This is a genomic window from Pantoea sp. Aalb, from assembly GCF_009829985.1.
Taxonomy (GTDB): domain Bacteria; phylum Pseudomonadota; class Gammaproteobacteria; order Enterobacterales; family Enterobacteriaceae; genus SZZU01.
In genome coordinates this window covers 115,344-230,686 of record NZ_SZZU01000002.1, presented here as the reverse complement: position 1 = coordinate 230,686, position 115,343 = coordinate 115,344, and the positions used below count along the sequence as shown (strand labels likewise).

General features: G+C 27.5%; 85 protein-coding genes, 3 tRNA genes and 2 pseudogenes (2 of these 90 cut by a window edge). 27 read left to right on the top strand and 63 right to left on the bottom strand.

Annotated features, from left to right (window positions below; all coding sequences use genetic code 11):
• A pseudogene (pheA, locus tag FD728_RS03415) lies at nt 1-952 on the top strand (prephenate dehydratase) (its annotated part extends 18 nt beyond the left edge of the window); the annotation flags it as partial.
• A gap of 47 nt (nt 953-999) precedes the next feature.
• On the opposite strand, the gene tyrA reads toward pheA, so the two are convergent.
• From tyrA to pncC, 14 genes and pseudogenes are all read right to left on the bottom strand, one after another.
• The gene (tyrA, locus tag FD728_RS03410; protein WP_159934824.1) at nt 1,000-2,121 is read right to left on the bottom strand and encodes a bifunctional chorismate mutase/prephenate dehydrogenase; all 1,122 of its coding nucleotides are present in this window, start codon (nt 2,119-2,121) and stop codon (nt 1,000-1,002) included.
• A gap of 6 nt (nt 2,122-2,127) precedes the next feature.
• Nucleotides 2,128-3,207, bottom strand: a complete 1,080-nt coding sequence (locus FD728_RS03405) for a 3-deoxy-7-phosphoheptulonate synthase (protein WP_159934822.1) — start codon at nt 3,205-3,207, stop codon at nt 2,128-2,130.
• Nucleotides 3,208-3,795: 588 nt separating this feature from the next.
• Nucleotides 3,796-4,149: a 50S ribosomal protein L19 gene (gene rplS, locus FD728_RS03400; RefSeq protein WP_159934820.1), complete on the bottom strand. Its 354-nt coding sequence runs from the start codon at nt 4,147-4,149 to the stop codon at nt 3,796-3,798.
• 45 nt (nt 4,150-4,194) lie between these two features.
• Complete coding sequence (trmD, locus tag FD728_RS03395; RefSeq protein ID WP_159934818.1) at nt 4,195-4,953, bottom strand: tRNA (guanosine(37)-N1)-methyltransferase TrmD; 759 nt, start codon at nt 4,951-4,953, stop codon at nt 4,195-4,197.
• Between the two features lie 28 nt (nt 4,954-4,981).
• On the bottom strand, nt 4,982-5,542 hold the full coding sequence (gene rimM / locus FD728_RS03390; RefSeq protein WP_159934816.1) for a ribosome maturation factor RimM: 561 nt from the start codon (nt 5,540-5,542) through the stop codon (nt 4,982-4,984).
• Between the two features lie 10 nt (nt 5,543-5,552).
• Complete coding sequence (rpsP, locus tag FD728_RS03385; RefSeq protein ID WP_159934814.1) at nt 5,553-5,795, bottom strand: 30S ribosomal protein S16; 243 nt, start codon at nt 5,793-5,795, stop codon at nt 5,553-5,555.
• Between the two features lie 67 nt (nt 5,796-5,862).
• Complete coding sequence (gene ffh / locus FD728_RS03380; RefSeq protein ID WP_159934812.1) at nt 5,863-7,221, bottom strand: signal recognition particle protein; 1,359 nt, start codon at nt 7,219-7,221, stop codon at nt 5,863-5,865.
• Nucleotides 7,222-7,881: 660 nt separating this feature from the next.
• The gene (gene gshA / locus FD728_RS03375; RefSeq protein WP_159934810.1) at nt 7,882-9,465 is read right to left on the bottom strand and encodes a glutamate--cysteine ligase; all 1,584 of its coding nucleotides are present in this window, start codon (nt 9,463-9,465) and stop codon (nt 7,882-7,884) included.
• 558 nt (nt 9,466-10,023) lie between these two features.
• Nucleotides 10,024-10,097: transfer RNA gene (locus FD728_RS03370), tRNA-Arg, on the bottom strand.
• A 17-nt stretch (nt 10,098-10,114) separates the two neighbouring features.
• A tRNA-Ser gene (locus FD728_RS03365) sits at nt 10,115-10,203 on the bottom strand.
• Nucleotides 10,204-10,400: 197 nt separating this feature from the next.
• A complete protein-coding gene (gene csrA / locus FD728_RS03360; RefSeq protein WP_159934808.1) occupies nt 10,401-10,586 on the bottom strand; it encodes a carbon storage regulator CsrA in 186 nt (61 codons plus the stop codon).
• 231 nt (nt 10,587-10,817) lie between these two features.
• Nucleotides 10,818-13,433, bottom strand: coding sequence for an alanine--tRNA ligase (alaS, locus tag FD728_RS03355; RefSeq protein WP_159934806.1), 2,616 nt, complete (start codon nt 13,431-13,433; stop codon nt 10,818-10,820).
• Between the two features lie 591 nt (nt 13,434-14,024).
• Nucleotides 14,025-15,011, bottom strand: a pseudogene (recA, locus tag FD728_RS03350) (recombinase RecA); the annotation flags it as partial.
• Between the two features lie 87 nt (nt 15,012-15,098).
• Nucleotides 15,099-15,620: a nicotinamide-nucleotide amidase gene (gene pncC, locus FD728_RS03345; RefSeq protein WP_159934804.1), complete on the bottom strand. Its 522-nt coding sequence runs from the start codon at nt 15,618-15,620 to the stop codon at nt 15,099-15,101.
• A gap of 522 nt (nt 15,621-16,142) precedes the next feature.
• Between pncC and mutS the strand changes: the two genes are divergently transcribed.
• The gene (gene mutS, locus FD728_RS03340) at nt 16,143-18,716 is read left to right on the top strand and encodes a DNA mismatch repair protein MutS (protein WP_204162625.1); all 2,574 of its coding nucleotides are present in this window, start codon (nt 16,143-16,145) and stop codon (nt 18,714-18,716) included.
• Nucleotides 18,717-18,786: 70 nt separating this feature from the next.
• Here the strand turns inward: mutS and rpoS are convergent, their stop codons facing one another.
• The 12 genes from rpoS to cysJ form a co-directional block, all read right to left on the bottom strand.
• A complete protein-coding gene (rpoS, locus tag FD728_RS03335; RefSeq protein WP_159934802.1) occupies nt 18,787-19,755 on the bottom strand; it encodes an RNA polymerase sigma factor RpoS in 969 nt (322 codons plus the stop codon).
• A gap of 57 nt (nt 19,756-19,812) precedes the next feature.
• Nucleotides 19,813-20,913 (bottom strand): murein hydrolase activator NlpD, encoded by a 1,101-nt coding sequence (gene nlpD, locus FD728_RS03330; protein WP_159934800.1) that lies wholly within the window; start codon nt 20,911-20,913, stop codon nt 19,813-19,815.
• Nucleotides 20,914-21,887: 974 nt separating this feature from the next.
• Nucleotides 21,888-22,370, bottom strand: a complete 483-nt coding sequence (gene ispF, locus FD728_RS03325; protein ID WP_159934798.1) for a 2-C-methyl-D-erythritol 2,4-cyclodiphosphate synthase — start codon at nt 22,368-22,370, stop codon at nt 21,888-21,890.
• A gap of 11 nt (nt 22,371-22,381) precedes the next feature.
• Nucleotides 22,382-23,095 carry a 2-C-methyl-D-erythritol 4-phosphate cytidylyltransferase gene (ispD, locus tag FD728_RS03320; protein WP_159934796.1) on the bottom strand — a complete coding sequence of 238 codons (714 nt, stop codon included), beginning with the start codon at nt 23,093-23,095 and terminating at the stop codon, nt 22,382-22,384.
• Between the two features lie 40 nt (nt 23,096-23,135).
• Entirely contained in the window at nt 23,136-23,408 is a 273-nt protein-coding gene (gene ftsB, locus FD728_RS03315; RefSeq protein WP_159934854.1) for a cell division protein FtsB, read from the bottom strand.
• Nucleotides 23,409-23,729: 321 nt separating this feature from the next.
• Complete coding sequence (gene cysC / locus FD728_RS03310; protein ID WP_204162624.1) at nt 23,730-24,347, bottom strand: adenylyl-sulfate kinase; 618 nt, start codon at nt 24,345-24,347, stop codon at nt 23,730-23,732.
• A complete protein-coding gene (gene cysN, locus FD728_RS03305) occupies nt 24,344-25,777 on the bottom strand; it encodes a sulfate adenylyltransferase subunit CysN (RefSeq protein ID WP_159934794.1) in 1,434 nt (477 codons plus the stop codon). Before cysN ends, cysC begins: the two co-directional genes overlap by 4 nt.
• Before the next feature lie 14 nt (nt 25,778-25,791).
• A complete protein-coding gene (gene cysD / locus FD728_RS03300; RefSeq protein ID WP_159934792.1) occupies nt 25,792-26,700 on the bottom strand; it encodes a sulfate adenylyltransferase subunit CysD in 909 nt (302 codons plus the stop codon).
• 54 nt (nt 26,701-26,754) lie between these two features.
• Nucleotides 26,755-28,122: a siroheme synthase CysG gene (gene cysG, locus FD728_RS03295; RefSeq protein WP_159934790.1), complete on the bottom strand. Its 1,368-nt coding sequence runs from the start codon at nt 28,120-28,122 to the stop codon at nt 26,755-26,757.
• A 400-nt stretch (nt 28,123-28,522) separates the two neighbouring features.
• The gene (locus FD728_RS03290; RefSeq protein ID WP_370516249.1) at nt 28,523-29,215 is read right to left on the bottom strand and encodes a phosphoadenylyl-sulfate reductase; all 693 of its coding nucleotides are present in this window, start codon (nt 29,213-29,215) and stop codon (nt 28,523-28,525) included.
• A gap of 47 nt (nt 29,216-29,262) precedes the next feature.
• Nucleotides 29,263-30,993, bottom strand: coding sequence for an assimilatory sulfite reductase (NADPH) hemoprotein subunit (cysI, locus tag FD728_RS03285; RefSeq protein WP_159934786.1), 1,731 nt, complete (start codon nt 30,991-30,993; stop codon nt 29,263-29,265).
• Complete coding sequence (gene cysJ / locus FD728_RS03280) at nt 30,994-32,811, bottom strand: NADPH-dependent assimilatory sulfite reductase flavoprotein subunit (RefSeq protein WP_159934784.1); 1,818 nt, start codon at nt 32,809-32,811, stop codon at nt 30,994-30,996.
• Nucleotides 32,812-33,045: 234 nt separating this feature from the next.
• Between cysJ and queD the strand changes: the two genes are divergently transcribed.
• Nucleotides 33,046-33,405, top strand: coding sequence for a 6-carboxytetrahydropterin synthase QueD (gene queD, locus FD728_RS03275; RefSeq protein ID WP_159934782.1), 360 nt, complete (start codon nt 33,046-33,048; stop codon nt 33,403-33,405).
• Between the two features lie 53 nt (nt 33,406-33,458).
• Here queD and queE read toward each other — a convergent pair whose 3' ends face one another.
• The 6 genes from queE to FD728_RS03250 all read right to left on the bottom strand — a co-directional run bounded on the left by queE (nt 33,459) and on the right by FD728_RS03250 (nt 39,079).
• The gene (gene queE, locus FD728_RS03270) at nt 33,459-34,130 is read right to left on the bottom strand and encodes a 7-carboxy-7-deazaguanine synthase QueE (protein WP_159934780.1); all 672 of its coding nucleotides are present in this window, start codon (nt 34,128-34,130) and stop codon (nt 33,459-33,461) included.
• Nucleotides 34,131-34,228: 98 nt separating this feature from the next.
• Nucleotides 34,229-35,524, bottom strand: coding sequence for a phosphopyruvate hydratase (eno, locus tag FD728_RS03265; protein ID WP_159934778.1), 1,296 nt, complete (start codon nt 35,522-35,524; stop codon nt 34,229-34,231).
• A gap of 84 nt (nt 35,525-35,608) precedes the next feature.
• Nucleotides 35,609-37,252 carry a glutamine hydrolyzing CTP synthase gene (gene pyrG, locus FD728_RS03260; RefSeq protein ID WP_159934776.1) on the bottom strand — a complete coding sequence of 548 codons (1,644 nt, stop codon included), beginning with the start codon at nt 37,250-37,252 and terminating at the stop codon, nt 35,609-35,611.
• A gap of 552 nt (nt 37,253-37,804) precedes the next feature.
• On the bottom strand, nt 37,805-38,434 hold the full coding sequence (locus FD728_RS04755) for a hypothetical protein (RefSeq protein WP_236261823.1): 630 nt from the start codon (nt 38,432-38,434) through the stop codon (nt 37,805-37,807).
• Between the two features lie 89 nt (nt 38,435-38,523).
• Nucleotides 38,524-38,679, bottom strand: a complete 156-nt coding sequence (locus tag FD728_RS04750; protein WP_236261822.1) for a hypothetical protein — start codon at nt 38,677-38,679, stop codon at nt 38,524-38,526.
• Between the two features lie 253 nt (nt 38,680-38,932).
• On the bottom strand, nt 38,933-39,079 hold the full coding sequence (locus FD728_RS03250; protein WP_159934774.1) for a hypothetical protein: 147 nt from the start codon (nt 39,077-39,079) through the stop codon (nt 38,933-38,935).
• A gap of 1,012 nt (nt 39,080-40,091) precedes the next feature.
• Here FD728_RS03250 and queF point away from each other — a divergent pair.
• Entirely contained in the window at nt 40,092-40,946 is an 855-nt protein-coding gene (queF, locus tag FD728_RS03245) for an NADPH-dependent 7-cyano-7-deazaguanine reductase QueF (protein ID WP_159934772.1), read from the top strand.
• Nucleotides 40,947-41,061: 115 nt separating this feature from the next.
• On the opposite strand, the gene FD728_RS03240 is transcribed toward queF, so the two are convergent.
• Complete coding sequence (locus tag FD728_RS03240) at nt 41,062-41,457, bottom strand: DUF423 domain-containing protein (RefSeq protein ID WP_159934770.1); 396 nt, start codon at nt 41,455-41,457, stop codon at nt 41,062-41,064.
• A gap of 1,381 nt (nt 41,458-42,838) precedes the next feature.
• Between FD728_RS03240 and argA the strand changes: the two genes are divergently transcribed.
• Nucleotides 42,839-44,164, top strand: a complete 1,326-nt coding sequence (gene argA / locus FD728_RS03235; RefSeq protein ID WP_159934768.1) for an amino-acid N-acetyltransferase — start codon at nt 42,839-42,841, stop codon at nt 44,162-44,164.
• Between the two features lie 83 nt (nt 44,165-44,247).
• On the opposite strand, the gene recD is transcribed toward argA, so the two are convergent.
• The 6 genes from recD to rppH all read right to left on the bottom strand — a co-directional run bounded on the left by recD (nt 44,248) and on the right by rppH (nt 56,218).
• The gene (recD, locus tag FD728_RS03230) at nt 44,248-46,107 is read right to left on the bottom strand and encodes an exodeoxyribonuclease V subunit alpha (RefSeq protein ID WP_159934766.1); all 1,860 of its coding nucleotides are present in this window, start codon (nt 46,105-46,107) and stop codon (nt 44,248-44,250) included.
• Between the two features lie 2 nt (nt 46,108-46,109).
• On the bottom strand, nt 46,110-49,727 hold the full coding sequence (gene recB / locus FD728_RS03225) for an exodeoxyribonuclease V subunit beta (RefSeq protein WP_159934850.1): 3,618 nt from the start codon (nt 49,725-49,727) through the stop codon (nt 46,110-46,112).
• Nucleotides 49,728-50,140: 413 nt separating this feature from the next.
• Nucleotides 50,141-53,476 (bottom strand): exodeoxyribonuclease V subunit gamma, encoded by a 3,336-nt coding sequence (recC, locus tag FD728_RS03220; protein ID WP_159934764.1) that lies wholly within the window; start codon nt 53,474-53,476, stop codon nt 50,141-50,143.
• Between the two features lie 212 nt (nt 53,477-53,688).
• Nucleotides 53,689-54,483, bottom strand: a complete 795-nt coding sequence (gene thyA / locus FD728_RS03215) for a thymidylate synthase (protein ID WP_159934762.1) — start codon at nt 54,481-54,483, stop codon at nt 53,689-53,691.
• A 1-nt stretch (nt 54,484) separates the two neighbouring features.
• Nucleotides 54,485-55,375: a prolipoprotein diacylglyceryl transferase gene (gene lgt / locus FD728_RS03210; RefSeq protein ID WP_159934760.1), complete on the bottom strand. Its 891-nt coding sequence runs from the start codon at nt 55,373-55,375 to the stop codon at nt 54,485-54,487.
• Between the two features lie 348 nt (nt 55,376-55,723).
• A complete protein-coding gene (gene rppH / locus FD728_RS03205; protein ID WP_159934758.1) occupies nt 55,724-56,218 on the bottom strand; it encodes an RNA pyrophosphohydrolase in 495 nt (164 codons plus the stop codon).
• A gap of 308 nt (nt 56,219-56,526) precedes the next feature.
• Here rppH and mutH point away from each other — a divergent pair, with 308 nt between their 5' ends.
• Nucleotides 56,527-57,204: a DNA mismatch repair endonuclease MutH gene (gene mutH / locus FD728_RS03200; RefSeq protein ID WP_159934756.1), complete on the top strand. Its 678-nt coding sequence runs from the start codon at nt 56,527-56,529 to the stop codon at nt 57,202-57,204.
• On the opposite strand, the gene lysA is transcribed toward mutH, so the two are convergent.
• The 5 genes from lysA to FD728_RS03175 form a co-directional block, all read right to left on the bottom strand.
• A complete protein-coding gene (gene lysA, locus FD728_RS03195) occupies nt 57,201-58,460 on the bottom strand; it encodes a diaminopimelate decarboxylase (protein ID WP_159934754.1) in 1,260 nt (419 codons plus the stop codon). The two genes, mutH and lysA, sit on opposite strands and share 4 nt — an antisense overlap.
• Before the next feature lie 289 nt (nt 58,461-58,749).
• Nucleotides 58,750-60,258: a lysine--tRNA ligase gene (gene lysS, locus FD728_RS03190; RefSeq protein WP_159934752.1), complete on the bottom strand. Its 1,509-nt coding sequence runs from the start codon at nt 60,256-60,258 to the stop codon at nt 58,750-58,752.
• A gap of 7 nt (nt 60,259-60,265) precedes the next feature.
• The gene (prfB, locus tag FD728_RS03185) at nt 60,266-61,366 is read right to left on the bottom strand and encodes a peptide chain release factor 2 (RefSeq protein ID WP_159934750.1); all 1,101 of its coding nucleotides are present in this window, start codon (nt 61,364-61,366) and stop codon (nt 60,266-60,268) included.
• 214 nt (nt 61,367-61,580) lie between these two features.
• A complete protein-coding gene (gene recJ / locus FD728_RS03180) occupies nt 61,581-63,317 on the bottom strand; it encodes a single-stranded-DNA-specific exonuclease RecJ (RefSeq protein WP_159934848.1) in 1,737 nt (578 codons plus the stop codon).
• A gap of 308 nt (nt 63,318-63,625) precedes the next feature.
• Nucleotides 63,626-63,883 (bottom strand): succinate dehydrogenase assembly factor 2, encoded by a 258-nt coding sequence (locus FD728_RS03175; RefSeq protein WP_204162623.1) that lies wholly within the window; start codon nt 63,881-63,883, stop codon nt 63,626-63,628.
• Nucleotides 63,884-64,046: 163 nt separating this feature from the next.
• On the opposite strand from FD728_RS03175, the gene ygfZ reads away from it, so the two are divergent.
• The gene (gene ygfZ / locus FD728_RS03170; protein WP_159934748.1) at nt 64,047-65,030 is read left to right on the top strand and encodes a tRNA-modifying protein YgfZ; all 984 of its coding nucleotides are present in this window, start codon (nt 64,047-64,049) and stop codon (nt 65,028-65,030) included.
• A 140-nt stretch (nt 65,031-65,170) separates the two neighbouring features.
• On the opposite strand, the gene pepP is transcribed toward ygfZ, so the two are convergent.
• Nucleotides 65,171-66,481, bottom strand: coding sequence for a Xaa-Pro aminopeptidase (gene pepP, locus FD728_RS03165; protein WP_159934746.1), 1,311 nt, complete (start codon nt 66,479-66,481; stop codon nt 65,171-65,173).
• Between the two features lie 358 nt (nt 66,482-66,839).
• Here pepP and FD728_RS03160 point away from each other — a divergent pair, with 358 nt between their 5' ends.
• Nucleotides 66,840-67,430, top strand: coding sequence for a 5-formyltetrahydrofolate cyclo-ligase (locus FD728_RS03160; RefSeq protein WP_159934744.1), 591 nt, complete (start codon nt 66,840-66,842; stop codon nt 67,428-67,430).
• 57 nt (nt 67,431-67,487) lie between these two features.
• On the opposite strand, the gene serA is transcribed toward FD728_RS03160, so the two are convergent.
• The 8 genes from serA to speA form a co-directional block, all read right to left on the bottom strand.
• Nucleotides 67,488-68,726 carry a phosphoglycerate dehydrogenase gene (serA, locus tag FD728_RS03155; protein ID WP_159934742.1) on the bottom strand — a complete coding sequence of 413 codons (1,239 nt, stop codon included), beginning with the start codon at nt 68,724-68,726 and terminating at the stop codon, nt 67,488-67,490.
• 228 nt (nt 68,727-68,954) lie between these two features.
• A complete protein-coding gene (rpiA, locus tag FD728_RS03150) occupies nt 68,955-69,623 on the bottom strand; it encodes a ribose-5-phosphate isomerase RpiA (protein ID WP_159934740.1) in 669 nt (222 codons plus the stop codon).
• 1,312 nt (nt 69,624-70,935) lie between these two features.
• Nucleotides 70,936-72,015 carry a class II fructose-bisphosphate aldolase gene (fbaA, locus tag FD728_RS03145; protein WP_159934738.1) on the bottom strand — a complete coding sequence of 360 codons (1,080 nt, stop codon included), beginning with the start codon at nt 72,013-72,015 and terminating at the stop codon, nt 70,936-70,938.
• Between the two features lie 89 nt (nt 72,016-72,104).
• Nucleotides 72,105-73,274: a phosphoglycerate kinase gene (locus tag FD728_RS03140; protein WP_159934736.1), complete on the bottom strand. Its 1,170-nt coding sequence runs from the start codon at nt 73,272-73,274 to the stop codon at nt 72,105-72,107.
• A 45-nt stretch (nt 73,275-73,319) separates the two neighbouring features.
• Nucleotides 73,320-74,339 (bottom strand): erythrose-4-phosphate dehydrogenase, encoded by a 1,020-nt coding sequence (gene epd, locus FD728_RS03135; protein WP_159934844.1) that lies wholly within the window; start codon nt 74,337-74,339, stop codon nt 73,320-73,322.
• Between the two features lie 294 nt (nt 74,340-74,633).
• Nucleotides 74,634-76,625, bottom strand: coding sequence for a transketolase (gene tkt / locus FD728_RS03130; protein WP_159934734.1), 1,992 nt, complete (start codon nt 76,623-76,625; stop codon nt 74,634-74,636).
• A 512-nt stretch (nt 76,626-77,137) separates the two neighbouring features.
• Nucleotides 77,138-78,070, bottom strand: coding sequence for an agmatinase (gene speB / locus FD728_RS03125; protein ID WP_159934732.1), 933 nt, complete (start codon nt 78,068-78,070; stop codon nt 77,138-77,140).
• 306 nt (nt 78,071-78,376) lie between these two features.
• Nucleotides 78,377-80,359: a biosynthetic arginine decarboxylase gene (gene speA, locus FD728_RS03120; RefSeq protein WP_159934730.1), complete on the bottom strand. Its 1,983-nt coding sequence runs from the start codon at nt 80,357-80,359 to the stop codon at nt 78,377-78,379.
• A 729-nt stretch (nt 80,360-81,088) separates the two neighbouring features.
• Between speA and metK the strand changes: the two genes are divergently transcribed.
• From metK to hemW, 9 genes are all read left to right on the top strand, one after another.
• Nucleotides 81,089-82,261, top strand: a complete 1,173-nt coding sequence (gene metK / locus FD728_RS03115; protein ID WP_159934728.1) for a methionine adenosyltransferase — start codon at nt 81,089-81,091, stop codon at nt 82,259-82,261.
• Nucleotides 82,262-82,717: 456 nt separating this feature from the next.
• On the top strand, nt 82,718-84,115 hold the full coding sequence (locus FD728_RS03110; RefSeq protein ID WP_159934726.1) for a sugar porter family MFS transporter: 1,398 nt from the start codon (nt 82,718-82,720) through the stop codon (nt 84,113-84,115).
• 712 nt (nt 84,116-84,827) lie between these two features.
• The gene (gene rsmE, locus FD728_RS03105) at nt 84,828-85,559 is read left to right on the top strand and encodes a 16S rRNA (uracil(1498)-N(3))-methyltransferase (RefSeq protein WP_159934724.1); all 732 of its coding nucleotides are present in this window, start codon (nt 84,828-84,830) and stop codon (nt 85,557-85,559) included.
• Between the two features lie 97 nt (nt 85,560-85,656).
• Complete coding sequence (gene gshB / locus FD728_RS03100; protein ID WP_159934722.1) at nt 85,657-86,601, top strand: glutathione synthase; 945 nt, start codon at nt 85,657-85,659, stop codon at nt 86,599-86,601.
• A gap of 97 nt (nt 86,602-86,698) precedes the next feature.
• A complete protein-coding gene (locus FD728_RS03095; protein WP_159934720.1) occupies nt 86,699-87,262 on the top strand; it encodes a YqgE/AlgH family protein in 564 nt (187 codons plus the stop codon).
• Nucleotides 87,262-87,681: a Holliday junction resolvase RuvX gene (ruvX, locus tag FD728_RS03090; protein ID WP_159934718.1), complete on the top strand. Its 420-nt coding sequence runs from the start codon at nt 87,262-87,264 to the stop codon at nt 87,679-87,681. Before FD728_RS03095 ends, ruvX begins: the two co-directional genes overlap by 1 nt.
• Before the next feature lie 297 nt (nt 87,682-87,978).
• The gene (locus tag FD728_RS03085; RefSeq protein ID WP_159934716.1) at nt 87,979-88,665 is read left to right on the top strand and encodes a YggS family pyridoxal phosphate-dependent enzyme; all 687 of its coding nucleotides are present in this window, start codon (nt 87,979-87,981) and stop codon (nt 88,663-88,665) included.
• Between the two features lie 161 nt (nt 88,666-88,826).
• Nucleotides 88,827-89,420, top strand: a complete 594-nt coding sequence (rdgB, locus tag FD728_RS03080; RefSeq protein ID WP_159934842.1) for an RdgB/HAM1 family non-canonical purine NTP pyrophosphatase — start codon at nt 88,827-88,829, stop codon at nt 89,418-89,420.
• Nucleotides 89,413-90,546 (top strand): radical SAM family heme chaperone HemW, encoded by a 1,134-nt coding sequence (gene hemW / locus FD728_RS03075; RefSeq protein ID WP_159934714.1) that lies wholly within the window; start codon nt 89,413-89,415, stop codon nt 90,544-90,546. Before rdgB ends, hemW begins: the two co-directional genes overlap by 8 nt.
• A 138-nt stretch (nt 90,547-90,684) precedes the next feature.
• On the opposite strand, the gene trmB is transcribed toward hemW, so the two are convergent.
• Entirely contained in the window at nt 90,685-91,404 is a 720-nt protein-coding gene (trmB, locus tag FD728_RS03070; RefSeq protein WP_159934840.1) for a tRNA (guanosine(46)-N7)-methyltransferase TrmB, read from the bottom strand.
• Between the two features lie 374 nt (nt 91,405-91,778).
• Between trmB and FD728_RS03065 the strand changes: the two genes are divergently transcribed.
• The 3 genes from FD728_RS03065 (at nt 91,779) to FD728_RS03055 (ending at nt 94,105) form a co-directional block, all read left to right on the top strand.
• Complete coding sequence (locus tag FD728_RS03065) at nt 91,779-92,027, top strand: oxidative damage protection protein (RefSeq protein WP_159934712.1); 249 nt, start codon at nt 91,779-91,781, stop codon at nt 92,025-92,027.
• Between the two features lie 1,355 nt (nt 92,028-93,382).
• Complete coding sequence (locus tag FD728_RS03060) at nt 93,383-93,568, top strand: general stress protein (RefSeq protein WP_159934710.1); 186 nt, start codon at nt 93,383-93,385, stop codon at nt 93,566-93,568.
• A gap of 51 nt (nt 93,569-93,619) precedes the next feature.
• Nucleotides 93,620-94,105 carry a ferritin-like domain-containing protein gene (locus FD728_RS03055; protein WP_159934708.1) on the top strand — a complete coding sequence of 162 codons (486 nt, stop codon included), beginning with the start codon at nt 93,620-93,622 and terminating at the stop codon, nt 94,103-94,105.
• Nucleotides 94,106-94,222: 117 nt separating this feature from the next.
• Here the strand turns inward: FD728_RS03055 and FD728_RS03050 are convergent.
• Both FD728_RS03050 and prfC read right to left on the bottom strand, forming a co-directional pair.
• Nucleotides 94,223-94,295: transfer RNA gene (locus FD728_RS03050), tRNA-Phe, on the bottom strand.
• A gap of 441 nt (nt 94,296-94,736) precedes the next feature.
• Nucleotides 94,737-96,332 (bottom strand): peptide chain release factor 3, encoded by a 1,596-nt coding sequence (gene prfC, locus FD728_RS03045; RefSeq protein ID WP_159934706.1) that lies wholly within the window; start codon nt 96,330-96,332, stop codon nt 94,737-94,739.
• Between the two features lie 654 nt (nt 96,333-96,986).
• Between prfC and ftnA the strand changes: the two genes are divergently transcribed.
• From ftnA to FD728_RS03030, 3 genes are all read left to right on the top strand, one after another.
• Nucleotides 96,987-97,508, top strand: a complete 522-nt coding sequence (ftnA, locus tag FD728_RS03040) for a non-heme ferritin (RefSeq protein WP_159934704.1) — start codon at nt 96,987-96,989, stop codon at nt 97,506-97,508.
• A gap of 589 nt (nt 97,509-98,097) precedes the next feature.
• Complete coding sequence (gene metC / locus FD728_RS03035; protein ID WP_159934702.1) at nt 98,098-99,288, top strand: cystathionine beta-lyase; 1,191 nt, start codon at nt 98,098-98,100, stop codon at nt 99,286-99,288.
• Between the two features lie 86 nt (nt 99,289-99,374).
• Nucleotides 99,375-100,025 carry a DedA family protein gene (locus FD728_RS03030; RefSeq protein WP_159934700.1) on the top strand — a complete coding sequence of 217 codons (651 nt, stop codon included), beginning with the start codon at nt 99,375-99,377 and terminating at the stop codon, nt 100,023-100,025.
• 800 nt (nt 100,026-100,825) lie between these two features.
• Here the strand turns inward: FD728_RS03030 and FD728_RS03025 are convergent.
• The 4 genes from FD728_RS03025 to hldE all read right to left on the bottom strand — a co-directional run bounded on the left by FD728_RS03025 (nt 100,826) and on the right by hldE (nt 105,871).
• The gene (locus FD728_RS03025) at nt 100,826-101,563 is read right to left on the bottom strand and encodes a 1-acylglycerol-3-phosphate O-acyltransferase (RefSeq protein WP_159934698.1); all 738 of its coding nucleotides are present in this window, start codon (nt 101,561-101,563) and stop codon (nt 100,826-100,828) included.
• Between the two features lie 639 nt (nt 101,564-102,202).
• On the bottom strand, nt 102,203-102,841 hold the full coding sequence (gene nudF / locus FD728_RS03020; RefSeq protein ID WP_159934696.1) for an ADP-ribose diphosphatase: 639 nt from the start codon (nt 102,839-102,841) through the stop codon (nt 102,203-102,205).
• Nucleotides 102,842-103,116: 275 nt separating this feature from the next.
• Nucleotides 103,117-103,776 (bottom strand): 3,4-dihydroxy-2-butanone-4-phosphate synthase, encoded by a 660-nt coding sequence (gene ribB, locus FD728_RS03015; protein ID WP_159934694.1) that lies wholly within the window; start codon nt 103,774-103,776, stop codon nt 103,117-103,119.
• Nucleotides 103,777-104,461: 685 nt separating this feature from the next.
• Nucleotides 104,462-105,871, bottom strand: coding sequence for a bifunctional D-glycero-beta-D-manno-heptose-7-phosphate kinase/D-glycero-beta-D-manno-heptose 1-phosphate adenylyltransferase HldE (hldE, locus tag FD728_RS03010; RefSeq protein WP_159934692.1), 1,410 nt, complete (start codon nt 105,869-105,871; stop codon nt 104,462-104,464).
• 1,827 nt (nt 105,872-107,698) lie between these two features.
• Here hldE and FD728_RS03005 point away from each other — a divergent pair.
• Nucleotides 107,699-108,940 (top strand): multifunctional CCA addition/repair protein, encoded by a 1,242-nt coding sequence (locus tag FD728_RS03005; RefSeq protein WP_159934690.1) that lies wholly within the window; start codon nt 107,699-107,701, stop codon nt 108,938-108,940.
• Here the strand turns inward: FD728_RS03005 and bacA are convergent.
• The 3 genes from bacA to tsaD form a co-directional block, all read right to left on the bottom strand.
• On the bottom strand, nt 108,926-109,759 hold the full coding sequence (bacA, locus tag FD728_RS03000) for an undecaprenyl-diphosphate phosphatase (RefSeq protein ID WP_159934688.1): 834 nt from the start codon (nt 109,757-109,759) through the stop codon (nt 108,926-108,928). The genes FD728_RS03005 and bacA overlap by 15 nt on opposite strands.
• 142 nt (nt 109,760-109,901) lie before the next feature.
• Nucleotides 109,902-110,255, bottom strand: coding sequence for a dihydroneopterin aldolase (gene folB, locus FD728_RS02995; protein WP_159934686.1), 354 nt, complete (start codon nt 110,253-110,255; stop codon nt 109,902-109,904).
• A 256-nt stretch (nt 110,256-110,511) separates the two neighbouring features.
• Complete coding sequence (tsaD, locus tag FD728_RS02990; RefSeq protein ID WP_159934684.1) at nt 110,512-111,537, bottom strand: tRNA (adenosine(37)-N6)-threonylcarbamoyltransferase complex transferase subunit TsaD; 1,026 nt, start codon at nt 111,535-111,537, stop codon at nt 110,512-110,514.
• 233 nt (nt 111,538-111,770) lie between these two features.
• On the opposite strand from tsaD, the gene rpsU reads away from it, so the two are divergent.
• The 3 genes from rpsU to rpoD form a co-directional block, all read left to right on the top strand.
• The gene (gene rpsU / locus FD728_RS02985; protein WP_159934682.1) at nt 111,771-111,986 is read left to right on the top strand and encodes a 30S ribosomal protein S21; all 216 of its coding nucleotides are present in this window, start codon (nt 111,771-111,773) and stop codon (nt 111,984-111,986) included.
• Nucleotides 111,987-112,084: 98 nt separating this feature from the next.
• Nucleotides 112,085-113,836, top strand: coding sequence for a DNA primase (gene dnaG / locus FD728_RS02980; RefSeq protein WP_159934680.1), 1,752 nt, complete (start codon nt 112,085-112,087; stop codon nt 113,834-113,836).
• A 336-nt stretch (nt 113,837-114,172) separates the two neighbouring features.
• Nucleotides 114,173-115,343 carry the 5' portion of an RNA polymerase sigma factor RpoD gene (gene rpoD / locus FD728_RS02975; RefSeq protein ID WP_159934678.1) on the top strand. 665 nt of this gene lie beyond the right edge of the window, so the window shows 1,171 of its 1,836 coding nt (coding positions 1-1,171); its start codon is at nt 114,173-114,175; its stop codon lies beyond the right edge, outside the window.

The following is a 115,343-nucleotide window of genomic DNA, read 5'->3' as shown; positions in this document are numbered from 1 at the left end:
TTAGTCAAAAAATATAAATTTAATACAAATTATATTATTATTTTATTTTATAATTTCATTAAATATTTTAATATTATCTAATAAACATTACTATAAAAAATTGAATTATTCTAATAATATACCAAGAATATCTTTTCTAGGTCCAAAAGGTTCATACTCACATCTTGCAGCACTTAAGTATACTGAAAAATATTTCGATAAAATAATAGAAATTAATTGTTTTAATTTTTATGATATATTGAATAAAGTTGAGACTAAACAAGCAGATTATGCAGTAATACCTATTGAGAATACGAATTCTGGCTCTATTAATGATGCTTATGATTTGTTACAACAAACAAACCTTTTTATTATAGGTGAGATAATTATTCCTATAAATCACTGTATATTAGTAAATGAAGAAAGCAATTTAAAACATATTGAGATTGTCTATAGCCATCCACAACCATTCCAGCAATGTAGTCATTTTATTAATCAATATCCATATTGGAAAATTAGATATACTGATAGTACAGCATCTGCAATGCAAAAAGTATCAGTAGTAAAATCTTTTAAAATAGCAGCGATTGGCAGTGAAGCAGGAGGTAAATTATATGGTTTACAAGTATTAAAACGTAATTTATCTAATCAACCACAAAATCACACTCGTTTTATTATATTAGCACGTAAACCTATAACAGTTTCTACTACAGTGTTAACAAAAACTACTTTAATAATGTCGACTGGTCAACAAGCTGGTGCATTAGTTGAAGCATTATTAATATTACGTAAGCATAACCTCATTATGCGAAAACTTGAAAATCGTCCTATTCATGGAAATCCTTGGGAAGAAATGTTCTATATTGATATACAAGCTAATATACAATCAAAAAGTATGAAGTTAGCTTTAAAAGAACTACAACAAATGACATGCTCTCTAAAAGTACTTGGTTGTTATCCAATAGATAGATAGAAAGCATGTCATAAATTAAATATAATTTAATATTATATTATTTAAAATCATTCACGATTATCATTAGCTAACCGTAACATACTGCGGCTTTCTAATAAAAAACGTTTGGCATAATCACCAAACCATTTTTCTATGTGTTGAAAACTATTAATGAAGTTTTGTTTATCTCCCTGTTCTAGCAAAGAAATTGCTTCTCCAAAGCGATTATAATAACGTTTAATCAAAGATAAATTATTTTCAGAAGCCATAATAATATCTGCGTATAATTGTGGATCTTGTGCAAATAACCGACCTATCATAATTAATTCAAGGCGGTAAATTGGTGAAGATAATGCTAACAATTGATCAATGTTAACATCTTCTGCTGTTAAATGCAGACCGTATACAAAAGTAGTAAAATGACGTAAAGCTTGAATAAAAGCCATATTTGTATCATGTTCAACAGCGTTGATGCGATGTAATCGTGCACCCCATACCTGAATTTGATTAAGAAACCATTGATAACATTCTAATTTACGACCATTACACCATACTACTAATTGTTTTGCAAAACTACCACTATCAGGAGCAAACATAGGATGTAATCCTAAAACTGGTCCAGTATGCACAGCAAGCATTGCCTGTAAAGGCCGATACTTTACAGATGCTAGATCTACTAAAATACAATCTTTAGGTAACTTAGGAAGATTATAAATAATTTTCTCAGTCAAATGTATTGGTACACTAATTATTACCATACCAGCATTAATCAATAATTTTTCTGATTGATCCCAATCATTTTTATCTAAAATACGGACTTTATAACCTGATAGTGTAAGCATTTTTTTAAATAAACGTCCCATATGACCACGTCCACCAACGATCACTACTGAACGTAAGGTTGGACATAACATTTTAAATCCTTTATTATTTTCAAGTGTGTAAGATTCACGCATCAAACGACGTAATACATCTTCAATTAAATCTGGAGATATACCAATTATTTGAGCTTCTTTCCTACGTAAAGCTAACATACTAGCTTCTCTTTCTCGATCATAAATTGGTAATCCATAATGTCTTTTTACTTCACCAATTTTAGTTACTAAGTCAAGCCTCTGTGCTAATAGTTTAAGAAGTATTTTATCAATTTGATCTATTTGATTACGTAGTAAAGTCAGTTTAACTACCATGACTCATTATACCTTGTGAAACAAACGTACAGATAGTATTCCTTTCAGAGTATCATGAATTTTCTGTAGTAATTCTTCAGTAGTCTTCCAATTAATACAAGCATCAGTTACTGATACACCATATTTCATTGTATTACGAGGTTGTTCAGAAGATTGATTACCTTCATTAATATTGCTTTCTAACATTAACCCAATAACAGAACAATTTCCATTTTTAATTTGCGTAATAACTGATGCTACTACAAGGGATTGACGACGGTAATCTTTATTAGAATTACCATGACTACAATCTATCATTATAGCCGGATTTAATCCTGCTTTAATCATTTCTTGTTCGCATTTTGTAACATCTTCTGAATTACAATTAGGTTTTTTGCCTCCACGAAGAATTATATGGCCATCTGGATTTCCTTGAGTTTGTAATAAACAGACTTGACCGGCTTGATTTATACCAACAAAACGGTGTGGCATCGCAGCAGCTCGCATCGCATTAATAGCAGTATCTAAACTACCATCTGTCCCATTTTTAAACCCAACTGGCATAGATAGACCAGATGCCATTTCACGATGAGTTTGAGATTCTGTAGTACGTGCACCAATTGCAGACCAGCTAAATAAATCACCAAGGTATTGAGGACTATTAGGATCTAATGCTTCTGTTGCTAGTGGTAAACCAATTTCTATTAAATTTACTAATAATTGACGTGCAATATGTAATCCTGCTTCCATATCAAATGAGTTATCCATATATGGATCATTTATTAAACCTTTCCAACCAATAGTGGTACGAGGTTTCTCAAAATAAACTCTCATAACGATATAAATTTGATCTTTCAATTGTTGAGAAAGAATGTATAGATGACGAGCATATTCAAGTGCAGATTCAGTATCGTGAATTGAACAAGGACCACAAACTATAAGTAGTCGATAATCACGACCAGAAATAATATCCGCAATAATCTGACGAGAAGAAGCAATTTGTTTTTGTTGATCAACACTAAGCGGAAACTTAATTTTTAATTCTTGAGGAGTAATTAAAATTTGTTCATCAGAGATGTGCACATTGTTTAGTGCGTCTTTTTGCATAATAGAGCTATCCTTAATATATATTTTTTAGTTTAGAGAAAAAGTAAGAGCTCTATCATACCCTGTACATCGTGTAATTAATTCATATATCTCTTTAAAACAACTAGAGATTATTATGATATAATAATCTATATAATAATTATAATGACTATACTTTAAAAAAGTAACTAGTGATGCTGAATTTACGATTAAAAGAATAAAATTAGAGAATGAATAATAAAATAATAGATCTAATATAAAATGGAAAGCATTAAGAAATAAATTCTAAATGATTATTAAATTTAAATATTATTAAGTAACATGCTACTTATTGATCTAAATTAGAATAATATTGTAAATATATATAATTACACCGATTAATTAGATGTAATAAATTTTATAATGCCCTTATATTTTATTCTTATATGATGTCTGCATCAGATTAAATTTGATATATATTCTATAGTTGATTATCTTAATCTATAATAGAAAAAATTATAAATATATCTCAAATAAAATATTTAAAGAGTTAATTAATAATAATTTATTAGTTAAATATTTTTTTAAAAAAATATTTAATAATTGATTGATTAAATTTCTTTAAAGGAATTAATCGAGACGTTCCTTAATACGAGCAGATTTACCCTTTAGATTACGAAGATAATATAGTTTGGCTTTACGTACATTACCTAAGCGTTTAATATTAATACTATCAATTACTGGGGAATGAATTTGAAATACACGTTCAACCCCTTCACCATTGGAAGTTTTTCGAACAGTAAAAGCAGAGTGTAAATTAGAATTATTACGACGGATAGATATAACTGTTCCTTCAAAAGATTGTAAACGTTTCTTAGAACCTTCAACTACCCATACCTTTACTTCTATAGAGTCACCTGGACGAAAAGAAGGTAAGTTCTTTTTTATTTGCTCCTTTTCAAGTTGCTTTATAATTTTACTCATATTTAATGTTATCCTAGACCTAAAGTAGGTGATTAAATTAATAATTTAATCATTAAATTTCTTTAAATTATTATATTCTTGTTGAAATTCATTTAATAATATTTCTTGCTCTTTAGTAAGAATTAAGGCTTCTAGAAATTCAGGCCTTCTAAGCCAAGTACGACCTAAAGAATTTTTAAGACGCCATCGAGAAATCTTCGCATGATTACCTGATAGTAAACTTTTAGGTACCTGTTGTCCTTTTAATATTTGAGGTCTGGTATAGTAAGCACAATCTAATAATCCTTCTATAAAAGAATCTTCATATACCGATGATTGTTTACCTAATACACCTGGAATAAAACGAGCCATGCTATCAATTAATGTCATTGCTGGTAGCTCGCCACCACTAAGTACATAATCTCCAACTGATAATTCTTCATCAATTTCAGCGCAAATTACGCGTTCATCTATACCTTTATAACGGCCACAAACTAATATTATCTTTTTAAGAGAAACTAATTCCAATACTTTTTTTTGATTAAGTTTTTTACCTTGAGGTGAAAGGTAAATAGTTTTAACATTTTTTCCAGCTACCTTCTTTGCTGCATGAATAGCATCACATAAAGGTTGCACCATCATTACCATACCTGGACCACCTCCATAAGGACGATCGTCTACTTTACGATAGTCATCATATGTAAAGTCACGGGGATTCCATCTTTCAATATTAAGCAATCCATTTTTTATCCCCTTTCCTATTACTCCATATTTAATAATGGCTTGAAACATTTCTGGAAATAAACTAATGATACCAATCCACATTTATTTTATGATGTTAAATTTAATAAAATTAAAAATCAGGTTCCCAATCTAATTTAATAATACCAGTAATTAAATCAATTTTTTTGACAACCTGTCCGTCAATAAAAGGAATTAATCTTTCTTGTATACCAAAAAAATCTTCATCATTAGACTTAATAATAAAAATATCATGGGATCCAATATCTATCAAAGAGATAACTGTTCCCATATTATAACCTTTTAAATTAAGTACTTTACAACCAATAAGATCTTTCCAATAATAACAACCATTTTCTAAAATAGGTAATTGATTAGAATCAATTATAATTTCACAATTTGTAAAATGTGTTACAGCATTACGATCATTAATACCTTTGATCTTAATCAAAAAATTATTATGGTGATGCACCCAATTTTCTATTTCAATTTTAGACCATTTATTATTTTTATAAATAAACCATGGTTGGTATTTGAAAATGTTTTGTAAATTTTCTGTAGAAGAGAAAACTTTAACTTTCCCTTGAATACCATAAGCAGATCCTATCTTGCCTAAAATAATAGGATTAATAGGAAATTGTGTAGAACATTGACTATTTAAATTAATTACCATAATAAATACGTTATTTTTTCATTTTTTTAATTAAACTATTAACTCTAGCAGAAAATGCTACTCCTTGATTGGTCCAATAATCAATCCTATCTAAATTTAAACGTAACCTTTCTTCTTGACCACAAGCAAGTGGATTAAAGAATCCAACTCGCTCAATAAAACGTCCATTACGTGAATTACGACTATCAGTAACTACTACTTGATAAAAAGGACGTTTTTTGGCACCGTGACGAGCTAAACGAATTATAATCATAACATTCTCTATATTACTTTTGTAAATAAAATTTCCACATATAAGATTTTAATCTTAATTGAAATCTTTAATTTTTAGTTAATTTACTAATACCTTTTATATTAGAAAATATTTTATTTATATCACCACTATTTATCATTTTTTTCAATATTCGTTGCATAACATCAAACTGTTTAAGTAATCGATTTACATCTTGAACTTGCATTCCAGAACCCATAGCAATACGACGTTTACGTGAACCTTTAATAATTTCTGGTTTTTTTCTTTCTTTATGTGTCATAGAATTAATAATAGCTTCCATTCCTACTAATACTTTATCATCCATTTTCAATTTAATATTATTAGATAACCTATCAATACTTGGAAGCTTAGTTATCAAATTTGTTATTCCACCCATGTTATTCATTTGTTTTAATTGTTCTAAAAAATCATTGAGATCGAAATTACTACCATTTTTTATTTTTTTTGCTAAATTTTCTACTTGCCTTCGATTAACTTTATTCTCAATATTTTCAATAAGGGATAACATATCTCCCATACCTAAAATACGTGATGCAATTCGCTTTGGATGAAATGCTTCTAAAGCATCGTTTTTTTCACCTACTCCTATAAATTTAATAGGCTTACCAGTAACATGTCTAATTGATAAAGCAGCACCGCCACGTACATCACCATCCACTTTAGTTAAAATAATACCTGTAAAATTCAATTGCTCACTAAAAACTTTTGCGCTGTTTACTGCATCCTGACCAGTCATTGCATCAACTACAAATAATGTTTCTATTGGATTCAGCTCTGTTTGTATCTTTTGTATTTCTAGGATCATTTTTGAATCAATATGTAAACAACCAGCGGTATCTACTAAAAGTACATCATAGAAATTTAATTCAGCTTCATTTAAAGCATTTTTGATAATTTTTATTGGTGATTCATTTATATTAGATTGATAAAAATTAATATTTGCTTGTTGAGCTATAATTTCTAGTTGTTTAATAGCTGCCGCCCGATATACATCGGCTGAAACCACTAAAACTTTTTTTGTATGTTTTTCATGGAGCCATTTACCTAATTTACCAACACTAGTTGTTTTACCTGCACCTTGTAATCCTACCATTAGTATCACAGCTGGAGGTTGTACGTTGAGTCTCAATTCATTATTTTCTTCTCCCATAGCTGTAATCAATGCATTACGAACGATTTTTATAAATTCTTGGCCAGGAGTTAAACTTTTATTTACATCTTGACCAATAGCATTAATTTTAACTTGGCTAATAAATTCATGGACTACTGGAAGGGCAACATCAGCTTCTAATAAAGCTATTCGGACTTCACGTAATGTATCTTTAATATTATATTCAGTCAATCTTCCACGGCCAATAATATTACGAGTGGCTTGTGACAGACGGTCAGTTAAATTATTAAACATCAGAACATTTTCTCTACAGTTTCTATACAGTTTCTATGTTTTAATATAATAACATTATAATAATTATTTATTTTTTAAAATATTGACCGATAATTTTAATTGTTTATTTATAGTTTATTTTAATATCACTAATTAAAATACTACGTGCAATATTATGTGCTTCTTTTAATGAATGCAATTTATAATTGCTACATTAGCATTTATTTACTGATGGAATTTGACAATAATCTTTTATTGTTAGAATATTTTTCATTGCATGTTGTCAAGTATTTACTACACGCTATTCAGTAAGTTTTCCAATTAGAGACATCTAAAATTCAGTACAACAACCCATTGGTGAAATATCAATAATTTCTAGTGTTACTGTTTAGTTCATTAGGCATAAATCCATCAACCATATACCCTAAAGTATGAATTCCACTATGATTTAAAATCATATAATTTAGTCGAAAAACGTAAGTTAAATACAGTAATAATTCACCATGAGGAGTATGGTATGCATTTAACTAAACTTACAACTGATGCGTGATTATAAAGTGTTCGATAGTAAAACTTTCTAAAATATTTATTTTTAATTTAATTAAAATAATGCGATTTTAAATAAATAATAACATATTTAAATACTAAAGTTTTATTTTTTATTTTCTATTTTTATATCAATCATTTAATTGAATTAAATCGATCTTTTATTTCAAGTATTTTTTGTGCTATTATTGATTCATGAGCTTGACGTGTAAAATCATCATTAGTAAATATCTCTAGTGGTTCTTTAAAAAGTAAAGAATAATACTTATTAGATAATGACATACCGGTTTCTATCAAACCATTTTTTTTTATTAATTGAAGAATACGGGCTGAATAAGTTAATTCAGGATCTTTAAATGATTTGAAAAGTTGTTTACATAAATGTTGGTAGTGAGTTATAGCATGGCTTCTATCAAGAATTTTTGCGATTCTATATAAATCAGCAAATAGTGCTTCTACTATTTCTAATAATTTATATTCATTTTCTTGACAACCAAAAATAATAATCTGATCAGGTTTGCGTCCTTCTAGTACAATTCTATTCCAGGTTTTACGTATACAAGTAAGTTCATTGGTGCTCATTTCTGGAGAATCTGCTAAAATACACCATATTAAAAAAAGATCGAGGAAATTTATCTCATCTATATTAATTCCAATAACTGAAAATGGGTTAATATCTAATGAACGAACTTCGATATATTCAATACCATTATATAATAATGAATCTGACAGAGATTCTCCTACTCTACTAACACGTTTTGGTCTGATAGGTGTATATAATTCGTTTTCAATTTGCAATACATTAGTATTTAGTTGTAACCGATTACCATGTATATCTTTTATACCCATAGCTTGATATTTTTTTGATGGTGTTTTAGTTGCAATTTTAAGAGCAGATACATATTCTTCAAGAGAATTAAAGGTAATAGGTAAATTACTCTGTAATGTATTTGTATAACCAAAGTTACTAAGGCGAAGTGAGGTAGCATAAGGCAACCACATTGTACCATGTCCATTAGTTTTAAATTGTAAATGACTTTTACGTTCTTGTAAAAAAGATGAGCAAATAGCAGGAGATGATCCAAATAAGTAAGGAATTATCCACCCAAAACGATAATAATTACGTATTAGATGTAAATATCCAGAAGAAATAACTTTTTTACCGCTTTCTACATCACTAATATCTGCCCATTTTTGCCAGAATAAAAGTGGTAAAGAGAAATTATAATGAACACCAGAAATTAATTGCATTGGAACACCATAACGATTTTTTAATCCTTCCCTATATAACATTTTCATTTTACCAATATTTGAACTACCATATTGAGCTAATTGAATATTATTAATATCATCAATAATGCAAGGCATACTAAATGGCCACAGACGTTCATGGTCAATAGTACGTGTTACATAACGATGGATATCTCTAAGTAAAACAAATATACGATTAATATTTTGATCTACTGGAGTAATAAATTCTAATAAAGCTTCAGCAAAATCAGTAGTAATACAAGTATGTTTTAATGCTGAACCAAATGATTTAGGATGATTTGTAGTAGCTAAATGTCCATCTAAATTAACGCGTAATGTTTCACGTTCAATGCCACGATTGATGTTTTTTAATGTATTCGCATGTGTTTCAAGCCAAGAAAGACCTTTTGACATATCCGGAATTATATTATTCTTTCGATTTACAAATAATTTATTTTGATACAGCATAATAAATAAATATTACCTTAAATATATATGAATCAATATTAGCTTTTAGAATGTATTTATTCATAAATAAACTAATATTTTTACTAAAATTACATAGTAATATATAAAATTTAATAATATATAATTACTTATCAATAAGTATAAATAATATTTAGTTTATAAATAACATATTAATGTTATTGTGAATATTTCCTAATTTTTTATTTTATTTATATTGAATATTATTCAAAAGATTAGTTAATTAATAAATATATAAAATTGATAATTTATAAAATATATTATAGAATAAATATAAATATTACTTAATTTGTTTCAGATTAATACATAAAAATGATTTTTAATCATATTTGATATCTAAATAAATTATTTAATTTAGATATCAATATTTTAGAAAGTTTTAATTATATTATTTTTGAATATATTTCAGTAAATATAATGAAAATAATAAAAAGTGGGATTAAGCATTACATTCCATAAAAAATAAAAAAATATATAATATTTAAGAAAATACTTTTGTTATTTGAAATAAAAAATAATTTATATTTATAATGTTATGAATGCATCCAGGAGGATTCGAACCTCCGACCGCTCGGTTCGTAGCCGAGTACTCTATCCAACTGAGCTATGGATGCATATTAATAATAAATGACGGTGAAGCGGGGATTCGAACCCCGGATGCAGTTTTAACTACATACTCCCTTAGCAGGGGAGCGCCTTTAGCCTCTCGGCCACTTCACCTATTTAATAATATTAAATTAATTTATTATTTATGGATTTTGATATATATTGTACTTTTAAAAACTCGTAAGTCAATTAATTTCTAAACGTATATTAATTTTTATAAAGTAAAAAATTAATATATTTATATTATGTTCTATAAATTAAAAGAATATAAATTATAATGCCTCACCTAAAGCGAGGCTTAACTAAATCTATTAATAATTGGACACTTGAGTTTTTTCTGCTTGAATACGCTGATAAATTTCTTCTCTATGCACTGAAACTTCTTTAGGAGCATTGACTCCAACGCGAACTTGATTACCTTTAACTCCTAGCACTGTTACAGTTACCTCATCGCCAATCATAAGAGTTTCACCAACTCGACGAGTTAAAATAAGCATTCTATACTCCTTGAAACGATTAAAAAGCTGGGTTTTTAATCACATATTCCCAACTACATCCATTCTATAATTCTAAACAATGCCTATAAAAATAAATATTCTTTTACGTTAATATGTTTTACGCTAATTAATTCAAATACCTTATATAATAATACCATACTTTATTATTATATTAATTTATCTCGTATGAAATTTGTAATAGTTTTTTCATAAGTAAATTGAATTTTTCTTTTATAACCTGGTATTTACCCACTCCTTTACGCTAGCTAATGCACTTGCTAACGCTTGTGTATTTGTACCGCTAGCTTGAGCCATATCTGAGCGTCCACCACCTTTACCATCTACCTGTACAGCTAGTGAAGTAATAAGTTCACAAGCATTTATACGATCAATTAAATCTTGAGTGACACTTGCAATCAATAAAACTTTATTTTTAGTAATAGTTGCTAATACTATAATTACAGAACCAAATTTATTTTTTAAATCATCTATTAATAAACGTAGTGTTTTTAGATCTACATTGATAAATTCGCTGACTAATAATTTAGTATTTTGTACTGTAATGGTTTTTTTAATAAGTAATTTAATTTCTTGCTTAATTCTTTGTTCACGTAATAATTGTAATTCTTTTTCTAATAAACGTATATAATTAACTAGTTCATATGTTTTTTTATTTATATTATTTCTATTGGCTTTTATTAAATGTGCAATTTCTTGTAATTGTTGACTTTGAGCATGAATTTCTTCTAATGCGTATTCACCGGTAACGGCTTCAATACGACGAACATCTACTGATGTACTAGTTTCTGATCGAATGCGAAAAATCCCAATATCTCCTGTACGCCTTACATGAGTACCACCACATAATTCAATTGAAAAATCGCCTATTTTTAATACACGTACATGTTGATCATATTTTTCACTAAACAGTGCCATAGCCCCTTTCTTTTTTGCGGTACTAAGATCCATTATCTCTGAGGTGACTGTAAGGTTACGACGAATTTGTAAATTAACAATATCTTCAACTTTACGAATTTCTTGAGGGTTCATTGCATGAAAATGCAAGAAATCAAAACGTAAATATTTATCATTAATTGACGATCCTTTTTGAACTACATGACTACCTAAAACTTGCCGAAGTGCTGAATGTAATAAGTGTGTAGCTGAATGATTAAGAGAAATTCTTTTACGACGAATCTTATTTACATGCACATAAAGATGATCACCAAGGCATAATTGACCTATTTTTACAATACCAATATGTCCAATAGCTTTACCATATTTTTTAGTGTCAATTACGTTAAATTCAATGTTTTTATTAGTAAAAATACCAGTATCACCTAATTGTCCACCAGATGCTCCATAAAATGGTGTTTCGACTAAGAATACGGTTGCTTCTTGACCTACAGTAATTTTTTCAACTTGTTGACCATTAATCAATAATAATTGGACAGTAGTATGTAAAGATAAACAATTATAACCTTTAAAGACTGATGATATATTAATGACAAGTGGATTATTAAAACAGCTTGCTTCACGTGCACGTTTACGCTGTCGATTCATCACTTCTCTAAAACCAGTTTCGTCAATTTTAAAGTTTCGTTCACGGCATACATCTGCAGTTAAATCTACGGGAAACCCAAAAGTGTCATAAAGACGAAATATAGTTTCACCACTAAGTGTATTACCTTTTAAATTTGCCAATTCTTCATCCAACAAAGCAAGGCCTCGTTCTAAAGTTTTATCAAATTGCTCTTCTTCTTTTTTTAAAATATTTTCAATATATACTTGCTGAGGTTTTAAATATTCTCCTACACTATCCATAACATAAATTAATGGAGCTACTAATTTATAAAAAAAGACTTCTTTTGTACCTAATAATCGTCCATGACGTACTGCACGGCGAATAACTCTACGTAGTACATAACCACGATTCTCATTTGAAGGAATAACACCATCAGCAATTAAAAATGAACAACAACGAATATGATCAGCAATAACACTTAGAGATTTATTAGTACTATTATCTACATCAATTACTTTAATAATCGATTTAATGAGATTAACAAATAAATCGATTTCATAAGTTGAGTTTACATGTTGTAATACAGCAGTAATCCGCTCAAGACCCATACCAGTATCAACCGATTTTATTGGTAATGGTTTTATAGTACCATTAGCTTGAAGATTAAACTGCATGAATACAATATTCCAGATTTCAATGTAACGGTCACTATCTTTCTGAAAAATATTTGGTGAACTGTCATCAATATCAAATTCACGATCATAAAAAATTTCTGTACAAGGACCACAAGGACCAGTATCACCCATTCTCCAGAAATTATCTGATGAATAAATATTACCGTTGTTATTACCTATGCGTATAATACGCTCATATGGTATACCAATATAGTCTGCCCATATTTTAAAACTTTCATCATCTGTTTCATATACAGTACACCACAACCGTTCTTTAGGTAAATTAAACCATCGTTCACTTGTTAATAATTCCCAAGCATAGGAAATTGCTTCTTTTTTAAAATAATCTCCAAAACTAAAATTACCAAGCATCTCAAAAAAAGTATGATGTCTTGTAGTATAACCTACCTTTTCAAGGTCATTATGTTTACCACCAGTACGGATACACCGTTGAGCAGTAGTAGCACGTTTATAATTACGTCTTTCTTGGCCAAGAAAAACTTCTTTAAACTGTACCATGCCAGCATTTGTGAATAATAACGATTGATCATTATTTGGTATTAAGGAACTGCTGGCTACAACTAAATGTCCTTTAGTATAAAAAAAATTGAGAAATTTTTGACGAATTTCACTAGTGGTCTGGATCATAAAGTATTTTATATATAAAAGTATAATTATACGATTGGTTTACTAATAAACCTTGTGACTAGCTTATCATAAACACATTCGTAATAGAGTAAATACAATAAAATACTTTTTTTAAAGTAGGAAGTAAAATATTATTATCTAAAAACATCAATATTTCTTGATATTAAAAATTAATAATAAATTTTAAACCTTTAAAAGTGTAAGATTAATATCTTGATAATCAATTTTTAAATAAAATAAAAAAACTAATTCATTAAATATTTAGTAAAAACTTTAAAATGATATCGATATATTTATATATATTATGGTATAGTACGTTATATACTTTTTCTCAATCAAAAAAATCATTAAAAATACTATTAATAATAATGCTGATAATTAAATATTTTTTGAATTTTATTCAGTTTTCCAAAAAAAATATAAACATTTATGATTTTTAATATGAATGAAAGTAACATCAAAGGGAAAATAATAATAAAATATTTTAAAAAATCAAATATCTTCTTTTTTTATTTCTTTTATTTCTTTTATATCATTAATCTGATAATTATGAATTTCAGATATACTCATTTCTGATGTAGGATCAATCATTAATAACAGGTTACGTAGTTTTTTATCAAGTTCGTTTGCAATAATAGAATTTTTTTTAAAAAAATTAATAGCATTTATCTTACCTTGACCAATTTTTTCACCGTTATAACTATACCAAGATCCAGATTTATCAACTAAATTGTGTTTGACACCAAGATCTAATAACTCTCCAAAAATATTAATACCTTCGCCATATATAATTTGGAATTCAGCTTGTTTAAATGGAGCAGCTACTTTGTTTTTTACTACTTTTACTCTAGTATCACTACCTATTACTTCATCACCTTCTTTTATAGGACCAATACGGCGAATATCAAGGCGGACAGAAGCATAAAATTTTAATGCATTACCACCAGTAGTAGTTTCTGGATTACCGAACATCACCCCAATTTTCATACGAATTTGATTAATAAAAATTAATAAAGTATTAGATTGTTTCAAGTTACCTGCTAGCTTACGCATTGCTTGGCTCATCATGCGTGCTGCTAAGCCCATATGTGAATCTCCAATTTCACCTTCTATTTCTGCTTTTGGTGTAAGTGCTGCAACTGAGTCAACAATTATAACATCAACAGCACCAGAACGTGCTAATGCATCACAAATTTCTAAAGCTTGTTCACCAGTATCAGGTTGTGAACATAATAAATTATCAATATCTACACCTAATTTTTTAGCATAGACTGGATCAAGTGCATGTTCAGCATCAATAAAAGCACATGTTTTATATGCACGTTGTGCCGCAGCAATAACTTGTAGAGTAAGAGTGGTTTTACCTGATGATTCAGGACCATAAATTTCTACTATTCGACCCATAGGTAAACCACCAGCACCAAGTGCAATATCTAATGACAATGAACCAGTTGATATAGTTTCAACATCCATTGAGCGATCTTCACCCAAACGCATAATAGATCCTTTACCAAATTGTTTTTCAATTTGGCTTAATGCTGCGGCTAGAGCTTTTTTTTTATTCTCGTCAATTGCCATTTTTTATAATTATCATCCTATGTAATTCCGTATAATCTAAAAATATTTATTATATTCATAATACTTTATCGTTATACGGTATCAAGTTTAATTTATTAAAAATTTGTTATATAAAATTTGTAAAGATAAAATTACCGAAGAACGACGTATTCTATTACGATTACCCAAAAAAACATTATGGTATGTTAATATATGATTATTTGGACCAGCAATAGCAAACCATACAGTACCAACAGGTTTTTCTAAAGTACCTCCAGTTGGACCAGCTATTCCACTTACGGCTATTCCATACTCTGCTGCTGTTGCCTTACAAGCACCAATTACCATTTCTTTGACTACTTGTTCACTAACTGATCCATAATGCCTTAGAGAGGTCTCTTGCACACCTAGAAACTTTTGTTTAGATATGTTGTTATAAGTGATAAAACCACATTCAAACCAAGTAGAACTATGATTTATATCAGTCAAAATTTTAGCAATCCACCCTCCAGTACATGATTCTGCAGTTGTAATTTTTGCATAGCGATATTTTAATTTTTCTCCGATACGTTGGCTTAAGAGTTTTAATTCTTTATCTTTTAAGTTTTTTTTTGATATATAATTTAGCATAATATATATAATAATTTATTAAATCTCATTTAATTAACATGATTTTATTCTATAATAAATAGATTTTTAATATAATATTTTGCATAATATATTAAAATAAAATAAAAATATTTTTTAGGAAAAATATCTAAAAATGATTATTTTATTATTGTAAAATAATTCGCAAGCTTAATATTGATATTCACCAAACACCTTAAAAGTAGAATAATTTCTCATCCATTAATATATCAATTAATCAATATATCAATTTTATTTAATAAAAATAATAATAATAAAAAGAAAATAAATTTTATGAAAATCAATAAAATTGAATTGAATATGATTATTATTAATCAATTATTTAAGATTAATTATTTATTAATAAATCAATATTTAATTTTTAGATAAAAATAGTTTAGCATAAATAAATATATAAATAGTTATGAATATCATCTCTAGTTTAAGGTATTTAATAAATTCTAGTTTAAGATATTTAATAAATAATTGAATTTATAAAAGCTTTCAAAAAGAGTAAAATAAATAATGAAAGAAGCCGTTCAAATAAATCTAAGTAAACACACTCCAATGATTCAGCAATACTTGCGCTTAAAAGCTCAGCATCCTGATATTCTATTATTTTATCGAATGGGCGATTTTTATGAACTATTCTATGATGATGCTGAACGTGCTTCACAAATCTTAGATATATCTTTAACTAAAAGAGGTTTTTCGGCTGGAAAACCGATTCCTATGGCTGGTATACCTTACCATGTAGTTGATAATTATTTAGCAAAACTTATTAAACTAGGAGAATCAGTAGCAATCTGTGAACAAGTTGGCGATGCTTCTCTTAACAAAAATCCAATTGAACGTAAAATTGTTCGAATTGTTACCCCTGGAACTATTAGTGATGAATCCCTACTACAAGAACGACAAGATAATTTAATAGCATCTATTTTTCAAAATAAAGGAGGTCGTTTCGGTTTCGCAACTTTAGATATTAGTTCAGGACGTTTCCTTTTAAGTGAACCAAACAATTATGAAATAATGGAAGCAGAGCTACATCGTATTAATCCAACTGAACTACTTTATCCTGAAGATTTTCCTACTATGGAACTGATTAATCAGTACCATGGATTACGTCGTCGTCCATTATGGGAATATGAAATTGAAACTGCTTATCAACAATTTAAATTACAATTTGGTATGTTAAATCTAAGCTGTTTTGATATTGAAAATACATCTTTAGCATTACGTGCTGCTGGTTGTTTACTACAATATGTTAAAGATACTCAACGTACTTCCTTACCTCACATTCGCTCATTAAAGTTAGAAAATCCTCAAAATAGTATAATTATGAATGCTACTACACGCCGTAATCTTGAAATTATTCATAACTTATCTGGCGGTGTAGAAAAGACTTTAGCTGCGGTTTTAGATAAAACAGTGACCCCTATGGGAAGTCGTATGCTAAAAAGATGGCTACATATGCCATTACGAGATATAGAAACTATTACACAACGTCAAGAATGTATTGTAGAACTTCAAAATATTATTGAAGAATTACAGTTAATATTACGCCATATTGGCGATCTAGAACGCATATTAGCTCGCCTTGCATTACGTACTGCTACTCCACGTGATCTAGCACGTATGCGTTATGCTTTTCAGCAATTACCTACATTAAATAAAAAACTGATGAGTATTAATACACCACGACTTATAACGCTACGTACTCAAATTGGTGATTTTTATGAATTACGTAAAATACTTGAAAAGGCAATTATTGAATCGCCTCCAATACTCATACGAGATGGTGGTTTTATTGCATCTGGATATAATATAGAACTTGATGAATTACGAACATTAGCCAATGGAGTAAGTAATTATCTTAACATACTAGAGTTAAGAGAACAAAAAAAATTAGGATTAGAAACATTAAAAATTGGATATAATTCTATATATGGCTACTATATTCAGGTAAATCGTACTCAAAGTCATATGGTGCCTGTACACTATGTACGTCGTCAAACACTAAAAAATGTAGAACGTTATATCATACCAGAGCTAAAGGAATACGAAGATAAAATAATTACTTCTAAAGGGAAAGCATTAATACTAGAGAAAAAAATATACAATGAACTTTTTGATTTATTATTACCTCATCTTGAAGCATTACAACTAAGTTCTACAGCATTAGCTGAATTGGATGTACTAATAAATTTAGCAGAACGAGCTAACACATTAAATTATTGTCGGCCTATATTAAAAAAAAAAGCAGGTATTAGTATTACTTCTGGACGCCATCCTATTGTGGAGCAAGTATTAAGAGAACCTTTTATTCCTAATCAATTATTTCTATCTGCTAAACACCGTATGTTACTCATAACAGGTCCTAATATGGGCGGTAAAAGTACTTATATGCGTCAGACTGCCTTAATTGTCATCATGGCTTGGATTGGAAGCTTTGTACCTGCAGAAAAAGCAATAATTGGTTCTTTTGATCGTATTTTTACACGAATCGGTGCAGCAGATGATCTAGCATCTGGTAGATCAACTTTTATGGTAGAAATGACAGAAATAGCTAATATACTTCATTATGCTACTGAAAATAGCTTAGTTTTAATAGATGAAATCGGTCGAGGGACATCTACTTATGATGGTTTATCTTTAGCTTGGGCTTGTGCTAAAAGTTTGGCCAATATCATTAAAGCAATTACATTATTTGCAACTCATTATTTCGAGTTAACTATACTTCCTAAAACAATAAAAAGAATACGAAATATACATTTCAATGCAGTAGAACATAAAAATACAATTGCTTTTATGCATACTGTTCAAGATGGAGCTATAAATAAAAGCTATGGTCTTGCAGTAGCAGCGTTAGCTGGAGTACCAAGAGAAGTAATTCAAATTGCAAAAAGTAAATTAAAAGAATTAGAAATGATTCAAGTTCATACTAGGATTATTAATCCTGAGAAAAAAATCGAAAAATCAATTATTAGAACACAACAGAAAAATCAAATAATTAATACCCTTTTAAAAGGTTTAGATCCAGATACTTTAACACCTAAAGAAGCATTAGATATAATCTATTATATTAAAAAAATAATATAACCTTAATTATTCAATTGATAACTGCAGCATTAGTAAAAATAGCTGCAGAATCTAGCTATTAATAATATATTTACTCTTGAAATAATGCTTCAATGTTTAGACCTTGAGCTTGTAAAATTTCACGTAAACGACGTAATCCTTCAACTTGAATTTGACGTACCCGTTCACGTGTTAAACCAATCTCTCGTCCTACATCTTCTAATGTTGCTGCTTCATAGCCTAATAATCCGAAACGACGAGCTAATACTTCTCTTTGTTTGGCATTTAATTCAAAAAGCCATTTTACAATACTCTGTTTGATATCGTCATCTTGAGTAGTATTTTCTGGATCATTATCTTTATCATCTGTTAAAATTTCTAAAAGAGCTTTTTCACAATCTCCGCTACCTAATGGTATATCAACCGATGTAATACGTTCATTTAATCGAAGCATACGACTTACATCATCGACTGGCTTATCTAATTGCTCTGCAATTTCTTCAGCACTAGGTTCATGATCTAGCTTATGTGAGAGCTCACGAGCTGTACGTAAATAAACATTTAATTCTTTAACAATATGAATCGGTAAACGAATAGTACGTGTTTGATTCATAATAGCCCTTTCAATAGTTTGACGAATCCACCAAGTAGCGTAAGTTGAAAAGCGAAAACCACGTTCTGGATCAAATTTCTCTACTGTACGAATTAATCCAAGATTACCTTCTTCAATTAAATCTAATAATGATAGACCACGATTACTATAACGACGAGCAATCTTTACTACTAATCTTAAATTACTTTCAATCATACGACGACGAGAAGAAACATCTCCACGTAATGCTCTGCGCGCAAAAAACACTTCCTCTTCTGCAGTTAACAATGGAGAATAACCAATTTCTCCAAGGTAAAGTTGAGTTGCATCTAAAACACGTTGTGTTGCATTCTGTGATAATAAATCTTCTTCAATTAAATCATTATCATTAAAAACCTCAACTCCATTTTCTTCGAATTCTAAATCGTGATGTAATAACTCGTTAACTTTCAGCGTATTCTGGTTCATAATCGGCTCCTACCCGTGATCCAATAGCAGAACAACTACATAATTAGTTCTACCGAATTAGCGCTGTGGTAAATAACGTAATGGATTTACAGATTTTCCCTTGTAACGAATTTCAAAGTGCAACTTCAAAGAATTAGTTCCAGTACTTCCTATAGTAGCAATTTTTTGTCCTGCTTTAACTTCTTGTTGTTCCTGAACTAGAACTGTATCATTATAAGCATAAGCACTAAGACAATCTTCATTATGTTTAACAATAATTAAATTACCGTATCCACGGAGTACATTACCTGTATATACCACTTTTCCAGCTGCAGCAGAAACAACAGGTTGTCCACGTAAACCAACAATATCGATACCTTTATTTCCACTTTCCTGTGTAGAAAAATTATTAACTATTTTACCATTAACAACTGGCCAAACCCAGCTTTTCACTAATGTATTATTATTAGTTCTATTGCTAACTGTAAGAGAAGTAGTAATCGGAGCTGTAGTTTTTGCTAAATGATTGTTAACTTTTGACGATAGGAATTTACTATGTAATAAATTATGTAAATGATCAGAATATATAATAACAGGTTGCTTTGTTCTCAAATGAGATTTAATATTTTTTAAACTATTTGACATAAAAATACTAGACTGTATTTTATTAGATGTAGTGATTATTGAATTTATTTTGGTAAAATTATTACCTATAATATGCAATTTTTGTCCTATTTTCAATCGATAAGGTATTGATATATTATTATGCTGTGCTAAATTGTGAAGATCGCATCCAGTAATCCATGCAATATAAAATAATGTATCTCCATATTTGACAGTATAAGTTTGATTTCGATAATATCCTTTTTTTTTCAAGATATTTTTATAATTTCTATTATAGATAATTAAATTATGCTTAATATTATCATATTTATTATCATTATTAATCGTAATTAATTGAGAAGATGGGATAGATGGTTTAAGATAATTTAATTTGTAATCATGAAATAAAGATAAGTGCGATATTTTTTTAATCGCTAATGAAGATGGTATATGAGTAATTTTGCTAATAGGAGCATATAAAAAATCATTTTGACTACAACTAATTAATAAAATAGTAATTAAAAAAAATAATATTATATGATAACTTAATTGAAAAAATTTACTTCCAATGCTCATTGAGTCCTCACATAATAGTAATTTTAAAATAACTTAACCAAATATTTTTATTACATTGTTTATTTATTAAAAAATATATTCAAATAAATATAATGATATTAATCAATGATATATGCCTTATAAGTATCAATAAAAATTACACTTTAAATATCATTAAATTCATTGGATAAAATAGACAATTTAATAGATTTATTCAGTAATATCAATACTATAATACTATAATACTATAATACTATAATACTATAATACTATAATACTATAATAGTATAATACTATAATACTATAAACGTTTAAGTATTTAATAATATTTGCCAGATTGGAATACCATGTTCTCTCCGTAATTTAATTTTACTATTAATTTAAACGGGTTTTTAAAAAGAATGGCGATTATAACAATAATAGCATTAAATAGGTCATGTTTTACCTATCGATGCCATTCATCGCTATGATAAGTAAAATACTATACAAATTTAGTTGCTTTAAACGATATGTAACTTACCCCTGTAATCTTTTACTACGTTCTATAGCATAAATATGCTCTAAATATATGAAAATTTAATAATCAAGACCAGTTCTAATTTTTAATACATATTATGATGAATCATAGTACAGTTTTAGTAGGGTAGTTAGAGGTAAATCAATATTAGCTTTAAATAACCATTTATTTCTAACTTCTTGCAGATATGCTTTTTCTAGAAAGGCTTTAATACACTTAAAGAAAGGTATCTATAGTAATGATCAGTAGAAATTAAGCTAGCATCATCAAATAGGTTATTAATTTTTAGAAAAGACCAAATCAAAAAAATCATTGAAAGTATTATGATTTATCATAGTCAAAGTTCTAATAATGGAAATTTAATATAATAATATGGCCTAATAAGCTATATATGACAGATAAACTACTTAATTTATTATTGTCAATATAATTTTTTATAGGGTCTTCTTATTTAAGTACTTTGAAATTTGAAAAAAAATTAATTACTTTTTTTAATCAAAAAGACAACGGTCTCACAAGCAATACCTTCACAACGTCCAATACATCCGAGCCTTTCGGTAGTAGTTGCCTTAATATTTACATCATCAATATTACATCCAAGATCCTCAGTAAGATTAATACGCATTTGTAATAAATATGGAAGCATTGTTGGTATTTGAGCAATAATAGTAACATCAATATTACCAATTTGATAAGATCTTTTTTGTTGAATTAACTTCCATGCATTGCATAGTAATATACGGCTATTAATGCCTTTAAAAGTTGGATTAGTATCCGGAAATAGCTGTCCGATATCTCCCATAGCAGCAGCACTCAGCAAAGCATCGGTGATTGCATGTAGGACGACATCTCCATCGGAATGAGCGACAAGACTATATCTAAATGGAATATGAACGCCACCAATTATTAGTGGACCTTTACCACCAAATGGATGCACATCAAATCCGTGTCCAATACGCATTCATTATACACTCATATAGTTTGGTTAATGTTTAGATAGAAAGATACTAAAGCTAAGTCTTCTAATTTTGTTACTTTAATATTATCTCTACGACCAACTATTAATTCAGGATAATAGCCACAATATTCAAGAGCTGAAGCCTCATCAGTAATAGTTACTCCTCTTTTTAAGGCTTGTTTCAAACAATTAGTGAGTAATAATCTTGGAAAGAACTGTGGTGTTAACGCATGCCATAAACACTCACGTTTAATAGTCTTAATAATAGTTTTTTGTTCTGAGTTACCGAACTTTATTGTATCAATAACTGGCACTGCTAAAATTCCTCCTATTTTACTATATTTTTGTAATAGTAGTAAACGTTTTAAATCATTTAAATGTAAGCATGGACGTACTGCATCATGTATTAAAACCCAATCACTATAGACTGCTTGTAACCCTGCTAGTACTGACTCAGCACGTATAGATCCACCTGTCTTTATTTGAATAATACGATTATCTTTTGCTAAAGGTAATGAATCAAACCATTGATCATCTGGATTAAGCACTAGCACTATTTTTTTTATTGCTCGATGTGCTAAAATACAAGCTACGCTATACTCTAAAATAGTAAATTGACCAATAGTTAAATATTGTTTAGGACATGGAGTTTGCATTCTACTACCGATGCCAGCAGCAGGAATAACTGCAATTACGTCAGAAAGTAATTGTTGAGTACTATTATTCATAATTTATTATACTTTGATTTTATATTTATAATATTTGATTTTATTCTTGTATGAATCGATAAAATGTTTCGCCTGGCTTAATCATGCCTAATTCACTACGTGCACGTTCTTCAATTGCATCAAGATTACAATTAAGATCTTCGATTTCAATAATTAATTGACTATTAACTTTTTTAATTTTGGAATTATATTCCTGTTGTAAAATAATATTTTCATTAATACGTTTATAATCATAAATACCGTTTTCACCTAACCAAAAAGAATACTGAAACCATCCCAGTAATATGAGTAATAATAATACTAACTTTTCCATCATGAAGCTCACTAAAAATTGTTTAAATTTTTGATTATTTTATATGGTGAGTATTACTAAACAATCGATTTTAAGAAGAAATATATATTTATTATTAATATATATGAAATTGGTTTCATGGAAATTATGATAATTGATCTTCTATAAATAAATAGAATAAAATTAAATATATTAATATTTATTAATCATAATTAACAATTAATATTGTATAGGCTATATTTACATTGTAATGCCATGTTTTATATAATTTATAAAATATTGCAAGAATTAAAAATTTTAAAAATAAATTTAAGAAATTAATACAAAAATCATATTTTACTCTTATACTTTGATAATATTATGATGAAATAGAAAATCTAATAATTGATCAATTAATTTAGTTACTAATTGTTGACCATTAAGATAAATATCAGGAGCATCTGGTACTTCATAAACAGCATTTAATCCTGTAAAATTTTTTAACTTACCAGCTCGTGCTTTTTTATATAAACCTTTAGGATCTCGTGCTTCACATATTTCCAAAGGTGTATCCATAAAAATTTCTAAAAACCGTTCATGTCCAAGTAAATTACGTACCATTTTACGATCAGATCGATATGGCGAGATAAAAGCTGCTAAAACTATTAATCCAGCATCTACCATTAATTTTGCTACTTCAGCAACACGACGAATATTTTCTTTGCGATCATTAACATTAAAATCAAGATCCCGACATAGTCCATGTCTTAAATTATCACCATCTAGCAAATAGGTACTAATACCTAAATGATAAAGTATATATTCCATTTCACTAGCTATAGTAGATTTACCAGAACCAGAAAGTCCTGTAAACCATAATAATATACTTTTATGTCCATGATGTTGTTCACGATCAGTACAAGTTACTAGATGATTATGCCATATTATATTTTTAATATAGTTCTTATTTTGTAACATCATTGTTTATTACCTGATAAATTACGAGCCCCCCAATGAGGAAAGTGATTACATACTAACGAATTTAATTCTAATTCAAAATTACTATATGGGCTAACTTCTATAAGCTTTTTATCTATCACTTGATTAATCATACCTGCTCCTACAGTAGCATTACTTAGTTGATCAATAAATATCATGCCTCCAGTGACTGAGTTTTGCTTATAAGAATCTAATATCATAGGTTCATCAAATGTCATTTCTATTAAACCAATACTATTTAAAGGTAAACTCTCGGTAATATGTTTTTCTAAGGTATTTATTTCAATCTGATAAATAATTTTATCTATATAACCACGTGCTTTTTTATTGGCGATTTTAACTTCATAAGTTTGATTGGGATATAATGCTTGTTCTGCCATCCATACGACATCAACGATAGCTGATTGGGCTGCTGTTAAGTTATCTATTCTATCTACTAATACATTACCACGGCTGATATCAATTTCATTGTTTAAAACTAAAGTAATTGCTTCGCCAACACTCGCCTTCTGCAAATCACCATTAGAAGTTACAATTCGAGAAATACTTGATTCAATACCTGATGGTAAAATCTTTACATATTGTCCTACCTGCACTATCCCAGCAGCTAAGGTTCCAGAATAACCTCGGAAATCAAGATAAAGACGATTAACATATTGAACTGGAAAACGCATAGATTCATTACTTATATCATAATTTATCTCTATGGTTTCTAATATTTCTAGTAATGTAGGACCAAAATACCATGCCATATTTTTACTCGGCTTTACAATGTTCTCTCCTTTTAAAGCAGATATTGGAATAAATAATATATTTATGTTTTTAGATAATTGTGCACTAAAATCAAGATAATTTAATTTGATTTTCTCAAATATTTCCTGATTATAATCTACTAAATCCATTTTGTTAATTGCAACAACTAAATGTTTTATACCTAATAGTGTAGAAATAAAACTGTGCCTGCGAGTTTGATTTAAAATACCCTTACGTACATCAATTAATAAAATAGCTAACTCACAAGTTGAAGCACCAGTTACCATATTACGAGTATATTGTTCATGTCCAGGAGTATCAGCTATAATAAATTTTCGTTTTTCAGTAGAAAAATAGCGATAAGCGACATCAATCGTAATTCCCTGTTCACGTTCTGCTTGTAAACCATCTACAAGTAATGAAAAATCAATTTTTTGTTCTTGAGTACCATGACGTTTACTATCTTTTTTAAGCAATAAAAGATGGTCTTCATAAATTTGGAAAGTATCGTGTAATAATCGACCTATAAGGGTACTTTTTCCATCATCGACACTTCCACAAGTTAAAAAACGTAATAAACTTTTTTGTTTCTGTAATTTTAACCAAGATTTTATTCCGCCACACTCAGCGAGCTTTTGTTGTGCGATAACCATATTCATTATTTAATGTTTCCTTAGAAATAACCATGACGTTTTTTAAATTCCATTGAGCTATCTTGATCACGATCAATCATCCGTCCATGGCGCTCACTTGTAATAGAGAGCAACATTTCTTCAATAATTTCTGGAACAGTTTTTGCTTGAGATTCAATAGCTCCAGTTAATGGCCAACATCCAAGAGTTCGAAAACGGACCATACGCTGTTTTATTATTTCTTCAGATTGTAGATTAATACGATCATCATCAATTACCAGTAGTACACCATCACGTTCTAATACAGGACGTGGTGCAGCGAAATATAACGGCACTATTTTAATGTTTTCAAAAAAAATATACTGCCAAATATCCAATTCAGTCCAATTAGACAAGGGGAATACTCGAATATTTTCGCCTTTGTTAATTTGTCCATTATAATTATACCATAGCTCTGGACGCTGATTTTTTGGATCCCAACGATGAAATTGATCACGAAAAGAATAAATACGTTCTTTAGCACGTGATTTATCTTCATCACGACGGGCTCCTCCAAAAGCTGCATCAAATCCATATATATTAAGAGCTTGTTTTAAAGCTTCCGTTTTCATCATATCAGTATACTTAGAACTACCATGTATAAATGGATTAATATTTACTGATAAGCCTTTTGGGTTACGATATATTAATAATTCAGCATTCATCTCTTTTGTAATTTGATCGCGAAATGTATACATATCACGAAATTTCCATCCTGTATCAATGTGCAATAAAGGAAAAGGCAATCTACCAGGATAAAAAGCTTTATGTGCTATCATAAGCATTACTGAAGAATCCTTACCGATAGAATACATCATAACAGGTTTATTAAATTCGGCTACAACCTCACGTATGATATAGATACTTTCTGCTTCTAACTTCTGTAGATAATTTAAACGATTACGATTCATCATTTCTCCTTAAGGCACATGTTATTATTAATAAAATTTTTAATATATTAAATATTAAAACCATGCTAACTTTTTATGTAGTTCTACTACTTCTCCAATTACTAGTAATGCTGGTTTAGGTATAGTAGCAGTTAGCTTTTCTAATTCATTTAAAGTACCAATCAATACTTTCTGATCTTTACATGTACCTTTACCAATTACTGCAACTGTTGTGATAGGATTACGTCCATATTCAATTAATCTTGTAGCTATTTCTGCTGCTTTTATTGTTCCCATATAAATTACTAGTGTCTGATGTGAACGAGTAAGTAACTCCCAATGAGTTCTTTTATTATTTATACAATAATGACCGGTTATATAAATTACACTTTGTGCGTAATCACGATGAGTTAATGGAATACCAGCATATGCTGTTGCACCTATAGCAGCAGTAATTCCTGGCACGACTTGAAAAGGAATGCTAGCTTTTTGTGCCGCTTGTAACTCTTCAGCACCACGTCCAAAAATAAATGGATCGCCACCTTTTAAACGAACTACACGTTTTCCTTGTTGAGCTAATTTAATGATTAAATTATTTGTTTCTTTTTGAGAGATAGAATGCAAACCTGCACGTTTGCCTACACATATAAGTTTTGCTTCACGTCGTACTAAATCTAATATTTCACTACTTACTAAGTAATCATATAAAACCACATCAGCTACTTGAATAACCTGTAATCCTCGTAAAGTTAATAAGCCGCTATCGCCAGGACCAGCTCCTACTAAAATAATTTCACCTTGATTATTCTTATATTTTTCTAATAACAAACTCTCTAAAGTTCTACATGTTTCATCAATGTCATCAATAACCATCGGACGAGTAAATAATCCATTAAATACATTTTCCCAAAAACGACGACGATCCGATATCTTATGATAGAAGTGCTTTACTTTATCACGCAATTTATTTGCTACTTTTGCTATTTGTCCAATATTAGAAGGTAAGAAAGATTCAATCTTTTCACGTAATATCCGAGATAAAACTGGTGCAGTACCGCTCGAAGAAATAGCTATTATTAATGGAGAACGATCAATAATAGATGGGAAAATAAAATTACACTTTAGTTTATCATCAACCACATTTACTAACTTATGACATAAGTGTGCAGCTTTGAAAACCTGAGTATTAAGTTGATTGTCGTTAGTTGCAGAAATTACTAAAAAAACATTATCTAACATCTCTGGATTAAAATTAGATGCTATTAGTTCAATAGCATTAATATCTAGTAATGCTTGTAATTCATCATTAAGATCATGCGCAACTACTTGTACTTTAGCCCCAGCACGAAGTAATAATTTAATTTTATGAGCCGCAATAACACCACCGCCAACAACCAAAACCACACGATTTTTAATATCTACAAAAATAGGCAAATAATTCACGTTAACCTTGCTAATTTAAAAAATAAATTAGCATAACTATACTTCTCTAATGTTTACTAGATAAAATTCCGAATTGGAATGAATAGTTATTTAATGGAATAATCATAAAATTACTGATTATATGATGTGAATCATCATGAATATAATTATTGTTATATATATTTTATAATGTATTCAAGGAAAATGAATATTAAAAATAGTTAATCTATAAGCTTTATATATACACTAAGTATGCCGTATGCTTAGTAAATACAAAATTAATTTTTTTATTATATTAATATATATACGAAGATAAGAATCTTTTATATTATTTTAGAGTGATAATATATAGTTATTCATTTTAAAAATATTAAAAATATACTACGTATAAAGATCATTTTTTAATTGGAAATAATTTAATTTAAATATTTTTATATTCATGTAAACCACATTCTCGCTTTAATCCAAAAAAACGTGTTTCTTCTTCATTCATGCCAGGTTTCCATTGTTTCGTAGTATGTGTATCGCCTACCGATAAATAACCTTTTTCCCATAGCGGATGATATTTAAGCTTATAATATTTAATATACTGATGTACTTGGTGATTATTCCAATCAACAATTGGTAATACTTTAAAAACATCTTTTTGAATATCTAATATTTTTAATTTAGAACGGCTATTAGATTGATAACGACGTAATCCTGCAAACCAAGTTTGAGCTTTTAATTTTTTTAATGCTTTCTTCATTGGCTCTACTTTATTAATTTTATTATATTGTTCAATTCCTTTTATACCTTGTTCCCATAATTTACCATAACGTATTTCTTGCCAAGTAGGAGAAAGTTTCGCACGAAATACATGTAAATTTAAATTAAACTGATTTGTTAGTTCATCAATAAAACGGTAAGTTTCTGGAAAAAGATAACCGGTATCTATTAGTATTACGGGAATATTTGGATCTTGTTTCGTCACCATATGAAGTAAAACTGATGACTGAATACCAAAACTAGAAGATAGGACAAAAACACCTGATAATTTTTTCAATGCCCAACTTATGCGTTCTTCTGCTGAATACTTTTCTAATTCAATATTAAATTGAGATATCTTTTCCATACAATCAATGCCTGATAAATTATTAAGTGATGAAAAATTAATTAATTTCATATTACCTCTTCATTCCAAAAATCATAAACGGGATTAACTACAGCTTTAACAATACCTGTCCGAATAACAAAGTCACCAAAATCTTCTGCAGAATTACGTTTTTGAGCCCAATCAGCAATTAGCTGATCAATATTACTAAGAATTTCATTCTCTTGAATATTTTCACGATACATCCGTGGAATACGAGTGCCTATACGATTACCGCCAATATATAAGTTATAATATCCTAACGCTTTGCCTACTAATCCTAATTCTGCTAACATAGCACGACCACATCCGTTAGGACAGCCAGTAATACGGAATACTATATATTCTTTATCTAATCCATGTTTATGCATTATTTTTTCAATTTTTGTTACAAAAAATGATAATAAACGTTCAGCTTCAGCCATTGCTAATGGACAAGTAGGAAAAGATACGCATGCCATAGAGTTTTCACGTTGAGATGTTATTGTTTTTATAAGACCATACTTGTAAGCAATATTTTCAATTTTGATTTTGTGATACTCAGGAACATTAGCAATAATTAAATTTTGATTAGCAGTTATACGAAACTCACCTTCATGTACTGAAGCAATTTCAGCAATGCCACTTTTAAGAAGACAGCCATTTAAATCATCTAATAAGCGACCATTTTCTATAAACAAAGTTAAATTCCATTTGTTATTATCAATATTTTTTATCCAACCAATACGATCACTACGAGTAGTAAACTCATAAGGATAAATTGCTTTAAATTTTATTCCAGAACGTTTTTCTACTTCAAGTTTAAATACTTCTATTCCTACACGCTCTAATGTATATTTAGTTTTAGCATTTTTACGATTAGTACGATTACCCCAATCACGTTGTATAGTTAATACAGCAGAGGCTACATCTAAAAGTTTATTTAATGGAAAAAAACCAAACTCACTAGCAGTGCGTGCATAAGTCATTTTATTACCATGTTCAATTGATAATCCACCACCTACAAGTAAATTAAAACCGATTAAATTATTGTTTTCTATAATGGCAATAAAATTAAGATCGTTCGCATGTAAATCAACATCATTATACGGAGGTATTGCTATTGATATTTTAAATTTACGTGGTAAATAAGTGTTACCGAGTATAGGTTCTTTATCAATACATTTAGTTTTTTTTTCATCCCACCAAATTTCAGCATACGCACGGGTTTGCGGTAAAAAATATTCAGAAATTTTTTTTGTTAACTTATAGATCTCTTCATATAGTTGTGCTGAAATAGGATTTGAAGTACAAATTATATTTCGATTAACATCATTAGCTGTAGCTAATGAATCAAGACCTATTGAATGCAACATTTGGTGTGATAATTTCACATTTTTTTTTAAAATACCGTGAAATTGAAAAGTTTGACGATTAGTTAACCTAATACTACCATAAATAGTTTTATCAGTAGCAAATTTATTAATAGCTAACCACTGCTTTGGCGTGATTAATCCAGCTGGCAAACGACAACGTAACATCATAGAATATCGTGGTTCAAGTTTTTGATCAGCACGTTCTAATCGAATATCTCGATCGTCTTGTTGATACATACCGTGAAAACGGATTAATGAAAAATTATCCCCAGTAAATCCGCCGGTTAAATCATTATTTAAATCGTCAATAATAGTACCACGTAAATAATTACTTTGTTTTTTTAGACGTTCTTCATCAGATAGTTCGCCTTTAACAATTAGTAGTTCCGAAGATATTTTATTCATTCAATAAACATCTCTTTGATAACGGCGCTCAACGCGCAAATCATTTAAAAAGTCATTAGATGTATGATTATTCATATTACCATATTTAATCAATATATCTAATAATGCTTGTTCAACCTCTTTTGCCATGTTATTAATAGCACCACAAACATAAAGATAAGCTCCATCTTGAATCCATTTCCATATTTCTTTTCCTTTTAAACGTATTTTATCTTGTATATAAATCTTTTTATTTTGGTCACGTGACCAAGCAAGGTCTATATTAGTTAATAAACCTTTTTTAAAATATCTTTGCCATTCTATTTGATAAAGAAAATCCTCTAAAAAATGAGGATTTCCAAAAAAAAGCCAGTTTTTACCATTTGCACCATCGTTATCCCTTTGTTGCATAAATGCACGAAATGGTGCTATACCTGTACCTGATGCAATCATAATTATTGAAGAATTAGGATTAAGAGGTAAACGAAAATTATTATTTTGCTGTATAAAAAGACGAATTGAATCGTCTTCTTTAATACGATCAATTAACCATGTAGATGCACCTCCACCACGTATATATCCATCTATTTTGTAACGTACAGCACTTACTGTTATATGCACTTCACTATCAGTCTCAAGCTGAGATGATGATATAGAATAAAAACGTGGAGTTAATGGTCGTAATAAACTGATTAATTGACTAGCTTTCATTGTAGTCGGAAATTTACGTATCATATCTACAATTGGAAAATTTTGTGCGTAAGTTTTTAACTTTATATGATCACTAGTTAAGGTAGTTAAAAATTTGTTACACGAAATAACAGCATAATTTTTTATTATAAGTGGCGTATTAACAGTTAATTCAAAATATTTTTGTAAAGAATCTTTTAAAGTTAAATTTTGACCGTATACTTCAACTATTTCGTCTCCATTTAAACATACAAGTTCCATGAGTTCTTTTATTAGTTCTATATCATTTTCATACCAAATACCAACCGCATCACCTGGTTTATAATGTAAACCAGAAGTACCTAAATCTATCTCTATATGGTGTATGTCTTTATTAGAATAACGTCCAGTAATTTTTTGATTTACAATAACTTTAGCTATTAACGGATTTTCTTTAGTATATAAAGAACAGTTTATTTTATCGACGTTTAAGCTATCACTAGTTGTTATCATATTAGGAATAATAGAAGATTCTCTTAATAATCGATTTTTTAAAATTTTTGTTATTTGTTTTCTCCAAGTACTAGCTTGTTTATCATAATCCAAATCAGCATCAACACGATCTAATAAACGTTCAGCTCCGAGTGTTGCAAAACAAAGATCAAAGTCTTGCCCAGCTTTACTAAAAAATTTATATGAAGCATCTCCGAGACCGAAAATAGCAAAAAGCGTATTTTTAAATTTTGGGGCTCTTTTCGACATTAAAAATTTATATAAAGATAATGCTTCTTCTGGCGGTTCACCTTCACCTTGGGTAGATGTCACCAATAATATTATCTTTTCTTGATTAATTTTTTTATAATTATAATTGCCAGCATTTATTAAATTAACTTTTAATTTAGCCATTAGAAGATCATTATATAATTGCTCTGCAATACGACGTGCATTACCAGTTTGTGAAGCAGAAATTAACGTAATGATTGGTATTGTTTGATCTGGTAATTTAACTAAATTAGTTGGAATATGATTATTCCCTATACCCCAAAAATAACCAGAAAGCCAAGCCAATTGATTAGTATCAAAATCTATTATTACCTCTTTTAAACGTGCTAGTTGTTCAGAAGTAAGAGGAAACAATAAATTTACATTTAATGGTGGTTGAGTGCTCATTCCTTTAAAAATTCCAGATTAGCAGTCTAAATAATTCATTGATAGCAAATAAATAAGAAGAATAGATTACTGCCTTATATCTTAGTGATGAAAATAAAGCTTATGTATAATAAATAACTAAAATGACTAACTAATTTTTATATAAATTTAACTATTAAATTTTGTAAAGAAGTAATATCATTATTTTGATAACACACAGTGATAAATAATTTTATTTTGTATAAAAAAATAAAAATGCCTATAACATTATTTAAAGAATTTCAATTTGAAGCAGCTCATCGCTTAATTAATTTACCGAAAGAACATAAATGTAGCCGTTTACATGGCCATTCTTTTAAAGTTCGGCTTGAAGTTACTGGTTCTATTAATCCTCATAATGGATGGATAATGGATTTTGCTGAAATACAGACAGCATTTAAACCAATTTATGATAGTTTAGATCATCATTATCTCAATGAGATTAATGGTTTAGAAAATCCAACTAGTGAACTTTTAGCGAAGTGGATTTGGAAAAAAATAAAACCTATATTACCGGGATTAACATCAGTTATTATTAAAGAAACTTGTACCTCTGGATGTATTTATCAAGGTTAAATTTTACTTATTAATAAAGAATATAATTTAAGATATAATAATAAAATTATGAGCTAATTAATATTTAAATATTTATGTGATTGTATTGAAAAGCGCCAATTACGCTCAAGACAAGTTTTAATACATAATTTAGTTGCAAAATGACTTTTATTAATCGGTTGTAATACTATTACACGTTTTTTTTGATCTTTCAATTCTGATAATAACATTTCCAATACTTCAATATCACGAAAACGTGCTACTGGATGTTTAATTTCATCCGCTCGCTTCAATACTTGTTGTAAAACACTATACTTATTACAAATATTAACTTTCGGTGAAACAGTTACCCATGTTTTTTCTGAGCAATTAATTTCATGAGTTCCGCTAGTTTCAACCTGACAAACAAAACCTAATTTTTCCAGTTTATAAGTTAAAGGACGTAGGTCATATATAGCTGGTTCACCACCCGTAATAACAATATGATATGTATTCCAATTTTGGCTATGAATAGTCTTTATTAACATTGATACATCGATATTAGACCAAGTATTACTTACTACTTTTTTCTTTATGATATTATCTAATGAAGTCTCCATTTGATCTAATTTTTCCCAAGTATATTTAGTATCACACCAGCTACAACGTATCGGGCATCCTTGTAAACGAATGAATATAGCTGGAATACCTGTATAAATACCTTCACCTTGTAGTGTCTGAAATATTTCATTAATTGGATAGAACATTTACTTAGCTAATCTTCATATTTTTAAGACGGAAATAATATTTTTTTAAAAAAAACAATTAATTGCTCAAAAAATAATATTTATAATTTTAAAATCAATTAAAACCTATTTTTTACTTCTTTTAAACCATGGAAAAGTGCTTTTTTACCTAAAGCTTCTTCGATACGAATTAATTGGTTATATTTAGCAACACGTTCAGAGCGACTCATAGAACCAGTTTTAATTTGACCAGCTTGTGTACCTACTGCTAAATCAGCTATAGTAGCATCTTCAGTTTCTCCTGAACGATGTGAAATCACTACTGTATAATTTGCATTTTTAGCTAATTTAATTGCTTCTAATGTTTCAGTTAAAGAACCAATTTGGTTATATTTAATTAATACAGAGTTAGCAATACCTTTTTCAATACCTTTTTTTATAATCTTAGAATTTGTTACAAATAAATCGTCTCCTACTAACTGAATTTTATTACCTAAAATTTTTGTTTGATAAATAAAACCATCCCAATCATTTTCATCTAAACCATCTTCAATTGAAATAATTGGATATTGTATGGTAAGATTTTCTAAATAATGAGTCAATTCTTTAGAAGTAAATACTTTACCTTCTCCTGATAAGATGTATTGATTATCATGATAAAATTCAGAAGCTGCACAGTCTAAAGCAAAAGTAATGTCTTTACCTAGTTCATAACCAGCTTTTTTTATTGCTTCAGAAATTATGAATAGTGCTTCAGAGTTAGATTTCAAATTTGGTGCGTATCCACCTTCATCACCTACTGCAGTACTAAGACCCTTTTTTTTCAAAACTATTGCTAAATAATGAAAAATTTCAGAACCTATACGAATTGCTTCTTTTAAAGTTTTTGCACCAACTGGTTGAATCATAAACTCTTGAATATCAATATTATTATCAGCATGCCTCCCGCCATTAATAATATTCATCATAGGCAATGGCATAGAGTATTTCCCAGGAGTACCATTTAGTTCAGCGATGTGTGCATATAATGGCAAATATTTAGAAGCAGCTGCTGCTTTAGCTACTGCTAAAGAAATAGCTAAAATAGCATTTGTACCAAAATTAGATTTATTATCTGTACCATCTAATTCAATCATAAGTTTATCAATATTATATTGATCTATAGCTTCTTTTCCTCTTAATAACTGTGCAATAGGACCATTGACAGCAGAAACTGCTTTTATTACTCCTCTGCCTAAAAAACGGGAATTATTACCATCACGTAATTCTAGTGATTCGCGAGATCCAGTAGATGTACCTGATGGTGCAGCAGCTAAACCGACAAAGCCACCCTCTAAATGAACTTCTGCTTCTACAGTAGGATTACCTCGAGAATCAATAATTTCTCGACCAATAACTTTTATGATTTTAGACATATAATTACCTAATTAAATTACAAAAAAAAAAATTAAAAAAAATTACAAGAAATAGAGTATAATTTTTTTATAGATTTAATTATATTAAAGTTTTGTTAAACATCTTTGATGATATTCTTGTGCTGCTTTAATAAAATCAGTAAATAATGGATGACCATCACGAGGAGTTGACGTAAATTCTGGATGAAATTGACATGCTACAAACCAAGGGTGGTTTGGAATCTCAATTATTTCAACTAATAAATTATCTTCAGAACGACCAGAAATAAGTAAACCAGCCGCTTCAATCTGTTTTAATAATAAATTATTAACTTCATAACGGTGACGATGACGTTCAATGATAAGATCAGACCCATATAAATAATGAGCTTTACTATTTATAATTAATTGACATTGCTGAGCACCCAAACGCATTGTACCACCTAAATTGCTATATTCATTACGCTGTTCTATATTACCGTTTTCATCTCGCCATTCAGTAATCATAGCAATTATTGGATATTTACAATTCGGCATAAATTCTGTAGAATTAGCATCTTCCAATCCAACAACATTACGAGCAAATTCTATTAAAGCTACCTGCATACCAAGACAAATCCCAAAATAAGGTATGTTATTTTCACGAGCATATTGTACAGTTATAATTTTGCCTTTTATTCCTCGTTGTCCAAATCCACCAGGAATTAAAATAGCTTCTAAATCTTTTAATACTTCAATACCATTTAATTCAATATCTTGTGCATCAATTAATTTAATGCTTACGGTTAGTCGATTCTTTAAACCACCATGTTTAAGCGCTTCAATTACAGATTTATACGCATCTGGTAATTCTATATATTTACCGATTATACCAATAATAACTTTACCTACGGGATTAGCCTCTTCATAAATTACTTCTTCCCATTCCGATAAATTTGCTTCTGGAAGAATAAGATTAAAATGATTACAAATATAATCATCTAATCTTTGCGATTTAAGTAAAAATGGAATTTCATAAATAGAATTTACGTTTTTTAAAGAAATAACTGCTTTCTCTAAAACATTACAAAATAATGCAATTTTTGTACGTTCGTTTGTTGGTACTGTACGATCAGAACGACAAATTAAAACATCTGGTTGAATTCCAATCGATAATAATTCTTTTACCGAACGTTGAGTTGGCTTAGTTTTTAATTCACCAGTTGAAGACATATAAGGAACCAATGTTAAATGTATGTATATAGTATGGTTACGGTTAATATCAACAGCTATTTGACGAATTGCTTCAAGAAATGGTAATGATTCTATATCTCCTACTGTACCGCCGATTTCTACTAAAACTACATCATGACCTTCACCGCCTCTAAAAATACGTTCTTTAATAGCATTAGTAATGTGTGGGATTACTTGAATAGTAGCTCCAAGATAATCACCTCTACGTTCTTTCTGCAGTACTTCTGAATAGATTTTACCGGTAGTAAAATTATTATTACGTGACATTTTAGTTCTAATAAAACGCTCATAATGACCTAAATCTAAATCAGTTTCAGCTCCATCATCTGTAACGAATACTTCACCATGTTGTGTTGGATTAATAGTACCAGGATCAACATTAATATATGGGTCAAGCTTTATTATAGTTACATTTAAACCACGTGCTTCGAGGATAGTTGCGAGGGAAGCTGCAGTAATTCCTTTCCCTAAAGAAGAAACAACACCTCCAGTTACAAAAATATAATTTGTTGTCATGCTTAACCTGAAGTTGTAGATTTAAAACGATGTAAAATAAAAGCGAGGATTAACTAACATAACAAAAGTTATAATGAACTATAAATAAAATAATAAATAGATATTATTAAATTAAGCAAAAATTCAAGTACTTCATGTTGTATCCAAGAATTTATTTCTGATTAAATAACTTTTTAAATGCAAGTTTATTATATTTATCAATTAAATATTAATGAAATAAATGAAATTCATATTTTAAGAATTATTCATTTAAAGAATAAATAATGACAATTATTATCACTTATATAAGTCTTTAAGTATAAAAGATATTTATTGATTATCAATAATTATTTTAAAGAATTGATAAAATATCATAAATGACCAATGATAAACCCTTTCTTGAATTTATTAATTATATACTTTTAATAAATTTAATTAAATATATAATTAACAGTATATAAAAATTTTGAATTTTATTCAAATAATTATAAAGAGTATAATACTCCATGCTTATTTTGTTCAGTTTTTATGTAATATGATAAGGAATTGAATATAGTATTTTAAAATAAATAACTATATACTTCTTAATAACTTACTTTTATTGAATATTTCTTTTTCCCAATTAATTAATTTATGTAACCATGTAATAGATTTTTCATATTCAATAATTTCAATACTGCGAAAGTGATTACAATATATTGGCATTTTTTTATATTTCCAATGTGCAGCTAACCCTAATTCAGCAGTCTTATGCATTTGATATGTGCGAATTTGAATCTCTACAGCTTTTCCTTGTGGCCCTAATACCACAGTATGGATTGACTGGTAACCGTTTGGTTTTGGATTCTCAATATAATCATCAAATTCATTTGGAAGATGGCAATAAAGTGCATGTACAGTACTTAATACTCCATAACAATCTTGGATGTGTTCAGCAACAATACGCACTGCAAGTAAATCAAATAATTCATTAAAGGTAATCAATTTTCTCTGCATTTTAAGCCATATACTATAAATATGTTTTGGACGACCATATACTGATGCACGTACTCCATGTTTTTTGATTTTCTTACTTAAAGAAGTAACAAAATTTGTAATGTATTGTTCTCTTTCAATACGACGTTCATCTAAAAGATGTGCTATATATTTATATTCATAAGGATATAAATAACGAAAACAATAATCTTCAATCTCCCATTTCACTTTACTGATACCAAAACGATGAGTAAGTAGAGCATAAATATTAATACTTTCTTTAGCTGCAAGTACATTTGTACGTTCATTTGCATCTTTTAATTAACGTAAATACTAATACGTCGATCAAACTTCATTATACCATGAACATTTTTAATCATTGCTAATAGCAGCATACGGCGAAAGTTACATAAAACTTGTTTTGAACTAATATGACTATTATTCATTAATTTTAATGGATATATATTATCCATGCTTTTTATTTCATTAAATAGAGATACAATACATTTACTAAAATATTTTTCTAAATTATTTTTATTTATCACTTTTGCATGTACTAATGGTATTGCAGGTTATAGGCTATGGATATTTGTAGTAAGCATGGTTAGGATCTCTACCATTTCAATACCGCGCCATCTTAATAAGAGATATTATTGATGATATCATTGATAATAATCATTATTTTCATTATAGAAAAATATAAAAATTTACTAATATTTGATTAGATTATTGACTATTCATATCTAAACGATCAATCCATTCTTCAGGTACAAAATTTATTATTATATTGAAATATATTGTTTTGACTACAACCATGTCTTCTCCTACTACCATAGAAATTTGAACATAAAATATTTTCTTGAATAAAACCATGGACTTGAAATGGCTGGTTTATAGGAAAATATTGAGCGTTACTACTTTTTAAGTATTAAGATAACTGCTAAACAATAGCATGGACTGCTTATTTTAATACATATAAGTATTTTTAGTTATGAATATAAAAACCTTTTACTTAAAACAACATATCATTACCTTTTATAGTTTACATATAAAGATTTTTCTTTTACTTTTTAGTTAAAAATAATCCGTATAACTATCATTATTTTTTAAATAATTTACATATTTCCTTTATAAAATTCGTATAAAGTTAATTTAAGGATAATTTATTGCTTTTTAAAAATTAAATATTAGTTGAAAAAAATATAATATTAAATTATTAATTATTTATTAACATAGTTTTCATTTAATTTATTTATTATAAAAAATGTATAATTTTTCAATTTTTTTATATTTTAAAAATTAACTTACTTTTGAATAACTTTTATCATAAAATTAGTATAACAAAAAATACATAAATAATTTAAATTAGTTATTAAACAAATAGTAAACCATTTTAATTAATTTTAATAATTAGTATAAAAATACTAAAATTAATTTTTTTTAATGGATTTTAAATAGAAATAGATTTCTAAAATCTATATATAAGAAATTTTTTATTGATTATAAAAATATGGATAGTTAACTAACTAATAAAATCTATAAAAAATATTTTATATAACAGTATATTATACTTTGATATATTTATTGTTAGAATTTTACTATTTTTTTTAATATATTTGTGAAATATTTCTATTTAAATGAAGTAAATAGAAATATATTCTGATAAATTAATCAATTTTAAATAAATAAATTTTTATTACATAATAAAATAACCTAAAATTTTTAAAAAAAATTTAAATAATGAACTAATTAAATAATAAAATTAAATATTTAATTATAAATAATTTATTATTTTTTTAAAACATATGACTGATTACTTTAAAAGTAAATCTGAATTAATAAATTTAATTCCTAGAAATAGCTAAAAACAATTTATTGGTATTTTATGGATGATAAAAACTGGACTCACAAATTAAGTAACTTAAGTATTCTACATGAATCTAAAACTATTTATAAAACTTACTATAATAAAATGTTACTACAATCAATACCTCGTTGTTTAAATCGTGACATAATTGGTATATCTTTAGATTGCTTACCATTCCATGGTGCTGATATTTGGACATTGTATGAAGTATCTTGGTTAAATATTAAAGGTATACCTCAAGTGGCTATAGGACAAATAATATTCGCTACAGATACTAAAAATATAATAGAATCTAAAAGTTTGAAATTATATCTTAATAGTTTTAATCAAACTGTATTTGTTAATTGGAATGCAATAAAACAAAAATTAGAAAATGATCTAACTAACTTCGTTTGTGGAAATGTAAAAGTTCAGTTATTTCATTTAGATGAACCTCAGTTAAAATCAATAGGATATTTATCAGGATATTTAATTGATAATCAAGATATTAGTATTAATACTTATAATCTTAATTCAAATTATTTATTTCAATCTACCAATAATAATAAACATGTTGAAGAAACTCTTATTAGTCATTTATTAAAATCCAATTGTTTAATTACTAATCAGCCTGATTGGGGTTCTATAATGATACGTTATAAAGGTCCGCATATTAATCATGAATCATTATTGCGTTATTTAATTTCATTTAGAAAACATAATGACTTTCATGAACATTGTGTCGAACGTATTTTTACTGATATTCAATGTTTTTGTCATCCTAAAGAATTAACTGTTTATGCCAGATATACACGTCGTGGCGGCATTGATATCAATCCATGGCGTAGTAATGTATCTTTTTCTCCAAATTATTCTCGTTTGATACGACAATAAATATTTTAATAGTTGTTAATTGATTAAATTTTAATTATTTAAAATAATTAAATATAACTATTAATACTTTTAAATAAGTTTTTTGATTAATGAAATTATTAATAGAAAAACTTATTTAAAAAATATACTTCTCTCTTTTATTTATATAAAAAGAACCTATTAACATTAAAGACCAAGAAATAAGCAAAAACACTCCTCCTATTGGAGTAATGAAAGAAAAAAAATTTAAATGTAATAAGACCAAACCATAAATACTACCGCTAAAAAGTATAATACCAAAAATCATTACTGCACCACTCCAATAAAACCACATGTTGGTCTGTTTCAATATCGTAGATCCTATCCCAATAATAGCTAACGTATGATAAGCTTGATATTCAATACCAGTATGAAGATAAGACATATCAGTAAGATTTAGCGATTTAACAAAAACATGTTCTTTAAATGCACTAAGTATCACTAATAAAAACCCGCTAAAAGAAACAAAAATAAACATAGCACGACTAGACATTGAATCCTCACATTCTTTCATATGTTATATTATTAACTATGTAGTATTTAACTTAATTAAAATAAAAATATTATTTTTATTGATATAAATTCGATTTAATATATCTTAATTAATTGCTTTTTTAAAATAAGCATGAATATTGGTTGCCTATTATTTTTACTTTGTTTATTTCTCATTTATTATAGGTATATAAAAAATATAAGATTAACTTTTTATAAATTAATTCTTTGATTCTTATCATATAAGGTTTTTAATAATAGTTATACATAAATAATATATTATTTAACTATTAATTAATATATGATACTAATTAAGTTAAGCTAATATCTAACTCTATCGTAATAGCAAAAAAAATAATGACCAAAAGCTATCTTGAGGCTTTATTTATTATTAAGTAATAGAACTTCATTTATATAATAGATTAGTTTCTAAAACTATTCACTTATTTTAAATAATATTCAAATTTACCAAAGTAGTACTTTTTTATTAATAGAATATCTTTAGTTTATATTTAAGTTAAAAGCATTAATTATTTTAAAATACTTTTCTATAGTACTATTAATTTTATCTACTATTCTGTTCTAAATTTAAAAAATAATTGACTATCTTTTAAAATAAGATGTCCTTATGAATTAAAATTCATATAATAAAATTATATATAAATAAATCATTATATGCAATAATATAATGTTCAACTATTATATTATTAATTATAAATTCAAAAAAGCTTAACTATTTTTCTTTCTATATTAATAGAAGTATTTAATAAATTAAATATTAAAACTTATTTAACCATATATAATTTACTTCAAACTATTAAAGTATAATATTTTTAAAATGAAATTTTTTACAGATAATTATTAATATTTTTTATTTGATATATCATTTTAGACTAAACTAAAAAAAATAAATTTGATTTATATTAAAAAAAATATTAAAATCAAAATATTTAATATAAGTAAATTACTAATTTAAGCTTATTAAGCTAAAAATTATCTAAATCTAAAAATATTTCTTTATTTATTAATATAATCACATATCAAATTTAATATATTTAATTAAGATAAATACCTTACTTTTAATTTAATAAATAAAGCAAAAGTATATATTATAGTGTATACCTATTGTATATATTACAATAATATACTTATTTAAATAAGACACTTAAGCATAGAATTTTCTAATTCTCTTAATATTAAAGGTATAATTCTTTTTTACATAAAAATTATAATAATATAATTTTTATTATTTTATTTTAATACATAAGAAACATAAAAATAATAACGATTAAAATATATAGTTCTTTATTATTCATCTAAGCATACAACTTACAAATTCATACATTGTTATAAAACATAAGATTCATAAATGGAGGGTATTTATGAAGGAACGTCGTACTGAATTAGTTCAAAGTATTCGTCATACTGTTCCTTATATTAATGCTCATCGTAATAAAATATTTGTAATTATGCTTGGAGGAGAAGCTATAGAACATAAAAATTTCTCTAGTATTATCAATGATATTAGCTTATTACATAGTCTTGGAATCCGTCTTGTTGTAGTATATGGAGCACGTCCACAAATTAATAATATTCTAGTACAAAAAAATATCAAAACTATATATCATAAATATATACGAGTTACTGATGCCCAATTACTAGAATTAATCAAACAAGAAGCTGGACGTTTACAATTAGATATTACTGCTCGATTGTCAATGAGTCTTAATAACACACCTTTACAAGGGATAAATATCAATGTAGTAAGCGGTAATTTTATTATTGCTCAGCCTTTAGGAATTGATAATGGTATTGATTACTGTCATAGTGGTCGAATTCGTCGTATTGATCAAAAAGCAATACATAAACAATTAGATAATGGCGCTATTGTATTATTAGGTCCTATAGCAGGATCGGTAACAGGTGAAAGTTTCAATCTAACTTCAGAAGAAATAGCAACTCAATTAGCAATTGCACTTAAAGCTGAAAAAATGATTGGTTTTTGTTCAGAACAAGGAGTTATTAACTATGACAGTCAAATTATTTCTGAGCTATTTTCAGATGAAGTGCAACTATATATTAACAAAATAGAACATAAAGACGACTTTTCAGCTACTGTTTGCTTCTTAAAAGGTGCAGTAAAAGCTTGTAAAAACGGCGTACGGCGCATCCATCTTATTAGCTATCAAAAAGATGGTGCATTATTACAGGAATTATTTTCTCGTGATGGTATTGGTACACAAATTGTCATGGAATCATCTGAACAAATTCGACGTGCTAATATTAATGATATTGGTAGTATTTTAAATCTTATTCGTCCATTAGAACTTCAAGGAATTTTAGTACGGCGTTCTCGAGAGCAACTAGAAATGGAAATCCATAATTTCACGATTATAAAACAAGATAATTTAACTATTGCTTGTGCAGCACTTTATCCTTTTTTAGATGAAAAAATTGGTGAAATGGCATGCTTAGCAGTACATCCTGATTATCGAAATTCATCACGTGGTGAATTATTATTAGAAAATATATCATTACAAGCTCGCCAAATAGGTTTAAGAAAGTTATTTGTTTTAACAACAAGTAGCATTCATTGGTTTCAAGAACATGGCTTTACTCCTGTAAATGTTGAATTATTACCTGAAAGTAAAAAGAAAATGTATAATTATCAACGACGTTCAAAAGTATTAATGATAGATTTATATTAGAAATTTTAAAATATAAATAATTTTCTTTATAAATAACCTTCCTTTAAGTCTAGTTAAGTAAATCTTGAACTTATTTATTATCTTTAACTTTTAGTTAATCTTTTTAATAATCCACTACGCCGTCGAGCACTACGATGAATTGCAAAGTTAAGTATGTCATTAGCACTATAAAAAGTTAACTTTTTACAAGCACAAGTAATTGCATTATAAATTAATTCTCGTGTTAATGAAGGTAAAAATGTCATCGGCATAACAAATGTAAGAAATTCGAATTCTAATCCTTGAGTTTTATATACAGTCATTGCCCAAGCGGTATCATGAGCAGGTAAATGACTTGGTAATACTGTTTTAATAGTACCATCTGATTGAAGAAAAAACACTCGTAATACATTTTGATAATCATAAAGAGTAATACCAATATCTCCGTTAAACAAACCAATTGCACTATGATTTTGTGTTACTAATATTGGTTTGCCGTGATACCAATAATTCTTATTATTGCAAGAAAATGGGATAAATCGTAATTGTATCAGTTTTTGCTCAATACAATAATTTAAATGATATACACCACACGATCCTTCATAAACAGCACACAATAATTGATATTTTCTAAAAGCATTAATGATTTTTATAGGTTCTGCATTATCAGCAACTAGGATTAGAAAATAATGATAATTTTTTACTATTTCTTCTATCATAACATTATAGTCATTACTGTTATTTAATGGTTTATATGTAACATCTGCAAATCCAGCGTACAAAATCGATTTAACTGATTTTAATATACCAGAATTAACTGCTAATGCTAGTTGACTAATACCAGAAGAAGTAGTATCAAAACTATACTCATTATGCCGTAAACAAATAATATCACGAATGATTAATGCCATTGGATTATCATCTTTGACGCTATGAACATCACAGCCTGTAAGCATATTCAATTGCATTGCACGTGAAGAACTGTAATCTACTTCATCGTAATAGAAAAGATCACTAAGTATTGCAGCACCAGTTTCAAATGAAATTAATTTATTTCGATCTCCAATAAAAATTACTTGTGCTTGCGGTGGTAAAGCATTTATTAAATTTACCATCATATTTAAATTAATGATTGAAGCATCATTTATTACTAAAACATCTAAATGTAATGGGTTATTAACATGATAGCGTAATCGCTGATTTTTTTGGTTTATTCCTAATAAATTAGGTAGTGTAATAGCTTCTATAGGAGCATAATTATGCTGACTATTATGTAAAAATAGATTACATGATGCTTGACTAAGTAATTTAGTTAAATTCAATGTCGATTTTATAGTAGGTGCTACTAATTGAATGCGCAACGTACCATTACTTAATAAAATTAATGCTTCTAATAGTTTTGTTATAATTTTAATTTTTTCATTACTAGCACTTACAGATATTACTGAAATTTTCTTAGTTAGCGCTACAGCAATAGCTACTTTAAACCAATTATCTAGTTTATTATTTCCAAATAATTTATCTAGTACTGAACGAATATGAATTGATTTGAAACATTGGGACATCATAGCTCTTGATTGAAAAAAAGTGACTATTTTACTTTCATATTGCCAAAAACGATGTAAATAGAGACGATCTTCTACTAGAATAATTGGCGCTACCTTCTCTTTTGTACTCAATGCTGACCACTCTTGCAATAAAAAAGTCCAATTTTGTGGATTACCTGCTGTATTCCATATAACTTTAGCTAAGTTAGGATAACTTCCATTAAAAAGAAAATCAGGATTTAATTCTGATAATGCTAAATAAATGTGTCCTTTTCCAACTTCAGAACTAAGACAAGCTGTTACTAAAAGTTGTACTGGATGATTATTATCTGCTAATAATTGAGCTAATTGTATATCTAAGAAGCGTAATAAACCTAATTTTACTGCTTGAGTAAGTAATTTTACCATACTACTCATCTCTACTCCATACTATGGCTATTCAATAAATTATCTAATTTTGATATACAATTAAATGTCGGTCTTATATAAAAAATACCATTACTAAATGAATTAACATTTATCCCACGCAAAAATAAATAAAAAACACCACCAAAATGTTCTTCGTAATTATAATTAGGCATACGGTACTTTAAATAACGATGCAAGGCTAATGTATACAATTGGTATTGTAAATCATAGCGATGAGTAATCATTGATTTTCTCATGGCTGATAGGTTATATGAATTAAGTTCACTTCCCAACCAATTAGACTTATAATCTAAAATATAATATTTATTATGCCAACGAAATACTAAATCAATACAACCCTTTAACATACCATAAATTTTTGGAATATTTAATATAGGTCCTTCAGCTGATAATGAATCATTATATCGCATTATCTCATCTAATTTTTGAACTTCTAACAAATGATTTATAGGAAAATAAAAGGTCATCTCTATTAATCTATTATTAGGAGATAATTCAAAAAGTTTTATTCCTTCTTTATTTAATTGAACATTCAAAACATTAGTAACCCATTGGTTTAACATTGGTTGCCAACTTAAAGAATAACCATTTCTAGATAGATGCTCTGATAATTCATGTTTTGAAGGGGAATGCATAAAATCTAGAGATTGAAATATTTCATGTAAAAAAATGCCTGATTTTACACCACGTGGAAAATCATGAGGAGTTAATGATTCTATTTTATATTCATTCTGTTCAATATTAGATTTTTTTCTAACAAATTCTAAACCAAAATTTGGTATTGTATCAGATATATTATAAGTATTTTGATGATATAAGCTAGTATAGCTACTAATACACCATGAATCTGTAAGCTTACGTGTAACTTTACGAGCATTTAATAAAGGATTATCATAATGAGATGAATGATTATCATAAATAGTCTTTACTTTCCAATGTTGCACATTTAATTTCTGAGAAGATACTACATCTATACCTGTATTCTTAATATTTTCCAATATTTTAATTAATTGTTGTTCTGTCGCTGCTTTGCCACGTTGTAGTAGATATCCTAGTGCACTTTTATGAAAATCAGTTTTATTATTCTTTTTAATTGTATTTTGAAAATATGGTATAATACCTACACTACAATGGTAAATTGAACGTGTTAAAGCTACATATAGTAAACGTAAATCTTCTGATAATTTTTCTTGTTGAGCTAAATTAAGAATATCATTACTAGCATTTAAATCTATAATAGAATTAAAATATTTACGATCATGATATAGAACGATATCTGTATTTATTTCTCGAAATCCAGTAGCGAAAGGAAACCAAACTAGTGGATATTGAAGGCCTTTGGCTTTATAAATAGTAACTATCTTAATTAAATTAATATTATTTTCTGAACGTAACTGTTGTTGATTCACTGATTTGTTATTTTCATTGTTATTTTCATTTATACATAATGATATCTGTCTAGATAAATAACGTACTAATGCATGTAAACTATTCATTTTTATTGAAGCTTCTTGTAATAATTCTCCTAAATGAAGTAAATTGATTAATCGACGTTCAATATTTCTAAATGCTGAAGTTTCTTCTGCTAATTGATGATCTTGAATAATAGTATGAATCATTGGTAGTATACCATGCTTTTCCCAAACTAAACGCCAACGAGTAAACATGTCTACTATTTTATGCCAAGTACACTGATTTTTATACGAAATTAAATTATCAATTTGCAGAGCGTTAAAAGCCAAAAGCGAAGTTGCTAATGCAGTACGTAAAATAGTTCCTTGCTCTGGTTCCAATACTGCTTGTAATAACCAAAGTAATTCACGAGCTTCTGTTACCATATAAATAGTATCACTATTAGAAAGATACACAGATGGAATATTAACTTGATTCAATGCATCACGTATTAAGTTAGCTTCACTACGATTTCGTACTAGTACAGTAATATCTGATGCTTGAATAGGTCGCAATGTTGGAATTTTACCTAACAATGCTTGTTTTTGGTTACCGGAATGTATCCAATAACTAATATCTAAAGCACATTTTTGTGCTATGAAATTTTGGTGTTCATTAAAAGTTAATTTATGATCTGAATGTAACCAGAAACGTAATGCTGGCTGTAGACAATTTTTAAATTTTAAAGTTAATAAATGATTTGCTTTTGTAAATTTTACTGAACAAAAAGGAATATCTTTAAAGAGAAACGGCATCTCTACTTGAGAAAATAAAGTATTAATGCTATCGATCATCATTGCTGAAGATCGCCAATTAGTACCCAACGTATAATGTTTTTTTATTTCATTACGCGCTTTAATATAAGTAAAAACATCTGCACCACGAAAAGCATAGATGGCTTGTTTTGGATCTCCGATTAATAAGAGAATATGATCTCGTTGATTCATATATAACTTATGGAAAATACGATATTGAATTGGATCTGTATCTTGAAATTCATCAATAAGTGCTACTGGAAAGCGCATACGAATTGATTGTGCTAATTGATCTTTATTATCTTCTAGTTGAAGAGCCGCATCGAGCTTAATTAGTAAATCATCAAAACCTAATAACGCTCGAGATTCTTTTTCTTTTTGAACAGAATAACGCACATATTTTAATGCAAGAATAATCACTAAATCACGCAATGAAACTGCTTTTTTTAAAAATTGATCAATTTCTAAAAAAAATAAATGATATGGTGACACACCATTTTTTTTAGTTTTCTCTTGTAGTGCTTTTTGTCCAAATCGAAATAAGTTATTAGGTATGTCATAACTATTTGTTTCACTTTTAGCCCACTTTGAAATTTGATTGAACCATAGTAATAAATATTTATTACTATAACTACGTTTATCTATATCAGAATCACTTATTAAGGTAATTATTTGTTTACCTAATTTTAACCAATGTTGTTTAATATTTATAATATTAGACAAGTTATGATCGTGACGTAACTCCAATGTCTCGCCATCTTTAGGAATAATACTTAAAGTTGATAACTTTCCTTGAAGTAAAGGTTTTAGTGTAACAAATAACTGTTCAGGTCCTTTCCACTCATTAACAATTACTCGAATAATATCTTGTTTTAATGGGTAGCAATAATAGCGCCAAAAATCCGCAGTAGCTTGTTTTAATAATAATTCTTCATTTTCAATTAACTTATGTTTAAAAAATACTTTTGATTCAAAAGCATTAAAGTTAATCATGCGTTGACAAAAACCATGAATAGTAAAAATAGCAGCTTTATCTATTTGACTCTCAGCGATTAGTAGTAATGAAATTGCATCAGCAGTATTTGATATATATTTTAATAATTCCATTAACATTACATTATTAGAATATCCTCGAATACAAGCTAAACGTAATTCATGAATATTTTCACGAATACGCTCACGCAACTCTGAAGTCGCAGCTTCAGTAAAAGTTACTACTAAAATTTCTTCTATAGATAAGGGGCGAACATATGCATTTTCATTTCCTAATCTAAGAAGTAAACGTAAATATAATAAAACAATAGTAAAGGTTTTACCAGTACCAGCAGAAGCCTCAATCAAAAGTGAGCTACGTAATGGTAGTATAAACGGATTAAGAGATTCATATTGATGAATAATCATTGAGTTCATTATATATTTTCTCATTTAACTAAAGAATTAACTTAAAACACAAGTAAAATTATATATATGGTATATATAATGAAATGATTTATATAAACATTTATTAATTTTGCTACATTAGATTTTTTTAATATCAAGAATAATTATATTAATTAATTTTTTAATTTTCTATATTATTTAATTATTTACTCTATTATCTTGTTGTGTAAAAGAATATTTATAGAAATGTTTGATTAATAGCATTTATATTTCATTACTAGGTATGTGTTTAGAGCAGAAATTAATTAATTTAATTGAATTTATAATTATATGAACAAATCCGATTATTCTGTTCATATATGTAAAATTTATGATTAAAATTATATTTTTTGATTATAAATTTACAATTATATACATACTAATATTTTAATAAATTAATTATTAATATTAGCTAAGTATATTGGTAAATACCATTTACGAGCAGTATTGATGATATCATTTATAACACTCTGGGTAAGATTAGGTACTAAACGTTGTAAGTAAGGATTTATCATGCATTCACCTTTTATATTAGTGTTACCATGCCAAGCTTGTATAAGTTTGTTTATGGCTTTTTTCTGGGTTACTTCATCTTCTAATAACTGATACGATTTAAAATCAAAGCTAACATTTATCCAAGCACTACTAGATTTTTCTAATAACATCAATGGATTATTTAAACCATTTTGATAACCATTTATATATTCTTTAAATAAAGATAAAGCTTGCTCTCCTGATAATGCCTTAAAACGCCAACAGCTTTTTTTATATCCATAAATACGACTTTCACCTATACCACCTAGAATACAATATAATAAATGTTCCAACCATAGCATTAAACCATCATTTATATTAGTTAAGTTAGGCCGCCAACGCAACAAACCATCTGATTGAACATTAATTAACCAACCATTTAACCGTACATTATCTAATTGGAGATCAATTTCCCAATTTTCCGTCTCTTGATATTGATTAATAAAATGCATAGATATTTCTTTCATTTTTTCAATTTGAGTTTGCCAAAATAATTTACCAAATTCCCCGTAAGGCAAGTTACCGGCAGCGCGGTAATTTGCATAAAGTTGGTCAATATTTTTGTTAAGTAGCAATGCATTAAGTATTTGAACATTCATTTCATATCTTTCTAAGTTAGAAGGTATAAATGGTTCATTATTTAATAGTTCATTATTATCTATATTAAAATTAACGCCTAAGCGCTGATGAAACCAAGCTTTTAATGGATTCTGCCAAAATAGTAATAGTTGATCAAAAAATATTTTTTTTCTTTTTTGAGGAGCTAGAGGTTGAATAAAATCTGATTGAGGTAATCTTGTGCCATTTATTATCGGTATCCACTCAAAGGCAAAGCTCTGCCTAACTTGATTCGGATAGAAATTTTCTGCTTCAAAAGGCATGCGGCTATGTAATATTTGTATATGATTTCTTATATTCTGTTCACTAGTATCCATATCATATTTTTCATCGCCGGTTAAACAAAAACTTTGAGCAATATAATTGATGAGTTCTTTTATTAAAATAGATGGATAATTCTTACTATTATTCTGAATTGATTGACCAATATAACTAATATAAAATTGATGCTGAGCTGAAATTAAAGCTTCAAGAAATAAATAACAATCGTCATCACGACGGTTACGATCTCCTTTACGTACTTGCTGCTGCATTAAATTAAAACTAAATGTTGTCAATGCACGAGGATAAATATCATCATTCATACCTAATAGACAAACTACTTTAAAAGGAATTGAACGCATTGGTATAATAGTGCAAAAAGTAATTTGTCCTATAAGAAAATTCTGACTTAACTTATATTGATCAAGACGTTTGCTAAGTTCATCACTTAATAATGTTATAGCAATAGGATATTCATAGTTAGCTTGTATTCCTTCTTCAATAATCTGATTCCACTGTTTTTCTATTAATTGTAATGCTGGCGCACTTTCTAAATCATTACTAAAAAAAGTATCCATTAACTCACGGCATAATGGTTGCCAATCATTAAGATTTCGCTCATCTTTTAGTTTCATACGCCAAGTATCAAGACACGAAAGAAATTCCGCAAGATTACCAGCTAGTTCAGCTATAATCCCGTTTGCTTCGTCATAAGGGAAAATATCATTCCAAGCGCCATTACTACTTTCTAAAGCATAGCCTAGTAACATGCGTTGTAAGCCAAAACGCCACGTATGCTGTCCAGTAATTGGAAGTGATAAAGATTCTACACTAGTATCATCAAGACCCCAACGAATACCTGATTCCATTACCCAGCGCCTAAGTAAACGCAATCCTTTTTCATCTATTGAAAAGTGTTTCGATAATGTAGGTATTTCTAGTAATTCTAGAACCTCTTCAGAAGTAAAACGGCTATCAGGTAATTTTAAAAGGTTAAGTAATACTCGAATTATAGGATAAGTATAGCTTGCAGTACAATCTGAAATAGAAAATGGTAAATAACGCTCAGAAGGAGCACTAGAAAAAGTTGCTTGAATAAAGGGAGCATAGTTATCAATATCAGCTACCATAACAATAATATCACGAGGTTTTAAGTCAGGATCTTTTTCCATTAAAGATAAAATATGATCTTGCAAGACTTCTAATTCTCTTTGGATGCTATGACAAATATGTAAAGAAATCGATTTATCATCCCTATTAAGATTACGTTTTTTAAAATTATTAAATTCAATACCATTAACTTCTACAATAGCTTTATTATTTAAATTAAGTAAATCACTTTGTAAGTTATGTAATAAATTATCTTGTGGTATTTCGACAAAACCTTCAATATCATTAATTGACGATTCTAGACGGTTCAGTAAAAATATATTATCACTTCCTAACTTACCCCACGAAGATAACAAAGGATTAATAAATTGCTGTTCATGGAAATTTTTACACGTATTTGATAAAATAGATGGTGTTCGAACAACCTGACGTTTTTGTGCTTTTATCATTAAAGGATAATCTTGAATATCACCCCAATAATAACGGCATGGATTCATAAATAAATAATGAATATCAATATGTCGACCAAGTGCTTCTAATATTTGTAGGTAGATAGGAGGTAATGATGGAATACCACAAATAAATATACGTTTTGGTAAAGTTGGGGGTAAAAGATTTGTTTTTTCTAAAATTTGAATAAAATAAACATAAAAATTTGTAATATATTTTTTGTTAATTTCTTTAGAATCAATTAAATATTTCCATAGTTTAGCTTGCCATAACTGAGATTTATCTAATTTATCAATTAAGTTACCGCGTTCCCAATTTTTTAACCAATCAGAACGAAATAATACATATTTTTCAAATACTTCAGCAATACTAGAACTTAATTGATATAATTTACGTTTATCTTGATCTTTATGAAGGTATTGTTTTAAAGGTATAAAAGATGTATCATCTAATAATATCGGTAAACAATGCATTATTTTCCAAGTTATATGAGATTTATTAAATATTTTTTTTTCTGAAATTTTAGGGAATACTTTAATCAAAGTATTCCAAATAAACTCCGTTGGAGATAAAAATTCAATATTAGCTGCAATATTAAAACTTTTTGCTAACTCTATTTGTAGCCATTGGGCCATACCACTACTTTGTACTAATATTTGCTCAGCTACCATTGGATCAATAATTGGCTGCATAACCATTAATTTTACTATTAAATTTTTTAATAAATCTAAATGATTAGAATGATAAGCTTGAAACATAAGTTCTCTTAAAATTCAAATATTATTAAAGATCGGATTATTTTTTTACTTCAGGTATGTTTATACCATATTCACTTATTTGATAATGACTGTTTTAAATTATTAAATTTTAATTTTAAAACAAACTATTAATTAATTTAATATTAAAATGATTTTTAATGTTAATTATTTTTTAAATTTACAAATAATGTAATAATCAATTTATAACTACTTTAAACTGCAACTTGAGCCTTAATATTTTGATAGGGATTGTAGTTTTTTAGCTTAAAATCTTTAAATTTATAATCAAATATTGAACTAGGTTTACGATTAATAAATAACTTTGGAAGAGAACGAGGTATTCGAGAACACTGTAAATTTGCTTGTTTTACATGGTTATTATATAAATGAACATCACCTCCAGTCCAAATAAAATCGGCTACTTTTAAATTGCATTGTTGTGCTACCATATGTAATAATAATGCATAACTTGCAATATTAAAAGGTAATCCAATAAATATATCACACGATCGTTGATAAAGTTGACAAGAAATTTGATCATTAACCACATAAAATTGAAATAAAGTATGACAGGGTGCTAATGCCATTTTATCTAATTCGCCAACATTCCAAGCTGAAACTATAATTCGTCTTGAGTTCGGATCAGATTTTATTTGTTCTATTACTTTAGATATTTGATCAATATTTTGACCAGATGCACTATTCCAACTACGCCACTGTTTACCGTATATAGGTCCAAGATCACCATTTTTATCTATCCAATTATTCCAAATATTAACATTGTTATCTTTTAAGTAACCAACATTAGTATCACCTTTAAGAAACCATAATAATTCGTAGATAATCGAATGTAAATGTACTTTTTTAGTCGTAATGAGAGGAAAACCTTCTTGTAAATTAAAACGCATTTGATAGCCAAAAATAGAAATAGTTCCTGTACCAGTTCGATCTAATTTCTTACATCCTTCATTTAATATATGTTGCATTAAATCTAAATACTGTTTCATTTCATCTCTTTAGTTGGTTATTATAGTATAGATTATGCTGTTGTTGTAGATAAGAAAAAATCATTATAATAGCTCCACTTATAATCATTGGAATCGAAAGAATTTGTCCCATACTAATACATTCCATAAATAGACCAATTTGTATATCTGGTTCACGAAAAAATTCTACAAAAATACGAAATAATCCATAACTAATCAAAAAAAGACCAGAAACACTACCCATAGGACGAGGTTTAAGAATAAATAGATTAAGAATTATAAACAATATAATGCCTTCTAAGCATAATTCATATAGTTGTGAAGGATGACGTGGTAAAACACCATAAGTATTCAACATATACTCATACTGTGGATTCTTAGCAACAAAGATAATATCTTCATTACGAGAACCTGGAAATAACATAGCGAATTTAAAATTTGGAGCTATACGTCCCCAAAGTTCACCGTTAATAAAGTTACCAATACGACCAGCTCCTAAGCCAAATGGAATTAATGGAGCGATAAAGTCAGATATTTGAAAGAATTTAATTTTTTTACAATTAGCAAACCATAACATAACTATAATTACACCAATTAATCCACCATGGAATGACATTCCACCATCCCACACCTTAAATAAATAAAAGGGATTTTTTAAAAATAATGAAAAATTATAAAATAATACATATCCAATGCGACCACCTAAAAATACACCAAAAAAACAGGAGTATAATAAATTGTCTACTTCTTCTTTTTTCCAACTACTATATTGTTTATTAGCTCGACGTCTTGCAAGCCATATAGCAAAGATAAAACCTACTAAATACATCAAGCCGTACCAATGAAATGAGATTGGTCCTAAAGAGAATATAATTGGATTGAATTGAGGAAAAGGAATATAGCCGTTCGTCATATTTTGCCATTTTTTCTTATGAAGTTTAAAAAAACATTAAATTTTATAATGACTAACTATTTTAATCACATATTTAAACATTTTCATATTTATAGAATATCTATTTTTAAATGAATATTAATCATATTAATATATCATATTAAAAATAACTAAATAAAATTATTTTTTATTTAAAATATACAATAATTTCTTTTTATTTTTAAAAAATTTAAACGTTAAAAAACAGATAAGATAAAATTTCAAATTTTAAACATGTAAATCTACATATTGTGGATCAGCCATAATTAATTATAGATGTTTAGTAAATAATTCATTTATACTATTCTATGATTATTACAGGTGTATATATTATGTATGTTGTCCTATTTGCATCACTACTTTAGAAAATTCTTTCATCACGAGGCGATAAACATCACGTTTAAAAGAAACAACTTGACGTACTGGATACCAAAAGCTAACCCAACGCCACCTATCAAATTCTGGCGTATTACGATTATTATCTTTTAGATTAATATCTACATCACTACATATTAATTGTAAAAGAAACCATTTCTGTTTTTGACCAATACACACTGGTTGTGTTTCCCACCGAACTAATCTATGTGGTAATTTGTAACATAACCATTTATGAGTTGAAGCAAGTATTTGAACATCTTTTCGATGTAACCCAATTTCTTCGAATAATTCTCGATACATTGCCTGTTCAACAGTTTCATTCAAATTAATACCTCCTTGAGGAAACTGCCAAGAATTCTGTGCAAATCTTCTAGCCCATAATACTTGTCTATCTTGATTACAAATTACGATACCTACGTTTAGACGGTAGCCATTATTATCAATCACTGGACTATCTCAAATAAAACTAAATTTTAATATATTAATTATTGTTTCATACTCATGAAAGATGCTTGAATATTAGATATTCAATGCTCTAATTTAGTATATAAATAAAAATATATAGATATTAATTGATTTATTAGATTTATTAATAGTAGGATAAATATTAATTATTTTTGGTTTTTATAGTTCATTTTATTTTAAATATTGCATATAGTAATTAATATTAGTAATCTTGTAAAATTATTAAAATAATCCTTTTTATCTATTTTATAAATAAAATAATGTTATAAAAATATATATTTTAACCAATTATGATTGATTTATTTCCTTCATACCCTAAAAATGAAACAGAGCTATTAAAACGAGCACAGCAATTAGCTGGTCAAAATTTTATAACTCTAGCAGAACAATTTAACCTATTTATTCCTATAAATTTAAAACGTCATAAAGGTTGGGTAGGAAATTTAATTGAATTACATCTTGGTGCTAAAAATAAAAACAAAGCAAAACAAGATTTTCCTCATTTTGGTATTGAACTTAAAACAATTCCAGTAGATTTACAAGGAAATCCATTAGAAACAACCTTTGTTTGTATAGCCCCATTAATTAGAAATAATGGAGTGACTTGGGAAACCAGTTATGTAAAGCGTAAACTTACAAGAGTACTATGGATACCAGTTGAAGGAAGTCATTTTGTACCTTTACCTCAAAGACGTGTCGGATCACCAATATTATGGACGCCAACTAGTAAAGATTTATTAATTCTTCGTCAAGATTGGGAAGAATTGATGGATATGATTGTACTAGGACAAGTCAATAATATAACTGCACATCATGGAGAATATTTACAAATTCGTCCTAAGGCAGCTAATAGTAAGATATTAACTACAGGTATAAATAAATATGGACAATCTATAATGGTTTTACCTCGTGCTTTTTACCTTAAGAAGAATTTTACTAGAAAATTATTAAAGCGATTTTTTTCTTAATTAATAATATTGAGCTCTAATGCTAGTAATTCATGAATAGTTTGTGCACGACGAATTTCACGAGCTTTCCCATTTTCAAAAAGGACTTCTGGAATTAGCGGACGGCTATTATAATTTGATGACATTGACGCACCATAAGCACCAGTATCGTGGAATATTAAATAATCTCCTATTTGAGGTGATGGTAATAAACGAGATTCTATTTTCCCTCCTTCAAGTTGGGTAAAAACATCTCCAGATTCACATAGAGGACCAGCTACGATACTATTTATGTTATGATTTAACTTTCTACCATCACCTGGAAGAAGAGAAATATGATGATAACTTCCGTACATAGATGGTCTAATTAAATCACTAAAACCTGCATTTACTAATATAAAATGTTTTTTACCCATTTTCTTTACTGCATGTACTTGTGATACCAATATACCTGATTCTGCTACAAGGAAGCGTCCTGGTTCTATTTCTAATTTTACTGGATGTCCAAGATAATTGGCAATACGAGTTCGAGCATCGTTCCATATATTATAATAATGCTTAGTATCAATCGCTTCTTCTTCAAAATGATATGGTATAGATAATCCTCCTCCGGCTGAAATAATTTTAATATCTTGCCCTAAATTAATTACACTATTTACCATAGCATCACATACTTTCTGTAAATGATTATAATCAACCCCTGAACCAATATGCATATGTAACCCTACTAAAGAAAGCTTATATTGCTGAATAACAGCTAATGCTTGTAATAAATCTTTATACCAAATCCCGTGCTTACTATTTTCTCCACCAGTATTAGTTTTCTTACTATGCCCGTGACCAAATCCAGGATTTATACGTAGCCATACTAAATGACCAGGCGATAATAAACCTAACTGATATAAAATATCAACTGATCCGACATTAACAGGAATTTTTAAGGCAACAATACGTTCTAATGTTATTTGATCTACGGCATCAGCAGTAAAAACAATATCTTCACTATTAGGTTGATATCCAGCAGTTAATGCACGTTCTAATTCACCGAATGATACTGAATCAACCTTAACACCAAAATTACGCATGAGACGTAAAATATGAATATTTGAACACGCTTTTTGAGCAAATCTAATAACATCGAAATCACTTAGCTTATCGATACGATCTTTAATGATAGCAGCATCATATATCCAAAATGGACTAGTATAGCGTTTTACTAATGATAAAATGTTAATATCATTTAACGCTGTCTCAGTATTGTTTAGTAGGCGTGGCATTTCAATATTCCTGCTAATTATATTTTTAATTACACATTAATAATATAATTAAAAATATTTTTATAAAATTAATTAATCACAAAATATTAATTAAAATGATATGCTTTTAAATAAAATACTGTTAAAAAACACTTAGATTGTAATCTAAGTGTTTTTTATATTTATACAATTTTATTGTAGGATATTTAATATCTATAGCAAATAATTATGAAGTATTATTGAATATATATTATTTAAAATTTATATATAAGATTCTTAATTTAATAATCTTATATATAAATTAAAGTCTTTATGCTGGACGTAAAGCTGGAAATAAAAGAACATCGCGGATATTATTATTGTTAGTAAATAACATAATTATACGATCAATACCAAGCCCTAGTCCAGCTGTTGGCGGCATGCCATATTCTAAAGCCATAATATAATCTTCATCATAAAACATTGCTTCATCATCACCTCTATTTTTTGCATTTACTTGTTGTTGAAATCGTATTGCTTGATCTTCTGAATCATTTAGCTCAGAGAAACCATTACCAATTTCTATACCGCCTATAAAAAATTCAAAACGGTCAGTAATTTCTGTTTTTGTATCATTACGACGAGCTAATGGTGAAATATCAATTGGATATTCAGTAATGAACGTAGGTTGAATTAAATGTACTTCTACAGCTTCTTTAAAAATTTCTGTAATTATACGTCCTAAGCTCCAACTTCTTTCAATTTCTATTTTTAATGATTGGGCAATAGATATTGTTTTATTCAAATCTTCTAAATCATTAAAACATATTTCAGGACAGTATTTTTTTATTGCTTCTTTCATAGTAAATCTTTGAAAAGGTTTACTAAAATTAAATATTTTTTCTCCATAAGTTACTTGTAACGTACCCAATATGTTTTGTGCTATAGAGCGAAACAAACACTCAGTGAGATTGATTAGATCATTATAATCAGCATATGCCATATAAAGTTCCATCATAGTAAACTCTGGATTATGATGTGGCGATACTCCTTCATTACGAAAATTACGATTAATCTCAAATACACGATTAAAACCACCTACAATTAGACGTTTAAGGTAAAGTTCTGGTGCAATACGTAAATACATATCTAGATTTAATGCATTATAATGAGTAATAAATGGACGAGCAGATGCACCACCTGGTATTATCTGGACCATCGGAGTCTCTACTTCTATAAAATCTCGATTTTCCATGAATTGACGAATAAAAGCTATAATTTTAGAACGAACTTTAAAAGTATAACGTGATTTATTATTGGCAATAAGGTCTAAATAACGCTGGCGATAGCATGTTTCTTGATTACTTAATCCATGGAACTTATTAGGTAAAGGACGTAATGATTTAGTTAATAAACGAATTTCATCACAATAAACTGATAACTCTCCAGTTCTGGTTTTAAATAATTTACCACGTGCTCCGATAATATCTCCTAGATCCCATTTCTTAAATTGATCATTATAAATATCTTTCGTTATTTTTTCAGAAGTGATATATAATTGAATTTGACCATTTAAATCTTGTAAGGTTATAAATGAGGCTTGACCCATAATACGACGAGTAATAATACGACCTGCTACACTTACCTCGATATTAAATGATTTTAATTCTTTTTTACTATCATAACTAGCATGTAGTTTATCAAAGCTGGCACTACAACGAAAATCATTAGGAAATGCTATATTATATTTACGTAAAAAGTTAAGTTTTTCACGGCGAACTTTTAATTCATCATTTAATTCAAAAGCTAGATTAGTTTTTTTTTGGTGTTGTTTAGACATATTATTGTTATAATCCTGCTTTTAAACTTGCTTCAATAAAACGATCAAGATCACCGTTAAGAACTGCTTGAATGTTATGAGTTTCTACGCCAGTTCTAAGATCTTTAATACGAGAGTCATCAAGAACATAAGAACGAATTTGATTTCCCCATCCAATGCTAGATTTATTATCTTCAATCATTTGTTTATTTATGTTTTTCTTCTGTATTTCATATTCATATAGCTTAGCTCGCAATTGTTTAAAAGCTTGTTCTTTATTTTTATGTTGAGAACGATTATTTTGACATTGTACAACAGTATTAGTAGGTAGATGAGTTATGCGTACTGCAGATTCGGTTTTATTTACATGCTGACCACCAGCACCAGATGCACGGTATACATCAATACGAAGATCTGCTAAATTTATTTCAATATTAATATCATCATCAATTTCTGGGTAAACAAAAACTGAACTAAATGAAGTGTGACGACGATTGCCAGAATCAAATGGACTTTTACGTACTAGGCGATGAACTCCAGTTTCAGTACGTAACCAACCAAAAGCATATTGACCTATCACTTTTAAAGTAACAGATTTTTTACCAGCTACTTCTCCTTCAGATTGTTCAATAATCTCAGTATTAAAACCTTTATATTCAGCCCAACGTAAATACATACGTTGTAAAATGCTGGTCCAATCTTGAGCTTCAATTCCACCTGAACCAGCTTGAATATCTATATAACAATCAGAATTATCATTCTGACCAGAAAACATACGCTTAAATTCTAATTCACTTAATTTTAGTTTCAGTATATGTAATTCATTCATTACTTCTTTCAAGATACTTTCGTCATTATTATCTTCTATTGCTAAGTCAAGTAATGCTTGTGTATTTTCTAGCTTTTTTTGAAGTTGATCTAGTGTATGTATAATAGACTCTAATGAAGCACGTTTTTTATTAAGATATTTAGCTCGTTTAGGTTCATTCCAGACATCAGATCGTTCTAATTCAGCATTGACTTCGGCTAAAAGTTTTTTATTAATATCGTATTGAAAAAAAGCAATTAAAATTAGCCTCTGCTCATTTAGCTCTTTAATATAATTTTTTATAGTATTAATTTCAAACATATTTTTTCTTTATTTAAGATTCAGTAACAATAAAACAACATATATTTAAAATAGCTTTAAAAGTTATGGACAAGTATGCTTAATTTGTAGTATTTTTTTTAAAAATCCATTTATTAAGATGATAATAAAAAATTATAAAATATGTATTTTATATTGGTTAACTAAAATTAATATCTTGATAAGATTACTTAATATTAAAACCATAAATAGCTATTTATACTTTTGGCCAAATATTATCAATAATTAATTGCATAGAACGATTACCACGATATTCGTTTATATTAAGTTTATAAGCTAACTTCACATAGCATATTTTACTATTAGGCCATAAGTTAGTATTTATATTAAAAGCAATTCCACAAATCTGTGGACCTCCTTTTATGTGTTTTACTATAACTTTTAAATGATTTTTACCTACTAACTGTTGATGTACTAACTTAAAATGTCCATCAAATACTGGTTCTGGAAATTCCTGTCCCCAAGGGCCTGCATTCAATAGCATTTCAGCAGTTTTTAATGATAAATCATGTTTATATAATTCACCATCAGACCAAATGATACTATTTAAATCTTTATGACCTATTTTTTTTTTAATCGATATAATAAAATGTTGGCAGAATTCTTCGTACTTTTTCTCTTCTAGTAATAATCCTACTGCCATAGCATGTCCACCAAATTTAGTAATTAAGCTAGGAAATAACATATTTATATTTTCTAAGATATCACGTAAATGCAAACCTATAATTGAACGTCCAGATCCTTTTAACATTCCATTACCTACAGATGCGAATGTAATCACTGGACGTTGAAACCGCTCTTTTAATCTCGATGCTAGAATACCTATAATACCTTGATGCCATTTAGGATGATAAAATATTAATCCTAAAGGTAAGATACTCTCTTGTTTTTCCAACGATTTACATATTTTTAATGCTTCATATTGCATACTGTTCTCAATTTGTTTTCTTTTTTGATTGAGACTATGAAGTATACGAGCTAATCTACGTGCTTGAGTAATATGTTCAGTAAGTAGGAGAGATACACCTATAGACATATTAGCTAAACGTCCAGCAGCATTAAGCTTAGGTCCAATAATAAAGCTAAGATCTCTAGCAGATAATAAATATGTATTACAATTAGTAAGTTCTAAAAGAGCACTAATACCTTTACAGCATTTACCTGTACGAATACGATTTATTCCTTGCCATACTAAAATACGATTATTAGCATCTAATGGTACTAAATCAGCTACAGTTCCAAGAGCTACTAAGTCAAGGAATATAGCTAAATTAGGTTCTTTCTGCCCATTAACGAACCAGTTTTTTTGTCGTAGGTAGGCACGTAGCGCTAACATTAGATAAAAAGCTACACCAACACCAGCTAAAGAACGTGAAGGAAAGCGACTATCTTTAAGGTTAGGATTCACTATTGCTTCTGCAGATGGCAATGTCATACTAGGAAGATGATGATCTGTAATGATTACAGGGATTCCATATTGATTTGCAGTATTTACACCAGAATGAGATGAAATACCATTATCTACAGTAAGGATCATATCTGTACCATATATGATTGCTTCTTCTACTAATTCAGAAGTTAAACCATAACCATGTTTAAAGCGATCAGGTATTAGAAAATCAATATTACCTCCCATGCTACGTAATGCTAAAACTGTTAATGCTGTACTAGTAGCGCCATCAACATCAAAATCTCCTATGACTAGAATTCGTCGTTTATTTTGTAACATATAATATAAAAGTGAAACAGCAGTATCTATTCCATCTAGCATTTGCCACGGTAATAAATATTTAGTACTACGCTCTAGTTCAGATGCTTTTTTTATACCACGTTGTAAATAAATCCGCCGCAATAATGGCGGTAAATCAACAGGTAGACAAATATCATTGTAATAAACGTCACGCCGACGCAGTTCAATAAAATTATTCACTATAAAAATTAATAGATATTTTTTTATCATCACTGAAAAATAATTGGTATTTTATAAAATACCAATAGTATAATTGGTATGATTTAAAGGTAAAAATTAAACTTTTATTTTTTTCAATAAAATTGAAATGGCCATTATTTAATAAAAAACAAAAAAAAAAAATATCAAGTCTATACTGAGACATTACATAACTTTTAATCTAAATGGAATATCTTTATTGTTATGCTTGCGCAAGTGTCGATATTTAATCTAAAATAGCTATACTTTCATTGCTAATATTGTTTCTTAAAAATAAGAACAAATAAAAAATATTATTTATCATTATATTTTTGATTAAATTGCTGTATAAGTTGTATAATATGTTTATAATTAATATTATCTGGCTCAACATAATTAATTATCCATTTAAATAAGATAATATCTTCTTTTTGCAAGAGAGAAAAGAATAATTTTTTATCTTCTTCAATTAAAGCATCATATTTATATTTAAAAAATGGTAATAGTATAAGATCTAATTCTAACATACCACGACGACATGCCCAATTAATATAACCTTTATTATAATGCATGATTATTTACTTTCAATTAAGAGTATACGTGTATAGTATATACTAAATATCTATTTGTTTTTTAATATAAATTAGGAAATTTATATTTCTTTATGTATTGATTAATCTAAAATCTTAATAAAGAAGTAAAATTACTATATCTTAGTAAATTAGGTCTATAAAAATGTCAATATTTCCTATATGTAATAAATCAATTTTAGACTCATCATGCTTGCCTCTAACATTGATATCACTTGATGAATGGGTTTTAGTTTCAGTTTATGGAGAAGATAGCACTTCCTATTTACAGAGACAATTAACTTTAAATATGAATAATATCAATAAAAAAAAACACTATCTTGCAGCCCACTGTAATAGTCAAGGTAAAATGTGGAGTAGCTTACGACTATTTTATCATAATAAAGGATATACTTATATAGTACGTCGTACTGTACATGAAAAACAAACCACAGAGCTTAAAAAATATATAGTTTGCTCTAAAGTAAAAATTATTATCGATAGAGATTCAATATTATTAGGATTAGCAGGTTTTGATGCTCGTATAGCATTATCTAGTTTATTTAATACTTTACCAGACAAAATAAATTCAGTAGTAGAATGTAACGATAGTACTTTACTTTGGTTTCCATATCCTACTGAACGTTTTCTAATAATTACTACATTAATACAAGCCCAAAAATTAAAAGAAAAATTAGATAATAAAATACAATTTAGTAATAGTAATCAATGGGTAGCACTTGATATAGAAGCCGGAATTCCTATTATTGATAATGTAACTAGTTCTAAATTAATTCCACAAGCTGCTAATTTACAATTTCTTAATGCGATTAGTTTTAAAAAAGGATGCTATATTGGACAAGAAACAGTAGCAAGAACTCAGTTTCGAGGTATGAATAAACGAGCTCTCTATTGGTTAGCAGGTAAAGCTAATAAAATACCCAATGCTTCAAGTTCAATTAAATTAAAAATAGGCGATAAGTGGATAACTACAGGTATTGTACTAAGCTCAGTACAATTAAATAATAATATTATATGGGTACAAGTGGTTATGAATAAAGATATAAATTTAAATAGTATCTTAGGTATAGAAGGTGATCAAAATAGTGAATTAACCATTCAAAAATTACCTTACTCATTAAAAGAATAATAAAGAATAATAAAAAATATTCATTGAGTATTTTATAAAAAATAATATTTTATTTGTAAAAATATTGTATTAAAATGTTTAGCCATTAAAAAAGTACTAATGTAATTTATTAATTATATATAACATTCTATCTATTAGATTTACATTGACATTAGTTTTTCAATATCAATAATATCTTTTACTGCATAATTAGTAATATTTTCATTGCCATCTGTAGTAATAATAATACTATCTTCAATACGTATTCCTATACCACGATAATGTGTTGGTATATTAATGTTATCTGCAGAAAAATATAAACCTGGCTCAACAGTTAATACCATGTTCGGTTCAAGTACTCTATCATGTTCAGCTGTACCGTAATCACCGACATCATGTACTTCTAATCCTAACCAATGACTTAAATTATGCATAAAAAAAGGATAATATGCCTGTTTTTTAAGAAGAGTATCAAGATTGCCTTTAATAATATCAAGATTTATTAATCCCAAAGTTAAAATACGTACCACTTCATCATATACCTTCTGGATAGTTATACCTGGTTTAAACATTGATAAAGCTTTATTTTGAGCTGCTAATACTATACTATAAAGAACTTTTTGCGACCTATTGAATTGACCATTTACAGGAAAAGTTCGAGTTACATCACATGCATACCCATATAGTTCACATCCAGCATCTATTAATACTAAATCATTATTTTGTATGATATTTCCATTTTTAGTGTAATGCAAAATACAGCTATTTTTTCCAGAACCAACAATAGCATTATAAGAAGGAAAACGAGCACCATGTTTATTAAATTCATGATAAATTTCACCTTCTAACTGATATTCAAACATACCTGGACGACAGATTTTCATTGTATGGTTATGTGCTAAAGCAGTAATTTTACCAGCTTGACGTAAAATATTAATTTCTTCTTGACTTTTAAACAAACGCATTTCATGTACCCAAGGACGCCAGTCAATCATAGTATGGGGTGCGTTCACATTTCGATTTAATCTACAGCGCATTTTTTCTATTATACTAAATAATATTTTATCTGCTTTTTGGTTTTCTCCTTGAGCATGATAAATTATATCAATACCATTAAGAAACTGAGGTAATTTTTCATGAATACTATTCCAAGGTAAAGCTTGGTTTACTCCCTGCTTAATAATGGCATCTTCTTGTCCTAATCGACATCCAAACCACACTTCTTCTAATAGACTTCGAGGTTGATTAAACAATACACTATGGTTATATGTTGCATTTTTCTTAATTAACATTAGAAGAACTTGAGATTCATTAAATCCAGTAAAATACCATAAATTACTATTTTGACGGTAATGATATATATGATTATTACGAATTAGTTCTGGTTCAGAGAAAAATAGGGCAGCACTATTAGGTGCCATATGATTAATAAGAGTTTGACGGCGTTTCTGAAATATTTCTAATGTAATCATACTATATTTATCCTATAGTGAATAGCTAATTACAGTATTTTAAACATTATAAGTTTAATCGTAGATAAAAATCTATTTATTTATAAACTTATATAGATAATAATTATTAATAGATAATAATTATTAATAGATAATAAAATAATTGTATTTAGATAACTAAATAAGTCTTTAATTAATTAAAGAATATAATTAATAATTATTTTTGCGACATATAATGATTTCTATTTTATTAGAGTGCATAGTTAGTATTGATTTTTTAGTTTATATTAAAATTAATATAATAAGAAAACTTTTTAAGTGAAAAATATGTTATATCTAAATATAAACATTAATTGATATACGATATTTAATAAATCAAATGTCTCAACTTTTATTACTTAATCGCAAAAAAATTCGTAAATATATACGTTCATTAAGACGTAATTTATCAATTAAACAACAAGAAGAAGCGGCTAATTTATTAGCAGAAAATGCCAATAAATTTACTATTATTTCTAATGCAAGCAGAATTGCATTATTTTTATCTATTGATGGTGAAATTAATACTTATCCTCTTATAAAAACATTGTGGAAACAGAAAAAACAAGTATATTTACCAGTAATACATCCATTTATGCCTGATTACTTACTATTTTTGCGTTATATTCCCGAAACAATACTTACTTTAAATAAATTTCAAATTTTAGAACCAGTATTTAATATCACACAAATAGCAACATTAGAACAATTAGATGTAATCTTAGTACCTTTAGTAGCTTTTAATCATAAATGTCAACGTTTAGGAATGGGTAAAGGCTTTTATGATCGCACATTACAAAACTGGCAACAATATCATTTTGTACCAATAGGCATTGCGCATGATTGCCAGTATTTTGATACTATTCCAGCTGCTTCTTGGGATGTTAATTTACCTTATATTATAACTCCATCAAAAATTTGGCAAAACTAAAATAAAAGTTACTAAGAAAAATAGTATGTTTTTAGAATTAAAAAGTAACATTAAATTTTAATAGAGTAAACGAGCACGAATAGTTCCTGGAATCTTTTTTATAATATGTAAAGCTTTAATTGCACTATCTGCATTAGCATCAATATCAATTACTACATATCCTATTTTATGTGAAGTTTGTAAATATTGGGCAGAAATATTAATTTTTTTTTCAGTAAATATTTGATTAATTGATGTTAATACTCCAAAACGATTTTCATGAATATGTAGTAAGCGACTAGTATTAGGACAATGTATTGGTAATGAAACTTCTGGAAAATTAACTGCTGATAGTGTAGAACCATTATCAGAATATTTTATTAACTTACTAGATACTTCTAGACCAATATTCTCTTGAGCTTCTTGTGTTGAACCTCCAATATGCGGCGTCAAAATTACATTATCGAATTGACATAGTGGTGAATAAAATCGATCTTGATTAGTAGCTGGTTCTAATGGGAATACATCAATAGCAGCTCCAGAAAGATGTTTACTGGATAAAGCGTTACAAAGTGCATGTATATCAATTATTGTTCCACGAGAAGCATTAATTAATATTGAACTAGGTTTCATTAGTTCTAGTTCTTTAGCACCTATCATATTCTTAGTTAAAGGAGTCTCTGGTACGTGTAAACTTATAATATCACTCATATTAAGCAAATCAGAAAGATTCTTTACTTGAGTAACATTTCCAATTGGTAATTTATTTTCAATATCATAAAAAAATACATGCATACCTAAACTTTCAGCTAATATTCCAAGTTGAATACCAATATGTCCATAACCAATAATACCTAATTTTTTACCACGTGCTTCATACGATCCAGTTGATAATTTATTCCAAATACCACGATGGACTTTAACATTTGCTTCTGGGATATTACGCAACATTAGTAACATTTCTCCAAGTACTAATTCAGCTACAGAACGAGTATTAGAAAATGGCGCATTAAATACTGGAATACCAAGTTTTGTTGCAACATCTAAATTAACTTGATTAGTACCAATGCAAAAACAGCCTATTGCAATTAATTTCTTAGCTACTTTAAATATTTCTTCAGTCAAGTGAGTACGGGAACGAATCCCGATAAAATGTGCATTACTAATAGAATATTTAAGCTTATCTGTATCTAATGTACTTTTATAAAATTCAATATTAGTATATCCTGCTAATTGAAGATTATTTAGAGTACTACAGTGTACCCCTTCTAATAATAGAAATTTAATTTTTTTTTTTATTAATGAAAATTTAGCCATTTATCTAACCTGATTTTAGAATTAAAGATTATTAGACAATATAAGTTTACATAAATGTAATCTTTAAAATTACATATTAATGAATAACAATATAAGTAAATATTAAAATCAATAATCTATAACTTATAAAATTTTTAAAAATTGTATTTATTAAATAAATCAAAAAATATTTATAATCCATATAATTTTATAATGATAATGAACAGCGTAGATTTAATAAAAAAGTAATTAATTGTTTTTAACTATAGTTTTTACTCCATTTTTAGTACCAATTAAAACCACATCTGCACTACGAGAAGCAAATAAACCTACAGTAACTACACCTGGTATTTCATTAATGGTTTTTTCTAAAAATATTGGATCAACAATACAAAGATTATATACATCTAAAATAATGTTACCATTATCAGTAATCACATTTAACCGATATTCTGGTAAACCGCCTAGTTGAATTAATCTACGTGCTACATAAACACGTGCCATAGGGATTACTTCTACTGGTAAAGGGACACTACTACCTAATACACCTACTTCTTTTGAAGAATCTACAATACAGATAAATTTTTTAGCCACAGCTGCAACTATTTTTTCACGTGTTAATGCGGCACCACCTCCTTTAATCATCTGCATTTGCGGATTAATTTCATCGGCTCCATCAACATATACTGCAACTTCATCAACCTGATTTAAATTGAATACCGGAATTCCTAGAGATTTTAATTTTTGTGTTGAACATAGTGAACTAGATACAGTACCTTCAATTTTATCTTTGATTGTATACAGCGCATCAATAAAATGAGATACAGTAGAACCAGTACCAATACCAATAATTGTACTTGGTTTTATATAATGTAAGGCTTTCCAGCCAACAGCTTTTTTTAGTTCATCATGATTCATATAATTTACAACCTATTATCATATTTTATTACACATAATATACAAGAAAAAAACATCAAAAATATCATTGCTATTTTGATAAATAAAAAAACAAAATAAGATTGTTAGATGTAAAATTATAATAGTATGATTATTATAGGTTTATAACATAATAACTCTACTATAAAAAAAAGAGAGTAAAAAAGATGAGATACCTAAATTATCGAATGCTTTGGGTAATAGATTCAATAATTGTTGAGCGATTCTTTAAATAAATATTTATAAATTCTTAATTTAAAAATTAAATATAAAGTATAACTAATAACATGAATACTTAGTAAGTAATTATTAATTCAAGTAACCTATAACTTAAAAGATAAGTAATTTTTTTTTTAAAATAAATATTTTATTATTTGATTTGGTTAAATATGAAATTTAAATATCTATTTATCAGGATGTTTATCCTGTAAATTATTTACATATTAAGTAAAAGATATTTTCAATAAATTAAATACTCCTAATATGATAAGTTTATAGTTTAATATATCTAATTAATTTATTCTATCTTTATATAGAATTATAATAATGATTATTATAGTATTTTAACTATTCAATAAAAATTAAATTTTTATTTAAATATTCTGACATTTAAATTTATTTTCCTTAATAAGTATTATTATGTATTATATTTTCACTTGATAATTATTAATATTTAACTGACTTTTATTTTTACTTTTATTATAAATAATAAAAGTCATATATTCCAAGATTATTCAATAATATAAATCGATATTTACTACTCACGAGTATATATAAAACATATATAAAAAATGATACTATCATGCTTCATGCAAATTTAAAGTTTTATTATACTAATTTAATATCCTATAGATATAGCAGAGATACTAAAACAATAATAAATAAATTAGTTTTAATTCCAAAGTAATGGAACTAAGATAGTAGAAGAAATATATATAATGTACTAAAATAAATAAAATAGATAAAAAAGTGATTACAATAGAGAGTAAATACATATTATATACATAAAAAATGTTAGGAGCAGTGAAATAATATGAATCCAAATTATTTCTATAATAATAATACAATTATTGTTTTGTATAACGTTTACTATATGATATAGTAATTTAATTATATATTTATTAAGTGTTTTTTAAATCTTCTATATTAATTTTTAAACAGCTCACTTATAAACTTTTTATTTATACCAATATTTAAAAAATATGATATATATATTTTATATACGTTCTAGTGTACATATAAAAATTATTTAATTAATATTAAATAATTTAATTTTTTTATTTACAAAAAATATCTATAATACATTTATAGCATTTAGGTCTCTAAAAGCTTTTTCTAACCGCATTATCATAGAAGATTGTGCAGAACGCAACCAAATACGAGGATCATAATATTTTTTATTTGGTTGATCTAATCCATTCGGATTTCCTAGTTGGCTTTGTAAATAAAGTTTATTAGATTTATAATATTTTAATAAACCTTCCCAAGTTGCCCACTGAGTATCAGTATCTATGTTCATTTTGATTACTCCATAGCTAATAGATTCTTGAATTTCTGATACAGAAGAACCAGAACCACCATGGAAAACGAAACTTAAAGTATTATATGGTAAACTGTGTTTTTTACATACATATTTTTGAGCATCATGCAAAATATGAGGAGTTAACTTTACATTACCTATTTTATAAACTCCATGTACATTACCAAAAGAAACAGCAATGATGAAACGATTACTGATCTTACTTAAATTAGTGTAAGCATAATCAACATCTTCTACCCTGCTATATAATTCAGAAGAATGAACATGACTATTATCTATTCCATCCTCTTCTCCACCAGTTACTCCTAATTCAATTTCTAAAGTCATTTCTATCGCACTCATACGTGCTAAATATTGGCTACAAATTTCGATATTTTCTTTTAATGGCATTTTAGATAAATCAATCATATGCGAAGAAAAAAGAGGTTTTCCATTTTTCTTAAAGTAATCTTCACCTATCGTTAATAATCCATCTACCCAAGGTAATAATTTGTTATCACAATGATCTGTATGTAGAATAACTGGTACACCATATTTTTCTGCCATTAAGTGAACATGATTTGCACCAGAAATGGATCCCCAAATAGCTGCACTTTGGTTTTTATTATTTTTCAACCCTTGCCCAGAAATAAAGATTGAACCGCCATTAGAAAACTGAATAACAAGTGGTGCCTTAACCTTAGCTGCAGTTTCTAACGCAGCGTTAATTGAATCAGTACCAATACAATTAATTGCTGGTAAAGCAAATTTATTTTCTTTTGCTATTTGAAATATTTTTTGAACTCCTTCTCCAGTGATAACACCTGGCTTTAAAAAATCAAACACTTTAGACATATAATTTAACCTTAACTATTCACACTAAAAATTAAATTTAGATACATTTTAACTCTTAATAGCTTATAACGAGCATCATTTTTTATTGTTTATTTTTTTATGCGCCCTTCTAACATAGTTACTACTGGTAGTTTTTCCCCTTCTATAAATTTAAGAAATGCACCACCTCCAGTAGATATATAGGAAATATTCTCTTTAATATCAAATAAATCTACAGCTGCTAAAGTATCGCCTCCACCTACGATAGAATAAGCATCACTTTGTGCAATAGCTTCTGCAATAATTTTTGTTCCTTCACGAAAATCTGGTAATTCAAAAACTCCAACTGGTCCGCTCCAAAGTATAGTTTTAGCTTCTTTCAATATTTCTGCCATTTTATAAGCAGTTTCATCGCCGAAATCCATTATTTCTTCATTATCTTTTATCTCATTAACTTTTTTTGAAGTAACTGATAAAATTTTAGAAGATTTTGTACTTACCCGAACATAACTAGGTACTTGAATATTATATTGATCACGTAATATTTTAGCATCATTAACAAAGTTTGGTTCATATAAAGATTGACCAATACTATTATCGATAGCTATAAAGGTATTCGCAATACCACCACCAACAATAATCGTATCAGCAATTTTTGCTAATGATTGTAGCACACTAAACTTAGTTGAAATTTTAGAGCCACCTATTACAGCTACTAATGGACGTTTTGGATTACTCATAATTTTACTTAAGGTATTCAATTCATTAAAAAGTAAAGGGCCTGCACAGGAAATAGAAGAAAATTCCCCTACACCATAAGTTGAAGCTTGTTTACGGTGCGCAGCACCAAATGCATCCATAACAAAAATATCGCATAATGATGCATATTTTTTTGATAAAGCATCGTCATTATGCTTTTCTCCTTTATTAAAACGAACATTTTCTAGTAATATTAATTCACCAGCATTTATTTCAATGCCATTAAGGTAATTCTGTACTAAATGTATTTTAATTCCATTGAATTTATTATTTTTTTTTATATAATTAAGAATTGGTAAAAGAGAAAATTCTTTGTTATATTGACCTTCAATAGGACGACCTAAATGAGAAGCAATCATTACTCTTGCACCATTGTACAAAGCTAATTCAATAGTTGGAAGAGATGCACGAATACGTGCATCAGACATGACTATTCCATTTTTTATCGGAACATTGAGATCTGATCGAATTAAAATGCGTTTATTAAAAAGATTTAAATCAGTCATTCTAATTAAAGACATAATAAACCTCTTTTTATGTTGCTAATTCTTTTATGTGAAAAAAATTTACATAAAACCAATTGCAGCCATTGCTAAAGTAGTATCAATCATACGGTTAGCAAAACCCCATTCATTATCACACCAAACTAAAAGTTTAATAAGGTGCTTACCACTAACTCTTGTTTGAGTACCATCTACAATAGCACTATGTGGATTATGATTAAAATCTATTGAAACTAATGGTAATTCTGTGTAATCAACTATACCAAAAAATTCCTTTTCTGAAGCTTTTTTTAATAAAGTATTAATTTCATAAGCTAGTAAAGAACTACGAACTAAAACACTTAAATCAATAGCTGTTACATTTATAGTAGGTACTCTTAAAGCAATGGCTTGAAATCGATCATGAAATTTAGGGAAAATACGTGCAATACCTAAGGCAAGACGAGTATCAACGGGAATAATTGATTGACTAGCAGCACGAGCTCGACGTAAATCATTATGATATGAGTCAATGACTTGTTGATCATGCATTGTTGAATGAATAGTAGTAATTGTTCCTGCATCAATTATAAAAGCATCATCTAGCAACTTGAGTATTGGGATAATACAATTAGTAGTACAAGAAGCGTTAGAAACAAGTCGATCAGTTTTTTTAAGATATTGTTCATTCACGCCAAATATTACTATGGCATCAAGATCTTGTTCGCCAGGATGAGAAAATAATACCTTTTTTGCTCCGACTTGTAAATGTTTTTCGCCATCTGCACGACTACCATATACACCAGTACAATCTAGTACAATATCGATATTTAGCTCTTTCCATGGCAATAAGTCAATATCAGATATATGTAAAATACGTATAATATCGTTACCAATAAATAATTGATCATGTTTTTGATATACATTCCAAGAGAAACGACCATGACTGGTATCGTACTTTAGCAAATGTACCATATCTATAGTTTTTGCTAATTCATTAATAGCAACAATGTTAATTACACTTTTACGATTTATTTCATATAATGCACGTAATACATTACGTCCAATTCGACCAAAACCATTAATTGCAATACGAACGGCCATTTTTATCTTTAATAACCTTTCTAAAGAAACATGAAGATAGCCTGAACGTTTCATACAATTTTGTACAGAAAATTTTCGTATAAAAATGTATGAATAAAATTTCATAAATAAAGATGTTTAATAACGTCAATTTTATTGATTATATTAAAACATTAAAGTAAAAAATATTATTCCTTATTTTAAAACAAGAGGTATATAATAAATATTATGGAATATCTTTTATATATTTTTGCATTTATTTTTTTTTAAAAAATATTTTACCTATTACTATCGCTATAAGATTTATTAAAATGACTATAAAATAGCTTTTGCTGTAGCCACTATATTATCTACAGTAAAACCAAATTTCTTAAATAGTTTATCAGTCGGTGCTGATTCTCCAAAAGTAGTCATCCCAACTATTGCACCTTTTAAACCAGTATATTTTAACCAATAATCTGAAATACCAGCCTCAATAGCTACCCGTGCTGTAAGAGATTTCGGTAAAACTGATTCACGATATAATATATCTTGTTTATCGAATACATCAGTAGATGGCATAGACACTACTCTTACTTTATAGCCTTCATTAGTCAATTGATGATAAGCATCAATAGCTAATGCTACTTCTGATCCAGTAGCAATTAGAATTAAATCAAGTTTATCTTCATCATTTTTTAATATGTAACCACCACGTTTTATATTTTCTAATTGGTTAGAAGTACGATCTTGCTGTACTAAATTTTGACGAGAAAGGATCAATATTGATGGACCATCTAGACGTTCAATAGCGTATTTCCATGCCACTGCACACTCAACTTGATCACATGGACGCCAGAGACTAATATTTGGAGTAATACGTAAACTAGCTATCTGTTCAATTGGTTGGTGAGTTGGTCCATCTTCACCTAAACCTATAGAATCATGAGTATAAATCATAATTTGACGAATTTTCATTAATGCTGCCATACGCACTGCATTACGCGCGTATTCTACAAAAACTAAAAAAGTTGAAGTATATGGTAAGAAGCCACCATGTAAAGCAATACCATTAGCAATAGCAGTCATACCAAATTCACGTACTCCATAGTGAATATAATTACCATCTATGTATTTATTTATTGGCCTAGAACCAGACCACATAGTCAAGTTACTAGGTGCTAAATCAGCAGAACCCCCTATTAATTCTGGTAAAATATTACCAAAAGTTTCAATAGTATTTTGCGAAGCTTTACGGCTAGCAATGTCTAATGGATTCATTTGTAATTGATAAATATTTTTTTTTGATTGCATTAACCAATTAGCTGGTAATTTTTTTTGAATTCGACGTTTAAAATTTATAGACAATTCTGGATATTTTTTAAAATAGGCATCAAATTTATTATTCCATATTGCTTCTTTCTCTTTACCAATCTTTTTTGCATCCCATTGTTCATAAATATTAGAAGGAATTTCAAATGGTGCATAATTCCATTTTAATTTTTTACGTGTAAGAGTAACTTCTTCTTCCCCTAACGGTGTACCGTGCACATAATGCGTACCAGCTTTATTAGGAGAACCAAACCCGATAATGGTTTTACATATAAGTAAAGTAGGTTTATCAAAAATCGCTTTCGCTTTTTTAATTGATTGTTCAATAGCACAAGGATCATGTCCGTCGATATCACGTATAACATGCCAACCGTAAGCTTCAAAACGTTTAGCAGTATCCTCGGTAAACCAACCTTTAATATGCCCATCAATAGATATACCGTTATCATCATAAAAAGCAATTAATTTATTTAATTTCAAGGTGCCCGCAATAGAGCATACTTCATGTGATATCCCTTCCATCATACAACCATCACCCATGAAAACATATGTATAATGGTCTATAATCTCATAACCTGGACGATTAAACTGAGCTGCAAGTGTACGTTCAGCAATAGCAAAACCAACAGCATTAGCAACACCCTGTCCTAGTGGTCCAGTTGTAGTTTCTACACCAGGAGTATAACCATATTCTGGATGACCTGGAGTTTTAGAATGTAATTGTCGAAATTCTTTTAAATCATCAATTGTTAAACTATAACCAGTTAAATGAAGCAAGCTATAAAGCAACATCGATCCATGGCCATTAGATAAAATAAATCGATCTCGGTTAATCCACATTGGATTAGTTGGATTATGGTTGAGAAAATTACGCCATAAAACTTCAGCTATATCTGCCATACCCATAGGAACACCAGGATGTCCTGAGTTAGCTTTTTGTATTGCATCAATACTCAACGCACGTATAGCGTTGGCAAGCTCTTTACGTGAGAGCATTTTTTACTCCAAAATAGAAACTAATACTTTATAATATTGAACTTATGATAATTGTTAAATATTAAATATGTATATTAATTTATAATAAACGCAAAATATTAATTAAATTTAAAAATCAGTTAATAAATACTAAATTTTAAGTATATCTTCCATGTTATAGAAGAACTTTTAAGAATTTAATAGCTAATTTAACTAATGTTAAAATAATTCATTTATTTTTATCTATTATTTTTAACTATTATATTAAAATAAAAAATATAAAATAAAGAAATATTAATGAATAATAGTTTTAAAAATTAAATGATGATAATAATCATACTTAAATTTTATAAATTAAAAAGGAGTAAATATAATTTATTAATATCATTTGATTTGATTAAATAACTATATTTTATATAGATAAAATTTTTAATCTATATAAATCAATATAAATATCTAAAATTATAGAGAATATTATTATTTAAATTGTGGTAAATATTTTTTAAAAATTTTATTTTAAAAATCAATAAAAATTATGCGATTTTTTTTACAGCTTGAACATATAGCATATCTAATGCTAACGTAGCAGCTGTTAAGGATGTTAAATTACTATGATCGTAAGCTGGTGCCACTTCAACAATATCCATTCCTATAATATTCATACCTTGCATACCACGAATAATATTAATAACCTTATTATTAGTTAATCCCCCTATAACAGGAGTTCCAGTACCTGGTGCATATGCTGGATCGATACAATCAATATCGAATGTTAAATATACTGGTAAATTACTTACTGTACATTTTAATTCAGATAAGATATTATCTACACTGCGGTTATTTGCCTCTAATGCATCTAACACATTAAATCCTAAATTTTTATCAAATTCAGTTCGGATCCCTATTTGTATCGAGTGATGCGGATCAATCAATCCTTCTCTTGGCGCTGTATAAAACATTGTGCCATGATCAAATGTTATCTCATTAGTAGAATTAGAGTAAGTATCTGCATGAGCATCAAAGTGTATTAATGCCATTTTGCCAAATTTTTTTGCATGTGCTCGTAATAAAGGTAAAGTGATGTAATGATCACCACCAAAAGTTAACATATGCTTACCATTCAATATAAGTCTTTCAGCATGTTTTTCTAATTTATTAGATAAATCTTGTATATCACCGATATTATAAACTAAGTCGCCACAATCTATTATATTCATATAATGACGCAAATTAAAATTCCACGGCCAACGACATTGTTCCCAAGCAAGATTAGTAGAAATTTGACGAATAGCACTTGGTCCAAATCGACTACCAGGTCTTCCTGAAGTAGTAGCATCAAAAGCTACACCAGTTATGACCCAATCGGCTTTACTTTTATACGGTTGAAAATTAATTGGAAAACGCATAAAACCAAAAGCGTTAGACACTAAAGAATAATCATGTTTATAATTTAATGTATTATGCATTATATCCTCTAAATATCCTCTAAAAAATATATTTTTAATTGTATATATAAAATATATAATATCATTTATTTTTTTATGAAAATGATGCTGAATATTTCTTAAGACTTTAAAAAAGTTAAAAATAAACACATAATTATATTAAAATATTAATTAAATTTAAGATAATTAAATATCTTATTTAATATAAATAAATTAATAAAAATATATAAAAGTGAAATTAATCTATTAATTAGATAGTGATTACTATCATGTACGAATATTAAATTCATATAGAAAATATATACCTATAAAATATCATAAAGTATATTACTCATCTTCAAGGTAAGTATATCCGTATAATCCGTTTTCAAATTCTTTAATAAATTGTTCACATAATTTATGGTCAATATCAGTTTGTTGTTTTACTTGATTACAAAATAACATCAATAAATCAATAGGATTTAACTGTACGTACTGCAGCATATCTGCTACAGTATCCCCTTCATCTGATAACTGTATTTCTACGCTAGAATCAGGTAAAGCAAATACATTAACAGCTTCAGTATCGCCGAATAAATTATGCATATTACCTAATATCTCTTGATAAGCTCCTACCATAAAAAATCCAAGCATCGGAGGATTATTAATATCGTATTCTGGCATAGGCATAGTGCTAGCAATACCATCTCCATCAATATAATGTTCTATGATTCCATCAGAATCACAAGTAATATCTAATAGTACAGCTCTTCGCTGTGGAGTTTTATTTAATCCTTCAAGTGGTAATACAGGAAATAACTGATCTATACCCCAAGCATCTGGCATCGATTGAAACAATGAAAAATTAACATATATTTTATCAGCCATTCGCTCTTGTAACTCATCAATAATAGGGCGATGAGCACGGTTACTTGGATCTAAATGTTGTTGTATATAATGACAAATATTTAAATATAATTGCTCTGCCCAAGCACGTTGTCCTAAATCGTAAATGCCTGAAGAATATCCTGTATGAATATCAAAAAGGTCCATTTGACTATCATGTAACCATTCACGTAAAGAACGACGTACATTTGTTTCATGCATTTCTTGCCAAGTATTCCATAAACTTTTAATAGGACGTGGTGAATCGATATCTGGTGTTTCAGGATTATTGTTAAATTCATTACGTTCAACTCCAATAATATTGGATACCAACACAGTATGATGTGCTGTTACTGCACGTCCTGATTCGCTAATAACTGTTGGATGTTTTAAACCATGTTCTTCACAGGCATCGCCTATAGCCCAAATTATATTATTTGCATATTCATTTAAACCATAATTGACAGAGCAGTCTGATTGAGAACGTGTTCCTTCATAATCAACACCTAATCCCCCACCAACATCAAAACATTTAATATTAACACCTAATTTCGCTAATTCTACATAAAATCGTGCTGATTCTCTAATACCGGTAGCGATATCACGAATATTTGCCATTTGGGATCCAATGTGAAAGTGTAGTAACTGAATGCTATTAAGTCGTCCAGCTTGATGCATAATATCAATTAATTTAAGGACTTGTGAAGCAGATAATCCAAATTTAGATTTTTCTCCTCCACTTGATTGCCATTTACCAGATCCCTGTGATGCTAAACGGGCACGAATACCAAGGCGTGGCACTACATTTAAACGTTCTGTTTCTTCTAGTACTAAACGGACTTCTGTCATTTTTTCTATTACTAGATAAACTTTATGCCCAAGTTTTTCCCCGATAAGTGCAAGGCGAATATATTCACGATCTTTATAGCCGTTACAGACGATTACTGAGCGAGTTTTACCAGCATGTGCTAATACAGCCATTAATTCAGCTTTAGAACCAGCTTCTAATCCTAATGGTTCACCTGAGTTAATTAAAGATTCAATAACTCTCTTATGTTGATTAACTTTAATAGGGTATACTAAGAAATAGTCTCCTTTATAGCCGTAGGATTCACGTGCACGTTTAAAAGCTGCATTAATAGAACGCAAACGATGTTGTAAGATTTGTGGAAAGCAGAAAAGAGCTGGAAGACGCTGACCATTAGCTTCCCGTTCTTTAACTAATTTAGCCAGATCAACACGGACTTCAGGGCGATCAGGATCAGGACAAACACTAATATGTCCTAATTCATTAACATCGTAATAGTTATTACCCCACCAAGCAATATTATAAGTACGTAGCATTCTACTAGCTTCATAGTTGTTTATAGCTACTTCCTGCATTGAGCGTAGGACACCTTGTTCGTTAACTGATAAACCCTTGATATCTTTCATGTTGCTAGACATCCCAAACCTCAATCTTTATTAAATTAAATTTATGAAATTTTTATGATATCCAGTAAATATTTTCTATAGATATTATCTATCAATATTTAATTTTTATGTAAAAATATTAAAATCATATATTAGACAACAATCATACTTTTATATTGATACTAAAAATTAATAAATATAAGATAAACAAAAAATCATTAAACCTTTTATTGAAATTATTATGGTAGTAATATATGAATCTAGATAAAAATAGAATTAAAGATTAAAAATTATTAATTTAATATAAAATTAAAGGTAAATAAACCATAAAACAATAACGTAAAAATCATCATTCAAAATATTTATTAAATAAAACATTTATTAAAACATATTATCCAACTATAGATAATAGACAAACAGCTCCATAATATATTTAATTAGTAAAATCAAAAATATTTTTTTCATTTGATGATTTAAAATCAAAATCCTTTGTTATGAATTTAATTTCATATTAGCCATTAAAAAAATATATTTTAAAAAATAAATAATAAAAATCTTTAATATTTAAGTTGAAAACTTATGTAAAATTTCAGAATAAATATTCTTAATATAAATAATTTAAATAAATATCTATATTGATTTAATACACTTCTGTTATATATATATTTCTTGTAGTATTAATTTTAAAATAATATTAAATACAGTTGTTTATTAAATTAAAAGTATTTAAATTAAGAATATTAAAAGGTGAAAAAAGATAAAATGACTAAATACCTATTTACTTCTGAATCTGTATCAGAAGGACATCCAGATAAAATTGCAGATCAAATTTCTGATGCAATACTAGATGCAATTCTTGAGCAGGATATTAAAGCACGTGTAGCATGTGAAACTTTTGTTAAAACAGGAATGGTATTAGTTGGCGGTGAAATTACTACTAGTGCTTGGGTTGACATTGAAGAAATTACTCGTAGCACTGTACGTGAAATAGGCTATGTCGATTCTAATATGGGATTTGATGCTAACTCCTGTGCTGTATTAAGTGCAATAGGTAAACAATCTCCTGATATTAATCAAGGAATTAAAAGTATTAATCTTCTAGAGCAAGGAGCTGGTGATCAAGGTATTATGTTTGGATATGCAACTAATGAAACTGATGTTTTTATGCCCGCACCTGTTACTTATGCACATCGTCTAGTACAACGTCAAGCTGAAGTTCGAAAAAATGGATTACTTCCATGGTTACGTCCTGATGCAAAAAGTCAAATCACATTTCAGTACGATAAAGATAAAATAGTAGGTATTGATACAGTAATTCTTTCAACACAACACGTAGAAGATATTACTCAAAATGATCTACGTGAAGCTGTTATGGAAGAAATTATTAAGCCTATTTTACCATCAGAATGGATTACTGTAAATACTAAATACTATATAAATCCAACAGGACGTTTTGTAATCGGTGGTCCTATGAGCGACTGTGGTCTCACTGGACGTAAAATTATTGTCGATACTTATGGTGGTATGGCTAGACATGGTGGAGGAGCTTTTTCTGGTAAAGATCCATCAAAAGTTGATCGTTCAGCTTCTTACGCTGCTCGTTATGTTGCAAAAAATATTGTTGCAGCAGGGTTAGCAGATAAATGTGAAATTCAAGTATCTTATGCTATCGGTGTAGCGGAGCCTACATCTGTAATGATAGAAACTTTTGGTATGGAAAAAGTAACTAAAAAGTTACTTATCTTTCTTATACGTAAGTTTTTTGATCTAAGACCGTATGGAATAATTCAAATGATGAATTTACTGAAACCTATATACAAAGAAACAGCTGTATATGGCCATTTTGGAAGAGAAAAATTTCCATGGGAGAAAACTGATAAAGCTATGCAATTACGTGAAGCATCCGGTTTTAAGTTGGATAATGAAACATTTTAATAATTCATTCAATATTATTATAAAAAATGATAACTTAAAATATTATCAATATATATATAAAAATTTTTATCACTATAATTTCTGATTATCAGGATATAAATATATAATTTTATTTTAACTTTTGAAATTGTATGGCATATTTCTATATTAGATATATAAAAAAAAATATTGAATTTATTTTTCATAAAATCTTAAAATATCTCTAAATTTAAAGAGCACCTATTAACATTCTAATTAAATAAAAAATACGTTTAAAACCTAAATATATTTCTAAATAATAAATATTTTAAATATTAATTAAATTAACAGTAATAATATACATTTATTTTTTTTAATTAATGCAAATTTAATATAAAAAATACTTATTATAGAATATCAAGTTCTCCAATCAATTAAACTTTACCCGTAAGTATGTTCCTTATATATTGTTACAAATGGATAAACTTCGGAGGTAATATGCCTGATGATACTAATAAAACTTTTTTAAATTCAAAAAAAAACATGACTTTATTTATTTGTTTTTTAGCTGCTTTAGCTGGTTTGTTATTTGGTTTAGATATAGGAGTTATAGCTGGTGCTTTGCCTTTCATCGCTAAAGACTTCAACATTACAATACATCAGCAAGAATTGATTGTTGGTTCTATGATGTTTGGCGCTGCTATAGGTGCAGTGAGTAGCGGATGGATCTCATCTCATCTGGGTAGAAAAAAGAGTCTAATGATAGGTGCTATTCTATTTGTAATGGGGTCTATATGGTCTTCTATAACACCAAATTCAGAAATGTTAATCATCGCACGATTGATTCTTGGTTTAGCAGTAGGTATTGCTTCTTATACTGCTCCTTTATATCTTTCTGAAATTGCTCCAGAGAAAAATCGTGGTAGTATGATTTCTCTTTATCAGTTAATGATTACTATAGGTATTTTAACAGCTTACTTATCAGATACTATATTTAGTAATATCGGTGCATGGCGATGGATGTTAGGAATTATGACCATGCCAGCTATTATGCTACTAATTGGTGTTAATTTCTTACCAAATAGTCCTCGTTGGTTAGCAGCAAAAGGTAATTTTCATGATGCTAAGCGTATATTAGATCGCTTACGAGATACTAATGAACAATCTAAACGAGAGTTAGATGAAATACGTGAAAGCCTGAAGATAACTCAATCTGGATGGTATTTATTCAAAAGTAATAGTAATTTTCGACGTGCAGTATTTTTAGGTATAATCTTACAAATGGTGCAACAGTTTACAGGTATGAATGTAATTATGTATTATGCACCAAAAATTTTTGAAATTGCAAATTTTACTAATACAACTCAACAGATGTGGGGTACAGTAATTGTTGGTTTAGTTAATGTATTAGCTACTTTTATAGCCATTAAATTAGTAGATCAATGGGGCCGTAAACCAACATTAGTTCTAGGTTTTCTTATAATGGCTATAGGTATGGGTATATTAGGCACTTTATTATATATTGGCATTTATTCATCATATACCAAATATTTCGCTATCATTATGCTATTAATATTTATTATTGGATTTGCTATATCTGCAGGTCCACTAATTTGGGTACTATGTTCAGAAATTCAACCATTAAAAGGTAGAGATTTTGGCATAACAGTATCTACAACTACTAATTGGATTGCAAACATGATTGTAGGTGCTACATTCTTAACCATGTTAAATACCTTAGGAAATGCTATTACTTTTTGGATATATGCCACATTAAATATATTTTTTATATTAATAACTATTACCGTAATTCCAGAAACTAAAAATGTTTCATTAGAGCATATTGAACGTAATTTGATGGCTGGTAAAAAACTTCGAGATATTGGCCAAGAGTAAAACAATACATAAAATCTAAATACTTATACATCAACATTAAATAAGTAGATATTTATAATTAAGTATATTTATATTATATTTAATATAGATTTTTATTTAAAAAATAATTTTGTTCATTAAACTATATTACTACAATAATATATAATCTAGTTAATAACTTTTTCTAATATTCATTTTTTTAATCTATAAATATCTATTATTTTTATGTTTATTTTTTTATATGATAAAATCATTCTTTTAATGTAATTAATATTATTTATTATTAATCATTTTTATTTATAATATAACATGTAGTTAATATTATAAATAATTTAATTTTTATGAACGTTGTTTTTTTATTACCTTATAAAAAAAACTTTATAATATCAGCAATCTTAAAAAGTCATTAATAGTAATATAATTAAATTTAAATTTCATTAAAAATTATTTATAACTTAATCCAAATATAAAAATAAAATAATTTGGTTATGAGCGAAAAGTTCATAATTAGAATTATTCCATTATTAGAAAAAACATTAAACAAAAATTTTAATAAACCTGCTATAGCATATAAATATATATATAGAACAAATAAATGATTAAAACTTTAATTATTAATATTATTTTTTAAAGTAGGAACTTGAACATCGTAAAAGTAATTTTACAACATAGTATAAAAATATTTTTTATTAGTTTGTATCAAATGATACAGTATAACGCTAATAGGAGTTTTATGCGTATACCTCGTATTTATCATCCTCATTTACTTGAAATTAATAATGAAATTATCCTTAATAAAGATAATTTACATCATTTATATAACGTCCTTCGGATGACACTTAATCAAGAAGTTGAATTATTTAACGGAAGTAATTTAAATTATAGTGCTAAAATTATTAAAATTAATAAAAAATATATTAAAGTAAAGATACTAAGAGAATATTATTCTAATTTAGAATCTCCACTATACATACACTTAGGACAAGTAATATCACGCAGTGAAAAAATGGATTTTATTATTCAGAAAGCTAGTGAACTTGGAGTGAATGTAATTACACCTTTATTTTCTAAACGTTGTATTATAAAACTTGATCGAATGAAATTACTATCGAAAATTAAAAGATGGCAAAAAATTGCAATTTCTGCATGTGAACAATGTGGTCGTAATTATATACCTCAAATTCGTGAACCTATGGTATTAGAAAATTGGTGTTCAGAATCTGATGATAGTTTTAAAATACACTTACATATAAAAGCTATAAAAAGTATAAGTAAATTACCTAAGTCAATAAATAATATTCGTGTATTAATTGGACCAGAAGGTGGATTATCTTCAGCTGAAAGAGTTATGGCTGTACAAAAGGGATTTATTAATGTTCTATTAGGACCTCGTGTGTTACGGATGGAAACTGCTACTATAACTGCTATTACAGCCTTACAAGTGATATTTGGTGATTTAGGGTAAAATATACAAATAATTATAAATTATTATATATACATCACCTATAGATTATTAAATAATATACAAAAGATAAGTGAAAAAAATATTTTGAGAGAAAATAATGATTAAACTTGGTATAGTAATGGATTCAATTTTTTGTATTAATATCAAAAAAGATACCAGTTTTGCTATGTTACTAGAAGCACAACACCGTGGTTACGAAATTCATTACATAGAAATTAACGATCTTTTTTTACGTAACGGTATAACTTATGCACATACTCGCTTATTAAGTATTGAACAAAATTATAAAAAATGGCATAATTTTATTAGTGAACAAGAAATTAACCTCGGTGATCTCGATGTTATCTTGATGCGTAAAGATCCACCGTTTAATACTGAATTTATCTATACAACTTATTTATTAGAACGTGCAGAGGAACAAGGTACCCTAATCATTAATAAACCTCAGAGTCTACGTGATTGTAACGAAAAACTTTATGCCTCTTGGTTTACCGATTTAATTCCAGATACACTTGTTACTCGTAATAAAGAAAAATTACGAGATTTTTGTTACGAACATGGCGATGTCATCTTTAAACCTCTAGATAAAATGGGAGGTATGTCAATCTTTCGTGTAACAAAAAATGATCCAAATATTAGAGTAATTATTGAAACTCTTACTAATTATGGTCAATCGTTTTGTATGATACAAAATTATCTACCAGCTGTTAAAAAAGGTGATAAACGTATTCTAATGGTTAATGGTAAAGCAATACCTTATTGCTTAGCTCGTGTTCCGCAAGATGGAGAAACACGAGCTAATCTTGCTGTTGGTGGGTTTGGTAAAGTATGTCCACTCAGCAATTCTGATTGGGAAATTGCTCATCGTATTGGTCCTACTTTAAGAGCAAAAGGATTGATTTTTGTAGGTATAGATATTATAGGTGATAAACTAACTGAAATTAACGTAACCAGTCCAACATGCGTATGTGAAATTGAATCATCTTTTTCTATTTCAATTACTGGAATGTTAATGGATTTTATTGAAACACAGTTAAATTAAATTTAAGATAATATCAGAGCATAAGCTCTGTAAATCTTTTAAAATTGGCATGTCATTATAATTAAATATGCCAATTACTTTGGACATATAAGTAAGAATGAATTTACAGCATAATTTTTTAATTGCAATGCCTTCACTACAGGATCCTTTGTTTAAACGTTCAGTAATTTATATTTGTGAACATAACGAAAAAGGTGCTATGGGATTGATTGTGAATAAACCGATGGATAATTTAACAGTTGAAGGAATTCTTAAAAAGCTAGAGTTAAATCCTTCAAAACGTAATCCGACTATTAGGTTAGATAAACCAGTATTTACCGGTGGACCGTTAGCAGAAGATAGAGGGTTTATTATGCATTCTGCAGAACGATTCTATTCCTCTAGTATTCGTATTTCAGATACTACAGTAATTACTACATCTCGTGATGTTTTAGAAGTTATAGGTACAGAAGAACAACCAGAACAAGTTCTTGTTGCACTTGGGTATTGCGCTTGGGAAAAAAATAAGTTAGAACATGAACTATTAAAAAATGTTTGGTTGACAACTCCTGCAGATATTAATACTTTATTTCATACTCCAATAGCTGACCGTTGGCGAGAAGCTGCGCGTAATATGGGAGTAGATATACATAACGTAATTAGCGATGCAGGACATGCTTAATGAGAACTGAAACAGTTCTTGGTTTTGATTTTGGCACTAAGCGTATTGGAGTTGCGATTGGTCAATCTATAACAGGTACAGCACGTCCATTAGCTTTAATTACAGAAAAGAATAAAATATTAATTTGGAGAAATATAAAAAAGTTATTAAATGAATGGAAACCAAATTTCCTAGTAGTAGGATTACCACTTAATATGGATGGAACAGAGCAATCTATATCTATAAAAGCTCGTAAATTTGCGAAACAATTACAAAATTATTTTCATATACATGTTGAGTTACAAGATGAGCGTTTAACTAGTATAGAAGCAAAAGCTAATATTTTTGAACATGGAGGTTATCGTGCACTACAAAGTAATATTTATATTGATTCTCAAGCAGCAGTTATTATATTACAAGATTGGTTTAAAAAATATTAAATTTACAGTATGTTAAGTATTACCTTAAATTAATACTTAATTAAGTAGATCTTAATCTATAGATATGAATCATTCACAAATATTTTTGTATGATATAAATACTAATAAAAAAGTATTAAATAGAATTTAAATTCTATTAAGATCTTACATATGAGCTCTAATCATATAAAGTAAATATATTATTTAGTGTTAAGATATTTACTTTATATGTATCAATTTTATTGATTTTTAGTTTTTAAAACTTCTTAGGTTATATGTATATAGACAAACCTTACAAATAAATAATATAATTTAATTATGACTTATATTAAAAATAATTTATATCAAGTACGCGAACGTATTAAGTTTTTAACTAAATATTACGGACGTGCATCAGAAACAATCAAACTAGTAGCAGTAAGTAAAAATAAATCCATAAGTGAAATCATAGAAGCTATTAATGCTGGTCAACAAGAATTTGGAGAAAATTATGTTCAAGAATGTATTGAAAAAATAATTAAATTAAAGAATTATCCTAAATTACAATGGCATTTTATTGGTCATTTACAAGCTAATAAGAGTCGTTTAATTGCAGAAAATATATCCTGGTGCCATACTATTGATGGAATAAAAATTGCTAAGCGCTTAAATAAGCAACGACCAGATTTTTTGCCTCCATTAAATGTATTAATCCAGATAAATATTAGTAAAGAAAAAAATAAATTTGGAATTCTACTAGAGGATCTAAAAGAGTTAGCGCAACAAGTGTCATCTTTACCTCGATTATCTCTACGTGGACTCATGGCTGTTCCTACTGCTTATGTAGATTACTATAGTCAATTAGAAGTTTATAAAAAAATGGCATTAGCTTTCTATAGTTTACAGAAAAAATATCCAAAAATAGATACACTTTCTTTAGGAATGAGTAATGATTTAGATGCAGCAATAGCTGCAGGAAGTAATTTAGTACGAATTGGCACTAATATATTTGGTGTAAGGGTATAAAAATTATGTATTCAATTTAATAATACATTAATATAAATACAATATTTATATAAATAATAATGATTCAACTATTAAACATTTAATATAATTGATATTATTAAATAAATTAATTCAAAATTAATAATTTAGTTATAAAAATTAAAAAAGTATATAAAATAATGATGCATAAAGTTGTTATCGCTACTAATAACCGAGATAAAATTAGTCAATTAACTGATATTTTATTAAATTTTCATTTTGAAATAGTAACACAAAGAGAGTTAGGTATTGATTCAGTAAAAGAAAGTGGTTTCACTTTTATAGAAAATGCAATTATAAAATCACGCTATATAGCACAAATCACAGGTTTACCAACAATTGCTGATGATTCAGGGTTAACAGTAAATGCTTTAGATCATGCTCCAGGAATATATTCCGCACGTTATGCCGGTGAATTTACAAGTGAACAGCGGAACAGAGAAAAATTATTAAACGAAATGAAGAGTGTACCACACGGTAAACGTCAAGCACAATTTCATTGTGTATTAGTTTATATGAAACATTCTAAAGATCCAATACCATTAATATCTTATGGTAGTTGGATAGGTGAAATTACCTACAAAGCTATAGGGATAGGTGGATTTGGCTATGATTCTATTTTTTATATACCATCTTTAGGCAAGACAGCAGCCGAATTAAGCGATAAAGAAAGATACTTTATTTCTCATCGAGGTAAAGCATTAAATCAATTGATAAATATGTTATCTAATGCTTAAATTACCCCCATTAAGTTTATATATTCATATACCTTGGTGTATACAAAAGTGTCCATACTGTGACTTTCATTCACAACCGTTGAAGGGTCGACTACCAAATATTAAATATATTAATCATTTATTGCATGATTTAGAACAAGATTTACAACATATTTCAAATAATCGTGAAGTAATTAGTATTTATATTGGGGGTGGTACCCCAAGCTTATTAAGTAATAATGCAATACAGATGCTTATGGATGGTATACGCACTAGATTACTATTGAATGAAAATTCAGAAATTACTATAGAGATAAATCCAGAAATAATAGATTCGAATAGATTTATAAAGTATCAAAAAACTGGTATTAATCGTATTTCAATTGGAGTACAAAGTTTTAATTCAAAAAAGCTAAAATCTCTTGGACGAACACATAGTTCTAAAAAAGCTAAAGAAATAATTAATTTAGTATCAAAGATGAATTTTAAGAGTTTTAATATTGATTTAATGTATGGCTTACCAAATCAATCTTTAGAAGAAGCTATACATGATTTATGTCAAGCTATTGTTTTAAATCCACCTCATTTGTCTTGGTATCAACTAACAATTGAGGCAAATACGTTATTTAATTCATACCAACCATCACTTCCTGATGATACTACGTTATGGAATATATATAAAAAAGGTAATCAGTTATTAACTGCTGCAGGATATCATAGGTATGAAATTTCAGCTTATGCTAAACCTGGATATTATTGTAAACATAACCTTAACTATTGGCGCTTCGGAGATTATCTTGGAATTGGATGTAGTGCACATGGAAAACTAACAAAACCAAATGGATGTATAATCCGTATAGTAAAAAATAAATATTTATATAGTTTTATGAATGGTAAATATATTGATACACAATATCAACTAAATAACGATGATAAAAAAATTGAGTTTTTAATGAATCGTTTTAGATTATTTGAAAATATTCCGTGTTCAGATTTCTACAAATATACTGGATTACATGAAACAGTCATTGAATCTCAAATTAAAAATGCAATTGCTTCTGGTTATTTATTAAAAGTGAAGAATTATTGGAAAGTAACTAAAAAAGGAAAATTATTTTTAAATTCATTACTTGAATTATTTTTATAACTTATACGCTATTATTCACATGACATTATCGTATTACAAATATTCCTTATTATACAATGTTTTATATAGTAAGTTCACTAAATACTATACATTACTTACTAATATGTAGTAATATATATTACTTTAATAAAAAAATTACTATGTAACTCTTGTAAAAAATAGCTCCCAAATATTATTTCCTAATAGAGATGCACGTTTTTCAAATTTAGTTAAAGGACGAGTTTTTAAAATTAATGGATAAGGACCATCAATTTTTAACTCATTTATATAACAGTCTATGCTATTAATAATTTTTAAGATATGATTAGCATAAGTTCTAGAATCAGTTATAATATGAAAAACACCTCCTATCTGGAGTTTTTTTAGTACTAATTGAGCAAATGATAATTGTAATATACGACGTTTATTGTGACGAATTTTATGCCATGGATCTGGGAAAAAAAGTTGTACTATAAATAATGTGTTATCTGGAATCATTTCTTGAAGAACTTCAATTGCATCATAACAAATCATGCGTAAATTTTTAACTCCCGCTTCTTTAGCTGAAGCTAGACAAGCGCCTATACCTGGTATATAAACTTCTATTCCCAAAAAATTTATATGAGGGTTATTTTTAGCCATTGCTACTAATGAATTACCCATGCCAAAACCTATTTCCATAATTAACGGAGCATCGTATTTAAACAATGTAACTAAATTTATTAGTTCTTTTTTAAATCCAATACCTATTTCTGGCCAATGATAATAAATAGCAAACTGCTGTTTTTTTGTTAAACGCCCTTGGCGACACATAAAACTACGAATATGATGTAATTTTTGATTATTTTTATTCAATTTTAATGTAATTAAATTATTTATTTTGCTAATACGTTGATATTTACTTCAGTTATTTTTTAAATTTTATCTATTAATTAATATATAGGTTAATAACTACATGTTCAAATACATTTATTTAAAGTTTCCTTTTATAAGTTAAATCTTTTATCAGTCATAATAAATATTCATTAATATCCAATAATTAGCACTTATAATGTTATTAGACACTAAACTAATTAAATGTATATACATATATTTATAAACGTATTTAATATTGCATATATAACTAAATTATATATGCAATATTAATAAACTAAAAAATGTTATGTATATTGATAAATTAACATTTTTATCGATTACATGTCATTTAAAAAATCTAAATAATAATCTTAATTTAGCTAAAGGATAAAATATTTATGGGACGTATTATTTTTTGTACTTATTTACAACGTCATGCAGAAGGTCAAGATTTTTGTTTATATCAAGGAGAATTAGGAAAGCGTATATATAATGAAATTTCAAAAGAAGCATGGCAGGAGTGGCTAGTTAAACAAACAATGATAATTAATGAACAAAAACTAAATTTAATTCATCATAAGGATCGTAAAATTATAGAAAGCGAAATGTTGGTTTTCTTATTCAAAGAAAAAAATATATCTGTGTAATAATGTAAACCTTATTGATGATTAATAATTAAAACTCAAAATATCATAATAATATTATTATAGGTTATTACTTTAGTTTTAAATTAATATACCATTAATAATAGTTAAAAATATTTTTAGAATAATTAAACAGAATAAAATAGCCTTCCTTTACAAGGCCACAAGAAAAATATAATAGTTTATATATTATATATAGTTATCTTTAATTTATTTTATAAATAGCATTTACTTTTAAAAAACTTAATAAATCTATATTTACATTATCTTAATTAGTTATAACAAAATCAAGTGGCGCATTTTTATATATGATTATTTTCTACACTATGTACTATTTTACTAGTAGATTTCAATGGTAATATTTGATCTTTATCAGTATGAATAATTAATGTCAATCTAGGTAAGTTAAATAAATCTACATAAAAATTAGTTTCAAAAAAATTTTACACAGTCTATCATCCCTTTTAAAGCAGCAATAACTACGATATTCAAATTTTGAATCAAAAATTCATCAGATACTTTATATCCAATATTATTAATTCCATAAAATGAAAGAAGAAAATTTTTAATAAATGAAGATATATCTTCATTTTAAGATTGTTTTATATTATCAAATACAGATTTTTCTATTCTATTTAGATAATATTTATTTTAATTTAAAATCCAAGTAATACTAATAATACTAATCTTTTTATTTTTTTATCTCATAAAACATATGTAATTAAAAACATCACCGTCTCCTATTGTTGAAAATACTACAAGGATAATACTATTGAGCTATAAATGTTCTATAAATATATAAATATCTCTTTAGCAAAGGTCTTGTGATCATAACCTTACTATGATTGTTCGAAACGTCCGAATTCCCGGTAATCAAATACAATTACTCGGTAACCATAATTCTTTGTAACCATAATTGGTAAAAAAAACATCTGACTATCTCACAATCTAAGTCTAGTGACCAGACATAACTGAATAAAATTAGTTGTTTTTGCACCAATTTCGATAATAAATATTTATATTATCTTTCGATTTTTTAAAAAAAAATTATAAGATCATTTATATTAAAATATTTAAGTGAATAAATTATTAAATATTTTATAAGTACTATTAAAATTGATTAAAAAAAGTGTAACAAATAACATTTGATAGATTTTAAAAGTAAAATTATTTAATGAATCTATATCTATATCTATATCTTATCATGAATTTTAAATTCATTTAAATAATGATTAGTTACTTTAAATAATTTTACTAATAGTAAAATTTACTTGTTAGCTGAAAATTTAATACTAACCTTAATATATATAATAAATATTTTATATTTTTAATTAAGCTAAGATTAAATAGGACTAAAAATGAATAAACTGAAAGGTGGTAGAGGTAATTTTGCTATGGATCATGAAAGAGCTCGTGAAGCTGGTAAAAAAGGAGGAACTGTAAGTAGCGGAAATTTTAAAAATAATCCAGAACGTGCTGTCAAAGCTGGACGTAAAGGAGGGAAAAAAAACCGACGTACTTCAGATTATAATGTAGCTAATTGATTACAGTATAAAAATACTATCAGCTATAGAAATTTTTCTAAGGATATATTTATGAATAGCGAAGAAAATTTTCTCGACTGGGTTAAAGATGCACATGCCATGGAAAAACAAGCTGAAAGCATGCTAGAAAAAATGGCATCTCGTCTTGAATCCTATTCTTCTTTTAAAGAACGGATTGAAGAACATATTAAAGAAACTCATGAACATCAGATATTAGTACAAAACATCATCGATCATTATTGTAGCTCCCGCTCATTATTTAAAGATGTTGCCGGAAAACTTTGTGCATTTGGTCAATCTATAGGTGGAATGATGGCTAGAGATGAAATAATAAAAAATGCCATTAGTAACAATGTTTTTGAACACTTTGAAATTGCAAGTTATACATCTCTAATAACTGCAGCTCTTCATATTAATGACACAAAAAGCGTACAAATATTTAAACGTATTCGAGAACAAGAAATTGCTATGGCTGACTGGACAATTACAAATTTACCAAATATTACAGAACAATATCTTATTAGATCTGATATATAGAATAATATTATTTTAAAATTTTATCGTAAAACAAATAAAAATACTTTAATGAGGGCTACATGATAAATTAATATTTGTCATGTAGCCCTTAAATTAAGATAAATAAAAATTATATAATGCCCGGACGCGGAATCGAACCACGGACACGGGGATTTTCAGTCCCCTGCTCTACCTACTGAGCTATCCGGGCAAAACTATTTAAACTTTTAGTATAAATTTAGTATAAATATTAATTATAACCTCTTATTACATAACTTCTTTTTTAAAATTTCTTTAAAAAAAAGACAAAATCATTTTTAAACATTCCAATTAATGAAATTAATTAATAATATATGATAGATTTAGAATCTTTGCAATTAAATTATAGTAATATTATTACTATCTAAATAATAACAATATTGTGAAACCTATTTTCACTTTTATTTTATTAAATATATAATTTTTAATTATATATTTAATATTAAAATTAAATATATTTTTTCTTTTTAATATAATTTATATTTAATTTAACTAAATCAAAATATTAACTTTGAAAGTTAAATTATTTTCTAATTTTGGATATTTTCATTATTTATCTATAATCTAAATTTATTTATATAATTATAAAACTTTTATTTATATAAAATTAGTGTTAATGATCAGAAATATTTCGGAAAATTACATCAGGATAACGTTCTTGAATAAGACTAAGATTTACCATAGTTGGTGCTATATAAGCAAGATTACAATTAGCATCAAGTGCTAGGTTACTTTCATTTTTATTCTTAAATTCAATAAACTTCTTAACATCATTGCACTCTATCCAACGTATAGCTGAGATACTAACTGATTCATAAATTATATCAATGTTATATTCAGTTTTCAACCTTACTATTACTACCTCGAATTGCAAAATACCAATAGCTCCTATAATTATTGCATTAGTATTTAATGGACGAAATACTTGTATAGCTCCCTCTTCTGATAATTGAATTAATCCTTTTACTAATTTTTTTTGATTGAACGGATTACATAGAAGAACACGACGAAATAATTCTGGAGCAAAATTTGGAATGTTAATAAATTGTAAATTTTCACCTTGAGTAAAAGTATCGCCAATTTGAATAGTTCCATGATTATGTAGTCCTATAATATCTCCTGGATAAGCTTTTGTTATCTGGAAACGATTACTTGCCATAAAAATTAATGCATCAGATACAATGATATTTTTACCAGTACGTACTTGATATAACTTCATGCCTTTATTATATATACCTGAAACTACACGCATAAAAGCAATTCTATCACGATGTTTTAAATCCATATTGGCTTGAATTTTAAAAATAAAACCAGTGAATTTATTTTCTTTAGATTCTACAGTACGAGTTTTGGTATTACGAGGAAGCGGTATTGGTGCCCACGGGATAAAGCTATCTAGCACATGATTAACTCCAAAATTACACATAGCACTACCAAAAAATACTGGAGTAATTTTACCATTAAGGAACATGTTTTTATCAAAATCAGGTAATACTCCCTTCATGATAGCAATTGTATTGCGTAGTTCCTTGGCTAAATCAATCCCTATAACTTTATCAAGTTTTGGATTATATAATCCTTTAACAACATACATATCCTCCAAAATTTCTTTATAATGTTTAGAAGTATATAAATAAGTCTCATCATTGTAAAGATGATATACACCTTTAAATTCTTTGCCATAACTAATTGGCCAAGTAATAGGAACACATGTAATTTTTAGCTCATTTTCTACTAAATCTAGTAATTTTATTGGATCATAAATTTCACGATCAAGCTTATTCATAAAAGTAATAATAGGTGTATTACGCAAACGAGTAACTTTTATTAATTGACGTGTACGACTTTCTATTCCTTTTGTAGCATCTATTACTAATAAACAACAATCAACTGCTGTTAACGTACGATAAGTATCTTCAGAAAAATCATTATGTCCAGGAGTATCTAATAAATTAATAATTATTCCACGATATAGAAATTGAATCACAGAAGTAGTAATAGAAATACCTCGTTGTTTTTCTATTTGCATCCAATCAGATTTAATCTGTGATTTAGTATCATGTTTTTTACCTTTATCATATATATAAATATTTTGTTGTCTAAGTGACAACATTTTTTCAGTAATAGTAGTTTTACCAGCATCTGGATGTGAAATGATTGCAAAGGTACGTCGTCGCATTATTTCTTGTAAAAAATTAGAATGAGACATAAATAAATTCTTCTTCTTTCTTGCTAATACTTTTTAAACCTACTACTAATAGTAGTATTTAAATATAATATTTATATCTAAATTCAAAATTTTTATATCAAAAAATTTGATTATATGTATTACAATAAATAATACCTATTATTATAATTTATTACTATTGATCAAATAGCATTTTTAAATTAAGTAAATTAGTTTTGATAAAAAAAATAAGTTTAATATAAAGTAAATAACCATTAATTATTATACAAATAATTTTAATTATAGAGATATAATGATCAAATATCATATATAACTCATTTTACTAAAATGAATTATAATTTGTCTATCTTTATATTAATAATTTTTTTTATTCTTATATAAAAGAAATAATTAAATATTTAGTAGTAATTAATACTTAATAGTTAAGTGATAAAAATCAAATATTAACTAACTATAGCAGTATTCATAATATGAAGATGAAATCAATTACTATAATTATTTTCTCCTAATAAAAAATATAATGATAATGGCATTGTGTTATATTATAAAATAATATATATCTATATTATGTTTGATAAAATAAGATGTATTATATACATAATATAAATATCTTATTAAATTTTTTCATAATTAATATTATTATGGTAAATAAAATTAGTTTTAAAGGATTAATCAATGTTAACTGTTGAAATGATATCATATCTAAATAATCAATTAAATTTAGAGTTTTTTTCTGCTAATCTTTATTTACAAATGAGTGCATGGTGTAGCGATAAAAGCTTTGAAGGAACTGCATATTTTTTAAAAATGCATTCACGTGAAGAAATGGAACATATGCAAAGATTATTCAATTATTTAAGTGATACTGGTGCAATGCCGCAATTAGGAAATATTAATGCACCTTCAGTATGTTGGAATTCACTAGGTGATGTCCTTAAAGAAGCTTTAGAACATGAAGAATTAATTACAACTAAGATTAATGATCTAGCTCATGTTGCAATGATGAACAAAGATTATTCAACATTTCATTTCCTTCAGTGGTATGTAGCAGAACAACATGAAGAAGAAAAATTATTTAAAACTATATTAGATAAACTTACTCTAGTTGGTTATAAAGGTGAAGGATTATTCCTAATTGATAAATATTTAGAACGTCTAACTACACAAAAATTCAATAAAAATAAAAATTTATCTTAAACACAATTTAAACTTAATTTAAGTTGAAAAAGTTAATGTATAAGATTTTAATAAAAATAAATATTTTTTTATTTTTTTTTGAAAAAATTATAATATAAAAAAAGATATCATTATCTTAATTTAAAAAGAAAAATCTTTTTAAAAAAAATAAATATTTAGATAAATATCTAAATATAATTAATTTATGTTAAAAAAATATTTACATATTATTAATATTTAGATGTCTTTTTTTTTAAAAAATTTTTAATAGTAAAAAATTAAAGTTTATTATTAGCAGTTATTAGGATTATTCTTACGTATTTTTCATATCCATTTATTCTATTTATTCAATCTACTATAGAATCAATTATTTATTTTTTAAAAGATAAAGTATTCTTATAATAAATTTATTGATATCTATTTTATAAATTGATAAGCAATTATATTAATCATGAAATACTCAATTTAATCCTTGTATATATTTTAATCGATGTATTTACTACATTTTTTATTTTATATTTAATGAATTAAACCTTAATAGATATCAAGTTAAATAAAGATTTAATAAAAAAATAAATATTTTAATTACATAATATGCAAGGAATGAATAATGGGTATAAAAAAATATAATACTATTATGGTTAACGCAGGACGTAGTAAACGTTATACTCACGGAGCAGTTAATCCTGTAATTCAACATGCTTCATCCATTATCTTTAATACAATAGACGACAAAAAACGTGCTACTATTGGTCGTACTAATGGAAGTCTATTCTATGGTCGTCATGGTACTCTTACGCATTTTTCTTTACAGCAGGCTATGACTGAACTAGAAGGTGGTTTTGGATGCATGTTATATCCATGTGGTACAGCAGCAGTAACTAATGTAATGCTTGCTTTTGTAAGTACAAATGATCATGTACTAATGAGTGGAGCAGCATATGAACCTACACAAGCTTTTTGTACAAAAATATTAAAAAAATTAAATATAACTACAACATTTTTCAATCATTGTATTGGCAATGAAATCGAATTATTGATACAAAGTAATACTCGTATAGTATTTCTAGAATCACCCGCTTCGATGACAATCGAAGTTCAAGATATTCCATCTATTGTAAATGCTGTACGTGCTAAGGCACCTAACATTATAATTATATTAGATAATACTTGGGGAGCAGGCATACTCTTTAAAGCACTTTCTCACGGTATTGATATATCCATTCAATCAGGTACAAAATACTTAGTTGGTCATAGCGATGTTATGATTGGTACTGCTGTTGCAAATAAACGCTGTTGGACACAGCTATATGAAAATTCATATTTAATGGGACAAATGGTTGATGCTAATACTGCTTACATGGCAAGTCGTGGTTTACGTACGCTTAGTGTACGGCTTAAACATCATGAAGAAAGCGCATTACAAATAGCAAAATGGCTTGAAAATCAACCAGAAGTAGAAAGAGTCAATCATCCTGCATTAAAAAATAGCAAGGGTCATCAATTTTGGAAACGTGATTTTATAGGAAGTAATGGTTTATTCTCATTTGTTTTACATAAAAAATTAAATGCTAAACAATTAGCAAATTATTTAGATCATTTTCATTATTTTAGCATGGCCTATTCTTGGGGTGGATATGAATCCCTTATTATAGCTCAGCAACCAGAAGAACTTGCCACAATTCGACCATCTGGAGATGTAGACTTTAATGGAACATTAATACGCTTACATATTGGTTTAGAAAACATAAATGATTTATTAAATGATCTTAAGTTAGGTTTTATACGTTTACAAAATTAATAGATAAAATAATATGTAAGTTATTAATAATATTTCTTTTTAAAAAAAGAGGAATAGCAAAATCCATTTAAATAATAGGATAGCATATGACTATTTTATACACTATTATTCAAGCACTTTGGAATCAAGATTTTATAACATTAGCTAATCCAAATATAGTATGGATAATATACAGCATAATGTTCATTATTATTTTTTTAGAAAATGCTTTACTACCAGCTGCTTTTCTACCTGGAGATAGTCTTCTTTTATTAGCAGGTGCAATGATAGCTAAAGGTGTAATGAATTTTACATTAACTATGTTTATTTTAACTATTGCATCTAGTTTAGGATATTGGCTAAGTTATTTACAAGGACGTTGGCTTGGCAATACTAAAATTATAAAAAATTGGTTAATGCATATACCTATAAAGTATTCTCAAAGAGCATCATACATGTTTAATCGCCATGGTCTCCTTGCTTTATTGATAGGACGTTTTTTAGCATTTGTTCGTACTATATTACCTATTATAGCTGGTATCTCTGGATTACAAAATGGATTATTTCAATTATTTAATTGGATTAGTGGAGTATTATGGGTTAGTATAATACTTAGTATAGGATTTATTATTACTCAAGTACCGTTTATAAAACAGTATGAAAATCAAGTTATATTTATTTTTATGATGTTACCAATTGTTTTATTACTTATTGGGCTTTCTGGTAGTATTATTATGATTTGGAAAAAACGTAATTAAAAAAAATTTTTTATAAGCTTACTATACTTTATTTTCTCCATTAATATATCAATCAAAACGTGACAGTGTTATTGAAGGATTCAATATAAAAATTTAACTAATACACTGTAAAACTTATGTCCTATCATTCATTATAAAATAAATCATTGTTATTAAAAGTAATTAATTTAATAATTTGAAGTTTATATTAATATATGGTTTTATTTAATTAACTAATAATTCGATAAAATATAATTTTATACTTAATATTCAGAGCTAACTGATATTCTCTTAACTGAAATATAGAAATAAGTTTTTATAAAATATGTTGTGTGCAATATAATTGCATTAAAATAGTAATATACAGGTAGTATTATTAGTTAATGAATCGTTAGCGCTGAGATCTATAATCTATATTTATTTATATAAATATAGATTATCCTTAGTACATTGTCTATTAAATATATTAACAGATACTTATGCCTAAAAATTACTTAAAATAGTTTCTATAGATCATTCCTTTAATCATAACTAATTATGAATATGTATAGTGTACACAAATAAATATTATTAAAAATGTCTTCTTACATTAAATACTAGTAATTTACTATAAATAATTAATAGATAATTTTTTATGATCAAGATAAAGGCCTACAATTAATTTAAAAAAAGAAAAAATAATAAACTAATAATAATGTTTATCAATTAACATTTATTAAACAAATAAAATATAAAATTTAAACTATATTAATAATGCAATTTCATAATAAATGAACTTATTCCTCATAATAACTTACCTAAATTTGTTTAAAATAAATAATTTATCTAATGCTTGTTTTTTTTAGTTTAGTAACTTCATTATTTAATTCTTGTATTTTTAAAGCCATTAATGTATGACAATAATTAGTTAATTTTTTTACTGTTATAGATTTAAAATTAGAAGGATATACTGGTGGCATCATTTCAATAATTACTATTCCATTATTCCAGCGATTTAATTTAATTTTATTATGGGTATTAGAAATGACGATTGGAATAATAGGAACTTTAGCAGCTATCGCTACATGAAAAGCTCCTGTTTTAAACGGTAATAAGCCCTTACCCCGACTACGTGTTCCTTCAGGAAATATCCAAAAAGAAATACGTTTTTTATGAAATTTATTTATTATCTCATTAATAGTATTATATGCATTTATTCGATTATTCCGATCTATTACTATGTTACCAGTTAACCAATATAATTGACCGAATAAAGGAATCCATAATAAACTTTTTTTACCTACTGTAACGGTAGTAGGTTGTACAATATTAGCTGCTATGATTATATCATAATTATTTTGATGATTAGCAATATAAATTGCATTACCATAATTAGTAACATTAACTGGTTTACGCAATTTTACCCTAATACCGAAGACAATTGATAAACGGCCAAACATATGACTAAAAGTTGCGACATGCTGTGGATTACGTGGAAAACATAAACACCAAATACTACCAAATATACAAATTATTGTTAAATAAATTAATGCAATAATAAATCGTAAAATTAATAACATAAACTCCTCAATAATATGATGATTAAAATCTTATTAATGTGTTAATATTTCATTTTTTGAAAAATATTAATTAAGGTTATGCTAATGGTAGTCTTACATAATCAATATTCTATATTAAAACGTATAATAAGCTACAATATTGTCTATATTGTATACGTAGTTTAATAATTATAATAATTTATCTTTATTTTCAGTTAATTCAGCAACTGATTCTAAATCATATTAAAAATTAATTCAATTACAGAGATTCTTTTTGCCAGCTGAATAATCATTGATATACCACGGTTATCATAGATGAAGTTATGAACAATATTCAATATGTAAAATTAATTTAAAATATTTGATGTAACCAGCTAATATTTTATCACTACATATTATTATGTCTAATAAAGATTATAATTAGGATATTTAGAATTAATATGTATCCTTTGACATTTACGTACTTTTAAATTTAATTAAAATTTCAATGTTATCTGCATGATAATCAGATTTTTTTATTACTATTTTAATAGTATTATTAATACTAAAATTTAGTTTTTAGTAAAATATTTCTTATTTTATTAATATATATTAAGAATAATAATATTTTAATAATGAATACAATACTAATAATAAGGTGATTATATTCAATACATATATTTATTTTAGAATATTCCATTCCTTTAATAGCGTTCTATAGTGTAATTCTAACCATTGTAGAGACAAAATAGTTGCTGCATTATCAATGATACCTTCTTGAATCCATTGATAAGCTTGTTTACGGCTTACTACATGGACAAAAATATCTTCATTTTCTTTTTCTACACCATACTGACTACTTTTTGATAAATTACTATCTATTTCTCCTAATAGAACATATAATCGTTCAGATGTACCACCAGGACTTGCCAAATAACTCATTATTGGTTTAATACGCTTAATCTTTAAATTTGCTTCTTCAACTGCTTCACGACGGACTACTTCTTCCGGTGTTTCTCCATGCTCAATAGTACCAGCAATTACTTCAAGTAGCCATGGCGTTGAGCTAGAATCAAAAGATGCTATTCTAACTTGTTCAATCAAAATTACTTTATCCAACAATGGATCATATGGAAGCAAAACAGCAGCATGTCCACGTTCAAAAACTTCACGTATTATTTCTTTACTCATTTTACCATTAAAGCGACGATGGATAAAGAAATAACTAACTATAGAAAAAAAACCTTCATATTTTTTTTTACGAGTAATAATTTTTATATCATTTTTATTGAAAAAGATAGGAGATTTTTTAATATTCAATAAATGTTAATTCCTTAAAATTAGATTTAGATAAAATAAAAAAACAATATTTAATATGTTAAGTACTTTAAATTTTAAATTAATACTTAATTACTTTCAGTAAATTTAATGATATTTTTATTAAATTAGTACATTATTAATTTAGTTAAAAAATAAGCAAGAATAATAAAAAATTTCTAATATCATAAATAATATAAAAAATATTTAATTTTAAAAGTATATATTCTATTACATAGATATATGCTTATATTAATAATTTTTTAAATATTTTATTTTTATGTAATATAATTATTTTCTTGTAATCGACGATATGTGACTAGATCTTCAATTGTAATTAAAGGCATATGATGTTGTTTTGAAAATAATATAGCTTCAGGCATACGAGTCATACTACCGTCATCATTTGTTAATTCACATAAAACAGCTGTTGGTTTGAAATCTGCTAAAGTCATTAAGTCAATAGCTGCTTCAGTATGTCCATTACGTTCTAGTACTCCACCTTTACAGGAACGTAATGGAAAAACGTGACCAGGGCAATTTAAATCACTTGGCTTAGCTTTATCTGCAATCGCTGTATGAATCGTAGTAATACGATCGCGAGCTGATACACCAGTTGTAACACCAGATGCTGCTTCTATAGTAACAGTAAAACCTGTTCCATAAGTACTAGTATTATTTTTTACCATCATAGGTAGATTTAATTGTCGACGGCGTTCTTCAGTAATGCAAAGACAAACAATACCACTACCATAACGAATCATTAACGCCATCTGTTCAATCGTGATAGTTTCAGCAGCAAAAATCATATCACCTTCATTTTCACGATTTGCATCATCTATAACAATTACGCCACGACCATTTCGTAATGCATCAATAACATGTTCTACACGTTGTTTTAGCATACCAAATTTAATAAGAAATTTTTGATTTTTCATATAATAAAAACCTTATAAGTATATATATAGATAACTAGGACTAAAATAATTTTTTTAAATAGACAAAACAAATATTTATAAATTATACTTAGTTGAGTTTTTATATATAAATAATGCATTGTCTTATTTTATCAGTATGATAAGCTTTACTATAGAATTTCATGAAATTTTATTTATATAAAAGATATTTCATTTTTATTTTAAGTTAATTGAATTAACTAATAAATATTATTTAAGTTTAAAATTAAAAATTAATATGATATCAAATAGATAGATAATGGTAATCTATGAAAATTATGAAAATATAGATATTATTGTTTTTTAAAATTGATAATTTTAAATGTCCGTTTTTTAAAGTTATTTAAAACATTATACTTAATAGGTTTAAATATTTATTATTTCTATATTTCTATTATTAAATTACAATATAATTAAGAAATCATAAATAATTAAATGGATTTATTTTTAGTAAAAAAAATTAATTATTATTTTTTTAACTACAAATTTTAACTCAAATATTCAACACATTACTAACATATCATATAAAGAATATTTCATTCAATTAAGATTGAAAGCATATTGAGTTGTAAACTACTGAGAATAATATTAAATTTAGATAAAAAAATAGATATTTCATAATAAATTATTTTATGAAATAAGATTTCATAATGTAAAAATATTTCTTTTAATTATCACGAATAGTTTTAATAATATTTGTAGTTGAGATATTATGTTCTAAATTAATAACACATACATCTCCGCCATTATCCCATATTTCTTTACTGCCTACAATATTTTCTAATTTATAATCACCCCCTTTTACAAGTAAATCTGGTAGTATTGCTGCAATTAAACGCTGTGGTGTATCTTCTTCAAAAGATACGACCCAATCTACAGCTGCTAATGCGCTAAGAACAACCATCCGATTTTTTAATGAGTTTACTGGGCGATTTTTACCTTTAATACGTTTTGTAGATTGATCACTATTTACAGCTACAATTAAACGATCACCAAGTTTACGTGCATTTATTAAATAAGAAACATGCCCAGCATGTAAAATATCAAATACACCATTTGTCATAACTATTTTTTCACCACGTTGATGAGATATTGCTACTGCAGCTTTAAGTTCTTCTTCTGTCATTACACCAAAACTACTAGTGGCATTTTCTAATTCAAAAGTATTAACAGTAGAGGTACCTAGTTTACCTACAACTAAACCAGCTGCTGCATTAGCAAAAAAACATGCTTCTTCAAGACTTTGACCAGCAGCGATAACAGAAGCTAAAACACCAATTACTGTATCACCAGCTCCAGTAACATCGAAAACTTCTTGTGCCTGAGTAGGTAAATGTAATGGATCTTTCCCTTTTTGTAGAAGAGTCATACCATTTTCTGAACGAGTTATAAGTAATGCAGATATCTCATAATCTACTAATAACTGCATACCACGGTTCATAATTTGATCTTCAGTTTTACATTTACCAACTATGGCTTCAAATTCAGATAAATTGGGCGTTAATAATGTTGCTCCACGATATCGGTCAAAATTAGTACCTTTAGGATCTATTAATACAGGAACATTTACTTCACGTGCTAACTGAATTATCTCTTGTATACTATTCAATGTACCTTTTGCATAATCAGAAAGGACTAATGCACCAGAAGTACTTAAAGCTTGATATACACGATTGTATAATAATATTGGATCTATATCATCAAAATTTTCTTCAAAATCTATACGAATCAGTTGTTGATTATGTGATAAGACACGTAACTTAGTGATAGTCAAATGGTTTTTGAGAACTATACAATCACATTGTACTTTTAAAGTATGTAATTTTTTAATAAGTATACGCGCTGCATCGTCTTCACCAATCAAACCAATCAAACGAGCAGATGCACCTAATGCTGCAATATTGATTGCTACGTTAGCTGCACCACCTGGACGTTCCTCAATTGTATTAACTTTTACAACAGGTACTGGAGCCTCTGGCGATATACGGTAAGTAGGACCATACCAGTAACGATCTAACATTATATCCCCAACAACCATTACTGAGGCAGTATTAAATGAAGGAGGTGTTAATTTCATGACATAGACTCCTAACTACATAAAATATTCAATAACTCATAAAAGAAGTGTATTAATATTTACTCAATCTAAACTAGATAAGTTATTTTTATATTAGCCAAAGCTATTAATTACAGTTCATGGCTACATATTTAATAATTAATAATAATTGATTAAAATATTTGAAAATTTCTTTTCAGAGTTAAATAATGTAATATTTTCTGTAAAATGATATATGTGTATATAAGCAATTTTTACCTCATTAACCCATAATTATAAAAAGGAATATTAAATGAAAAGTCTTAGTTTTATTAAATCAATATTTTTAAAGAAAATATTCCAATAAATAACCCTAACCTTAAAAATGATATTGTATAACAAAATTAATATTATTGATGTTAGCTACTTTAGTTATTTTCAGTTTTTATACTCTTATTATTATATTTTATAAACGTTTTTTTATTATTTCATAATTTTTTGTATCCTATATGTATTAAATAGTAAATATAAAATATTATGGCTAATAATCTTAAAAAAAGAACATAGAGCTTACTATATTCACCAAAGATTAAAAGTTTATGTAATAATACTAATGCCTTTATATCTATTTTTATATTGTTAATGATAATGAAAATCATTAATAATCTTACTAAAGTAATAAATAAAATTAGAAAGACATCAATTTAATATAAATACTAGATATTGTATGTGGATTACAGCAAATACATAATAATTAATTTTTCTAGATAGATAGAAATTAGTAACCTACTTTAATATACTTACTATAATAGCTATAGTACCGTATAGAAAATTATTGAAAATCCCTTAAGGTAGTCAATCGTACATATAACTTTTATTTTAAAATTAATCGTATTTTAATTTTATAAAATCGTGTCATTCAAAAAATATTTTTTAGTATCATTAAATAGTATATTTAGTATACTACTTACTTTAATAATTTAGATTTATCAGATTAATAAATCACTACATTTAAACAATGATAATAAAAGTGATAGTAATATCATATCTGTAATGGTCAATAATTTTAATTATTAAAACTTTTTAAGTGTTTAAATTAAAGTAATGATTTTAGCTACTGATATTTAAATAGCTTTAAAATATGATTTATCATAGATAGTTAATTATAGGAGATATTAGTTGTTAAAGATTAATATATAATATCAAATTTATTTAATAGATATTAATACATTAATTTTATGATAATTTAATAGTATACATAAACTCATTCAAGTATTTAGTATTTTCTATTTGAACTTTAATCATTATTAATAATTTTTAATAAATAAATGTTTTCTGTAATAAATTTATTCAAAGAATAGATAACCTTTTTAAAAAAGGAGTTAATGACTTAAAGTTATATAATAATTATTTATATCGTTATTTAAAATAAATAAATTTATTGTTTTATCTTATTTGATAATATAAATATATTTAAATTCCTATTTATTATTTAACAAACTAATAATCTAAAAATATTTTTTATATGTATAAAAATATGAATACATTATATTTAAATTATGTTTTATTTTAAATAAATTTAAATTTTAAGATAATAATTTATTATTATATTTCTTAATCAATTAAGTAATTAATAAATTAATTAAATAAATTTTTAAGTATAAAAAATATAATTTTTTATAAAAACAGAAAATTTAATTCTTGATAAAATCAATATAATATACATTTATTTATATTATATTAATATCTACTTAATTAGTAGATATTTTTTTTCATTGAAAACTTAAATACTTTAAAAGATCATAGAAAAATAACATAATAAATTATCATCATTAGTAAATATATTTTACTTTCCTATGGAGTAATTCAATGCAAATTTTTTTAGTCGGGGGTGCAGTACGGGATTCATTATTAAATTTACCCATTAAAGATAAAGATTGGGTTGTAGTTGGAAGTACTCCTAATGAAATGTTTAATAAAGGATTTCAAAAAGTTGGAAAAAATTTTCCGGTTTTTTTACACCCACATAGTCATGAAGAATATGCGTTAGCACGTACAGAACGTAAAGTAGGAAAAGGATATGTTGGTTTTGTTACTTTATTTACACCAGATGTTACTCTTATGCAAGATTTAAAACGTCGTGATTTAACTATTAATGCTATGGCACAAGATAAAAATGGAATATTATTTGATCCATATGGTGGTTATAAAGATTTAAAATCTCGCATTTTACGCCACGTTTCTTCTGCATTTAATGAGGATCCTTTACGTATACTACGTGTAGCAAGATTTGCTGCAAAGTTAGCTCATCTAAATTTTAAAATTGCAAAAGAAACAGAAAATTTAATGATTAAAATGACAAGCAGTGGTGAATTGGCAAATCTTACTAAAGAACGTATATGGAAAGAAACAGAGAAAGCACTATTAACTCTTAATCCACAGATCTATTTTCACGTACTTCGTAATTGTGGAGCATTAAAAGTTTTATTTCCTGAAATTGATAATTTATATGAATTATCAACAACAAATATAATTCATTCAGAAGTTAATATTGAAGTACATCATTCATTAATGTCTTTAGCTTTAGTAGCTAAGTTATCTAATGAGCTAGATGTACGTTTTGCTACTTTACTTCAAAATATTGGTAAAGTATTAACTTTACCTAAAAAATTTATTGATTATAAAGAATATAATGTATCAGGAATTCCTATTATTCAATCATTATGTGAACGATTTAACATACCAAAGCAAATTCGTAATTTAGCTTTAATTGTCAATCAGTTTCATAGTGTAGTCCATAATATTCAAGACCAATCCGCTCATAGCTTAGTTGCTTTATTTGACCATATTGATGCATGGCGTAAACCACAACGGATAGAACAGTTAGCATTAACTAGTGAAGCTGATGCGCGAGTGAGAAGATATGGTTCTGTATTAGAATTAGAGAATGTAATGTATTGGCAGGGAAATTACTTACGTACAGCCTTTTCTTTAGCTCAATCTATATTAACAAAAGATATAATTCTTGCTGGATTTAAGGGTAAATATGTTAAAGAAGAATTAACCAAACGCCGAATTATAGCTATTGAAAAAGGATTAATGAACATGTAATATACAAATAAAATATACTGCTAAAGCAATAATAAAACGATATATGGCAAAGACAACAAAAGAAACATGCTTAATTAGATTAAGAAGAATATCAATAGATACGAGCGCTACAATAAAAGCACTGATAAAACCGATTATAAACATTGGCAACTCTTGTAATGTTATAAAACTAATATTTTTATAAAGTTCTAAGCAGGTCGCTCCAATTATCGTAGGAACTGCTAAAATAAACGAAAACTCTGAAGCAGCATAACGACTAATTCCCATAAACATACCACCAGAAATTGTAGCACCAGAACGAGAAAAACCTGGCCATAAAGCTAGGCACTGAAAACACCCAACTATAAAAGCTTGACGGTAAGTAATCAAATTAATATTCATAATTTGTTTTAAGTATTTATTTTTAATATATTCCGCAGTTATAAGTAAGAGACCTCCAAATATCATTGCATACATGACATTTATTGGCTTAAACATAGTTTTAACTTGATTATGTAATAAAAAACCTAATAGCGTAACTGGTAAAATACCTATTAAAATATGAAATAAATTCAATGAATTTTCATTAAATTCTTTATTATGATTTCTAATCATATTGATATTAATTAATTTTAATAGTATATATCGATACTTTACTACTACCGCTAGGATAGAACCAAGTTGAATTACTATTTCAAAAGTGTTAGCATTGTTGTCTTGAAAACCAAGAATAGATCCTATTATAATCATGTGTCCAGTAGAAGAAATAGGTAAAAACTCTGTAAAACCTTCAATAATTCCTAAGATTATAGCTATATTAAAGTGATAAATATGAATCATTAAAATAATTTGAACTATTTATTTAAGTTGTGGTATTTGTAATACACTAATGAAAATACATTAATATCTAAAATTATTAAAATTAATATGTTTAAATAGATAAAACTTGAAAAATTAAATATTTTCTTATAATTCTTTTACTTTAATTAAAATTCCCACGTTCAATATATACACCAACAGTTTTTGCTTGAGCAATAGCTCCTGGTTTTTCTACTTTAATACGTATACCATCAATTTTAAATTGATTCATTAATAACTGAGCGATTTCTTGCGCTATATGTTCAATTAAACTAAATTTCTTATCTTGTAAATAATGAAAAATGGAGTTAGATATATCTGTATAGCTTAAGTAATTATTTACATTATAGTGTATCTTTGAATTACTATTATAAGCTATTTCAATATCAAATAATAGTTTCTGTTGTATATCTTTTTCCCAATCGTATATACCAATAGTTGTAAATACCGTAAGTTGTTTTATAAATAGAATATCCAATTTATCACTCTCTTTAATTATTATTAAATATAAATTAACTAATTTACTATAATTAAGATATATTTTAATGTATTTGCGTTAAACAATCTCTCTAAATAAATTATCAAAAGTTAAAAACTATATTTCTTAATTATATTAAGATATTATTAAATTTTATATTTAAATGATATTTAGCTCGATAAATATTTAGCTCGATAAATATAATGGTATCTCTATTCGAATCATTACTAATTAGCTTCTAATATCATGAATAATTTTATTTATATTCAAGAGATGGTAATTCTGTTAATGACCACCGTGGGTATACATTTACAGTAAAATTTGTTTTAGGAAAATTTTCTTTTAAGCGAACCATACCAGTATAAGCAATCATTGCGCCATTATCTGTACATAAAGTTGGACATGCATAAAATACTTCTCCTTTTCTTAATTGCATCATTTCAGACATACGTTTACGAAGAGTATGATTAGCACTAACACCTCCAGAAACAACTAATCTATTCAATCCTATATGTTCTAAAGCACGTTGACATTTAATCATTAATGTATTTATCACTGCATCTTCAAATGCATATGCAATATCTGCACGGGTTAATTGATCTGCTGGACTTTTACGAATAATATTAGCGACACAAGTTTTTAAACCAGAAAAGCTAAAATCAAAACCAGGTCGATTAGTCATAGGATATGGAAAAGTAAAACGTCCTGGTCTACCATGCTTAGCTATATGAGACAACATAGGACCACCTGGATAATCGAATCCTAATAATTTAGCAGTCTTGTCAAATGCTTCTCCTACAGCATCATCAATTGATTCACCTAATAATTTATAATTACCAATTCCAGTAACTTTAATAAGTTGTGTATGTCCACCAGAAACCAGTAATGCAAGAAAAGGAACTTGCGGTGGGTTTTCTTCCATCATTGGGGCCAATAGATGAGCTTCCATGTGATTAACTGGTATAACAGGAACATTCCAAGCGAATGCAAGAGCACTACCCACAGTAGCACCTACTAATAATGAACCCATCAAACCAGGACCTGCAGTATATGCTATAGCATCGATTTGGTTAGATTTTAAATCTGATTCTTTTAAAGCAGCTTGAATAAGTGGTATTATTTTTCGTACATGATCCCGCGATGCTAATTCTGGAACTACTCCACCATAATCAGCATGTAATTTTACTTGACTATATAATTGATTTGTCAATAACCCCAGTACATCATCATAAATCGCAATACCAGTTTCGTCACAAGATGTTTCAATACCTAGAACTCGCATGTTTTTATTACCATATTATTATCATGCAATATTTTGTTATTATAAAATATATAATAATTAAAATATATTTAATTTTTATAAAAAAATAAATATTTTGCTTATTATAAAATAGTATGTAATACTAAATTCAAACTATATAAAGATAATTTAAATATTTTAAAATACTTAACTCAATATATATATTGAAAAAATAACCAACATCTTAAATTTCATTTAATCGGGGTTAGAATTAAATGCCTGTAATAAAAGTACGTGAAAACGAATCTTTCGATGTAGCGTTGCGTCGCTTCAAGCGTTCTTGCGAAAAAGCTGGCATTATGGCTGAAGTTCGTCGTCGTGAGTTTTATGAAAAACCGACTACTGAACGTAAACGTGCTAAAGCAGCTGCAGTAAAACGTCATGTTAAGAAATTAATCCGCGAGAACGCAAGGCATACTCGTTTATACTAATCTTGAATTCATCTTCTCATACTTAATAAAAAGTATAGATATAGATAGGAAATAGCTTATTATTATGCTTATATGGCTGAAAAGTCGAGATTATGATTGTGGCTGGACGAATTCCTGGATTATTTATCAAAAGTTTGCTTGCCAGAACAGACATAGTAAGCCTTGTTAGCTCTCGTGTAAAATTAAAAAAACAAGGTAAAAATCATAATGCTTGTTGCCCATTTCATAATGAAAAAACACCTTCTTTTACCGTAAGTGGAGAAAAACAATTTTATTATTGCTTTGGTTGTGGTGCTAAAGGTAATGCCATTGATTTTCTTATTAATCACGATCGTTTAGATTTCATTGAAAGTATTGAAGAATTAGCAACGTTACATGGTTTAGAAGTACCTTATACCATTAGTAATGGTTCTAATCAAATAGTAAAGCGACATCAGCGCCAGAGCTTTTATGAATTACTAAATATTTTAAAGAATTTTTACCAGGAATGTCTTTACGAACAACAAGCGCAAGCTGTACGAAATTACTTGATGACCACACGTGGCCTAAACCAAGAAGTCATGAATAATTTTGCTATTGGTTATGCTCCTGCTGGTTGGAATAATGTAATAAAATTCTTGAGTTCACAAAAAAATTATTACAAATTATTAATCGAATCAGGTATGTTGGTCAATAATAAAGGCCGAACTTACGATCGTTTTCGTAATTGTATTATGTTCCCAATTCGAGATAAACGAGGACGTGTACTTGGTTTTGGTGGACGTTTATTAGGTAATGCTACACTTAAATATCTCAATTCGCCTGAAACACTTATATTTCATAAAAGTCGTCAATTATATGGGCTTTATGAAGTACAAAAATACTATATACAACCAACATGTTTGTTAATTGTTGAAGGTTATATGGATGTAGTAACATTGGCACAGTTCGGTATCAATTATGCTGTAGCATCGCTTGGCACATCAACTACAGCTGAACATATTCAACTTTTGTTTCGTTCAACAAATAATGTTGTTTGTTGCTATGACGGGGATATTGCTGGACGAAAAGCATCGTGGCGTATACTTAAGAATGCATTACCTTACATGAAAGATGAGCGTCAACTAAACTTTATATTATTACCAAATAATGAAGATCCAGATACTATAATTCGTAAAGAAGGTAAAAAAGCATTTGAAGAAAGAATAAAACAAGCAATTCCAATTTCTACTTTTTTATTTAAAAATCTATTATTACAAGTTGATTTAAGTACAGAGAATGGTAAAGCTAAGTTAGCTATGTTAGCATTACCACTAATTAACCAAATTCCTGGAAAAGCATTGCGTATTTGTATGCGTCAAATTTTAGGATTGAAAATTGGTATTATTGATGATAATAAATTAGATAAACTCATACCAAAATTAGAACAAAGTAAAATATTTGGTAAAATAGTACCGTCGTTGAAACCCACAACTATGCGCTTGCTCATTGCACTTCTTATTCAAAATCCGCAATTTGCTGCTATGGTACCCACACTAAATGGTCTTGAGCAAACTAATATGGCAGGTTTGCCGTTGTTTGTAGAATTAGTAAATTACTGTATAAAAAATCCTAGCCTAACGACAGGACAACTACTAGAGTTTTATCGCGAAACAAACTTTAACCAAACACTTGAAACATTGGCTACATGGAACCACATGGTAGTAGATAAAGAATTAGAAACAGTATTTCAAGATTCTTTGACAAATCTTTACGATTGTGTGCTAAAACAACGCCTTGATGTACTTATTGCGCGAGATCGTACTGATGGCTTGAATTCTTCTGAACGACGGGAGTTTTGGTCTTTGAGTCAAGCTTTAGCTAAAAAATAAATTTATATTAAGTAACAAATCGTATATACACGCAGCATAAAAACGCATTTCTAAACCTTAATTTGAAGGTTAATAAATAAGTTAACCTAAAAATAGTTAAAAATATCTTTGATATATACATAATTTTTTAAAATTAAAACCCTAAAAAATCTTGTTAAGAGAATAAGAAAAAGGATAATTAAACTAGATTATAAAAATCATATAGAATAAAAATTAAATATCAAAAGGCAAAAGTTCTCATTCGAGAATAGTAAAATACTCTAATGCCTTTAATGTTAATGTCGGTATCGATACCGACCAATACTAATCTAATTAATAAAGCGTGGATACCGTCTTATGGAGCAAAACTCGCAGTCACAGCTCAAGCTACTTGTCACACGTGGGAAGGAGCAGGGCTATCTGACCTATGCTGAGGTCAATGACCATCTGCCGGAAGATATAATTGAATCCGATCAGATCGAAGACATTATCCAGATGATTAACGATATGGGTATTCAAGTCGTTGAAGAAGCCTTTGATACTGATGATCTAATATTACATGAAAATAATACTGATAATAATAGAGATGTAGCTGAAGTTGCTGCTCAAGTATTATCAAATGTTGTTGAATCTGAAATTGGTCGTACTACTGATCCAGTACGTATGTACATGCGTGAAATGGGTACTGTTGAATTATTAACCAGAGAAGGTGAAATTGATATTGCTAAGCGTATTGAAGAAGGTATTAACCAAGTTCAATGTTCAGTTGCTGAATATCCAGAAGCAATTAATTACTTACTTGATCAATGTGACCGAATAGAAGCAGGTAAATCTCGCTTATCTGATTTGATCAGTGGTTTTGTTGATTTAAATGTTGATGAGAATATTTCAGCTAATGCAATCCATATTGGATCTGAACTATCAGAAGAAGATCGTAACGACGAAGAAGAAAGTGATGTTGGAAATTCTGAAGATGATCATTGTATCGATCCAGAGGTAGCTCGTGAAAAAATCTTAGAATTACGTAATCAACATCAAATTACACGTACTGTGATTAAAACTAAAGGACGCAACCATATTGATACAATTGCTGAAATACAAAATTTATCTGAAGTTTTTAAACAATTCAGACTAGTACCTAAGCAATTTGACTATTTAGTGAATAGTATGCGTGAAATGATTGAACGTGTACGTACTCAAGAACGACTAATCATGAAATTATGTGTTGAATTATGTAAAATGCCTAAAAAAAATTTTATTTCTTTGTTTACTGGCAATGAAACTAGTGAACATTGGTTTCAATCTGCTTTAAAGATGAATAAACCTTGGTCAGAAAAACTACAAGAAGTAGAAGAAGAGATAATGCGTTCGCTACAAAAATTAATCCAAATAGAAGAAGAAACAGGCTTAACTATTGAGCAAGTAAAAGATATTAATCGTCGTATGTCTATTGGAGAAGCTAAAGCACGTCGTGCAAAAAAAGAAATGGTTGAAGCAAATTTACGTCTGGTTATTTCTATCGCAAAAA

What these genes read in the sequence shown, in the direction of transcription:
- tyrA (WP_159934824.1), bottom strand. Translation starts at nt 2,121, where the DNA reads ATGGTAGTTAAACTGACTTTACTACGTAATCAAATAGATCAAATTGAT.
- FD728_RS03405 (WP_159934822.1), bottom strand. Translation starts at nt 3,207, where the DNA reads ATGCAAAAAGACGCACTAAACAATGTGCACATCTCTGATGAACAAATT.
- rplS (WP_159934820.1), bottom strand. Translation starts at nt 4,149, where the DNA reads ATGAGTAAAATTATAAAGCAACTTGAAAAGGAGCAAATAAAAAAGAAC.
- trmD (WP_159934818.1), bottom strand. Translation starts at nt 4,953, where the DNA reads ATGTGGATTGGTATCATTAGTTTATTTCCAGAAATGTTTCAAGCCATT.
- rimM (WP_159934816.1), bottom strand. Translation starts at nt 5,542, where the DNA reads ATGGTAATTAATTTAAATAGTCAATGTTCTACACAATTTCCTATTAAT.
- rpsP (WP_159934814.1), bottom strand. Translation starts at nt 5,795, where the DNA reads ATGATTATAATTCGTTTAGCTCGTCACGGTGCCAAAAAACGTCCTTTT.
- ffh (WP_159934812.1), bottom strand. Translation starts at nt 7,221, where the DNA reads ATGTTTAATAATTTAACTGACCGTCTGTCACAAGCCACTCGTAATATT.
- gshA (WP_159934810.1), bottom strand. Translation starts at nt 9,465, where the DNA reads ATGCTGTATCAAAATAAATTATTTGTAAATCGAAAGAATAATATAATT.
- csrA (WP_159934808.1), bottom strand. Translation starts at nt 10,586, where the DNA reads ATGCTTATTTTAACTCGTCGAGTTGGTGAAACTCTTATGATTGGCGAT.
- alaS (WP_159934806.1), bottom strand. Translation starts at nt 13,433, where the DNA reads ATGATCCAGACCACTAGTGAAATTCGTCAAAAATTTCTCAATTTTTTT.
- pncC (WP_159934804.1), bottom strand. Translation starts at nt 15,620, where the DNA reads ATGCTAAATTATATATCAAAAAAAAACTTAAAAGATAAAGAATTAAAA.
- mutS (WP_204162625.1), top strand. Translation starts at nt 16,143, where the DNA reads ATGAAAGAAGCCGTTCAAATAAATCTAAGTAAACACACTCCAATGATT.
- rpoS (WP_159934802.1), bottom strand. Translation starts at nt 19,755, where the DNA reads ATGAACCAGAATACGCTGAAAGTTAACGAGTTATTACATCACGATTTA.
- nlpD (WP_159934800.1), bottom strand. Translation starts at nt 20,913, where the DNA reads ATGAGCATTGGAAGTAAATTTTTTCAATTAAGTTATCATATAATATTA.
- ispF (WP_159934798.1), bottom strand. Translation starts at nt 22,370, where the DNA reads ATGCGTATTGGACACGGATTTGATGTGCATCCATTTGGTGGTAAAGGT.
- ispD (WP_159934796.1), bottom strand. Translation starts at nt 23,095, where the DNA reads ATGAATAATAGTACTCAACAATTACTTTCTGACGTAATTGCAGTTATT.
- ftsB (WP_159934854.1), bottom strand. Translation starts at nt 23,408, where the DNA reads ATGGAAAAGTTAGTATTATTATTACTCATATTACTGGGATGGTTTCAG.
- cysC (WP_204162624.1), bottom strand. Translation starts at nt 24,347, where the DNA reads ATGATGTTACAAAATAAGAACTATATTAAAAATATAATATGGCATAAT.
- cysN (WP_159934794.1), bottom strand. Translation starts at nt 25,777, where the DNA reads ATGAATATGGTTATCGCACAACAAAAGCTCGCTGAGTGTGGCGGAATA.
- cysD (WP_159934792.1), bottom strand. Translation starts at nt 26,700, where the DNA reads ATGAATCGTAATCGTTTAAATTATCTACAGAAGTTAGAAGCAGAAAGT.
- FD728_RS03290 (WP_370516249.1), bottom strand. Translation starts at nt 29,215, where the DNA reads ATGGAAAAGATATCTCAATTTAATATTGAATTAGAAAAGTATTCAGCA.
- cysI (WP_159934786.1), bottom strand. Translation starts at nt 30,993, where the DNA reads ATGAATAAAATATCTTCGGAACTACTAATTGTTAAAGGCGAACTATCT.
- cysJ (WP_159934784.1), bottom strand. Translation starts at nt 32,811, where the DNA reads ATGAGCACTCAACCACCATTAAATGTAAATTTATTGTTTCCTCTTACT.
- queD (WP_159934782.1), top strand. Translation starts at nt 33,046, where the DNA reads ATGCCTATAACATTATTTAAAGAATTTCAATTTGAAGCAGCTCATCGC.
- queE (WP_159934780.1), bottom strand. Translation starts at nt 34,130, where the DNA reads ATGTTCTATCCAATTAATGAAATATTTCAGACACTACAAGGTGAAGGT.
- eno (WP_159934778.1), bottom strand. Translation starts at nt 35,524, where the DNA reads ATGTCTAAAATCATAAAAGTTATTGGTCGAGAAATTATTGATTCTCGA.
- pyrG (WP_159934776.1), bottom strand. Translation starts at nt 37,252, where the DNA reads ATGACAACAAATTATATTTTTGTAACTGGAGGTGTTGTTTCTTCTTTA.
- FD728_RS04750 (WP_236261822.1), bottom strand. Translation starts at nt 38,679, where the DNA reads ATGGATAATATATATCCATTAAAATTAATGAATAATAGTCATATTAGT.
- FD728_RS03250 (WP_159934774.1), bottom strand. Translation starts at nt 39,079, where the DNA reads ATGGTTTTATTCAAGAAAATATTTTATGTTCAAATTTCTATGGTAGTA.
- queF (WP_159934772.1), top strand. Translation starts at nt 40,092, where the DNA reads ATGGATGATAAAAACTGGACTCACAAATTAAGTAACTTAAGTATTCTA.
- FD728_RS03240 (WP_159934770.1), bottom strand. Translation starts at nt 41,457, where the DNA reads ATGTCTAGTCGTGCTATGTTTATTTTTGTTTCTTTTAGCGGGTTTTTA.
- argA (WP_159934768.1), top strand. Translation starts at nt 42,839, where the DNA reads ATGAAGGAACGTCGTACTGAATTAGTTCAAAGTATTCGTCATACTGTT.
- recD (WP_159934766.1), bottom strand. Translation starts at nt 46,107, where the DNA reads ATGAGTAGTATGGTAAAATTACTTACTCAAGCAGTAAAATTAGGTTTA.
- recB (WP_159934850.1), bottom strand. Translation starts at nt 49,727, where the DNA reads ATGATTATTCATCAATATGAATCTCTTAATCCGTTTATACTACCATTA.
- recC (WP_159934764.1), bottom strand. Translation starts at nt 53,476, where the DNA reads ATGTTTCAAGCTTATCATTCTAATCATTTAGATTTATTAAAAAATTTA.
- thyA (WP_159934762.1), bottom strand. Translation starts at nt 54,483, where the DNA reads ATGAAACAGTATTTAGATTTAATGCAACATATATTAAATGAAGGATGT.
- lgt (WP_159934760.1), bottom strand. Translation starts at nt 55,375, where the DNA reads ATGACGAACGGCTATATTCCTTTTCCTCAATTCAATCCAATTATATTC.
- mutH (WP_159934756.1), top strand. Translation starts at nt 56,527, where the DNA reads ATGATTGATTTATTTCCTTCATACCCTAAAAATGAAACAGAGCTATTA.
- lysA (WP_159934754.1), bottom strand. Translation starts at nt 58,460, where the DNA reads ATGCCACGCCTACTAAACAATACTGAGACAGCGTTAAATGATATTAAC.
- lysS (WP_159934752.1), bottom strand. Translation starts at nt 60,258, where the DNA reads ATGTCTAAACAACACCAAAAAAAAACTAATCTAGCTTTTGAATTAAAT.
- prfB (WP_159934750.1), bottom strand. Translation starts at nt 61,366, where the DNA reads ATGTTTGAAATTAATACTATAAAAAATTATATTAAAGAGCTAAATGAG.
- FD728_RS03175 (WP_204162623.1), bottom strand. Translation starts at nt 63,883, where the DNA reads ATGCATTATAATAAAGGTTATATTAATTGGGCATGTCGTCGTGGTATG.
- ygfZ (WP_159934748.1), top strand. Translation starts at nt 64,047, where the DNA reads ATGTCAATATTTCCTATATGTAATAAATCAATTTTAGACTCATCATGC.
- pepP (WP_159934746.1), bottom strand. Translation starts at nt 66,481, where the DNA reads ATGATTACATTAGAAATATTTCAGAAACGCCGTCAAACTCTTATTAAT.
- FD728_RS03160 (WP_159934744.1), top strand. Translation starts at nt 66,840, where the DNA reads ATGTCTCAACTTTTATTACTTAATCGCAAAAAAATTCGTAAATATATA.
- serA (WP_159934742.1), bottom strand. Translation starts at nt 68,726, where the DNA reads ATGGCTAAATTTTCATTAATAAAAAAAAAAATTAAATTTCTATTATTA.
- rpiA (WP_159934740.1), bottom strand. Translation starts at nt 69,623, where the DNA reads ATGAATCATGATGAACTAAAAAAAGCTGTTGGCTGGAAAGCCTTACAT.
- fbaA (WP_159934738.1), bottom strand. Translation starts at nt 72,015, where the DNA reads ATGTCTAAAGTGTTTGATTTTTTAAAGCCAGGTGTTATCACTGGAGAA.
- FD728_RS03140 (WP_159934736.1), bottom strand. Translation starts at nt 73,274, where the DNA reads ATGTCTTTAATTAGAATGACTGATTTAAATCTTTTTAATAAACGCATT.
- epd (WP_159934844.1), bottom strand. Translation starts at nt 74,339, where the DNA reads ATGGCCGTTCGTATTGCAATTAATGGTTTTGGTCGAATTGGACGTAAT.
- tkt (WP_159934734.1), bottom strand. Translation starts at nt 76,625, where the DNA reads ATGCTCTCACGTAAAGAGCTTGCCAACGCTATACGTGCGTTGAGTATT.
- speB (WP_159934732.1), bottom strand. Translation starts at nt 78,070, where the DNA reads ATGCATAATACATTAAATTATAAACATGATTATTCTTTAGTGTCTAAC.
- speA (WP_159934730.1), bottom strand. Translation starts at nt 80,359, where the DNA reads ATGTCTAGCAACATGAAAGATATCAAGGGTTTATCAGTTAACGAACAA.
- metK (WP_159934728.1), top strand. Translation starts at nt 81,089, where the DNA reads ATGACTAAATACCTATTTACTTCTGAATCTGTATCAGAAGGACATCCA.
- FD728_RS03110 (WP_159934726.1), top strand. Translation starts at nt 82,718, where the DNA reads ATGCCTGATGATACTAATAAAACTTTTTTAAATTCAAAAAAAAACATG.
- rsmE (WP_159934724.1), top strand. Translation starts at nt 84,828, where the DNA reads ATGCGTATACCTCGTATTTATCATCCTCATTTACTTGAAATTAATAAT.
- gshB (WP_159934722.1), top strand. Translation starts at nt 85,657, where the DNA reads ATGATTAAACTTGGTATAGTAATGGATTCAATTTTTTGTATTAATATC.
- FD728_RS03095 (WP_159934720.1), top strand. Translation starts at nt 86,699, where the DNA reads ATGAATTTACAGCATAATTTTTTAATTGCAATGCCTTCACTACAGGAT.
- ruvX (WP_159934718.1), top strand. Translation starts at nt 87,262, where the DNA reads ATGAGAACTGAAACAGTTCTTGGTTTTGATTTTGGCACTAAGCGTATT.
- FD728_RS03085 (WP_159934716.1), top strand. Translation starts at nt 87,979, where the DNA reads ATGACTTATATTAAAAATAATTTATATCAAGTACGCGAACGTATTAAG.
- rdgB (WP_159934842.1), top strand. Translation starts at nt 88,827, where the DNA reads ATGCATAAAGTTGTTATCGCTACTAATAACCGAGATAAAATTAGTCAA.
- hemW (WP_159934714.1), top strand. Translation starts at nt 89,413, where the DNA reads ATGCTTAAATTACCCCCATTAAGTTTATATATTCATATACCTTGGTGT.
- FD728_RS03065 (WP_159934712.1), top strand. Translation starts at nt 91,779, where the DNA reads ATGGGACGTATTATTTTTTGTACTTATTTACAACGTCATGCAGAAGGT.
- FD728_RS03060 (WP_159934710.1), top strand. Translation starts at nt 93,383, where the DNA reads ATGAATAAACTGAAAGGTGGTAGAGGTAATTTTGCTATGGATCATGAA.
- FD728_RS03055 (WP_159934708.1), top strand. Translation starts at nt 93,620, where the DNA reads ATGAATAGCGAAGAAAATTTTCTCGACTGGGTTAAAGATGCACATGCC.
- prfC (WP_159934706.1), bottom strand. Translation starts at nt 96,332, where the DNA reads ATGTCTCATTCTAATTTTTTACAAGAAATAATGCGACGACGTACCTTT.
- ftnA (WP_159934704.1), top strand. Translation starts at nt 96,987, where the DNA reads ATGTTAACTGTTGAAATGATATCATATCTAAATAATCAATTAAATTTA.
- metC (WP_159934702.1), top strand. Translation starts at nt 98,098, where the DNA reads ATGGGTATAAAAAAATATAATACTATTATGGTTAACGCAGGACGTAGT.
- FD728_RS03030 (WP_159934700.1), top strand. Translation starts at nt 99,375, where the DNA reads ATGACTATTTTATACACTATTATTCAAGCACTTTGGAATCAAGATTTT.
- FD728_RS03025 (WP_159934698.1), bottom strand. Translation starts at nt 101,563, where the DNA reads ATGTTATTAATTTTACGATTTATTATTGCATTAATTTATTTAACAATA.
- ribB (WP_159934694.1), bottom strand. Translation starts at nt 103,776, where the DNA reads ATGAAAAATCAAAAATTTCTTATTAAATTTGGTATGCTAAAACAACGT.
- hldE (WP_159934692.1), bottom strand. Translation starts at nt 105,871, where the DNA reads ATGAAATTAACACCTCCTTCATTTAATACTGCCTCAGTAATGGTTGTT.
- FD728_RS03005 (WP_159934690.1), top strand. Translation starts at nt 107,699, where the DNA reads ATGCAAATTTTTTTAGTCGGGGGTGCAGTACGGGATTCATTATTAAAT.
- bacA (WP_159934688.1), bottom strand. Translation starts at nt 109,759, where the DNA reads ATGATTCATATTTATCACTTTAATATAGCTATAATCTTAGGAATTATT.
- tsaD (WP_159934684.1), bottom strand. Translation starts at nt 111,537, where the DNA reads ATGCGAGTTCTAGGTATTGAAACATCTTGTGACGAAACTGGTATTGCG.
- rpsU (WP_159934682.1), top strand. Translation starts at nt 111,771, where the DNA reads ATGCCTGTAATAAAAGTACGTGAAAACGAATCTTTCGATGTAGCGTTG.